Origin of the sequence: Salinibacillus xinjiangensis, from assembly GCF_009649735.1 — a bacterium.
GTDB lineage: Bacteria > Bacillota > Bacilli > Bacillales > Alkalibacillaceae > Salinibacillus > Salinibacillus xinjiangensis.
The window spans coordinates 1-115343 of sequence record NZ_WJNH01000011.1; the positions used below are offsets into that span (position 1 = coordinate 1).

Sequence of the window (115343 nt, forward strand, 5' to 3'; positions counted from 1 at the left end):
ACCGTTCCGGCAGAATACTCCGCTTTCCATGGGCACGGCCTCAGCCTCCTCGGAAGCAAAGACCGCTTCCTGCGGGGTCTTCACCACGCTTCCTCCCATAGGAGTCTCCGTATTCTGCCTCCACTATTGGAGTGTTTTGATGAATGCGTGGTTAAAAGCTTTTGTTTTCCAATAGTTCAGCTCTAAATAAACGAATGAGACACAGTCTAAAGCGAAGTGTATTTCCGTAGCGATGGTTCCGCACTCATCAAATTGATATTTGGAAACAAGTCATGCTATATTTACGTCGCATTTTCTATCTACTACGAATATAAAAAGCAATTACGTTTACGAAAAGAACCAAGCCAACGTATGGCTTGGTTCTAGTATTATCCTCTTAATTCTGCATTAAATTTCTCTTCCATTGCCTGAACAATTTGTTCACGCACCTTTTCAATTTGTTCATCCTTTAGTGTTGCCTCTGGATCCTGGAATCTTAACGTATATGCAATGGATTTCTTTCCTTCTTCCATGTGCTCTCCTTGATATATATCAAACACTTGAATGTCTTTTAAGAAAGGTGATCCCGCTTCGGTAATGACATCCATCATATGCTTTGCTTTTGTTGATTCATCTACTACGAAAGCTAAATCCTGTGTTACGGAAGGATAACGCGGAATCGGCTCATAGCTTTCTTCAAGATCAGCATGCTCCAATAAATAGTCTAGATCTAACTCAAACACATAGGTATCATTTAAATCCCATTCTGTTTGAACAAATGGATGAACCTGACCAATGAAACCAACATGATCGCCATTGACTTTGATTACTGCTGTACGACCAGGATGTAGTTCCTCCATTGTAGCGGCTTCAAACGAAACATTGTGAAGTCGTAACATGCTAAGAAGACCTTCCACAATCCCTTTTAACACGAAGAAGTCAACAGTCTTTACATCCTTTTGCCATTGATGGCTGACCCATGTGCCGGAAATAGCAGCAGCTAGGCGACGTTTTTCCTCTGGTTGTTTCGTAATTTGTTTTTCTTCACTAATGTAAACAGATCCTAATTCATATAGCGCTATATCCTGTTGACGTCTGGCGATATTATATTTCACACTTGCGATCATTTCCGGCAACAGAGTCAATCGTAAGTGGCTGTGCGCTTCACTCATTGGCATCGCTAATTTAACTGGCTGTGGATTTCTTTCTTTTAAAACTGGATCCACAAACATACCTGCACCCTTTTCAGATGTTAAAGAGTAGGTCATAGCTTCATTCAATCCAGCACCCTGTAAATACTGATGAATTTTTCTCTTAAGCTGTTGCTGTACAGTTAGACCACCTGCCGTTGATGCTCCTTCAGGAAGGGTATATGGAAGATAGTCATAGCCGTAAATACGAGCTACCTCCTCAACAATGTCCTCCACAATCGTGATATCGCCTCTTCTTGTTGGGGCATAGACGGTAAAATGTTCACCATCTTGCTGATACTCAAATTGTAACCGTTCAAAAATCGTTGCCATTTCATCTGTCGCAATAGAAGTTCCTAATTTTTGATTAATTTGGTCAGTATCAAAATCTATAACTGGTTCACTAACATCTAAATCATTAAACTCTACTTCTCCTGATAATACCTCTCCACCTGCGTGTTGTTGTAGCAGCTGGCATGCTCTCTGACCTGCTTCTTTTACTCGATTTGGGTCTACCCCTTTTTCGTAGCGTATACTAGCCTCACTTCGTATTCCATGATGTTTGGAGGCGGTTCTAACTGCTAGAGGATTAAAGAAAGCTGCCTCTAATAAAATATTGGTTGTACCTTCGTGAACCTCAGAATCGGCACCACCCATGACACCAGCAATAGCTACAGGTTTTTCACCATTTGTAATAACAAGATGTTCTGATTTTAACGTACGTTCCTCATCATCTAATGTTTTAATTTTTTCTCCTTCACGTGCTGCACGAATTACGACTTCTTTTGAGCCAAACCGATCATAGTCAAAGGCGTGAAGTGGTTGACCGTATTCCAGGAGTACATAGTTGGTAATGTCAACAACATTATTAATGGGACGAATCCCAGCTGCAATAAGACGATTTCTCATCCATAAAGGAGACGGACCCACCTTAACGTTTTGAATCACAAATGCGCCATAGTACGGGTTCAACTCAGGCTCCTCAACCTTCACTTGAATGTGGTCGCTTGCTTTTTGAGTCGTTGTATCGACTTCAATATTTGGAAGTAAGAGCGTTCGATCTAAAACCGCCGCAACTTCATATCCAACTCCATTCATACTTAAACAATCTGAGCGATTAGGAGTGAGTTCAAACTCTAAGATTGTGTCGTCTAAGTTAAGGAGCTCCACGGCATCCGCTCCAACCTCAGCATCTTCAGGAAATACAAAAATTCCATCCTCGAATTCCTTTTGGACAAACTTAGGGTCTGTTCCCAGTTCTTGTTGTGAACAAATCATGCCATTGGAAACTTCTCCTCTAAGCTTTGTCTTTTTAATTTTCATCCCACCAGGGAGACGTGCTCCAGGTTTTGCAACGGCTACCTTTTGGCCTGCTTGAACGTTTGGTGCACCACAAATAATTTGTAATTCTTCATCTCCTACATCCACCTGACAAACATTTAGTTTATCAGCATTTGGGTGCTGTTCACATGATTTTACATAACCGACAACGATATTTTTGAGCTCATCCCCGAGTGTTTCAATCCCTTCAACTTCAATCCCACTTTTCGTAATCTTCTCTGCTAAATCCTCTGGTGATATGTCATCAATGTCTACATATTGTTTTAGCCAATTTAATGATACAAGCATGTGTTTTCTCCTCCTCCTTTAAGCGTGATGGAACTGTTTCAAGAACCGAACATCATTGGTGTAGAAATGTCTAATATCATCAATTCCATATTTCAGCATGGCAATTCGTTCTGGACCCATACCAAATGCAAAACCGGAATACTTTTCTGGATCAAAGCCTGCCATTCTTAATACGTTTGGATGAACCATACCGGCACCTAAAATTTCAATCCAGCCTGTTCCTTTACAAACCGAGCACCCATCTCCATGACACATTTTACATGATATATCCATTTCAACTGAAGGCTCTGTGAATGGGAAGAAGCTAGGACGCAAACGAATTTCACGGCTTTGTCCGAACATTTGCTTAGCAAACGCATTTAATACTCCTTTTAGGTCACTCATTCGAACGTTTTCATCGACATATAAACCTTCAATTTGGGTAAATTGATGGGAATGTGTCGCATCGTCTGTGTCACGGCGATACACTTTTCCTGGACAAATGATTTTAACTGGCCCTTTCCCCTCGTGTTTTTCCATTGTTCTTGCTTGAACTGGAGAGGTATGGGTTCTCATAAGTAATTCTTCTGTTATATAAAAGGAATCCTGCATATCACGTGCTGGGTGTCCCTTTGGAAGATTTAACGCTTCAAAATTGTAGTAGTCTTGCTCAACCTCTGGTCCTTCAGCAACTTCAAAACCCATTCCAATAAATAGATCTTCAATATCCTCAATTAACTTGGTCAAGAGGTGTGGCCCACCTGTTGGATTTGGACGACCAGGTAATGTCACATCTAGTGCTTCCTCTTTAAGCTGTTTTTCGAGAGCGACCTTCTCTAACTGTTGCTGTTTAGTCTCGATTTCACCTGCGATTGTTTCACGTACCTCGTTTGCTAATTGTCCAATAACAGGTCGTTCTTCTTTCGAAAGCTTGCCCATTCCTCGTAAGACCTCTGTAATAGGCCCTTTTTTACCTAAGTAAGCGACCCGAACTTCTTGAAGTTGTTTGGCGTCTTCAGCCTCGGCTACTTTGTTTAAGGCTTCTTCTTTTAATTCCACGAGACGTTCCTTCATTATAATCCTCCTTTAAATAAATGAATCGAAAGCGTGTATTGCTATTTCCTAGGTTCCCAAATGGTATCGTGCGTGATGTTGGCGATAATTCTTATCCTTCTCATAATACAAAAAAGCCCCGCCCCTAAAATAAGGGACGAGACTTATATTTCCGTGTTACCACCCTAGTTGATATACCTATAGATATACCCACTTCATACACATAACGGATTCCATCCGGTACACCTTTACTTGCTACTTAAGCAAGGTCCAAGTGACAGCTCCAGAGTGAAATTTCAATCATCACCACGGTAAAATGCTTTCAGTCTGTGGCATTTTTCCCTTATAACCGTTTCTGTCATGATTTACTCGCTCTTTCTTCGCTTTTTCATCTTTAGTTATGACGTTATTATAGAAAAACATTGCACAAAATGCAAGTTTAACATTGCAACATATACATGATGATGCCAGATGCAATGCTAACATTAAGTGATTCTGCCTGTCCCTTGATAGGGATAAAAACCCTTCGATCCGCTTTATTTAACAGTTCTTTTTGTACACCGTTACCTTCATTTCCGAAGATAACCGCTAGCTTTTGAGGGAGATCCTCATTATTTAATGGTTGTGCATCTTGTAGTGCTGTTGCCCAGATATGATATTCCTGCTGCTTTAATGTGTCCATCCAATTCGTTAAATCACCAAACATAATTGGGAGATGAAACAGGGAACCTTGAGTAGACCTGATTACTTTATCATTGAAAAGATCAACTGTCCCATTACCCATAACGATTCCATCAAAGCCAAAAGCATCTGCCGTTCGTATTATAGTACCAACATTTCCAGGGTCTTGAACCCCATCCAATAAAACCATTCTTTTTCCAGTTGAATGGAACTGATGCTTTTTCATATGTATTTCCGCCATAATTCCCTGAGGATGCTCTGTTTGAGTAAGTGTTGAAAAAACTTTTTCACTTACCGTTGTATATGGAATTTGATAAGTCTCAAGCCAGGCTGAATCATAATTTTCTCTAATAATGAGTTCTTTTACATTCCAATTACTCTTTAACGCCTCTTCAACGAGATGCTCACCTTCCACTAAAAACGTATTGTTTTTCATGCGTTCCTTTTTTCGTTTTAATTTATTCCACTGCTTTACCTTTTGATTTTGCACAGATTCAATCATTTTATGTCTCCTTAACCAATCTAACGAGTTTTCTTTATCATACATATTTACATTTAATCAGGTCAAACTAATGCTACAAAAAAGTTAGTTAAAAACGAGGTGAAAAAAGATGGATTTAGATTTACGTAAGGCCGTCCTTCATAACATTTCAGGTAACAATACAGAGCAGTTAGAGGCAACCATTGTAGATGCGATTCAAGGTGGAGAGGAAAAAACACTTCCAGGACTAGGGGTAATATTTGAGGTTTACTGGAACAATGCTGATGAATCAGAAAAAGAAGAAGTATTAGAAGTTATTGAAGAAGGGTTAAAAAAGTAATATAAATCTAAAGCCAAAAGCAAGTGATTTCTTATCAATCACATGCTTTTGGCTTTTTATTAACTAAAAGTAATTTCCTTCACTTTATCTTTATCTAAGCCTTTGATCACTTCTACAATAAGTTTTACTGCATTTTCAAAATCATCACGATGTAGCATAGCTGCATGAGAGTGAATGTAACGAGTCGCAATCGTAATGGATAACGCTGGAACTCCATTTGCTGTTAAATGAATGGAACCTGAGTCTGTTCCTCCACCAGCCATTGAATCAAATTGATAAGGAATATCGTTCTTGTCTGCTGTTTCAACTACAAAGTCACGTAGACCTTTATGAGATACCATGGATGCGTCATAAAGAATAATCTGTGGACCATCACCCATTTTACTTGAAGCATCTTTATCAGAAACTCCAGGTGTATCTCCAGCAATACCAACATCAACACCAAAGCCAATATCTGGCTTGATGGTATTTGTAGCTGTCTTGGCTCCGCGTAGTCCAACTTCTTCTTGAACTGTACCTACACCATACACAACATTAGGATGCTTTTCATCTTTTAACTGCTTTAAGACATCAATAGCAATGGCACATCCAATACGGTTGTCCCATGCCTTGGCAAGCAACATTTTCTCATTTTTCATAACAGTGAAGTCAAAGTAAGGCACAATAGAATCCCCTGGTACAACACCAAATTCAGCTGCTTCTTCTTTACTTGAAGCCCCGATATCAATAAACATGTCCTTAATATCTACTGGCTTCTTTCTTGCTTCAGCAGGTAGAATATGAGGTGGCTTTGATCCAATAACCCCTGTAACATTACCTTTTTTGGTCATGATCGTTACACGTTGAGCAAGCATAACCTGGCTCCACCAGCCTCCAACGGTCTGGAAATAAACATACCCGTTGTCGTCAATGCGAGTTACCATAAAGCCAACCTCGTCTAAGTGACCAGCAACCATAACCTTTGGTCCATTTTCGTTTCCAGATTTTTTCGCAATCAAACTTCCTAGTCCATCGGTGAAAATTTCATCAGCATATGGTGCAATATATTTTCTCATCACTTCTCTAGGCTCTTTTTCGTTTCCTGGAATACCTTTTGCATCGGTTAAATCCTTAAGCATGGTTAAGGTTTCATCAAGCTTTACCATATGTCATGATCCTCCTTTGATATGTAAACGTCATTCCTCATTATACCTTTAATTCTTATAATTAACAAAATTGTTTACTTTAGTACCCTTCATCTTGACGCTTGTGATTAACTTCATTTTTACTAATATAAGCTCGTTGTATTAATTCTTCCTCAAATCCTAGCTTGTTACCCAATGCAAGAAATGTGGAGAACAGGGATTGATAGCTATTTCTCCCTTGATGACTTTTCAACGAGACTGCCTTTTCGTATACTTGAAGAAACAATTCTGTGGTATTCAAATTTTCTAGCTCTGGGTGCTCATCTATTTGATGAAAGGAATAGCCAAGCTCAAGTCCAATCGAAATAATGAAATGTAAGCCATCTACATATTCCTCTAGTATGACAGCTTGGTCACTAGGGGGCTTTTGACTCCAAAATTTAAAGCATCTTGTTTCATTTGCAAGCTCACCTATTTCCACGAGTAGAGCTAAAATTTTATCGTTAACCACGTCTTTTGACTCGAGATGGTGCTCTTGTTTAATTCTTTGATCGAGTTCCTGTTGCATCGAAAATAACAATTGCCAATCCATTATTTGTGACTCCTTCTTTTTACCTCGATTATAGCACAGAAAATTACTTAAAAATAATTGTGAAATATGAAACTAAAACGAAATTCATTCGTATCTGTTATGTAAGGATAAAATCCATTTTAGGAGTCGATTCATCATGGTGGTTATTTTATTTAGATTACTAATCATATTTGCCATTATCTTTTTTATCTATTCAGCCTACAAATATATCGTCAATCCCAAACGTAAGCTAGAAATAGCTCAAGAAAATAAAACCTTTTATTTCTATGATGATGAAAATAATGTCAAAAAGAATTTTTTAATTACGTATAAAGGAGCTTTGTTTGAAGGGGAAAAATACTTAGGAACCACTGAACAGGCTTTTGAGGTTGTGACCATTACCGTCTGGACTAAGCATCCGGATTTATTAAAGGGGATTTCTCGCGAGGACCTTTATTTTATCGAAAAAGAAATCTTGATTAAATACCCACATGCAAAGATTGAATGGCGGCATCCCATTAAGAATATTTTTTGTGACTAAAGAAGTCCCATGTCCGTGGAGAGACATGGGACTTCTTCTAGCTCACTTTATTTATAGAAGGGGATCCCTGTGGAACACGATGATCTTTTCGGAAAAAATCCTCCCAGCGAACAACAATTTCCTTCTGCCTTAGCAAATATAAACCTGGAAGTAATGCGATGACAATTGTCATCATAATCATTGGGGAAAGACTTGAAATCCATTGACCAAAGGATGTATAAACAAATGCTAATGGAACATTCGATAAAAAGGATAATTTTAAGTATTCTTTATAGCTTTTGGAGATTTCAATCATGCATAAAGAAATAAGATGGAAATGGATAAAGGGCATTAAGCGTAATAATACCATTTGACCTTTCGACATTTGCCTATCTTTAATGATTTTTCCCTTCAGCCTAACTAGTCGTTTAAAAGTTTTAGGCATAGACACAAAAAGCCGGTAAAAGAATATACTAGATAATGTAATCCCAATAACAGAGTAAATGGTGCCGGAAACCATACCAAACAATATTCCACCAGAAATACAGATAAAGGCTACTGGCATGAAAAAGAAAGGCCTTAACAAATGAAAACCAATAAATAACATGGGAGCAAACATTCCACTGGATTCTACGATGGACAGGACCCAAGTACCTAGCTGTTCCATAACCCGCCCCCTTTATTATTTTGGTTTATATATATGACATAAGACGAGCCTATATGACATTTATGATAAAAAAGAATGCTTGTCGTCAATTATTAATAGGATTGTAATACAAAATTTATAAGAGCAATATGTAGTATGATGAGCAAAGGAAAGCCTAACGTAAATTTAAGGCGTTTTACTTTGTGCCGAAAGAGAATCATTCCAAAAGTACTACCGAGTGATCCCCCTATAAGCGCATAAAAAAATAAATGTTTTTCTGGTATTCTCCATTTTCCTTTGATGGCCTTTCGGTTATCTATTCCCATAACTAAGAATCCAACTCCATTTATAACCACTAAATATATAACAAACCACTGGATAATCATGAATGCTCTTCCTCTCCTTAAAACAGAAAACTTGGCTGTACGCCATGTACGCCAAGTTTTCTGTTTCGTTCTTATTCTGGATTCATAATTCGCTGAATAAATTGACGTGTTCGTTCTTCTTTTGGATCCTTTAATACTTGAGCAGGTGGACCTTGCTCCACAATGTACCCATTATCCATAAATAATACCCGATCTGACACTTGTTCAGCAAATTTTAATTCATGTGTCACAATTGCCATCGTCCAGCCTTCATTGGCTAAATCCTTTATAACCTTTAATACCTCTCCAACTAATTCTGGGTCTAAGGCCGAAGTAGGCTCATCAAATAACATCAATTCAGGCTCAATAGCTAATGCCCTTGCAATCCCGACTCGCTGCTGCTGTCCACCTGAAAGCTGATGTGGATAAAGGTACTTCTTATCTAATAAACCAACCTTGTCTAATAAACTTTCAGCCAGCTTAAAAACCGCTTGTTTTTCTCTCTTTTGTACAATTAGTGGTCCTTCTGTCACATTTTCTAACGCCGTCTTATGTGGGAAGAGATTATAGGATTGAAATACCATTCCAGATTTTAGGCGAAATTTTGTAAGTTCATTTTTCTTCGGCATCTTTTCAAAATCTATTTCCAGTCCATCTGAAAATGTAAACAACCCTTTATTCGGCATCTCTAAAGCATTTAAACATCTTAGTAAGGTCGTTTTACCAGAGCCTGATGGTCCAATAATCGTTAAAATGTTTCCTTTTTCAATTTCTAAATCTATATGTTTCAACACCTCTTGGTCATCAAAAGACTTAGATAAGCCCTTTACAGTTAAAAACATTTTCATTCCTCCTACTTGGACACGTACCGGTCAAGACGATTTTCAATTCGATCTTGTACAAGCGAAAGCAAGAAACAAATGATCCAATATAGAAAAGCTGCTTCCACATATAAAAGCATAAAATCATAAGTTCTTGCTGCAATTTCTTGTGCCTTTCGAAATAACTCTGTAACTAATATCAAGGATGCAAGAGATGTATCCTTGACTAAACTAATAAAGGTATTAGATAGAGGAGGAATCGATACTCTTGTTGCTTGCGGCAAAATAATTCGTCTTAATGCTTGCGAGTAACCCATTCCAATTGTTTGTGCTGCCTCCCACTGACCTTTAGGTATGGATAAGATAGAAGCTCTTATCACTTCTGAAGCATAGGCACCAACATTTAGTGAAAAGGCAATGATTGCACTCGGAAATGGATCAATCGTAAAGCCAATTTGACCAAGCCCATAAAACACAATAAATAGTTGGACGAGCATTGGGGTACCTCTTACTGCAGATACATAGATTCTCGCAGGAATGGAAAGAAACTTATACTTTGAAAGACGCATAATGGCAGTGATAAGTGCAAGTGAAATTCCAAATGTAAATGCAATTAATGTGAGAGGAATCGTGTATTTGATTCCTCCCTGGATCATTGGCCATAGGGAATTAACAAATAACTCCCATCCTCCCATATCAGCCGTTATCGCAAACAATTTATTGAGATACATCTTCACCAAACCACTTCTTTGCGATTTCGGTTAGAGTCCCATCTTCCTTCATCGCCTCTAGTTGTTCATTTACCGCTTCAACTAGCTTTTCATTTCCTTTACGAAATGCAAAAGCTGTTTCAGATACTTCATCCTCTTGTGCGGCTATTTTGATTCCCGCATCTGGTTGTTGTTGAATATAATCTAATACTGCTAAGCGATCATTTACGGTCATGTCAGCACGACCTTGTTTAATTAATTCAATGGATTGAGCTAAGCCTTCAACGCCTTGAATTTCAGCCCCATGTTCTTTAGCAATTGCCTGATAGTTACTAGTTAGAGATTGACCGGACGTTTTGCCCTCAATATCCTCAAAGGAAGTAATATCATTATTATTTTCTGGTACAACGACTACAGCTGAAGACACCGTATAGGGAATAGAAAAGTCATAATTTTCTAAGCGGTCCTCATTAATCCCCACTTGGTTAGCAATCACATCAAAACGCTCAGCATTTAGCCCTGCAAACATAGAATCCCATTGTGTTTCTTGGAAATCTACCTCTAGACCCATACGGTTAGCAACTTCACGCATAACCTCAACATCATATCCTGTTAATTTATCCTCTTCATTATGAAAAGTAAATGGAGCATACGTACCTTCTGTTCCAACTGAAATCACCCCACTCTCCATAATTTCATCATAACTATTTGAACCACAAGCCGATAACACAAAGACTATTCCTAATATTAATACCCATAATCCTTTTTTCATGTATATTACCCCAATCTGTTTACTCGGATTTATTCTTACAAACAAAATTGATTATACTCTCTACCATTTATTCTTGCAACAAAAATGACATCTCACTTTTTTGGTTATTATGAACAAATTTTATTATTTCTATCCATGTAAAAAGAAGACTGACCAGGTTTTTACACCTGATCAGCCTTCTTATTTATTATTTAAGTGCTTCTTTAGCTTTTGTTACTAGGTTTGCGAAGCCTTGCTCATCATTGATAGCCATGTCAGCAAGCATCTTACGGTTAACTTGAATGTCAGCTTGCTTTAGACCATGCATTAAACGGCTATATGAAATATCATTCATACGAGCTGCAGCATTAATACGTGCGATCCATAGCTTACGGAATTCGCGTTTTCTTTGTTTACGGTCACGATAAGCATATTGACCTGATTTCATTACTTGTTGTTTAGCTGTTTTAAATAGAGCGTGTTTTGAGCCATAATAACCTTTCGCTAGCTTTAAAACACGTTTGCGACGTTTGCGTGTTACTGTACCGCCTTTTACACGTGGCATAGTTGTTCCCTCCTATATTTGTCAATCATTAAAGTTGTTTTTTGGTTTATTTTTTAGGAAGCATTTCACCGATACGCTTCAAATCACTTTTTGATACAAGTGCTGATTTGCGTAGTTTACGCTTTTGTTTTGTTGATTTATTAGCAAACAAGTGACTTGTATACGCATGTGAGCGTTTTACATTACCGTTACCTGTTTTTTTAAAACGTTTTGATGAACCTTTATGAGTTTTCATTTTAGGCATTGTGTGTTTCCTCCTTTGATTTGTTGCCGTTTAAACTACTGTTCCTTACTTTTCAGCCATAGGAGCTAGCATCATAAACATGTTACGGCCTTCCATCTTCGGCTTTGTTTCAACTGTTGCGATATCCTTACACTCTTCAGCCATACGATCAAGAACCTTTTGTCCAAGCTCTTTATGCGTAATAGCACGACCGCGGAAACGAACAGAAGCTTTTACTTTATCTCCCTTAGATAGGAACTTACGAGCATTACGAAGCTTTGTATTAAAGTCATGCTCTTCAATAGCAGGGCTTAATCGTACTTCTTTAACGTTGATTATCTTCTGCTTTTTACGTTTCTCTTTTTCCTTCTTTTGTTGCTCGAAACGATATTTACCGTAATCCATGATTCTGCATACTGGTGGTTTTGCATTAGGTGCCACCATTACTAAATCAAGATTTGCTTGCTCGGCTATTTTTAAAGCTTCTTGCTTTGATTTTACACCGATTTGTTCTCCATCAGCACCAATCAATCTTACTTCACGTGCACGAATGCGCTCATTTACCAAAGTCTCAACTTTGCTAATAGTTAGCCACCTCCATAAATTTGTAAAGAGAAATAGGCCTCAAGTCCGACAACATTTGTATAAAATAAAAAAGTGTCGGTACACATACTGCACCCACACATCACTGTTCTTCATAAGAAGAAATCAACTGATTAAACCTGCCAACTGCTCTAAAGGCGTCGATCAGGTGAGAAGCGGGTGCTTCTACTTATTCCAAGACCTTATTCAATTCATCACTTTTAATATTATATGATGGACAACTTACTTTTGTCAATCTTTTTTTGAAAACACGTAATACTGTTCTTTCTCGTCATCCCTTGGTACAGTAGGATAAATTTAGGAAGGGCTAAATATGTTAGCCCCTCCTCTTTACTTTTGACTGCTTTTTTGTTTAATGTCATCCTGCATTTCTTCAACAAATGCTTGAAGTCCCTTTGTTTTTGAATTCTTCTCCCCATATTTACGAACATTTACTGCATTCTTTTCGATTTCTTGATCACCAACCACTAATGCATATGGTATCTTTTGGGTTTGTGCCTCACGTATTTTATAGCCTATTTTCTCATCTCGTTCATCTAGCTCGACACGGAAGCCTTCCATCCGGAATTTATCTTCCAATTCTTTTGCGTAATCAAAATGCGCTTCCATGGAAACGGGAATGATTCGCGCTTGAACTGGTGCAAGCCATGTTGGGAATGCTCCCTTGTATTCTTCAATAAGGAAGGCAACAAAGCGTTCCATCGTGGAAACAACACCGCGGTGAATGACGACTGGACGATGCTCTTTTCCATCCTCACCTATATAAGTTAAATCGAAACGTTCTGGTAAGTGGAAATCTAGTTGAACAGTGGATAATGTTTCGTCCTTACCAAGAGCTGTTTTCACTTGAACGTCAAGCTTCGGACCATAAAAGGCCGCTTCACCTTCTGCTTCAACATATTCAAGCTCTAGGTCCTCCATTGTTTCTTTTAATAGTGCTTGTGCCTTTTCCCACATTTCATCATTATCCACATATTTTTCTTTGTCCTCTGGATCCCGGTAAGATAGACGGAAATAGTAATTATCAATACCGAAGTCTTTGTACACGGCTTGGACTAGATTGACTACACGAACAAATTCCTCTTTTAATTGGTCTGGACGGCTGAAGATATGGGCATCATTTAATGTCATTGCCCGTACCCGTTGTAAACCAGCTAGTGCACCTGACATTTCATGACGGTGCATTGTACCCAATTCAGCGATACGTACCGGTAAATTACGGTAGCTGTGTAATTGGTTTTTATATACCATCATGTGATGAGGACAGTTCATCGGGCGTAACACTAAATCCTCATTATCCATTTCTAGAGTCGGGAACATATCATCCTGGTAGTGATCCCAGTGTCCACTAGTCTTGTATAAATCTACACTTCCCAATACTGGGGTATAAACGTGGTCATAGCCTAGACGTTCTTCAATATCGACAATGTAGCGTTCAATCGTACGACGAATGGTCGCCCCTTTTGGTAGCCATAAAGGAAGTCCTTGGCCAACCTTTTGATTAACCGCAAAAATATCTAACTCTTTACCAAGCTTGCGGTGATCCCGTTCCTTAGCTTCCTCTAGCATTTTTAAATGTTCTTCCAATTGGCCTTTCTTCTCAAAAGCTGTTCCATATATGCGCTGCAGCATCTTATTATCGCTATCGCCACGCCAGTAGGCACCTGAAATATTTAACAGCTTAAATACTTTTATTTTTCCTGTATGCGGAACATGCGGTCCTCGGCATAGGTCAAAAAACTCGCCTTGTTTATAAATCGTAAGTTTTTCTCCCTCAGGAATATCATCGATTAATTCAAGCTTAAGTTCATCGCCAATTTCTTGATACATTTCTTTCGCTTCTTCACGAGTCACTTCTACTCGCACAACTTCAAGTGCTTCGTCTACAATCTTTTTCATTTCTTTTTCGATTTTCTCTAAATCCTCTGGAGTAATTTTCTCTTCCATATCAATGTCATAATAAAAGCCATTTTCAATGACAGGACCTACCCCTAATTGAACATTTCCATATAAACGTTTAATCGCTTGAGCCATTAAATGAGCTGTAGAATGTCGTAGAATCTCTACACCTTCTTGGTCTCTTAAGGTTACAATTTCGATTTTTCCATCTTGTTCAATGGGTCTACGCAGATCATAAAGATCACCATTTACTTTTCCTGCAAGTGCTTGCTTTTTAAGACCTGGACTAATAGTTTGAGCAATATCTTCACTTGTTGTTCCTTGTGGAAATTCCTTTACAGCTCCGTCTGGAAAAGTGATTTGTAGATTTTCAGCCATGTTTTACACTCCTTTAAATAAAATAAAAAAAGCCCGTCCCTATAAAAAGGGACGAGCTTGTGTTTACCCGTGGTTCCACCCTAGTTCCGCTTTTTAGCGGCACTTTCGGCATCCGTAACGTGAATAAGACGCTGATTACTACTTCATTCATAATCAGGGTTCAGAGGTGGTAAACAATATATCGTACTTAGGAAGCTTCCAGCCTTTGACTTCCCTCTCTGATAAGCCGAACCATATTATTCATGTCCTCTTCATAACCGATAATTTTAATTCTAATTATGAGTGAATTATATGGATATTCATTTATTATGTCAAGCCTTTTTGCCGACAAACGGAAATTTTTCGATCGACATGACTCTAACACTTTCCTGAAAAATGTTTTGTAAAAAGATAATTTTAGGATCAGACGGTTTCGTTGTGTAAATCAATACACTCTCTGGCGCTATCCCAACCAAGGATGATAGCGGGAATTCAGAGGATAATAAATCAATAAAATGCAAGCTTTCTTTATTTTGTAAGGCCTTCAATTCGCTTGTGGAATACCGCCTTCCGTTTTCTCGATAAAATTGAAACTCATGATGATATGTAATAATCAGTAGATTCGTTTTAGGTGTACGCTCCCTAAAAAAGTCTCGCAGTCGATGAATAAAGTCCTGATAGTCCTGTTCACGCTTCCACTCCTCAATGGCATAACCAGTCACGTCAATTAAGTGACCTGCAAAGAATTCTTCCTGTTCATCGACCAATTGGTCAAACGATAGCACTGGACTTCTAGTTACTTTTTCTTCAAATAACTGATAAAAATTCGAGGCAGATTGAACATCAGGCTGTGTCCCATATTTTCTTGGGTTGTGTAGCACTGATTGTAGTATTGGCGTGATTTGCATAATTTCTAGCTGGTTTTGATAGTAATAGTACTTTTTTAATATTCCCTTTGCTAAAGTAGGCAGCCGATATTGGATAAATACAAATATAAGTGCATGAATCACTCGTTTCCAAGTGTCATTCATTTTTTCTGGCTGCATGTCTACCTTAATGAAACACGTTTTCCCCTCCTCTATTTCAAAATGAATTTTGCTCGCTAACTTTTCTCGGTTAAGCTTATAATAGAATGTTTCTGCCTCATCTTTCCTGAAAAAATGAATCACCAAACCCATCAACTTCATCCCTCTTTCCGATACAAACTGTTACATTATATGGGATAAAGATTTATAAAATGAACAAAAATTAAAAGGGAGCTAAAAATACTTGCTCTTAGCTCCCTTTTCAATATGTTAATTTACCTCTATGAATCCTATGCGCTGATTACTTTCTCCGGTTCTCTCCAAGCATTGCTACAGGTTCACTTACCTGTTTAATTCGTTCGATTAATCTTCTTGCCTTTAATTTCTCAGAATCCCCTTTATTTGAGGATGACAAAACAACCTCCAGCTCCTCCAAGCTATAATTCGACGTAAAGAAGACAGGTAATTGTTCCATCATTCGATATTGTAAAATGGCTCCTAGAACTTCATCTCTGAACCAGGCAGACTGATATTCAGAGCCGATATCATCTAATATTAATACTGGCGCCCGCTTAAAGCGGTCAATTTTTTGATTAATTGTGGAATCATTAATGGATGATTTAATTTCACGTACAAATTCAGGCATATAAATAAATAACGAGCGAATTTCTCGTTCTGCTAGTGTATTCGCCAATGCACCTAACAAATACGACTTTCCAACCCCAAATGGTCCATATAAATAAAGTCCTTTAGAGGCAGGCTTGTCCTCTGATTCATGTAGGTATCGTTCTATTTTGCGTATAGCCTGAAATCTCTCTGGGTCATCAAGTTCCACTTGATCAAATCGAGCTTCTAACAGTCTTTTTGGCATGTATAGGCTTTGAACAAAGGATTTTTTTCTTTCCTGTTCATCATGCTGTAGCTTCCGTGGACATTTATCATAGGTTAGGTTAATTTGGCCATTGGTCGCGGACATTTTCGGGACATATCCCTTCACCATGTTGCAACATTCATCCAATGAAGCACACTTCTCACACGCCTTTGACTGAGTTTCATACTCATACAGTTTGATTAATTGACGATCGATGTCCTCGGTTTTCAGTTGAGGATTATCTTGTAAAAAATTTTTTATATTCGGTGTTTGTAAAATTTCATTCTTCATTTTCACGAAAGCTTCCTGAAAGCTTTCACTATTCTTTAGCCACTTCTTTAAAGCGGATTGTAACGGTTCCATCCCCATCATCCTTAACGATTAAAAGATTTTGTTGTCATATTTTTTAAGGCCTGCTCCAATTCTTGTTTTTCTTTCAGATAATCTTGATTGTTAGAATTGACTGGCTTCTGTTCTTGCTTTGGCTTCTGTTCTTTCTTAAACCAGTCAGGCAGCACCTCTTTTTTCTTTGGCGCACCCTTTCTAGTTCCCCATGTTTGATAAAGTTTGGACTCTGATTTGGCTAAATCCATCGCCTGTTTTACAGTCTTCACATTTTTTCTGGACCAATGAGTCGCAATTTTATCTACATAATTACGAGTCAGCTTCATATCAGATTTTTGCATGACATAATGTACAAGGACATTCATGACACTTTGCGGTAATCCATGACGAAACATGACATTCGTTAGCATTTTAACCTCTTGTTCAGAGGCATGTCCAGTTTGGGAAAAGTCCTCTAATATTTCACGATGTGTAATCCGCTCAAAATGATGAATTAATTTATCCTCTTTCGTTTTTGGAGATTTTTCACTTGTATCCTCTTGTGGTCTTTCTTGTTTAGGTCGTAGCTTTGGAGCGGATGGCTGAAAGTTTTTTGCGTAATAGTCTTTACAAGCCTCGTGTAACTCATCCTTTAACAGTTCCATTTTGTCATTAATAGACCAAAGAATAGCTTTCTCTAAATATATATCATCTACATGATAGATTTTAACTAGATTATGAATCAGTTTTTTGTTGTCATTTGTAAAGATTTTTTTGACATTCAATTGATTTCTACTTAATGATTGCTTAAGGAACTCAAAATCGACAAGTTTTCCTTCTTCCTCCTCTTCAAAAGCTTCCATGTTCGTTGTTTGGGTTGGCTCTTTTTCTTTAGAATAAGAGGGAAGGATTGTTGAAAATACCTCATCGAATGACTTCGTTTTATCCGTTGCATGCGCTGGAATAGAGGGGTGTACAAATGTATTTTTTAAATTGTGATATTGTTTTTCCCCAAGGTGATGCTCTAATAGAATGGTTAGCATGGAATCCTCAAAAAACTGCTGAGTAGAAAAAGGCGGTAAAAGCTTATAGTGGAAGATACGGATATCTGTATCTTCCACATAAGTCCTTAACAGCCCGATTCCTTCTAATTTTGAACGAGCATCATAGAATTGATCTAAATCAATATTCGTTATATTCATCAGATGGTGATGTGTCGTTACATCCTGTAAAATTTTCGCTTCATTTAATAGCGTTAAGTATATAGTAATTGCTCTCATACCTATTAAGGGCTGGTACAAATGAGTCAAAGCCATAACATAGTCCTCGTGAGGAGATTTGTCTATGCGAATGATATATTGATCATTAGGTAATAAATTTTTCATCCGTTCAATCATTTGGCAGACTCCTTCTTTAAGCTATACTACTTTTTTCTATTCATGATTGCTTTTCGTCTTCTTGATAAGCTCCTCTAGTTCTTGCATGAAGACATTAATATCCTTGAATTGTCTATATACAGAGGCAAAACGTACATAAGCAACCTCATCAATATCAGCTAATCGATCCATGACCATTCGGCCGATATCATCACTTTGCACCTCTGAATTCCCTTGATTTCGTAATTCCTTTTCAATATCCGTAACAACCTTCTCAATTTGTTCAAGGGCAACAGGTCTTTTTTCACAGGCTCTAATTAAGCCTCGAAGCAGTTTCTCGCGACTAAATTCCTCTCTAGTACCTTCCTTCTTTACGACAATTAGAGGAATTTCCTCAATTCGTTCGAAGGTAGTAAAACGATATTGACAGCTTTCACACTCTCTTCGACGGCGAATAGACCTACCTTCTTCAATAGGTCTTGAATCTAATACTTTTGTGTTTTTAAATTGACAGTTAGGGCATCTCATCTCTATCAGCTCCGCATTCGGATTAATAAACGTTTCAATGGTTTTTTACTATTATAACATAGATTTAAGTACTAGACTTGGCATTCAATAGAGTTAAATTCCGGAAAAAGGAAAACGCCCGATGTAATCAAACACCAAGCGCTTCAAATTCTAATATGCCCTTTTCCACGTGGAATCTCAACCTTTTCGATATTCTTAGCCTCTAAAGCATCGGCGATGAATTCGGCTGCAATGTTGGGGTCGATTCGTTCACCACACGTGTATACGTCAATGCTGGCATAACTATGTTCAGGAAAGCTATGAATGGTTAAATGAGATTCGGAAATGATGACTACTCCACTCACACCGTGTGGAGCAAATTTATGAAATGCAACTTCCCTTACCTCTGCTCCTGCTTTAAGAGCAGCATTGACAAAAATTTGCTCGATTAATGATATATCATTTAATTTATCTGTATTACAATGCCACAACTCAGCTATGACATGTCTCCCCATTGTATCCATGAACAATGGCCCCCTTTGTGACAGTCTTTCCTTCACACTGATATTTATGGAACTACCACGGGGGAAAGTTAGTCCAAAGAGGTCCTAACCCTTTCAGTAGGCTACCAATACCACAATCAGCGTTGAAGTATGCACTAAGAAAATTAAGAACCTGCTATTAAAGCAAGTTCTTAATCACAGAAAAAGTATATAGTGTTACCACCTATTTTGCAATACATATTAGAACATTTTATCTCAAGATATATTGAAGGCTAATTAAGACACTGTATGAGCTGTTTTCTGTTCTAATTTACTCCCAACAAGCTTAGCTAAATCAACCACCCGACAGGAATATCCCCATTCATTATCATACCAAGCAAGCACTTTTACCTTTTTGTCTTCTAGAACAATTGTAGATAGTCCATCCACAATTGAGGAGTATTCAGTTGTCGTATAATCTATAGAAACTAACGGCTCATCACTATATGCCAGAATGCCATTTAATCGATTGTTTGCCTCTTGTTTAAATGCTTCATTAATGTCATCTAAAGTTACCTCTGCATTCACGTCTACCACTAAATCCACTAATGATACATTTGGTGTCGGTACTCGTAAAGCCATTCCATGGAGTTTCCCATTCATTTCAGGAAGAACTTCACCAATCGCTTTTGCAGCTCCAGTTGATGTGGGGATAATGGATTGTGTACAAGAACGAGCCCTACGTAAGTCTTTGTGTGGGTTATCGATATTATTTTGATCATTTGTAAAGGCATGAACAGTTGTCATCATTCCGTTAATGATTCCAAAATGCTCATCAAGCACCTTCACAACTGGGGCTAAGCAGTTCGTTGTACAGGAAGCATTGGAGATAACATGGTGTTTTTCTGGATCATATTGTTCTTCATTCACACCAACTACAAAGGTTCCATCAACTTTACCCTTTCCTGGTGCCGTGATAATAACCTTTTTTGCACCTGCATCTATATGAGCAGAGGCAGTGTCGGTCGTTTTAAATTTACCTGTAGCCTCTATGACAATATCAACCTGCAATTCATCCCATGGTAACTGTTCTGGATTACGGTTGGAAACAAGCTGTACAAAATGACCATCAACTTCGATACCATTTTGTAACGCTTTCACATCAGCATCTAATCGACCGTGAATGCTATCATATTTAATTAGGTGCGCTAATGTTTCGGCAGGATAGCTGGCATTAATCGCAACAACATCTATACTTGAATCCATAATTGCCTTGCGAAACACCATACGCCCAATTCTTCCAAATCCATTAATTGCAATTCGATGCTTATTCATAAAACATTTCCTCCCCAACTTTTATGTTACACTGTTTGTTAATAGTATAACATAATGAGTTAAAATGTGTGAATTAAAAAAACACACTTTTCCATGTGTGTTTTTCAAATCGGTTTTTTTATTGTTTTGGGTAAAAAGATATAAACTGCGACGTAATTCTAGCGGGACTATTTTCAATTATTTATGATGAGTGCACAACCATCGCTACGGAAATACACTTCGCTTTCACCCAAGGGCACAAGTGCGACTTCTATTCAAACTCCCTTTGGTCGTTTTTATATTGTCTTCTTTGCCGCAGGTGAGCGGTGAGCCTCCTCGCTAACTCTGCGGGGTCTCACTTGTCTCTTTGCTCCCACGAAGAACAGGAGTTCAAGTGTCGGTGCTCTGCCACTGGACGTGGCCGTATTTAACCGACCAGGAGTCTCCCGTGTATTTCCTCCGCTATAATAGTGTCTCATTCGTTTATTTAGAGGTGAACTATTGGTTAATCAAAGGCTTTGAACCATGCAATCATTAGAACACTTCAATAGTGGAGGCAGAATACGGAGACTCCTATGGGAGGAAGCGTGGTGAAGACCCCGCAGGAAGCGGTTTTTGCTTCTGAGGAGGCTGAGGCCGTGCCCATGGAAAGCGGAGTATTCTGCCGGAACGGTATGCTTGCACTTAATATTCATCAGAACGATATAAGCACCACTTAAGAGTCTAACAATGTCGTATTTTCTATCTAATGTAAACTATAAAAAGCAACGACTTATACGACAACAGTCTTTCAAATAATCTCCCATTTCTGTAAAAGCTCTAACAACTGTTCCTTTGTTTCAGATCGGGTACCATTATTATTAATAACAGCATCTGCCATGGCAGCTTTTTCTTCAACTGGAATTTGTGAATTTATACGTTGTGACGCTTCTTCCTTTGTACTTTGGTCACGATTCATTAGTCGCTCCAGTTGTGTTTCCTCGTTAACGTATACAACAACGATCTTGTCAACAAAGTGGGTTAACTTACTTTCAAATAATAAGGGAATATCTAATACGACCCCTCGATACCCTTGTTGGATATATTGATCCCGTTGTGAGAGCATTTGACGTCTTACTTCTGGATGTACAATTTCATTGAGTTGTTTTCTCTTCTCTTCATTTCCAAAAACGATAGAACCTAATTGTTTGCGGTTTATCGTCTCGTCCTCAAAAAGAATTTCTTTTCCAAAGGTTTTTACGATTTTCTGATATGCTACTTCTCCAGGCTCCACGACATCCCTTGAGATCTGATCAGCATCCACGATGGGAAGGCCTAATTCTTTTAACATTTTTGATACTGTACTTTTTCCAGTTGCAATACTTCCTGTTAACCCAATGACAACCGTCAATTTTATTCCCTCACTTCTACGAAATTTTCAGGACACCTAACATGATTAAAATCAAACCAGGAACAAAGGCAATTTTATCAATCCATTTCCACCTAGATAAAAAATAACCGCTTTTTGTCCCAATGAATAAAAACAAACTGGACATGGTAGCTGTAAAGGCAGCTGTTAAAATCGGTGTAAAGCCAAAAATGGCAGCTCCAATCCCTGCCCCAAATGCATCTAATGAAAGGGCTGTACCTAATATTATCGCTTCAATACCCTTGATATCACCAGAGGAATCCATGTCTGCTCGATTTGGATTTTTAAGGATTTGAATTACAATTCCGAGCGATTTAATTTCCCATTTAAAAATAAACGCATTTGTATCACTAGCTGTTTCACTATTTTTACGATGATCTCGAACAAACTGATAAACAACCCATAGGCCAATTCCAATAAAAAGCACTCCACCGATTAAATCTGCGATGTGAGGAGAAAAAATCGCGGCAAGCCTTTCACCTATGAGCATGGCAACTAAAAATACAATTGCTGTAACACAGCCGATAGATATAAGGGATTTTATTGGAATTGTAATTTTGCGTAATCCGAAAGTAAAACCAGCTGTAAAACTATCTAAACTGACTGCAAAGCTGAGCAAAAATAAAGTCAACCATTCTACCATATGAACTGGCTCCCTCCTGCGACAAATCTAGGGTATTATATGGAGAAAGCCAATCCAGTGTGCTCTTAAAGGGTCTGCTTAGTGTAGTTTCTGACAATGAGGACAAAGGTGTGTCCCTCGACCTCCAACTTTTATCTTTTCAATTAGGCTTTGACACTTTTTGCATTCCTCACCTTTACGCCCATACACAAACAATTGAAGCTGGAACATACCAATTTCACCTAGGCTATTTAAGTAGGACCTTATCGTTGTACCCCCAGCATCAATTGCATCCTGTAATGTTTGCACAATTTCAGTTGCCAGTTTTTCACACTCTCTTCTCGTAAGTTGTCGAGCTGGGCGTAGTGGATGAATGCCACTGCGAAACAATGCTTCATCCACATATATGTTTCCAAGTCCTGTAACCACCGATTGATCCAATAAAACATTTTTAATCACTCGGGTTGTCTTTTGGAAACGGTCATGTAAATATTCAGGTGAAAACCGCTCCTCAAATGGTTCAGGGCCCAATTTATTTAACGGAGGAAGAGAAAATTCCCTTCCCTTTTCATAAAGATGCATCGTTCCAAACTTTCTTACATCCTTATACCTTAATTCTGAACCATCAGTGAAGTGGAAGATGACATGGGTGTGCGGCTCAATCTCGTCATGTTGCTGATGAACCGCATATTTCCCTTCCATACGCAAATGAGAAATAAGCACATGATGGTCTAGATTAAAAATGAGAAACTTTCCTTTTCTACCAACTTCATATATGGTTTGATCAATCAATTCAGCCGAGAAGGCTTCAACCTCTTTGGGATATTGAATGATATTCTCCCAGTAAACTGTTACATCCTTTATCGTCTTTCCTAATATTATTTTATTTAACGTTTTTTTTACCGTTTCGACCTCTGGTAATTCTGGCATTCTGTACGCTCCTTAATCTTACTTCGCGTCAAACCATGTGGAACCATAGGCAAAATCAACCTTTAAAGGTACTTCTAATTCCACTGCATTTTCCATTACCTCTGATACTACTTTTTGAATGGATTCAAGCTCATGCTTTGGAACTTCTAAAATCAATTCATCGTGTACCTGAAGTAACAGCTTAGCTTCAAATTTCTCTTCCTCTAAACGAGCGGCTAAATCAATCATCGCTTTTTTGATAATGTCTGCCGCACTACCTTGAATTGGCGTGTTCATCGCTGTACGCTCAGCGAAGCTACGCTTATTAAAGTTTCGTGCTGTAATATCAGGCAAGTAACGTCGTCGGTTCATAAGAGTGGTCACATAGCCATTTTGTTTGGCTTCTTTTACAATCTCATCCATATATTCCTTCACACCTGGGAAGCTTTCAAAGTACTTTTCAATAAATTGTTTAGCTTCTTTTCTGGTGATCCCAAGACTCTGACTAAGGCCATAATCACTAATCCCGTATACGATCCCAAAGTTTACGGCCTTTGCATGGCGACGCATATTAGCCGTCACTTCATCATGCTCTACGTTAAATACGTCCATAGCCGTTTTCGTATGAATATCCATTCCATCTTTAAAGGCCTTGACCAGTTTTTCATCTCCAGCAATATGAGCTAACACTCTTAGCTCGATCTGAGAGTAATCGCCTGCAAAAATAACCCAGTCTTCTTTCGATGGAATAAAGGCCTGGCGAATCTTTCTCCCTTCCTCCAAGCGGATTGGAATGTTTTGGAGGTTTGGGTCTGTTGAACTTAAACGACCAGTTTGGGTAAGAGCTTGATTAAAACGCGTATGAATTTTTCCTTCCTCTTTGTCTACTACCTTTAAAAGTCCTTCAATGTATGTAGATTGAAGTTTACCTAGCTGACGGTATAGCAAAAGCTTGGGCATGATTTCATGCTTGTCCTTTAACTGCTCTAGCACATCGGCTGCAGTTGAATAACCTGTTTTCGTCTTTTTAATGACAGGAAGCTCTAATTTTTCAAATAAGATTACACCTAATTGCTTAGGTGAATTAATGTTAAAGGTTTCACCTGCTAATTCATATATTTCTTCTTCCAATGTCTTTAGGCGCCCTTTAAGCTCTTCACCCATCTCTTCAATACGGTCTATATCTACTTGTACACCAAAGTACTCCATTTCACCTAAAACAGTGGCTAATGGAAGCTCTAGATCCACATACAGATGATATTGATCGTTTTGATCGAGTTGTTCGATAACCGTGTCCTTTAATTGGTAAACGGCATCTGCCTTTCTTACAACATGCTCAGCCATTACCTCTATCCCAGGTACACTTTGTTTAGCGCCTTTTCCATAAACCTCTTCATCATACTTCATATTTCTGTTATTCATTCGGTGACTAATGGAAGGGACGTCATGATGATTTTCTGCAGGGTTTACAATGTATGATGCTAGTAAAAGGTCAAATGTAATTCCCCTAATATCAATTCCTTGTTTCTTTAAAGCAACCGTCACAGCCTTGGCATCAAATAAATACTTTTCCTTCCCTTCATCCTCAGCCCATTCTTTAAATAGAGGTGATTCGATTGCTAATTCTACCGGAATGAAATATTTACCTTTTTCATTCACAATCCCAAAACCTAAGATTTCACCATAGTAGTAATGTTCTTCTAGCATTTCTAAAAAGATCGCATCCTTACCTGTGAACATATCTGCTGAAACCTCATCAACAATGGTAAATTCGATTTCATCCAATACAGCTTCCTCTGATTCTTCACCCTCTTTAGTCTCAATCCGACTTAATAATGAATGAAAACCAAGCTCCTTAAAGAATGACAATACCTTTTGTGAGTTATAGCCTTCGTATGTAGCATCCTCTAAATTCACTGTAATTGGCGACTCACGTTCAATGGTAGCAAGCTCTCTACTCATGAATGCGTCGTCTTTATGGTTTTCTAGCTTCTCTTTCAATTTTTTGCCGCTAACTTGATCAAGGTTTTCATAAATCCCATCCAGAGTATCAAATTGCTTTAGTAGCTTAACAGCTGTTTTTTCCCCGATCCCTGGAATTCCTGGGATATTATCAGAGCTATCTCCCATTAGCGCCTTCATATCCACCACTTGATCAGGTCGAATACCTATTTTTTCCTCTAAAAACTGTGGCGTATAATTCTCGACATTCGTAATTCCCTTTTTCGTTAGCGTAACATCTACCTGTTGATCTACTAGTTGTAGTAAATCCCGGTCTCCTGAGATCACTTTAACCGCCATCTTTTTCTCTTCTCCGACTTTAGACAGTGTTCCAATAATGTCATCAGCCTCATATTGATCTAATTCATAGTGACGAATATCAAAGTTTCCTAAAAGCTCCTTTACAAGAGGAAATTGTTCCGACAACTCAGGTGGTGTTTTTTGTCGGCCACCTTTATACTCCGTGTAGGTCTTATGTCGAAACGTTGTTTTTCCCGCATCAAAGGCAACAAGAACATGGGAGGGCTTTTCCTCTTCTAAAATCTTCAAGAGCATAGTAGTAAAACCATACACCGCGTTTGTATAAACACCTTTATCATTATTTAACAGCGGGAGGGCGAAAAAAGCGCGGTATAATATACTATTTCCATCAATCAATACTAATTTATCAGACATCCATTTCACTCCTTTATATTCCCAGGGAAATACTAGTAAAAGTTAACCCTTCTACTTTACGCTTAAATTAAAATGACAAAAAATAAGACGTTTCCTTCCTTCTATATTATCATGTATTTCATGAGAAGGAAAAAAACGCCTTTTTATTTATTCTTCTATTTCAAAATAACCTAATAAAGCTCTTGCATATGGTGAATCATGTGGCAAGATAATGGTTGTTTTATCATTTACTGTAGACTTATAGGATTCTAAAGTACGATATAAGCGGTAAAATTCAGCGTCTTTTTTGAAGGCTTCATTATAAATTTGAGCAGCTTCCTGCTCCCCTTCAGCGCGAATTTGTTCGGCATCTGCCTTCGCTTTCGATAGCATCTCTTTTACTTCACGATCAGCAGCAGCAATGATTCGATTTTTCTCCGCCTCACCCTTAGATAAATACTCCTGTGCTTTAGATTCCCGCTCTGAAATCATTCGGGTATAGACAGATTGTTCGTTATCCTCTGGTAGGTCTGTACGCTTAACACGAACATCCTGAACTTGAGCCCCATATTCACTTAGTAGTTCATTTACTTGGTCAGTAATCCGTGAATTTAAATTTCCGCGTTGGGATTTTTCATCATTGATGATCTCTTCATAATTCATTTGACCAAGTTCACTTCTTACAGTAGAAAAGATAAATTCACCCATACGAGCTTGTGCATTCACTACGGTTTTTGCGTTGTTTATCATTTTGCTTGGATCAGTAATATGCCATACAGCATAGTTATCAATAATGATGCGCTTCTTATCTAATGTATTAATTTCTTGTTCTTCCATATCGTATACTAGATATTTATTTGGGAGAACCGTTGCCGTTTGAATAAATGGCACTTTAAAATGGAGGCCTGGTTCTGACTCAATCCGGACCACTTCACCAAATTGCCGTACGACTCTATATTCCCCCTCTTTTGTGATCATGATACTATTTAATAACGTTACCAACAAGAGAATAATGAATAAGAGTGAAATCCCCGTTTTAAAATATTTTCGATAATTAAATGGCTTTGACGACTTCATTTCATAAACATTTTCATCACTCATTTTGATCCCCACCTTCCTCTTGTGGAACTACCCTTTGATTGTTTTGGTTATTATTTGGACCTAATGGTAGGTACTGCATCGTGTTCCCGTCTTCATTTAATATATAGATTTGTGCATTCGGAAGTACATCCTCTAATGTTTCAATCACGAGTCGGTCCCTCGTTACATTAGGTGCGTTTTGATACTCTTTGTATAAGGCATTAAACCGAGATACAGCCCCTCTCGCTTCTTCAATCCTTGCAATTTTATCTCCTTCTGCACGAGTAATAATTGCATCCTTTTCCCCTAAAGCTTCCTCGACGTTTTGATTTTCATATTTTCTTGCTTCATTAATTTTTGTGTTCATGGTTTCTCTAGCATCTGTTACCTTTGTGAAGGCTGTTCGAACCTCTTCATTTGGTAAGTCAACCTCCTGTAGCTTCACATCAACGATTGAGATACCTATATCATATTCATTAATTAAATCTGTAAGTAATGTACGAACATCATTTTCAATCACAGCTTTTCCAGAAGTTAACGCATCATCAATTAAGGATGTACCAATGATTCCTCTTAGAGATGCTGAGGTAGCGTTCTCTAGAGTACCCTCTGGATCTGTTGAATTAAACAGATATTTAGCAGGATCAGTTATTCTCCACTGTACAACTAAATCCGCTAAGACAATATTTTCATCTCCTGTGATCATTCGAATGACATCAGAGTCTTCTCGTTCATCAGGACTATACCCAAAGTCTAAACTAAACGTTTCTTGCGATAATGTTTCTACAGATTGTATCGGCCAGGGCAGTTTAAAGTGTAAACCAGGTTCAGTATTGGTTTCCTCTGCCTTACCAAAAGTGATAACCACAGCTTGTTCAGATTCATCAACTGTGTACCAGCTAGTCGCTAAAGATAATCCTAAAATGATAAGTACGATTGTGGCGCCAATCCACATATAAATGCGACGTAAATTCATTTCGTGCCCCCCTAAAATATCTTCTATTTTTATATCTCTCTATAGTCTTTACGAATGAGGGTTCATAAGGTTTCAATTTTCTTATACGAAAAAAACAGAGGATTAATCCTCTGTTAGAATGATTTTATTTAGATCATTATGGTAAATGTAGTCCCTTTATTTGGTTCACTATCAACTGTAATCTTCCCATCATGTGCTTCCACAATATGTTTCACAATCGCCAGCCCTAGTCCAGTACCACCTGAATCCCGACTCCTAGCCTTGTCCACTCGATAAAAGCGCTCAAAAATACGAGATAAATGCTCTTTCGGTATGCCAATTCCTGTATCCTTTACCTTAATACACACTTCTTCCCCTACCCTAAAAGCCATCAACGTTACCATACCTTGTTTCGGCGTATATTGTATCGCATTTGTTAGTAGGTTTAATAAAAGTTGAGTAAAACGCGCTGAATCAACCTCTATCTGCAGAGTCGGTTCCTTTAATTCTACCTCCAGCAAAATCTCTTTATCTAAAGCAATGTGTCGTACAAGGGATAGTACATCATCAAATAAAGTTGCCACTGAGACCTGTTGTATATCGAGTGGGAAATCTTCCTTCTCCAATTTCGAAAGCTCCAGTAAATCCCCTATTAACAACTGTAGCCTTTCACTCTCTTTATAGATGATATTCAAGAATTGTTCTCTGACCTCACTATCCTCTTGAGCCCCTCCTAACAGGGTTTCTGAAAAACCTTTGATTGATGTAATAGGTGTTCGTAGTTCATGTGACACATTAGCTACAAAATCCTTCCGCATCTCTTCAAGACGTTTCATTTCAGTAATATCATGTAAAACTAAAACAACACCCTTCCAATCCTGGTTATGATTAAAAATCGGTGCTCCAGAGACGGCAAAAAATCGCCTCTCAATCCCTTGATGCACGACCATTGTTTTTTGCACATGGTCCTCTAGCATGAAAACATCTCTTACAACATTATGTACTTCCTCAAAGGCGATGGCATCATAATATAGGTAGCCAATATAAGAGCTTGCATCACCTTGAAATGTATCTAAAAAGGAACGATTAATTAATTGAATATAGCCTTTTTCATTAATTAAAACTAAGCCACTATCCATATTTTCTACAACAGCTATTAGGCGATCCGTTTGCATTTCCCGTTGAATGTTCATTTCATACAAATTTTGGGCTAGTAAATTAATCGAGTTTGTTAACTGGCCACCTTCTCCACTTTGAGTCTCATATGTTCTAGCATTATAATTCCCTTCTGCTAGCTTCCTTGCCACACCTGCAGCTGAACGTATGGGCTTTATGTACTTATCTTTAAAATGATAACCAATGACAAAGATGACCACTAACGCTACTGCTAATACAAAGCCAATTAATAACCACACATTAAACGTAAAGCCTGTTAATAACTGAATGGGTAGCGTTAAAACAAGATAAGCCTCTTCATCCTCTAAATAAAATGGATAATAATAGACATCATCTTTTAATAGCCCCCGTTCTAAACGGTTATTTCCCATAATCCTTGATTCTATCGTATTTATGACGGGAACATTATTCAATTCATCAAGGCTTGAACTTGTATTTAAAATAGCCCCTTCTTCATGATTATATAAAACTAGCCCAATATCTAGTTTCTCACTCATCACCTGTAGTTGCTGAAGCTTGTTTGAATAACGACGATCTTCACCCTCATCCAACATGGAAACGATATAGGAGCCTTCTGCAAAAACCCTTTCTTGAACTGCATCTAACATGAACTTTTTTGTGATTTGCACTAATAAAAACCCTAAGACAATCATAAACGCCATAATTAATATGGCATAGGTCAAAAAAGTTCGGGATGATGACTTTTTCATTTAGTTTGGATCCTCCAATTTATAGCCTAAGCCCCTTATTGTTTTAATATAAACAGGTTGTTTTGTATTGGGCTCAATTTTTTCTCGTAAGTGACTAATATGAACGTCTACGATTCGCGTGTCTCCAACAAATTCATAGTTCCAAACAGCACTTAAAAGCTGATCCCTTGAGAGCACTTTCCCAATATGATTAGCTAAATAAGCCAAAAGTTCAAATTCTTTTGGAGTAAATTCTAGCTGTTGCCCATTAATATATGCCTCATACTGTTCCGGATATATCTTCAAATCTCCGATGGTTACAATTTTATCAGTCGCTATCTGTTCATCATTACTCTTCTTAAAACGACGAAGGATAGCCTTTATACGCGCTATTACTTCACGTGGACTGAAAGGCTTGGTTAGATAATCATCGGCTCCAATTTCAAGACCAAAAACTTTGTCAAATTCTTCATCTTTCGCAGTTAGCATTAGTATAGGAACCTCAATCATTTTTTGCCTTAATAGTTTACAAACCTCTAAACCGTCTAATTTAGGAAGCATTACATCTAACACAATTAAATCATAGGGTTCATTTTCTGCCAGCTTTAACGCTTGTTCTCCATCATAAGCGGTTTCCGTTTGAAAACCAGCCTGCTCGATATTGTATTTTAACAACGTAACGATGGATTCTTCATCATCGACAATTAAAATTCTTTTCCCCATCTTTACCACCTCTAGCACGTTTATTATATCTATCATATAATGAACAGCTCTGAATAAAAAGAACATCTAGCGAAATTTTACATGATATTTACATTTTAGACAATATCAGAGACTAGTAACACAAAAGTCAAAAAAATAAGCCTTGTATAAACAAGGACTTACAAGTCTAATTAAAGTTTTCCAAGGATTTTGCAGTCAAAGATTCTAATTTATAGGGTGGACAAACCTCTAATTTCCCTAATATTACAGTGTCATTTTCCTCATCTGTTCCTTTGATATCAATCGTAACACAATGACCTGTTTCATCGATATTGGTTATGGTCATTTCTAAATGAATCTCAGCATAATGATAAACCGGCTTAGGATAAGACATTGACTCTTTTACTATATGACTCCCCGGTCCTGGTAAATGTAAGGATACCATTGACGAAACCATTCCGTATAGCATAACAGAAGGTACGAGAGGGCGTTTAAATGGAGTTTGAGCTGCATAATCATGCTGAATATACAATGGATTGGAATCAGAAGTGAGACCTAAGTATAATAATAAATCCTTATCCTCAACCTTTGCTTTCATTTCATGCTGGTCACCCACTTGAAGGTCTGTAATTTTTCGCCCTAATTTCCGTTTTTTAAAGACCATATCCTTCACCCCTTCTTTTGTAAGCGTTTTCTTATTCGTTCAAAAAGATTCGGGGGAATTGCCCCCGAATCCGTTTAACTATCAGCTTTTTCTAAAACTTGCATAACATTTTTAACAGAGTCCGCTGATTTATCTAATTCTGCTTTTTCTTCATCTGTTAAATCTAGCTCAACCACTTTTTCAATTCCATTCCCACCTAGGATGGTAGGTACGCCTAAATAAATATTATGATAGCCATACTCACCTTCAAGGTAAGCAATCGCTGGCAATACCCGGCGCTGGTCCTTTAAAATAGCCTCAGCCATTTCCGTAAGTGCAGCAGCAGGTGCATAATATGCACTACCATTTCCAAGTAAGTTTACAATTTCTCCCCCACCTTTGCGCGTACGCTCAACAATAGCATCAATGCGTTCTTGAGGAAGAAGTGTTTGCAGTGGAATTCCACCTGCATAGGAATATCGAATTAGTGGTACCATGTCGTCACCATGGCCACCAAGTACAAAACCTGTAATATCTTTAACTGATAGGTTAAGTTCTTGAGCCACAAAGGTCCGGAAACGAGCTGTATCTAGTACACCCGATTGGCCGATCACACGGTTCTTAGGGAATCCTGATTCTTTAAACACCGTATATGTCATGGCATCTACTGGGTTGGTTAATACCACAATGAAGCAGTCTGGTGAATGCTTTACCACTTGTTGAGTTACAGCTTTCATGATTTTAGCATTGGTATTAACTAAATCATCACGGCTCATTCCTGGTTTACGTGCAATACCTGCTGTAATTATGACTAAATCTGATCCCTTTGTGTCTTCATAATTAGAAGTCCCAACAATGTTGGAATCAAATCCTTGAACAGGACTTGCCTCAAGCATATCTAATGCTTTACCCTTGGTTGGGTTTTCCATATCAGGAATATCAACTAATACAACATCAGCAAGTTCCTTCTGCGCCACCATTAGTGCAGTTGTAGCTCCAGTAAAACCAGCACCAATGACAGATACTTTTTTGCGTTTAATCGTCATAAAGAATTCCCTCCTATTTACACGTGCTTACATATTTTGGATAAGTGCATCTCCAAATTCAGAGCATTTAACTTCTTTTGCACCGTCCATTAGACGTGCGAAGTCATAAGTAACAACCTTGCTAGCAATTGTTTTTTCCATTGCTTTAGTTACTAAATCAGCTGCTTCTCTCCAGCCAATGTGCTCTAGCATTAACACACCAGAAAGAATGACTGAAGATGGATTTACTTTATCCATGCCAGCATACTTTGGAGCAGTACCATGTGTAGCTTCAAAAATTGCATGACCAGATTCAAAGTTAATGTTAGCTCCTGGCGCGATACCTATACCGCCAACTTGTGCAGCTAATGCATCAGAAATGTAGTCACCGTTAAGGTTCATAGTTGCAACAACATCAAACTCTTTTGGACGAGTAAGGATTTGCTGTAGGAAGATATCAGCAATTGCATCTTTTACAATGATCTTACCAGCCTTTTCAGCTTCATCTTGAGCTTGGTTTGCTGCGTCTTTTCCTTTTGCTTCAACAATGCGGTCATACTCAGCCCATGTAAAGACTTTATCTCCATACTCTTGTTCAGCAACTTCATAGCCCCAGTTCTTGAAAGAGCCTTCAGTAAACTTCATAATGTTTCCTTTATGAACAAGTGTTACGCTTTTACGTCCTTCGTTAAGAGCATAGTCAATAGCTGCACGAACTAAACGTTTTGTTCCTTCTGCAGAAACTGGCTTAATACCAATCCCAGAAGTTTCAGGAAAACGAATTTTATGTACATCCATTTCTTTCTTTAGAAAGTCGATTACTTTTTTGACTTCTGGAGTTCCTTCTTGCCATTCGATTCCAGCATAAATATCCTCAGTATTTTCACGGAAGATGACCATATCTGTATCTTCAGGACGTTTTACCGGAGAAGGTACACCATCAAAATAACGAACTGGACGTAGACATGTAAATAAATCTAGCTCTTGACGTAGAGCAACGTTTAAAGAACGAATTCCTCCACCAATTGGCGTAGTCAAAGGTCCTTTAATTGCGATTTTATAATCACGAATCGTATCAAGCGTTTCGTTTGGAAGCCATTCACCTGTTTGATCATATGCTTTTTGACCAGCAAGTACTTCCTTCCACTCAATTGATTTTTCCCCATTATATGCCTTTTCAACAGCAGCTTCTAACACACGGGAAGCAGCAGCCCAAATGTCAGGACCAATACCGTCGCCTTCAATATAAGGGATTACGGGTTGGTTTGGTACATTCATTTTTCCATTTTCAACTGTAATTCTTTCACTCATGTTAAATACCTCCTAAAGAATAAATGACACATTTTTAATCATAAATCACTCATCTATACAATGCAAAACATGAAGAGAGAAGCCAGATTTACTGGCTTCTACATGTTAGCATACAACATAATATTCTGTTAGCGCTTTTCAATTGGTTCATATTGTTGTCCAGTTGGCCCAACATACTCAGCTCGTGGACGAATTAAGCGGTTGTTTTCATATTGTTCTAAAATATGAGCTAACCAGCCTGACACGCGACTAACAGCAAAAATTGGCGTAAACAAATCATGGTCAATTCCTAAGCTATGATAAACAGATGCGGAATAAAAGTCTACGTTTGCCGGAAGACCTTTTTCTTCTTTCATGTATTCTTCAATTTTGACAGACATATCATACCATTTAGATTGACCTGTTAATTCTGTTAAGTGTGCTGACATCTTTTTCAAATGCTTAGCACGTGGGTCTCCTTTGCGATATACACGGTGACCCATACCCATAATTTTTTCTTTATTAGCAAGCTTTTCCTTAATAATGTCAACCGCTTTGTCTGGCTCACCGATTTCTGTGAGCATTTTCATAACTCGTTCATTTGCTCCGCCGTGCAGAGGTCCCTTCAGAGCCCCGATAGCAGAAGTAATACCAGAATAAATATCTGACAACGTAGCTACACACACACGAGATGTGAAGGTTGATGCATTTAACTCGTGGTCAGCATGTAAGACTAGCGCCTTATTAATAGCCTCAACCTCAATGCTCTCTGCCTCTTTTCCATTTAACATGTAAAGGAAGTTTTCAGCAAAACCAAGATCCTTACGAGGTGCCACAGGCTCCTCACCTTGACGTATACGTGCAAATGCAGTTACGATGGTTGGCATTTTTGCTTGTAAACGAACTGCTTTACGGTGATTTGCTGCTTCTTCCATAACGTCTGATTCCTCATCATATAATCCTAACATGGAAACAGCCGTACGTAGCGCAGCCATTGGGTGTACAGTTTTGAGATCATAGGATTTCAAATGATCGATAACTGCTTTTGGAAGTTCCATTTCTTGAGCTATTTCTTTCTTTAAAGATTCAAGTTCATCTTGCTTTGGAAGACGTTTATTCCAAAGAAGAAAAATCACTTCTTCAAAGCTAGAATTTTCGGCTAAATCATCGATGGAATACCCCACATATGTAAGTTGGTCATCAATGATTGAACTAATTGACGACTCTGTTGCTACAATGCCTTCTAGTCCTTTTGTTCCTGCCATGAATCTCTCTCCTTTACGAAAAATTTCCCCACTTTTGTCTGAGTTTAATAAATTTTTTCACACCGTGTTGAGGTGTTTAGTTTCTCATGTCTTTTTAACCTTCATTTGAAAGTAAAAAAGTAAACGCTTTTAAAAGTAATAAAACAAATATATATCTGTACCCATACCTAATTATAAACAAAATTCAGTAGAATGTGAAATCATTTTATCTTTTACTGTCTCATTTTTTTAATCATTTCTTAATCATTTTTTAATAATCCATTAAATTTCATGTAGAAATATAAGCTTTCAAGCGAAAAATTGCAGAAAAAAGTCTGCAGCTTTAATTAGTAAATAAGCAATTCCCGCACCTATTAAAGGACCAACTGCAACTCCATTTAGCACCACCACTCCAATAATGGTCCCAATAACTAATGCAGTTGTTAAATGTGGGTCGCTCGCTAAAAGAGATAGGCCATCCCTTGCTACATACGCAATAAACATACCGGCGGCTAAACAAATCCAAGCATAATAGCTTTTTATACTTTCTAGTAACTCTTTAAATCCGATTTCACCAGAAGCAATTGGGGCGAGCACGGCGATTGTAATCACAATGACACCTAAGCTTATTCCTTTAGCCTGAAGATATGGCAATACTTTATCCTCAATTTGAAACAATTTTATGCCCAACAAAATGTATACAGCTATCATAATTGCTTGATTTTTAGCAATAAATCCTAATAGTAACAATATAAATAAAAATATAGTGGATTGAGCAAACATTGGTGTCTTCCTTTCTTTGTTCAAAAGTCATACAAGCTGTTATAAAGGAGGTTTATGAAATGGTACATAACATTCACATTCAACGTTTTATACGTTTTCTTATTGTGATAGGCATTATGGCTGGAGTGAGCATTCTATTTATTTATCTCTCAAAATATACGTATCCATTTATTTTCGCCCTCATTTTTGCATTTATCATGAACCCAGTTGTAAATTATATGGAAGAGAGGTTGAAATTTCCACGCCCGTTAGCTGTTATTCTCGTTATCTTCATGACTTTAGCAATTATTATTGGCATTATTACCTTTTTAATTGTTGAGATCATTACTGGGTTTACATACTTAGCAAAAGAGGTCCCCAAATATTTTGAAGAACTTGTGACTTTTTTTCAAGAATTAATTGCTGCTCAAGTTATCCCTATTTATGAGCGCCTTAGTTCGATGATTAATAATTTAGATGCCTCCTATCGAGCAGAGATCATGGATCAAATTAGTAATATAGGATCAAGCGTCTCGGAAACTGGTCAAGTAATACTGAAAAATATATTAACCTGGATCCCTAATCAAATTGCCGGAATTCCTAATCTTGCAACGGTATTAATCTTTTCCCTACTTGGAACCTTTTTCATCAGTAAGGACTGGAGAAAATTAAGTACAATGCTAAAAACCACAATCCCAACGTATGTCGTGAGTTCGAGTAACAATGTTTATAAAGGGTTACAAAACGCCTTTGTTGGGTTTATAAGGGCTCAGTTTATACTAATTTCTATCACCGCTATAATTGTCTTAATGGGATTACTGATTTTACAGATCGAATACGCTATTACTCTCGCTTTAATTATTGGAGCTATAGATTTACTGCCTTATTTAGGGACAGGTTTAGTCTTTGTACCTTGGATACTATACATGTTTTTTACCGGAAATTATTATTTGACCATAGGATTGTCGATACTTTATGCGATTGTCATCATTCAACGTCAGTTAATGGAACCGAAAGTACTGTCCTCGAGCATCGGCTTGGATCCTTTGGCTACATTAATTGCCCTTTTTGTTGGCTTTCAATTGTTAGGGTTTCTTGGGTTGATTGTGGGTCCGGTAACATTGGTTATTTTAAATACACTTTACCAAGCGGGAGTTGTGCGAGAGGTATGGGAGTATATAAAAGGATAAAGTAATGAGGAGGGTGCCCATAGTGCACTCTAGGCACCCAAAGGAGCTGTTACCGCCATCTACCAAAAATAGTGATGGTTCCATTGTCCAGCATTTTTCTTACCAATGTTTTCATCCAACGCTTGATTGGGAATCTGGTAACGGGAAATAATAAAATAAAGGCAATTGTATCGGTGATAAAACCGGGAGTAAATAACAGGACAGCCCCTATTAAAATAGCAAGTCCATCAAAGATTTCTTCATGTGGAAATCGACCATACCCTAGCTGGTTTCTCGCTCGATTAAGTGTATCTAAGCCTTGTTGTTTGGCTAAAAATGCTCCAATCACACCAGTTATAATAATACCTAGTACGACAAACATTACACTAAATACATCACCAATCCACATGAACACACCAATTTCTAGTGCAGACATAATGACAATAAATAAAAATACAAATCGAAACATTATCTATCATTCCTTTAATTTGAACCCTTTAATTTGAACGCTCTTTTTTAAGAAAATCTTGTTTTTAAAAAAAGAAAGAAAATACGACGTAATTATTACTATTAATTGTGGCTTAAATCGTACTATGAAATCGAGTGCAAGCATACCGTTCCGGCAGAATACTCCGCTATTGGAGTGTTCTGATGAATACATGGTTAAAAGCTTTTGATTAACCAATAGTTCAGCTTTATACAAACGAAAGAGGCACCCTTTTTAGCGGAGGAAATACACGGAGACTCCTGTGGGAGCAAAGAGACAGCTGAGACCCCGAAGCGTAGCGAGGAGGCTCAGCGCTCGCCCGCGGCAAAGAAGACACTATGAAAACGAACAAAGGGAGTTTGAGTAGATGTCGCACTTGTGCCCTTGGGTGAAAGCGAAGTGTATTTCCGGAGCGATGGTTGCTCACTCATTATATTCATAATTTGAAACTAGTACGCTAAAGTTACATCGCATTTGTATAAACGTTGATGTTTTTATACTTTGCAGTAGAGCCAATTTAAAAGAGGATTTAATATTTAACAAAAAGGGAGGAAAATCTCCTCCCTTTCTACTCTTATTATAATACACTGGCATGTCCACGGTAAATATCACCGCGAGCTGCATCGATGGTAATTTCCGTACCATGTTCAATGATATCTGTCGCATGGTCAACACCAACAACAACAGGTATCCCTAAGCTAAGGCCTACAACAGCAGCGTGTGAGGTAAGTCCCCCTTCTTCGGTGACAATACCTGCCGCTTTTTCAATGGCTGACATCATTTCTTTATCTGTGGAATTTGATACAAGAATATCTCCTTCACGTATCTCATCTAAAGCATTTGAAGTACTTGTTGTGACAAATGCTCTACCAAAGGCGTGTCTCTTACCAACACCTTGCCCCTTTGTTAGAACATCTCCAACAATGTGTACCTTCATGAGATTAGTTGTACCACTTTCACCTACAGGTACCCCGGCAGTAATGATCACTTTATCCCCACGTTCAAATAATCCTGAATCAAGTCCTCGGTCAATGGCAATATCCAACATTTCATCTGTGCTGTTGACCGTTTTGCCAATAACAGCTGTTACGCCCCAAGCAAGGGATAGCTGACGCTGTACCTTTTCATGCGCTGTAACGGCAACAATGGAAGCCTTAGGACGATATTTAGATATCATTCGGGCCGTATGTCCACTTTCTGTTGGTGTCAAAATGGAGCTAACCTGTAAAGTTTCAGCAGCATATGAAACAGACTGACTAATGACATCTGTAATGGTAACATCTACTTCCCTAGTGCGATTTTCAAAAATCATTTGATGATCTAAGGAACTTTCCGAATGCACAGCAATGTTGTACATTGTTTTCACAGACTCAACCGGATATAGTCCTGCAGCTGTCTCCCCAGATAACATGATGGCATCTGTACCATCAAAAATCGCATTTGCTACATCACTTGCTTCAGCTCTAGTTGGACGAGGGTTACGCTGCATAGAATCTAGCATTTGTGTAGCTGTAATGACGGGTTTCCCCGCCATGTTACACTTCTTGATGAGTTCTTTCTGTACTAGAGGGACTTCTTCTGGAGGAATCTCCACCCCTAAATCACCTCTTGCTACCATTAACCCATCACTAACCTCTAGGATGTCATCAATATTATCGACACCCTCACGATTTTCAATTTTCGGTATGATATGAATATTTTCTGCATGATATTTTTCTAATAGTTCTCGAATTTCTAATACATCTGATGGTCTACGTACAAAGGAGGCAGCAATAAAGTCAATTCCCTGCTCAATTCCAAAGACAATATCATTAGCATCCTTTTCAGTGATTCCCGGTAGGTTCACACTGACATTTGGAACGTTGACCCCTTTTTTATTTTTCAAAATACCTGAATTTAATATTTTCGTATTGATTTCACCAGCATCTCGGTTCACTTCTGTTACTTCAAGTTCAATGAGCCCATCATCTAAAAGAATTTTAGAGCCAACATGTACATCATCAATGAGACCTGGATAGGTAACAGAGAACTTGGACTCGTCACCTTCTACTGCGTTCATTGAAACGATAACATGTTCACCTTTTGTTAGTTGCACCTCACCATTTTTCATATCCCCAGTTCTAATTTCCGGGCCCTTCGTATCCAGTAAAATAGCAACGGTTTGATTTTTGTTGCTGGCTGCTTCACGAATATTTTTTATTCTTTGTAGGTGCTCCTCATGATCTCCATGCGAGAAATTTAGCCTAGCTACATTCATTCCTGATTCGATTAGTTGCTCTAGCTTTTCAACTGATTCAGAAGCTGGACCAATTGTACAAACAATTTTTGTTTTTTTCATGTGAATCCTCCTCCATATTTCCAACCTGTATATATCCAACTCAAGGAGTATGGATGATTATATAGATAGTTCCTTAGATAACTGATACATTGAAAGTTCAGGCTTATGTGCCATATCCAATACCTTAATAATATCGTGGGCAACTATTTCATTCCCTTGGATACCAACCATTTTTCCGCCTTGTCCATCTAAAAGAAGATCAACAGCTTTTGCACCTAAACGACTAGCTAAAACACGGTCGTTTGCAGTTGGTGATCCTCCACGCTGGGTATGTCCTAGTACCGTAACTCGGGTCTCAATACCCATTGCTTCTTCTATCTTTTTTCCGAATTCCAAACCGCTCCCAACACCCTCAGCAACGAGGATGATGCTGTGTCTCTTTCCTCTCTCATGACCACGCTTAATCCGCTCAATAACATCTTCAAATTCATCACTTTTTTCTGGGATAAGAACACTTTCTGCACCAGCTGAAACCCCAGCCCATAAAGCTAGATCTCCTGCGTCTCTTCCCATAACTTCAATTACATATGTACGCTCATGCGAGGTTGCTGTATCGCGAATTTTATCCACTGCTTGGATGACAGTATTTAAGGCCGTATCAAAGCCAACAGTGAAATCAGTACCTGGTATATCATTATCTATTGTACCGGGCACTCCAATACATGGGAAACCTTTTTCGGTAATTTTTTTGGCCCCGCGGAATGAACCATCACCACCAATAACAACTAAGCCTTCAATGCCCAGTTTTTTCATCTGTTCAATACCCTTTTGCTGACCTTCGTCCGTTTTAAACTCTTGACTACGAGATGTATATAGAGAGGTTCCACCTTTTTGAATGATATCCCCTACAGAACCTAGCTCCATCTTTTTTATATCACCATTAATTAAGCCTTGATATCCATAATAAACGCCATAAACATCTAATCCATGATAGATGCCTTTACGTACAACTGCCCGAATAGCTGCATTCATCCCTGGTGCATCTCCACCACTTGTCAGGACACCAATTTTTTTCATCATAATCACCTCTAACTTTTTTTGCGAAATATCTAAGATTGTTTTTATGAATAACCCCAATCGTAACTATATACAATTTTCCTCTAAAATTGAAATAAAAACTCATATAAAATTTATCTAATTTGCTGATTTGAATTAGAAAAAAAGAGCGTGCAATCCCATGATTGCACGTTTTCTAATGCTTAGAGTGTCGTATAAGCACCTATCTTTTTATATTTTTCCCAACGTTGCTCTAATAATTCGTCCTTTGAATAAGATGTCAGCTTCTGAAGGGATTTTTGTAAAGTCTCATAAATATTATTCGCTTGTTCAGCTACATTACGATGAGCTCCACCTCTGATTTCAGGAATAATGCCGTCTATAATTCCTAATTCATTTAAATCATATGAAGTGATTTTCATTGATTCCGCAGCCCTTTGTGCTAAATTGGAATCTTTCCAAAGTAATGCAGCTGCCCCTTCAGGAGAAATCACAGAGTAAGTGGAATTTTCAAGCATATAAATATGGTCACCCACACCTAACGCTAAGGCTCCACCACTTCCTCCTTCCCCAATCACAATGCAAATGATGGGTACGGTTAATCCGGCCATTTCTTTAAGATTACGAGCAATAGCTTCACTTTGACCGCGCTCTTCTGCTGCTTTGCCAGGGTAGGCACCTTTAGTGTCAATAAAACAAATGATCGGACGGTTAAATTTATTCGCTTGTTTCATTAATCGTAGTGCTTTACGATAGCCTTCAGGATGTGGCATACCAAAATTGCGGCGAATATTCTCCTTCGTATCCTTCCCTCTTTGATGCCCAATAACCGTTACAGGTGTTCCATTGTACTTAGCAACACCCGCAACGATTGCTTCATCATCTCCATATAAACGGTCACCATGTAATTCTACAAAATCCTCAAAAATTTCGTTAATATAATCGAGTGTAGTCGGTCGATTAGAATGACGAGCCATTTGCACTCGATCCCATGGTTGCATATTCCCATAAACCTCTGATTCTAACTTTTCCAAACGGTCTTCAAGCTTTTTAATTTCGGAGGTTAAATCGATATCACTTTCACTTGTAAATTTCTTTAGCTCGGCAATTTTACTTTTTAATTCGATTACAGGCTTTTCAAATGGGAGTACTTGATCTTTCATTAGGACTCACCTCCCGGCTGGTGAATTTCTAATAGTATGCTTAAAGTTCTTTTCATGTCATGGCGATGAATCACCTTATCCAAATGACCGTGTTTCATTAAAAACTCAGCTGTTTGGAAATCATCTGGTAATTTTTCACGTATGGTTTGCTCAATAATCCGTCTTCCGGCAAAGCCTATTAAAGCGCCTGGTTCTGCAAAATTATAATCTCCAAGTGATGCAAAGCTAGCAGAGACTCCACCTGTGGTTGGGTGGGTCATCACGGAAATCATGAGTCCACCAGCACGGCTAAATCGTTCAATGGCTACTGACGTTTTTGTCATCTGCATCAAACTGAGAACACCCTCCTGCATTCTCGCTCCACCAGAAGCCGTAAAAATAATAAAGGGTAAGTTCTCTTCTCTGGCATTTTCAATAGCTCTGGCTATTTTTTCGCCAACAACAGAACCCATACTCCCCATTCGGTATCGAGCATCCATTACGGCGAATGCTGTTTCATATTGGTCTATGATTCCTTTACCAGTTACCACCGCTTCATTTAAGCCTGATTTCTGTCGGTCCTTCTCCAGTTTCTCTACATAGTCAGGAAACTCAAGTGGGTTTTCGGAAATCATGTCGCGATCCCACTCAACAAAGGAATTCTCCTCAAATAGCATATGAATTCGTTCCCAGGCCGACATTTGGTGATGATGGTCACAATTCGGACATACCTGCAGCTGGTTATTTAGCTCTTTACGATAAAATATTTGTTTGCATTGAGGACACTTTTTCATTAATCCTTCTGGAATATCTTGTTTCGCTTCTTCTCTAGGTATTGTGGCATATTTCCTCTTCTTGCTGAAAAAATCCTTTAGCAAGTGAATTCCTCCTTTATTAAAAAAGAAAAGCGGAAGGTCCGGTAGTCAATAGATGCATTTGTTCACATCGTTATCGGCCCACCTGGAGCATTGGTTTTGTATTAATACTTGTCTAATCTATATCATCATAATCAATACATGTTGTGAAATTTGTAAAAGCTTGTCTTTTTCTAAACGACAATTTCTTTATAATTTATATAATTGCAGAATGATTTTCTCGGTATCTTTTTGCTTTTTGTTTTTTAAAGCCATAATCAGATTCTCATACATGGATTTGTCATAGTCTATGTTGTGGACCGTACGTGTGAATTCTTCAACTAGTTGCCATATTTTAAGAAACAATTGATTGCCACTCATTTTAAGTAAATAATAAAAAAAGTAAAAATGACGTTCGTTCATCGTTCGGTTTTCCCGAGTGATTTCTAACAATGCTTTACAATCGTCCTCTTTTAAGCATTCCATAGCCAATCTTGCTGCCGATTGTTCAAGCAACATTTTCACCTGAAGTAGCTCTTCCTTCGTTTTGGATTCATGCAAAATAAAGGTAGACAGTAACGAAACCGTATTAAAAGGTCGATATTCCTTTAAAAATGTCCCTTCACCATGCTTCGTTTCAATAATACCTAAAAGTTCAATAGCCCTTAACGCTTCTCGTACTGAAGAACGACCTGCATTCAACGTTTCGGATAAGTACCGTTCTGATGGTAAACGATCTCCTGGTGATAATTTATTCTCGTCTATAAATTGACGGATTTGCTCTAGTACTTCCTGATAGACTTTCGCTTTTTCTTGGTTTGACACTTAGGCATTCCCTCCACGAACGGTAGCACATTATTCTTCATCAATTAAGGTTAATTTCCGTGTTTTTTCGGCTACTTCTTCTGGGTCTCTATTAATACGAGCCACTCCAGATTCCATACCTGCCTTCGCAACACTTGCAGCAACGGCTGGAGCCACACGGGAATCGAATGGTGCTGGAATAACATAATCCTCATTTAATTCCTCTTCACTAATCAGGTTTGCAATCGCTTCAGCTGCCGCAATTTTCATACGCTCATTTATGCGTGTTGCTCTAATATCAAGTGCACCTCTAAAAATTCCTGGGAAAGCTAGAACATTATTCACCTGGTTTGGGAAGTCTGAACGGCCTGTCCCAATCACCTTCGCGCCTGCTTCTTTTGCATCCTCCGGCATAATTTCAGGATCAGGGTTTGCCATAGCGAAAATAATCGCATCATCATTCATACTCTGTACCATTTCCTTAGATAAAAGACCTCCAACAGAAACGCCAACAAAAACATCTGCATCTTGAATAACCTCTTCAAGTGAACCTTCTATCTTGTCTTTATTGGTTATCTTTGCAACTTCATCCTTCACTTCATTCATACCATAGGAGCGACCCTCAAAAATGGCACCCTTAGAATCACACATGATAATATCTCTTACACCAAAATGGTATAGAAGTTTTATAATAGCAATCCCAGCTGCCCCTGCACCATTAGCCACAACTTTTATGTTAGAAAAGGATTTATTCACAAGCTTTAAGGCATTAATCAATCCAGCTACAGTTACAATTGCTGTTCCATGTTGGTCGTCATGAAAAATAGGAATGCTTGTCTCTTTTTTTAATCGCTCTTCGATAATGAAACAATTTGGTGCTGCAATATCCTCTAGATTCACTCCACCAAACGTAGGTTCCATAAGCTTGACGATTTGTACAATTTGATCAACATCATGTGTATCTAAACAAATCGGAAATGAATCCACACCAGCAAAGCTTTTGAATAGAGCAGCCTTCCCTTCCATTACAGGAAGTGCTGCCTCAGGACCAATGTTTCCAAGTCCTAATACAGCTGATCCATCGCTAACAACGGCAACCATATTCCCTTTCATTGTATATTCATATACATCTTCTTTTTTATCGTAAATAGACTTACATGGTTCAGCTACCCAAGGTGAATAAGCCAAACTCAAATCACGTGCATTTTTAATTGGAACTTTCGAGTATGTAGCCAGCTTCCCCTGATTGACTCGGTGCATATGTAATGCTTCTTCTTTAGAATTCCTCACAAACAATCGCTCCTTTATATGGTTATAGTGATAATTCTATAATTCCAAAATGGTCAGACCACTACTAGACTACTCTTCATTATAACAAATGCCTAATGGGTGTAAAGTATAGAATTACACCTCTTACCACTTTCTTCAGGGCACAAAGCAGCAAATTTTTGATTGGCGTTTGTTAGTGTATGTTACTTTTTATAAGGTTGTTTTGTAAACGTCATTGCCTTTTATGCTTCGGATTAGATAGAAAATGCAACGTAGTAAAATAACTTTAAGACTCACCAAGTCGTTCAGATGCCGATTCATGCTTATCGTTTCAGCAGAATTTTTCGGTAGTCATGAGTGAGTCGTGACACCCGAAAAAACAATAATGAGCCAAAAGCGAGTGTCATGAGGGGTTCATGACGTCCGAAAGAACAGCAAAGAGCTAAAAACGGGTGTCATGAGGGGTTCATGACGCCCTTTTTCTGTTTCCGCTGATAATTCGTTTGTCATTAGTAACCCTGTAACGCATATTTCACTCTTTTTACCTAGTACGTCATGAATATTTCTTTACGCGTGTATTAGTGTCAATGCAAAAGAACCACAGCGCCCGGTAATACGTCACAGTTTATATATTTTTAGTCAAAATAAGATCTATTGTTTTAAAACTACAAAATCATTCCCAAAATAATTCTTAAGCTTTTTCATACATTCATGGTTTGGATTAACGTTATATTGACTTGTTAATTGATAGGTCTCATGTTTTCGATTCGAATGAACAATTACCGGAACATTTCCTGGATATTCTGTAGCCACTTGTTGTAAAAATTGAAGCTGTTGCCGTTCATTTTTATCCAAGAATTGAATATACATACGCCTTTTCACTTCTTCTGTTTTGAATTGATCCGGTTCAAAGAGTTGAGCATGCTGGATATTCCATTGTAGTCGTTCATTACGCATTTCAATTTTTCCTTCAAGGTATATTAAAATTTCCTCATCAAGCCACCGATTGATGTCCCTGTACAGGTTAGGAAAAATAACTCCTTCCATTTCATCCGTTTCATCCCCCAGAGTTACAAAGGCCATTTGATCTCCTCTTTTTGTCCGGATAACTTTAACAGACTGAATCGCAACAACGCCTTTAACTTTTTTGCCAACCTGGTTTACTTTTAATTGACGGATAGGAAGGTAGCCATTTTTTCTTAGTTTATCCCGAAATGTGGATAATGGATGGCTGGATACATACATGCCTAACACTTCCTTTTCAAAGGAAAGCACTTTAAGTAATGGAAAAGGCTCTGTCTCAGTATAGCTTGATTCAAGAAACAGCTCTCCACTAAAGAAGCTTTCCTGGTCATCAATCCCACCAAACAACTCCCCCTGCTCGATTGCTTGGTCAATAGAGGCTAATAATGTAGCACGATGCTTACCTGTTTCATCAAAGGCACCGGCTAAAATTAAGGATTCAATGACAGTTCGATTCACAACCTTTAGTGGGATACGCTGGCAAAAATCGAACAAGGAACGAAAAGGCCCCTTCTTTCTAGCTTCTAAAATGGCATCAATAGCCTGTTTTCCAACTCCTTTGATTACAGACAAAGCCATTCGAATAGAATTCTGTCCTTCAACTGTAAAGACTCCATGACTTTGATTTATCGAAGGAGATAAAATTTTTAGAGAGAAATTTTTCGTTTCCCTACTATACTGTTTTACCTTATCTTGGTCATATGATACCGAACTGAGTAGAGCAGCGAAGAAATATGACGGATAGTGTGCCTTTAAATATGCTAAACGATACGAAACCATACTATAGGCGACAGCGTGGCTACGATTAAAGCCATAATTAGCAAAAGCCACAATCCAATCGTAAATTTCATTGGCTACATCTTGAGGGTATCCCTTTTTAAGACAACCTGAAATAAACTTTTCTTTTTCTGCCTCTAGTACTTCTTTTTTCTTTTTACTGACAGCTCTTCTTAACAAATCGGCCTCACCTAATGAATAGCCTGCAAATTGGTTTGCAATTTGCATGATTTGCTCCTGATATACAAGGACACCATAGGTTTTTTCTAGAATCGGCTTTAAATCTTGATGCGGGTAACTTACTTTTTCTCGTCCATGCTTACGATCTATATAGTTAGGGATAAACTCCATTGGCCCTGGACGAAAGAGAGCATTAACCGCCACTACATCCTCAAATTGTGTCGGTTTAAGATCCTTCAAAACCTTTTTCATACCAGCAGACTCTAACTGGAAGACACCTGTTGTATATCCTGCTTGTAATAGATGAAACGTTTGCTCATCAGTAAAGGGTATCTGCTCAAAGGAAAAGGTCTTCGAGTGAGAATACTGAATACGTCGAAGGATTTGCTCCATTAGAGAAAGGTTTCGTAACCCTAAAAAGTCCATTTTTAAGAGACCAATTTGCTCTAGATCTGCCATAGGATATTGAGTTAATGAAATTTCCCGCTGTCCTTTTAATACCGGAATAATCTCGTTCAGAGGTGTTTCACTCAGGACAACCCCTGCAGCATGTGTTGAGTGATGCCTAGGTAGTCCCTCTAATTTCACTGCTATTTTAAAAAGCATTTTAAGCTTCTCAGATTGTTGGACATACTTCGTTAATTCTGGTGAATCCTGCAATGCCACTGAAATCGAGGATGGTTGCTGCGGGATACTGCGTAATAGGAACTTGGCATCCTGATCATCAATTCCCATTGTTTTGATTAATTCCCTTAATAGTGAACGGGTACCGAATGTACCGAACGTAATAATTTGAGCAACACGATCATGTCCATACTTCGCGTGCACATACTCGATCACCTCGTCACGTCGGTGATCGGAAAAATCAATATCAATATCAGGCATGTTCATTCTCTCGGGATTTAGAAACCTTTCAAATAAAAGATCATAACGAATGGGATCAACCTCTGTTATATCTAGTAAATAGGCCACAATTGATCCCGCTGCCGATCCTCTTCCTGGACCTGTTAAAATCTCCTGCTCACGGGCAAATCTCATAAAGTCCCAAACAATCAAAAAGTAATCACTAAAGTTCATCTGCTGAATGACGTTTAATTCGTGGTTTAACCGTTTTCGAGCCCGTTCATTCTGCTCCTCATACTTTGACTTCAAGCTATCAAAGCAAAGTTTGCGTAAAAGCTGTTCAGATGTTAAGCCGTCCTGGCTGGGAAAAGTTGGTAACATAAGCTTTCCAAACGGAAGCTTCACATCAGATTGATTGGCTATTTTCAATGTATTGCGCAGTACCTCTGGCCATTCTTCTTGAAAAGCCTTACTCATATCTTCTGCGGATGACATTTGAAATCCTTTACTATTGGTCATATCCTTTTGAAGAGACCAACGTTTCCCTTCCTTCATTGCCTGTAAACAATCAAAGGCAAGATAGTCCGATTCATTTCCATAGCGTACATCTTGGATGGCAACCGGCTCAAATCCAAATTCTTCACAAAACCTTTTCATCAATTGAATAACTTGAAATTCTTCACGATTTCGGTAGGCCTTGATTCCAAGATAAAATTGCCCTTTTGGTAATTGACTAGTAAAGAGACTAACAATTGACCTCGCCTCATTTACCTGGTTACCCATGAAATAGAAATAGAGACTTGATTGATGTATTGGTAAGATTACATTTAAATGCTGACTATACGGAATAAAATCAGTAAGTGATATGTATGATTGATCATTCTGTGAAATGATGGATGAAAGCTTAATTAACTGTTTATATCCATCATAGTTTTGGGCTAGAAGAATCACTTGGTATTGTGTTTGAGTATCTTCTACCATGATGGATGTTTTCATTCCAATAATTGGTTTAATCCCTGCTTGATGACAGGCATTATAAAATTGTATAGCACCGTGCAAGACATGATTATCTGTTAAAGCAATAGCGGAGAAACCTTTACTTTTAGCACCTTTCACTATTTTATTTATGGTAAGTGTACTTTCCATAAAGCTAAACCCACTATGTACCTCTAAATGGACAAAATCCATAGCATCTCACACCTTTATTTATCTATTATTGTTTCATTATAGCTTATTAGAATAAACCGTTAAATCCATATCATACAACTGAAGGTTCGTCCATAAAATGGTTGTATAAGTATGTCTTGAAGCGCCTTACCAACTAGGCATAGGCTAGGGTGTCTTAAACTAGGACAGCCTTGAACAAAATAACCTTGATGAGGATGATAAAGGTGGAAGAACGATTTATACCTACATTAATACAATGCTATTTTATTGCCTTTGGAGTACTTGCTGGCGGCTCCTTCATAGGTAGTATTGGTGCCTTTCTCATTGGCGAGCCCCCATTAACCATGGTAACACGTTTAGCCAAAAGTTTGCGTATTTGGGCTATTGTAGCGGCTATTGGTGGTAGTTTTGATGCGTTTGAAAATCTGCAAAAGGGACTCCTCGAAGGCTCTACTATCGATTTGGTTAGACAAGTTTCATATATTGTTTCAGCAATGGTTGGTGTTCAAACAGCGATTGTATTAATTGAATGGTTTGTTCAGGAGGATGTCACATAATGCATATTCCGCCATATTATAAGAGAAGAGGCTTTCAATATTTTTTTGTCGGAGTCATTATAGGAGCCATAATCTCGTATCTTATCTTTCTTTATTTTTATGGGGAAATGACAGAAGCATGGATTGAAGAAAACATTCAATTACGTGACCAAATTGAAGAGTTAGAAAATGATATTGAGAATATTTCCAAGGATAATGAAGATTTAACGAAACAAAGCCAGCAAAATTTAACACTGCAGGAAATTCAAATTGAAATCGAGAATCCTGATAAATTAAAACTGGACAGATTTATGCAACACGACTTGAAAGAACAAATGAAGTCAGAGCTTAATTCTCTTAAAGGAAGGGATATTGAGTCCCTTTATGAAAATCAGGACCTTTTAGAAGCCGCAATCGAGAATAAATCGTATCGAGTAGAGGATTTCAGCTATGATGCAACCATAAAAAAGCTTTGGGTGATCAATAGTACCCTATTTTTAACGATTGAATTAGAGGTTTCTAGCACATAGTAAAAATGAACTTTTTTTGAAAAAACTTGCAATTGTAATTATAATGAACAAGTTTCGGGTAATATAATAATAAAGAGGACCTGGCTACCGTTATGCCAAAGGGGATAGCGAATAGCCATGTTTCCTTATATTATCCAAATTTTTAAAGATGAAAGGGTGAGTATAATGCTAGTATTAAGCAGAAAAATGCTGGTTGAGGAAAAAACAAAGCAGCTTTTAAATGGATACTCCGCCTTTGCTGAAAATGAAGACCTCATCCGTCTACTAAAACGCAATATCTCCAGACACGAACTCGACGTCTTCCTCGACCACACAGAACTAGGATGCTGGTTCATACCTAACAGTTAATCCCTTTTCTTTAACTCTAAAAGTCTGGCAACAGACCAGACTTTTATGTTACCTTTTTTCAATTTGATATTGCTCGCAAACTTCCTCTAAATCTCGAATGACTGCCTCTGTCTCCTCCCAAGAGTATACTGAAGCACCTGAAGCCATTGGATGTCCCCCACCATTGTATTTGGCTGCAATCTCGTTGATTACAGGGCCTTTAGACCGTAATCTTACCCGAATATTATCTGGTTCTTCTATGAAAAATACCCAAGCAATAATTCCTTCAATATCACCTAATAATCCAACTAACTGTGATGTCTCTGAAGCCTCAAGTCCATACTGTTCTAATGTTTCCCTCGTAATATTCACCGTGCTCAATCCATTCTTAGAAACGGTGAAGTTTTGCAAGATATACCCTTTTAGCTTGGCAATGTGATGTTTCGTGTTATAAAGCTGATCGTACAGCTCTTTACGATCAAAAGGATATTTAACTAGTTCTGAGGCATATTGAAAGGTTTTGGCTGTTGCACTCGGGAATAAAAAGCGTCCCGTATCCCCAACAATTCCAGCATATATAAGACGAGCTGCTTCAGTAGTTAGTTTTAAACCATCTTCCTTACCATCTAGAAACAATTCATAAATCATTTCACTGACAGATGATGCACCCGTATCTACCCATGCCAGGTCACCATAAGGATCTACATTTGGGTGATGATCAATTTTTATCAGTTTTTCCCCCATAGAATAGCGTTGGTCACAAATTCGCTCCTGATTAGCAGTATCACAAACGATAACAAGAGCATCCTGATAGGTCTCATCAGCAATTTCGTCAAGAGGAGCCAAAAAGCGCAGCGAGGGATCCTCTTGTCCTGTTACAAATACTTTCTTTTTTGGGAATGACGCTTCTATTAATTTTGCTAATCCCACTTGGGAACCATAGGCATCTGGATCTGGCCTTACATGTCTATGTAGGATAATCGTATCGTATTGTTTAATAGCGGATAGTATTTCTTTTTTAGTCAACGGTTACACGCCTCACTTTTTACTATATTTATCCATAACCTTAGCACATAAAGGGGTTCTAGAAAAGCAAAGCTATTAGGGCCAATTATTAGGAGATGTAGCGAGGAGCATTAACGAACACAATTTGTTCACACCTTGCCAACTCGACTTATCATTTCTGATGGTATAAAATAGATATGAATGATGATGTTAGGAGCGATGGATATATGTTTATCTTTCCCATGGTTATAGTAATTTCCTTAGTTATGTATGTCTTTTTCAAGGTGAAAATATTGAGCTTAAAGGATACCCTTATGATGCGTTACACCAATGCAAAGGCAAGAATCTCATTAGGGCTGCTAATTATTTTCTTTGGAATTAACCAATACTTATTTTATGAGACTCAACTTTCCTTATTTATTGGGATTATCTTTTTATTCTTCGGCTTTATTCAAGCCCAATATGGCTATAAATTATTTAAGCATTTTCGTCAAGAAATTTTAGCACAGACAACCTAAATTTAAAGTAGAAATCTCTCAACAAAATGAGAGATTTCTTTTTTAGTTTAGCCTACTCTATCGATCGATGAATTGTGCCATAAGGAGAGCTTTCCCCATTAGAACATCACTAGAGTATATTTCTACATCAATCTTGGTAAATTTACGACCAATCTCCAGTGGATGGGGTTTTATTTCCAACATACTTCCTAACTGTACGGGCTTCATGTAATAAATCGATAAATTTTCAACCACTAAATCACCTTTTTTATAATGCCTGAGCATTCTTGCACTGGCCTCTGTCACAAATGAAGTGAAAACCCCATAAGAAAGTGTCCCGAGGTGGTTCGTCATTTGTGGTGTCACCTCAGAAAAGTAAGTGGATTCCGTACCATCCTCTAACAGCTCCATCTGATTGGTGACTAGGTCATCTATGGTTTCCCCAATTTGTGGCTGTCTTTGTAGTTGCTGAAGTCCTTTAATTACATCCTGCCGAGTAATAACCCCTTTAAATTGCCCTTGAGTATTTACTACAGGCAATAACTCAATTCCTTCCCATACCATCGTATGAGCAGCATTAGCTAAAGAGGTTTTAGCCTGAACCGACATTGGGTTTCTTGTCATGACTTTATGAATTGGAACTTGTTTATCCTTCCCAATGACGTCTTTTGAGGTCACAACTCCTACGACTCTCTGCTCTTCATCTACAACTGGATATCTACTATGAGCAGTAATCGAGTTTAGTTCATACCATTTTTCAACTGAATCATTGAATCTTAGAAAATATGTCTTTTCTAGTGGTGTATAAATATCATCCACAATAATAATCTCTTTCTTAATCAACTGATCATAGATAGCTCTGTTAATCATCGTAGCTACTGTAAAGGTATCATAGGAAGTCGAGATAATGGGTAGTTCCTTCTCATTTGCTAGCTCTTTTACATGATCATCGGTATCAAATCCACCCGTTATTAATACGGCCGCCCCCGCCTTTAAGGCAAGCTCCTGAGCCTTAATTCGGTTACCAACAATTAAAAGAGAATCTGCTTCAGTGTAACGCATCATTGCTTCTAACTTCATGGCACCGATTACAAACTTATTAAGGGTCTTATACAGGCCCTCGCGTCCGCCTAAAACTTGTCCATCGACAATATTAATGATTTCCGCAAAGGTTAATTGTTCAAAGTTTTCTTTTTTCTTTGTTTCAATTCGAATCGTTCCTACCCGTTCAATTGTACTTACATAGCCAATGTTTTCTGCTTCTTTAATTGCACGGTATGCCGTACCTTCACTCACATTTAAATCCTTGGCGATACGACGAACGGATATTTTACTTCCAATTGATAACGATTCAATGTGTTGTAGGATTTGTTCATGTTTAGTCGCCACTTTGGTTCACCAAACTTTCAAGTCAATTTACATTTCTATTTATATTATACCTTCGCGGGACTTCAGCTTCAATTTTGTTTGACTAAAATCCTCTTTTTTTCATCTTGACTTTTTCTAACATTTGGCTTGAGGTTTAAAAGTATTCCTACATTTGCACTTACGACAAACACGAAGAAGACAATCCAGGCACCCCAAAAAAGCGTTTCTAAAGATGTTGTGGCTACACCAACGGAAGGCATCGCAAGGTAAAGTAAATAAAAGGCAAATAAAATTCTTAAAAGGGCGTGTTGTTTGACAACCATCGTAAATCCTCCTCTATAAACGTATTTACCTAATGATTATGCTCGATAAGAAAGAAAAATCCCTTGTCCAGGTAAGATGGACAAGGGATTTTTCTTTTAGAGTTCAAATTCATCGCCAGGATTCATAACCTTTCCGATTCCTGGCTGTAATAGCTCAACATATTGATTTGGGTCTTGTTGAATTACTGGGAATGTGTTGTAGTGAACGGGTACAACCTGTTTAGCACGGGTCCACTCTGCTGCTAGTGCAGCATCCTCAGGTCCCATAGTGAAATTGTCGCCGATTGGTAAAAAGGCAACATCTATGTCATTTCGTTCTCCGATAAGTTTTAAATCTGAAAATAGTCCGGTATCCCCAGCATGATAAAGCGTTTTTCCTTCAGCATAAAATAGAATACCAGCAGGCATCCCTGTATAAATCATGTTACCATTTTCCTCAGTAAAACTAGAGCTGTGGAATGCCTTCGTTAGCTTAACTCTTCCAAAGTCAAACTCGTGACTACCACCAAGGTTAATTGGATGAGTGTTCAAGCCTTTTGAACCTAAGTAGTTAGCAAGTTCTACTGGGGCAACCACTAAAGCATCATTCCGTTTGGCAATGTCTACGGTATCCCCAACGTGATCATTGTGTCCATGGGTGAGTAGTATGACATCTGCTTTTACGGTATCAGCTTGTAAATCACATTGGTCATTACCTGAGATGAAAGGATCGATTAAAATAGTCTTGTTTCCAGTTTCAATTCGGACGATAGAGTGTCCATGGTAGGAAACCTTCATTTTTACCACTCCTTCTTCTTCATTTTATATAAAACCAATACCCTATTAATAGTTTAACCATGCTTCCTCATATTTTTCAATGAGGTGAGGGTCAATTAGAGTATTTGGTTTTAGTGCGACTTGTTCACCATTTTCATAGATTTCACCATCTTCATCCTTGCCAAATTGTGAAAGACCTATAATCATGTCTGTCGTTAAAAATTTCGTTTGAACATTGACCTCTAGTTGTTCTTTCTTGATCGGTTCACGACTTGCCATCACAAATCCCCAATTGCCAAAGCTCGGAATATCTACATGAAAGTTTTCCACGTTCATGCCTGTCGACTGGATGGTTTCTGAAATAGTCCAATACACTTCTGTTGCAAAAACAGGACTTGTAGCCTGAACCATCATGGCTCCAGTAGGCTTTAGTCTATTCCGTACCAATGAGTAAAATTCCCTTGTATATAGCTTGTTTAAGCTTTCATTATTAGGGTCTGGCAAATCTACTAACACTACATCAAAACGTTGGTCTGTATTTTCCATAAATTCAAAAGCATCCTGGTGAATGACATCTACCTTTTCATTTTTTAAAGCCCCTTCATTTAGCTCGAGTAAATGATGGCTTCGATTAGCTAAATCCACAACAGCAGGATCAAGGTCAACCAATGTTATGTCCCCGATATCATCGTATTTCAATAGTTCACGAACAGCTAGTCCATCACCACCACCTAAAACAAGAATCTGGTCATGATTTTCTACCTGCGACATAGTAGGATGTACGAGTAGCTCATGGTATCGGTATTCATCGGTAGAACTGAATTGTAACCCGCCATCGAGAAATAACCTTGTATCTCCTTGTTCTTTTGTAATGACAATTTTTTGGTATTGGCTTTCATCCATATAAATTATCGGATCCCGGTACATTTTCTGTTCAAAGGAAAACGCCATCTCCTCACCAACAAATAGGCCACCAATGAGTAAAATTGCTATGAAAATACCAACAATACCATGCTTCAACCAGTGAGTTATTTCGTTTCGAAACATCCATAAGATAAATAGGGCCACAAATAAATTGATACAGCCAACAAAGAAAGCACTTTTGACCATCCCAAGTTCTGGACGGAGAAGAAATACAAATAGTAAACCACCGATTAAACCACCTGCATAATCAGAAAATAATACTCTGGCAGTACTTTTATTTAGGGCAACCCCCAGTTCATTAGCTTTTCGAATTAATACAGGTAATTCAACACCTGTTAAACCACCAACCAAAAAGGTAACTAAATATAAAAAGAGGGAGTCCGTTCCACTCGGTAGAAAGGCTGTAACACCAAACATAGCGAAACTAGAAAAACCACCAATAATAGCTACCATATATTCAATCCACACAAAGGAAAGAATGAGGTTTTTCCCTAGCTTCTCACTTAAGCTAGCTCCAACTCCCATTCCAGTCAAAAACAAGGAGATGGTTAGCGTATATTGCTTAACCCCATCTCCTAAAATATAAGAGCCTAAAGCACCAAAAAGCACTTCAAAAATGATGCCACAAATTGAAACGATTCCTGATGCCCAATAAATCATTTTACTTTTACTTTCTGCTTTCAATTGCTACACCACACCTTATGTAATCGATGCTCCTATGACAAATGCTAAGCCGATTGAAACGGCCAAGGAGACTATACCTACTGCAACATTCCCTTGTTTCAATTTTTCTTCAACTGAAAACTTTCTCGTTAATCCTTCAAAGATAAAATATGCAACTAACTGAAGCAGCACCCCATAAGCGCCCCAGACAATGGTTTCAGATAAGTTGATACTATGATAAATGGCAAAGGATAAAATAATACAAATCCCGATTATTTTTCCTGCAATTGACAATCCAATAGCACTGTTATCATTGCCAATTTCCTCCCAATCTTTATATTTCGTTGTCACCAACTCAAAAATAACCAAACCAATAAAGACAATCAAAATGGCAATTATGAAATACAAAAACGTATAAAGAAATGGTTCCATTTAAATAACCTCCTTTTTATTTCCCAGAAAATAGGCCTCCACCTCGTGAGGATGAACTGCGTAGGGAACCAACATCACCTGAGCGATACTTTTTAGTATTAAAGTATCCTCCATAACAATTTCCTTGTTTACAAGCATTTGCTCTTTTCTTTCCCCAATCATCCACATCTAACACTTCATCAAGAACCCATAAAGCAAAAAAACCATTAAAATAATTGGGTGAATAATGCTCTCTTACAAATTCTTTCGTAGCTACCTCGGCTAATACTAAATCTGGATCCTTTTCATCTACCTGTAAGGTTAAAATTTCATCGTTGTAGATCAAAATTTGTTTGTTGTCCTGAACTTCACTGACCTCATCCGGATTTGTACCTTTTTGAATCAGGGAAGATAGTTCGTTTAGGGTAAATTGTCTAGTGGCAAATATGTTCGTGGTTTGATTAGTCCCCTCCGAAATTACATCTACCAATGTAAAGTTTCCATCTAGCATATCCTCAATGGAAGTATAGTTTTCATTTTTTATATTGGCTTGAACCTCTTCCTTTGTAACAGTATCTAACACAGCATCACTTGATTCAGTAAATCCTAATGGGTCTGCAATGGAATTACAACCGGAAAGGAATAATAGAGATAAGAAAAATAAAAACAGAAATCGTTTCAAAATACCCCTCCTTTCTATAGAAAAAATGAAAAATTAGACAGTAAAACAATAGCTAAGACCGCCTAATTGGCGATCACAGCTATTTTAAAACTTCTACTATTCTTTTCCTAGCTTCTTTTTTAAAGCAGCTAATTCATCATCCACTCCACTTGATTTATCTAAATCCTCAAATTCATCATCAAGCGAACGACTTTGAGAGGACAAATCCTCGCTCGTTTCTGCTTCAGCCTCATACTTCATTACTTTCTCTTCCATACGTTCAAATCCCTGCTTAGATTCATCATTCCCGATGGAAGACATCGTTCTGTTCATCTTTGTTCTCGTTTTTGCTGATTCAGCACGAGCCTTCAATGTATCCTTCTTCAATTTCATTTCACGATATTCACTCTTCATTTCGTCTAATTTTGTACGAAGGTGATCAGAATCTGCTTTTGCTCTCTCCCAGGATTCTTTAAGTAGGTCAGCTTGTTGTTGATGATCTTTTTTATCCTCTAAGGCACGACGAGCTAAATCCTCATTTCCTGCTTCAATTGCCTTCTCTGCTTGTGCCTGTCGTTTATCAACAATTGCCTGTGCATCATCATATTTACGTTTTAACATTTTTTCATTTGCAATTTGCTTTGCAACAGCACTTTCTGCTTCACGAATATCAGATTCCATTTCACGCATAAACTGATCTAACATTTTCACCGGATCTTCCGCTTTATCTAACATTGCATTCAATTCTGATCCTACAACTGTTTTCATTCGTTTAAAAAACTTAAACATAAACAATAACCTCCTATTATTTTCTCCAGGGATTAGACTATATAGACCCTGCTATAATTTTGATTTCATACTCTTCTATTGGATGCCCAAGACTTACTTCCACCTCGGTCCCCCATGTTTCAACACTTAAAAAGGTTTCTTCCTCTTCATCTACATAATCACCATAATGGATGGTGCGCCCACTCAATTGCTTACTTCTTCCTTGTCCATGGACCTGGGCATTTCCTTCTTCCTCTAAATGATAAGTCTTACCTTCATAGTTTAATGTTTTGGGAAACGTCTCTGATACAGGCAATTGGACAGTTTTATAAACCCCTAACTCGAGTTCATCATCCATCTCAGCAGATAACCAAATTGTGTTCTTTCCCTCTAGAAGTTGATATGCTGTCCACTCATAACCATGATCACGATAGACAATTTTACCTACCACTTCATAATCCACAAGGTCATAAGAAACAATATCCCCAACTTCCATATTTAAAACGGTTCGTTCTTTTACCTCTTGTTGATTAGATTGATTCTTTTTACTAAATAATCTTGAAAAAATCCCCAAACATTTCACCTCTTTTCTACCCAAGATTCTCATGTAATATGTAATACGAAACAAATACAAAATAGTTTCATTAATAAAATATATTTTTTGAACCTTAAGGAATTTACCCTACATACCTCATTCCCATTAATTATTATACCAAAGGTGGGGAAAGGAAATGCCAAAAATACTTATTAGAATTTAGACATCTTTATAAACATATTGCTTGTAGCTATAAAAAAATCCCGCTGACTTATTACTATTCAGCGGGATTCTTCGCTTTATTTTAACAGATTATCTACACTTGAATGTTCAAGCTGGTGAGCATCCGCTACAGCTTCATACGTTACAAAGCCATTTAATGTATTAATCCCTTTTCGTAAAGCTTGATTATCTCGGCATGCTTGTCCATATCCTTTGTTCGCAATTTGTAGTGCGTAAGGTACGGTTACATTCGTAAGAGCTATGGTTGATGTTCTTGGTACCGCTCCTGGCATATTTGCTACTGCATAGTGCAATACCCCATGCTTCTCATAGGTTGGATTGTCATGGGTCGTGATTCGATCTGAGGTTGCTACAATTCCACCTTGGTCAATGGCAACATCCACAATGACAGAGCCGTCTGTCATGGATTGAACCATTTCTTCGGTTACCAATCTCGGTGCTTTTGCCCCAGGAATTAATACAGCCCCAACGAGTAAATCTGATTCCTTAACTGTTTCAGCAATGTTCAATGGGTTTGACATCATTGTATTTATTTTAGAACCAAAAATGTCATCAAGCTCACGTAGCCTCTCAGGATTTAAATCAACAATCGTAACGTCAGCACCAAGACCAACAGCGATTTTCGCCGCATTGGTACCCACAACACCTCCGCCAATTACCGTTACCTTACCACGGCGCACACCTGGAACTCCTCCTAATAGAATTCCTTTTCCGCCCTTTGACTTTTCGAGGAATTGCGCACCGATTTGAGAAGCCATTCGGCCCGCAACCTCACTCATTGGCGTTAACAATGGCAATGAACCATTCTTTAATTGGACAGTCTCATAAGCTATTCCTACGACTTTCTTATCAATCATGGCCTTCGTCAATTCTGGTTCTGCTGCAAGATGTAAGTATGTAAATAAAATAAGTCCTTCATAAAAATAATCGTATTCCTCTGGTAATGGCTCTTTCACCTTCATTACCATTTCCTTATTCCATGCATCACTTGCGGTTGGAACAATAGTTGCACCGGCATCAGCGTATTGATCATCTGTGAAACCAGAGCCCATTCCAGCCTCCGTTTCAATATATACCTCATGACCAGCATTCTTTAATGTTAATACTCCAGCTGGCGTTAATGCGACTCGATTTTCGTTATTTTTCATCTCTCTTGGTACCCCTATTTTCATCTTATAACCTCCTTACTGATTCATAATTAAGATAACAAAAAAATAGTGATAAAGATATAAAAAAATATGAAAGCCCTTTCATAACCATAATCCTATCATGAATAATGGAAAATAGATAGGTTAACGATGTCGATTGATGACATCTAATCCACCGGTAATATCCATAACTGTCCCTGTAATCATATCTGAGGCATCGTTACAGAAAAACAGAACGGCTCTAGCTATATCCTCTCCTGTACCCGATCGTCCAACTGGTGTTTGTTCATCGTTGTATTTTCGACTGTCCATGATATTAGACTCTTTCATTTTACCGATAATATTTCCAGGACACACCATATTAGATGTAATGCCATGTTCCGCTTCCTCATAGGCAATGGATTTCGTTAAGGAAACTAAACCTGATTTAGCTGCAGCAAATGCAGAACGGTAGATCCATCCTGGTGCATCCTGAGCCCCTTGAAAGCCATAGTTAACAATGCGCCCAAATTGCTGTCTTCTCATTATCGGTAATACATCCTTTAGTAAATGAAAAACCGCATCCAGGTTTCCTCTCATCATCTCATTCCACTCATCTATCTCATAATCCATAAGCTTTTTACGTTCAAATATGTAAGGTCCAGCGTTATTTACTAAACAATCCACTCTTCCGAAACGTTCATATGCACTTCTGACTAAATCGGATAGCTGACCTGGATTGCACACGTCAATTTGAAGGATTTGCAGTGCATTTTCATATTTTTTAAAGGCCTGAGCTAATTCATCTGCCTTCTTATGATCACTTCGATAGGTAGCTGTAACAGAGTATCCATTTTCCAGCAGTTCCTCAGTTACTTTTCTTCCCAAACCCTTTGTCCCCGCCGTGACAATTGCATGTCTCATAAATATTCCCCCATTACTAAAAATTACCACTTTATAAATAGGTATTCCTATTTTACCATCTTCTACTAACATTATAAAGAAAACTTGGCTAGCGGCGCCAAGACGTAAGGTGCCAGCGATTCCCTAGTAGCACTTATACTAGCTACCGATTGAACTTATAAATTCTGATAGTATAAAACAAGCGCTTTTCTTCTGGAAGAAAAGCGCTTGTACACATCTACTTTTCCCGAGCACGTGTGTCTGTTTCTGGTTCAATCAATCCACTTTGATAGCTCTCCGCAATTTGCTGAGTAATCATTTTCTCTTCCTTTTCTTCTCTATTCCTACCTTGCCTTTTCTTCATGTAATCCACCTCCTACCTGTTAGTATTTCTAATTGTTCACAAAACGCTCAAACCATATTCTGTCATAGGAATATATACGCGATATAATGAAAAGGAGCAGAAAAATAAAAGGATATAGGAAGGGGTGGAATGACATGGAATTACAACATAAGCATATTCTAGTGGCTGTGGATGGATCAGATGCATCTGATACAGCTTTTGAAAAGGCGATTGAATTATGTAAGCGTCATCAACACCCGAACTTACCATCACTCATGTTATCGATATCAAGTCATATAGCGGTTTTAATGCATATCAGATTAACATTATAGAAAACCTTGAGGAATACGGTAAAAAAATACTTGCAGGGTATAAAAATATGGCACAAAAAGCAGGAATTGAATATGTGACCACACGTTTAGATAACGGCTCTCCGAAAATTAAAATACCCAAAACCATTGCTCCTGAAATTGGAGCAGACCTGATCATATGCGGAGCAACAGGACACAATGCCGTTGAACGCTTTTTCATAGGCAGTGTTTTAGAAAATATAACACGATATGCTAAAGTTGATGTACTTGTAGTACGTTGTTGAGTCTAAAATGCGAGACATGACCTTGTCATAATCCCCCATTTTAGACTGAAAAACCTTTATTCTTTAAGTAGCGATACTGATAAAAGGATAAGGCAAACTGGCCTACCTTTTTATTTACGTAGATCCTTGAGAAAACACTAGTTAACTCACTTAAAATAGAAATCCTCTTAATACGTTTACGGCTAGTTAGTCGAATAAATCCTATTTTACAAAAATAGGGGATCAATAAATCAAACAGCTTCTCATCACAATAACCTTTTTCAAAGTCAACAAATAATTCCCTCCCATCGGTGTCAGCCTTTAACTCTTGCCACATAGAATACTGATGCTTTTTAGGCAACACACTAGCGTAAAAAACCTTCAACGCTAACATCATTTCTCGTGGATTATGCATTTCATGACCAAAAATATAACCAAGCGTTTGAATGAGCTGCATATTGGAAACAAGTATAAAAGGTAAATCCGATGCTAATAAGAGAAGGTGCCCCACGCCAGTTATAGAACCCTGTATAGCTGACACCATCCTATTTTTCTTGAGAAATTGTTCTGCTATAACGGTCAACTCCCCAATTGATAACTTTTCCATGTCCTGTAATGTGTCAATGGAAACTCTATATGACATACCTGTCTTAATGATTTGCCGACGTATATTCAGTTGAAAAGAAGAGCTTTGCAAAACATGATATGTATAAAGTAATACATCATCTATTTTTGCGAAAAGCTCTTCTTTCATTTCCATATCTCTATTTAAGAATGAGTGGTGCTGACGGATTTCCTGAACACGATCCAATTCCTTTTCAAATGAACGTAATTCATTAATATAAAAGTTTTCACTCAAGCGATCCTCTCCCCTTTTAGGGAATTTATTCTATACTACTCTATGAGTTCAAGAGAGGATCTAATACTTATGAATTTAAATTTCACTTAAACGGACAGTGTCCCTAGCAATCATTACCTCTTCATTCGTTGGAATGATTATAACTTTAACCGGGGAGTGAGGATAATTCACAAATGCTTCTTTTCCTCTAACCTTGTTTAAAGCTGGGTCCCAGTAAACCCCCATAAATTCAAGTCCTTTTAGTACACGTTCACGAATGGCTGTACTATTTTCACCTACACCTGCTGTGAAAATAATAGCATCAACGCCTGACATACGAGCTGCATAAGAACCAAGATATTTGTGAATACGTCCTGCAAAAACATCTAAAGCCAATTCAGCACGCTCGTTCCCTTCTTCTGCAGCTTGTTCAATATCTCTTAGGTCACTAGAAAAACCTGATAAGGCTAACATTCCACTCTCTTTATTTAGGATATCCATAACCTCATTTGCATTTTTCCCTGTTTTATCCATGATAAATGGAATGAGGGCAGGGTCAATATTACCTGATCTTGTCCCCATTGTAACACCAGCAAGAGGAGTGAAGCCCATGGATGTATCAATTGATTGTCCACCTTCAATAGCTGCAATACTTGCACCATTTCCAAGGTGACAAGAAATCAGTCTCAAATTCTCAACTGGCACTCCTAACAGCTCTGCTGCACGGACGGATACATATTTATGAGATGTACCATGGAATCCATATTTTCGTATTCCGTATTTCTCATAGTATTCATATGGAAGACTATATAGATAAGACTGCTCTGGCATGGTTTGATGAAAAGCTGTATCAAATACTGCCACAGCTGGCGTATTCGGTAAAATCTCCTGAAACGCTCGAATCCCAACTAAATTAGCTGGATTGTGCAAAGGAGCTAATTCCGATACTTCTTCAATTTCTTGGACCACTTCATCCGTGATTAGAACGGAATCACTAAACTTTTCCCCGCCATGTACAACACGATGGCCAATCGCTTGGATTTCATTATAGGATTGAATAACTCCTGTTTTAAGAAGTTTTTCCAATAGTGTTTTGACTGCTACACCATGATCCTCGATATCCTTTGTTTCTGTATCCTTTTCATCATTAACCTCTATGGTGAAAATGGAATCATTTAGTCCGATGCGTTCAACAAGACCTTTTGTTAGCACTTTTTCTTCTGGCATTTCGATTAATTGAAATTTTAACGAAGAGCTACCAGCATTTATTGCTAAAACTTTATTCACTTTCTTCAACTCCTCATATCTAACAGATTCACTTTTACGTTTCCCATAGATACTTTAAATTATTGAATCTGTTAGCACAAGAAAGAAACCCCGCTGTGTCCGCTTTCATGCCAATGTTTTTATTTTCTGTTTTTTACGACGGGCCTATTTTTGATTATGGAACCAATAATCAATTTCATTTAACGTCTTATCCATGGCACGCACATCCTTAAATGATGGGAGCTGTGCCATTAAAACTTGTTTAGGGTTTGTAGTTTGAATGCCTTTCTTTTGCAATATAAAAATACTCTTAGCATTTTGTTCGGATTTAAACATAGATGATGGCAACTGTAAGATTCCTTGGACATGTGCGTGTTCATGTAGAAATTGGTGTAATTGATCGGAATGATCACTATCGAACATGAAGTTTGGTATCAGCAGAAATAAATAACCACCAGCAATTGTATAATTCAAGCTTTGTTCAATAAATAAGTGATGTGCATAAGAATGCTGTCCATCAGCCTTTAGTTTAAAGCTTTTTGCCTGCTCGTCATCTGGGTAATACCCCACTGGTAAATCTGATACGACTACATCAACTGGTTCAAGCAATAAATCACGTAAGCTATCCTGATGGAAAAATTCAATCCCAAAATGCTGTAAGTTTGCATTCATGTACGCAAGCTGAATTAAAGTTGGGTCAACTTCACTCCCATAGGCAGCTATGTTTTTTTCAACTTGATTCATAACAGCTGTTAATAAATTTCCTGTCCCACAGGCCGGATCAAATATTCGAATATCCTTCTTTTCACTTTGAAATTTGGAAACAAGATAACCCATGAAAATCGCTACCGCATCTGGGGTAATATAATGCTGTTGTTGCGTAGCTCCCTTCATCCCTTTTAAAATAGCTAATTGTAATGCTTTACGCACTTCCTCATTTGAAAAGGAATCTAACTGAACCTTTTCTACTTGCTTCTGTAGCGTTTGTTTAAAGGGTTCTTCAATTTCCTCAGCCACTCCACTAAATAGTAAACCACTAGCTTCAACTAAGCTATCTAAATAAGGCGTTTTTTCCTCTTTTTCAATAATCATTGTTGTTTCATCAAACCACTTGAATAATTGCTCTACTTTTTCTTGATTCATGACTATCCCTCAATTCCTTCACTATTCATCTACCACATGGTGGTGAGTACATATATGTATAGATAGGTTGTAAACACAAACCAACTCCCGACCTGAGATAAATAAAAGTCGGGAGTTTTACAGTTTACATCCGCTATCTTTTTATAATTTTGCTTAACCTTACTTAACTGCGTTTAAAGCAGCATCATAATCTGGATGATTAGTTGCTTCACTTACATACTCTACATATGTAACTTTATTATTTTCATCTACTACAAAGACAGCTCTTGCTAATAGTCGTAACTCCTGAATTAAGACACCGTATGCTTGGCCAAATGAGCCGTCACGATGGTCTGATAATGTCACCACATTTTCAATGCCATTCGCTCCACACCAACGCTTTTGAGCAAAAGGCAAATCCATACTCACAGTAAGGACTGTAACGTTATCTAAGTTACTCGCTTCTTCATTAAAACGACGTGTTTGTGCATCACATACTCCCGTGTCTAAGGATGGAACAACGCTAATAAGCTTTTTACCTTGATAATCCTTTAAAGATTTCTCTGATAAATCGTTAGCAAGTACAGTGAAGTCTGGTGCTTGGTTACCTACCTGTACTTCTTCTCCTAGAAGCGTTACAGGATTACCCTTAAATGTAATATTTGGCATCCGATTCTCCTCCTATACAAAATATTTGGTTCTACCATTATTATGAAGGCAGAGGTTGATTTTGTCTAATCAAACAACCTTATAATGTACTTGGGGGGGTGTTTTTCTTATCTTCACCTTTTTGTTCATCTTCCTTTTCCTGATCCTCGGACTTTTCTTTGTCTTTGTTTTGGTCTTTCTCTTTGTCTTTGTCCTTATCTTTTTCCTTTTCCTTTGATTTCTCTTCTTTTCCCTCAGGCTGTTTAATTTGCGACTTCAATAAATCCTGTATTTTATCAACTGCCTGTGGCGCTAAATCAATTAATCGTTCATATAAATGTGTATTTTCGTTTAAATGAACCATTTTCACACCATTCGAATTGACAATTACAAAGGCCACCGGGGTAATGGATACACCTCCACCACTACCTCCTCCAAACGGAAGCTTGCCACCTCCATCACTACTTCCTCCATCTGATTGGTCCTCAGATTGTTGATTTTGTTTTTGAGCGGGCTTAAATTCACTTCCTCCTGCCGCAAAACCAAACCCAACTCTAGAAACAGGTAAAATGATGGTGCTCCCATCTGGTGTTTCGATTGGATCTCCAATAATGGTATTCACATCCACCATTTCTTTTAAGCTTTCCATCGCTGTTGTCATTAAGCCTTGAATAGGATGTTCTGACATATGGGTATAAAGCTCCTTTCTTATGAATCTGATACTTCATCTTTTTTTCTTTGCCTATTAATTTGCATGAATGCTGTTATAGCTTGCCCAATTTTAAATGAAAACATGCATTCTAAGTATGTAGCCGCGATATTTTTTTGAAAAACAGGATTGACAAGGATTTTAGGTGCGGCTAATACGTTCATATATTGATGAAGCATTCCTATTACACTTCCTTTAATCCCCCATATCACTCCCGATATTGTCCCTGTTATTGCAGCATCATCCACCATCCCAATCTGTGTTTGCCAAGTAAGAGTATGAATCCGGACTTTTTGAAGGAAGCTTTTTATTGTAGGCCATATTTGTTGTATGGTTGACATAAAATTTTTCAGCATTTCTAAGCGGTCCAATAACTTATCAAAAAATCCCATTGACTGTTCTTCCTTATCAGTAGAACCTGTCATCTCTGCTCTAGCTTCCATTCTATCTTTTATTTCAACAATCGGGATTTCTTTTTCGATACGAATAAACATCCAAAATTGAATGATTACCCTTAAATAATCTTGATCCCTTTCATGTTTATAAAGAATAGAAATATGAACCCTAGTAAACATAAGAATGGTCATAAAGACAGCAAAGATAATCAAAATAACGACGAGTATAATCCACCAATTCAATATACTCACCTCTTTACAACCATTGTTTTCCATTTGCAGTATATTTAAACTATAATCGTTTGGATTTCGATAATTATTACCTGACAAATGATACAATAAACATAGAATTGAATTTCATGGTTTGGGAGGGAAGCGAAATGGACGAGCGTAAAAACCTATACTTTTTTTATCCGAAAGATGAACGATTAGAAGCACAATTACAGCCTTTATCCAAACTAGCGACAAATAATGGTTTTCAGATTGTGAATCATGCAGTAGATGCGAATATCGTCATTAGCGTTGGCGGGGATGGAACCTTTTTGCAAGCCGTCCGCAATACAGGCTTTCGACTGACTGCCTGTATATGGGGATTAAAACGGGCGAGGAAGCAGCGCTGTACTGTGACTTTAATTTAGAAACGTTTGATGAAATGGTTCACATTATGATGAATGAGGATTTAGAAGTGCGGAAATTTCCTTTGCTTGATGTGACCGTTAATGAGGATGAAACCACCTTTCATTGCTTGAATGAAATCAGTATACGTTCGTCAATAATTAAATCCTTTGTATTGGATGTCTATATTGATGAAAAACACTTTGAAAAGATTCGAGGAGATGGATTAATAGTCTCTACACCAACTGGGAGTACTGGATATAATAAATCTTCAAATGGGGCAGTTGTGGATCCGAAAATCCCCTGCCTTCAGGTCACCGAGCTAGCCTCGTTAAATAATAACCGTTACAGGACATTAGGTTCCTCCTTTATATTGGGAGGAGAACGAAATCTACAGCTTGAGGTCATCCAGGATGGTAATGACTATCCGATCATAGGATTGGATAATGAAGCATTTTCAATCCGTAATATCAAAACACTAGACATCTCGTTAAGTGATAAAGTCATTAAAACGGTTAAATTGAAAAATAACTCCTTTTGGGATCGAGTGAAGAGGACTTTTTTAGAGGAAAGGCATTAAAGAAAGGAAGTGCTTGATGCACTTCCTTAATCGTTTTTCACATATACAATTTCCTCATCAACAATTGTTTTCATTACATTCGTCTTTATAATATTCTCTTTCGGAATATCAAATAAATCTTGGTCCAACACAGTAAAGTCAGCATAAAAACCGGGTGCAATTTGCCCTTGTTTTTCTTCATTTCCACTAGCATAAGCAGCACCAGTTGTGTATAGGGAGACAGCCTCATAAGGGCTTAAACACTGGGCTTCACCATAGGTTTTACCATCTAAATAAGAGGTGCGATTTACAGCCGCCGCTATCCCTTTAATCGGATCTATTTCCTCAATAGGTGCGTCAGACCCACCAGCACAAACAATACCTGCATCCATTAGAGACTTCCAAGCATATGCTAAATGCTGACGTTCTTCTCCAATTCTTTCTAACACCCACGGAAAATCAGAAGCAACAAATGTCGGCTGGATATCAACAGCTAATGATGACAATTTTCTCATTCGATTGATCAGATTCGGATTGACAAGCTGAGCATGAATAAGACGATCCCTAACCCCTTCAGCGGGTGGATATTGCTCAATCATATTTAACACCATTTCAGCGGCTTGGTCCCCAATTGCATGTACCGCTACAGGCATCGATCGACTTCTTGCTTTCACCATTAACTTTTTCATGTGATCTATTGAATTGATTTGAACACCATACTGGTCACTTGCATCTGCATAAGGTTCTTTTAACCAAGCAGTTCGTCCACCAAAGGCACCATCTGCAAAGATTTTCATTGCACCTAACTCAAGCCAATCTGAACCATTTTTAAATTGATGCCCACTCTTATCCATATCTTCAATCACCTCATTATGGACAAGCAGGTGAGCACGAAACTTTAAGTTCACTCCGTCTATACTTCTGGCAAAGGCTTCATACGTACGTTCAAATCCACCATAATAATTCAAATCTTCACTATGACCTGAAACAATTCCATGTTGGACTAGATCCTGAATGGCTACAGTTACTGCTTTTTCTAAGTATGAGATGCTTACTTCAGGAACGTGATTCTTAATTAAATCCTGAGCATTATCTAAGAAAAAGCCTGTCATTTCACCCTTTTCATCCTTATCGATTACACCGCCAGAGGGGGCTTCAACATCATTTGTAATGCCAGCTTCGTTCATCGCCTTCGTATTCGCTATTATTGCATGGCGACATACCCTTGTTAACATGACCGGATGCTCAGCGCATGCTTCATCCAATTCATTACGATGAATGATTCGTGGGTTCTCCCATTGATTTTCGTTAAATCCTTCCCCAATCAGCCATTCGCCAGGAGAAAGCTTTTGTGTGGCATCTTTTACCGCTCTTAATAATTCTTCAGGTGATTTTATGTAGGTTAGATCTAATCGTAAAATTCGCTCTCCATGGCCAATGATATGTAAATGGCTATCAATGAAACCTGGATACATGACTTGTCCATCTAGATCATGCTCATCGTCAATTTGATTTGCATATGCCTTTTCCAAATATGATTTGGTCCCTAAATCAATGACCCTTCCATTATCGGTATAAACTGCTTCTACTACTTCCCCTTCTTGTCGCATTGTATAAATCTTACCGCCATACCATAATTTCCCCATCTTGATTCTCTCCTCTTACATTTTATATGTAGAAAGAAAAGGGCAGATTCTCTGCCCTTTTCTTAGCTATCGTTATCTTATTGTTGTTGACCACTAAATTGTTGTTGAGCTACACTTACAAGGCGCTTCGTGATTTCACCACCTACAGAACCGTTAGCACGAGAAGTGGTATCAGCTCCTAGCTGTACACCAAACTCCTGAGCGATTTCTGTTTTCATTTGGTTAAGAGCTTGCTCAGCGCCAGGTACAACAAGTTGGTTTGAATTGCGGCTATTATTGTTTGCCATGATGTAATCACCTCCTTGTCACTCATTATGATGTGCAAAAAGGTGATTATCATACAACACAATAGCTGGTAGTTGTTTCATGCATTTACAATAAATCACCAAAATCATCCGATTGTTGTTCGTGCTCAGTAAAGGTAATGGTTTCAATATTACGTAGTATTTTGTCTATATCCTCACTAAAATCGACCGGGTCCTCAAATTGATGAATTTTCTCACGAGAAGGCCTGGTTTTTGGCTGCTTTGGTACAAAAATTGTACAGCAGTCCTCATAAGGCTGAATTGAGGTTTCATAAGTACCAATTTTTCTCGATATGTCAATAATATCTACCTTATCCATCGCGACTAATGGGCGAATAATTGGATAATTCGTTACTTCGTTAATGGCATTCATACTTTCCATTGTTTGACTCGCTACTTGGCCAAGACTTTCACCTGTTGTTAAGGAAAGAATCCCCTCCTGTTTGGCCAGCCTCTCACTTACCTTCAGCATTTGTCTACGCATCACTGTCATTCCATAGCCTTCTGGAATTTCACGAAATATTTTTTGTTGTAATTCCGTAAAAGGTACAATGTGTACACGAATCTCATGGCCATATTTCGTCAAGGATTTCGCTAAATCTAATACCTTTTGCTTTGCCCGTTCACTTGTGTAAGGAGGAGAATGAAAATGAATTGCCTCTACTTTAACGCCTCTTTTCATCGCAAGGTATCCGGCTACTGGACTATCAATTCCTCCTGACAACAGTAGAAGTGTTTTTCCTGTTGTTCCAACGGGGAGTCCACCTGATGCTGGAATTTTACCAGCCATAATATACGTAGCGTCATTTCGTATTTCTACTCGTATTTCCACATCAGGATTTCGAACATCAACCGTTATTCCTTCGGTGTTTGATAACAAGTGACCACCAAGCACCTGATTCATTTCCTGTGAAGGGACGTCAAAGCTTTTATTCGGGCGTTTCGTCGTAATTTTAAATGTCTTAGCGTTACCGGCCTCATTTAGAGCAAACAATGCCCCTTCCTTAATCTTGTCTAACGAGTTCTCTACTCTGAGGGCTAGGTTGACAGACTGAATCCCAAATACTTCACGGCACTTTTCGATGATTGGCTCATGGTCTTGACCATTCAGCTTGATATACATACGGTCACGTGCCCGAATAATATGAATATCTGGAAATTCTCTTAATTTTTGTTTTACGTTTTTCTTCAGTTGGGAGATGAATTGTTTTTTATTTTTCCCCTTTAGGGACAATTCTCCATATCTTATTAAAATATGATCATATTGCATGTTATCTACCTCATTACTTCATTTAATTCGTCCAGCACCTCTTTAAACTCTTTACAAAACTGCCGAACTTCCTCTTCTGTATTTTGATACGAAAGACTAATTCTTAACCCATAATGTGTACGTTCCATCCCTAATCCGCAGGCAGCTAGTACAGCACTTTCATCCGAATGCTTAGAGGAGCAAGCAGATTTGGTTGAAATAAATATATTTTTCTTGCCTAAAGCATGAATGACTACTTCTGGTTTAAATTTAGGTACTGAAATATTCAAAATGTGTGGCGCTCCATCCCTTGGAGTATTAATCATAATTCTGTCATCCTTCTGTAATAGGTTGCGGATGATGTCTGAAAGTTTTATTAGATGACCATAGCCATGTTTTTGTTTTTCAAATGTCAATCGCATCGCTTTTACCATTGCTACAATCCCCGCTAAGTTTTCCGTTCCTGGTCGAGTAGAAGATTGCTGACCACCCCCATGCAACAATGGAGAAAGAGTAGTCCCTGATTGAATATACAATAAACCAGTACCCTTTAGTCCATGTATTTTGTGACTAGACATTGAACATAAATGAATGCCTGGATGAGTAAAGTCAAGAGAAATTTTACCTAGCCCTTGAACATGATCTACATGAAAAAACAATTTTGGATGTTTAATCACAATATCTGCAATTTGCTTAATGGGTTGAATGGTACCTAATTCATTATTTACATGCATCACAGAAATCAAAATCGTATCATCACGTATTTCATTTTTTAACTGTTCCATATCAATTTTTCCTTCCGCATCCACGGATAAATACGTAACATCAAATCCATGTGATTCAAGAGCTTGACAAGCCTCTAAAACTGATGGATGTTCAATCTGTGTTGTAATAATATGTCGTCCTCTATTTTGATGCTGTAAAGCTATACCTTTTATGGCAAGGTTATTACTCTCCGTGCCTCCTGAGGTGAAAATCAACTCACTTGAATCAACCTTTAACAAGTTAGCAGCTTGTTTCGTAGCTTTGTGTAGTAACTTTTCTGCCTCTCCACCAAACTGATGAATAGAGGAAGGATTTCCATAATAGGATTCCGATACTTTTCGAAAGCTTTCTAATACCTCGGGATACGGGCTTGTTGTTGCGCTATTATCTAAATATATCATCACGAGTAAGCTCCTTTTTTCCATTTGCAATGAATAATCATACCACATATATTATGTCGGGACAAAGAACAAAAGCCGTCTCCCTAGTGTTTTAGCACTCTTGAGACAGCTTTTTATTCTTATACTTTAGAGAATGCATCCTCTTGTTTTAAAATTTCATCTAGTCGCTTGATTGCTCCAGGCTCAATTTGTTCCAAATGCTCCGCAGCTGTTTCAAGCGCAAGCTCATAATCCCATTCACGAAAAGCATACTCTGCTTCTGAAAGCTTGGCTGCTAGAACTGGGTATTGACTGCGGTAACGATTAGCATATTGAATCACATACTCTGCTAATCGAGCTTGCTCGAGCAAATATTCAGTTTGCTCATCAACCATTTCCGTATTCTTTTCGGCTTTTCCCAATAAGTGATAGATCTTTTCCATATTTAATGGATGTTGAGTTAATTGGGTGTTAATCTCATCAATGGTGACCGTTACATCCTTGATTGCATCAAATATGTATTCAGGCACACCTGGAATATTGCTTTTTTGTAAGTTTTTCTTTACTTGACCAATTTGCTTTAACAAATCGTTGATTCGCTCTTTTGCCTCAATTTCGTCCTGGCGTAGTGAATTTACTCTTTCTAAGAATTCGTTATGAGCTAATTCAAAGGAATCCCATTGCAACAACCAATGTTCTAAATCCCCGCGTATATTTGTATAAGTCCGTTTTCCGTCTTCAACCTCATTAACGATCTTGTCGGCAAGCAGCTTTAATTGCTTCACTTGGTTTTCTAAGGTAAGTAGGGTTTCTTGGTCCTCATCATTCATTTCATAACTCACTTGTAAGGTTTTTACTTCTTCTCTTGTTTGTTTAAATTTCTCCTCCATATTAAGAAGTTCATTTTCCATCGTACTCATTTTCTTTTCAGTGTACTGTTTAGCAATGGCTTCCTGTTCTAGTTGATCAAAAATTTCCTGAATTCGCTCTTCAATCTCGATTATATATGTTTCGACATCATAGACCTCACCCCGGTCTAATTGTTCAATAATTGAAATAAGCTGTTCATGGTATTTTTGAATTTCTTTCTCAAAGCCAAAATGCTGAAGGTTGTGACCTAAACTCTTCATTTCCTTTAAGCCACTTGTTAATTCGTCTAGCTGTTCAGGTAAATCCGTTTTACACCTTTGATAAAGGGATGGAAAAATCTTTATTTTATTGTTTAATTCTTCGAGTCGGTCACTCACTTGTTGCACCATATCTTTTGCTTCAATGTAATCCCCATGCTCAGTTAATTGATCAAAACTGGTAAGCTGCTCTTCAATCTCATCAAGCTCCACCTCAAAAACAATTTCGGCATTGCCAAATTGATACCTATTTTGTAACAACTGTTTTCGTGTCTCCTTGATGCGAGGTCGAATCAGCTCTACCTGTTTATGACCATCCTCTTTAGACAGAATTAAATCCTCCACTTCTTCAAACATGGTCACAATAGAGGTTTCAATCGTCTGTAAGGTTCGGCTAACATCATCTAACACTTTTTTTGCTGTACGAAAACGATACTTATCTGCCGCTTCTTCAGCGTCAAAAAGCTCTTCCTCAATATCTGGCATTTTCCTAGTTACGATATGATCCCATTCTGTCCGCCATTTTTCAAACCGTGTCTGGGTTTCACCAGAGAGATTTAAATCCTTTATTTTAGATAATTGCTCTGTAACGTCCTTATTCATGACCGCTAGTTTCCATTCTTCTAATTGATCAACACGGTCATAAACTCTTTTTCTAAGTATGAGACCTAATATAATGAATACAATTAAGAAAAGAATGGCTCCAATGATGTACTCCATTAAAAAGCCCCCTATCGCAATTTCCACATACCCCTATCGTCCGTTCAGGTAAGGAATTTTGTGTTGGTAATATAATATCATGTATTCGCCGTTTTTTGCTAAAATTTTTCAAATTTCTTTCTCATATTTGTAATTTCTATCATTTTTTAGTAATGAAAAGACACTATTGTACCTCTTCTCCTGAAGCCATAAGTGTCCTCACCCATTTCTTAATTGATTTTACATATTTCGTTAGGTAAACATCATCAGAACGATTGACACCGACCATACTTTTCCACTCATACGGCATAGTAAATGGAATTTGGAGAAGCCCCTTCAACTGAAAAAGTAAAATTTCTTTTTCAACAGTTGAATATTGGGTGGAGGGTACAATTTGATAAAATGCATCCTCAAATAAATATTTTTCTTTAGCTAAATAGGTTACAAGTAATTCTCGCACTAATATATTATCCTTGGAAAGCTCTCTTTGTATAAAACTTGTAAATTGATGATTCTCCTGCTTGTAATGTATAATAGCATCAATTAACTCTTCCATTTGTTCAACAGGGCTTTTTGTAGAAGAAGACTTCTGGATTTTCTCTAGCTTTTGTAAATATGATTCAAAGTAGTTTACAATCAAAAATTCTAATAAACCTTGTTTATTTTGAAAGTAGTAACTAATCATGGAAACATTCACATTTGCACTTGATGCAATATCCCTTACAGAGGTTCCATGAAATCCCTTCAAATAAAACAAGTGAACAGCAGTCTCAGCAACCTTTTCTTTTGTTTTCTTGCTCATTTAATCTCCCCCTTCATACTTTTTCTTGTTTCACAATCATAAATCCTCTGATAAAATGACAAGAAATTATGACAAATTTCTCGCATATTGACAGCGGATCATAATCGAATCTAGGAGGTTTTGACATGTTTCAAACAGCAATGTATACGGGTACTAAAGAAGAAAATTATCAATTAGTTATTAAACAACTAAAGGCTTTATTAGAAGATGAATCAGACAAAATAGCTAATTTAGCTAATGCATCTGCACTCTTAAATCAATTTTTAGACAATATTAACTGGGTAGGTTTCTATCTTTATCAAGAAGGCGAGCTTGTTTTAGGACCTTTTCAAGGATTACCAGCATGTGTCCGAATCTCTTACGGAAAAGGGGTATGCGGCACTGCCTTCTCTGAGAAAAAGACCATACGTGTAGAGGATGTGAATCAATTCCCTGGTCACATTGCATGCGATGCCGCAAGTCAATCAGAAATTGTTATCCCAATTAAACAAAATGACAAAGTCATCGGTGTTCTGGATATTGATAGTCCAAGCCTTGATCGTTTTGATGAAACAGATCAAATTTATCTTGAACAATTTACTCAAACACTTAGTGATAACCTTTAATTTTCATGGAAGGAAAAGAAAACGAAATCGCTCTTCGCTTAGCTAGCTTAGATTGCGATTTCGTTTTGTTTTACTACACGGTTCTTCCCCTGTTCTTTCGCAACATATAATGCACGGTCTGCGCGGAGAAAAATCGCTTTGCTGCCACCATTTATTTGCTGATCCCAATAAGAAACTCCACAGGAAATAGTCACAGTTGGGCTTGTCCTGGTAGCAACTGCTTTAACTAAACGTTTAGCAACCTGCTCACCCGCCACAATATTCGTATTCGGCAAGTATATGGCAAGCTCCTCTCCTCCCCATCTAGCTGCAATATCGTGACTTCTTATATTTTCCTTAATAACTTCTGCGACCTGGAGAATAATAGCATCCCCAGTATCGTGTCCAAATTGATCATTTATGCTCTTAAAATTATCTATATCGATTAAAACAAAAGTCCCCTGCTGTCCAACCTCCAGATGTTGATTCATCATTTCATCTAGATAATTTCTTGAATATAGCTTTGTTAAATAATCCGTTTGTACTAAACGTTCTAACTCCTCTTTCAAGAGTGAATTCACAACCGTTAATGCGGAATGTTGAACTAAAGATTGAAGTAGTTTATACGTTTCAAATGAAAAGAAATATTCATTCGGATGGAGTACAGTAACAAAACCAATCACTTGATGTTCATGGATCATTGGTACAGCCATCACCGATTGAAATGGCAAATCTAGATCAGGATATTTAACCTGGAAATCTCCAATAAAAACCATATTTGTTTTTTGCTCAATCTTTTCGTTTAGAAAAGTAATAAGCGACCGCCCTTCATTGGTTGTAAAAAAGGATGTGCTTTCCTTTAGAATTTGAGGAGTATTACCGTTATTTTGATAGAGAACAAATCCAACCTCTTCTCCCTTAAATGAATGTTTGATTAAATCCGCCATATATGTAAAGGTATCGGACAATTTCCGCTTTGAATTAAGCTCTTGGGACGATTGATTAATTAACCTTAAGTCCGCAATCAAGCATTTAGACTGTTCATACAACCTCGCATTTTCCAAAGCACTTCCAGCTGTATTAGCTAATATGGAAATAAACTCAATTTCATCCTCTATAAAAAGGATATTTTTCTCCTTGACCACTTGCAAAACTCCATACACACCTTGCTTCCCTTTTAGAGGCGCATACATAGATGCTTTTTGATCATTTGTATCATCAAATTGGATTTGCCCAGTTAAATAAGCCTCAGTACTCGCATGATATTCCTTGTTTTGGTAGTCAAATTCTCTTACTGGTAAACCTTCTGTCTGCGGGTCATCCTGTGATAGTAAGAGAAAACAGTCGTATAAGGGATAGATATCTTGCAGAGTAAAAATGACTTCCTTCAAAATATCATTTATGTTCATAGAAGAATGAAACTTGGAAGTCACACGGTAAAGCATTTCATACTTATCCTTAACACTGATAGATTTGTGAAAAAACTTAACCTTCCCGATCAGGCGGTTCGTTTCTTGTACAATCTCTTGAAATAGCTGAACGACTTGCTGATCGAAACTCTGATTATCAAATAAAAACAATAAAAACCCATCATGCTTACTTTCTATTTGTAATGGTACAATAAAGGATGTTATGTCGTCTTTCGGCTGATAAAGTACATCATCCCCTGATGGATAAGAAAATGTTTTATTCACCCCGTTAACAAGCTGTTGTAAGGTTGAAAGGTGGAAGGGTTCTTTTTTTATGTATTCATTTGATTCAGATGGGTCAGAACATAGTTGATAGCGAAGAGTGGAATCATTTAAGATGAAAACATCTATTGCTTTTGCGTGTGTAATCAACTTCAGTTGTTTTGCGATATCATTAAGACATCCTTGGAAAGATGTTTGTGTATAAGTCATTAAGATTTCATAGAATCTTTCTTTTAATTTTATTTTTAGTTGGTCAAGAGCTATGACATTTGTCATTTTCATCACCTAAACGACTGAATTTTTGTACTATCAATATTTATAAGTACCAATCGGTAGAAAGTATAAGTGCAACGAGGCTATCCCCGACACCTTAGTGCTAGGCACTAGCCAAGTTTTCTTTGTAGGAAATATTACCTAATTTCATCATAACATATTAAATTTAATTATACTGAAAAATGTTTAGGAAAAATAGAATTATTTATACTTTTATATAATTCTCCAATCTATTCGTAATCCCTCTAATTCCCCTTGACTTCTTTGTCAAAAAAAACTATAATAGCCTTTGTGTAAAATAAAAGGTAGCTTAGGTGAACCAACGTTGTCATCATTTTGTTCCTCTAAACTTAGAGGTGTATCGCGTAACTCTCGGCTGCTGGGGCGAAGGTACATGAAAACAAAATGAGCAGCGATATAGGGACACAGGTTTTATTTTATGCAAATTTTATATATAAAGGAGAATGTCTAGTGTCTAGATACACAGGTCCAACTTGGAAAAAATCTCGTAGATATGGCATTTCTTTGAGTGGAACAGGAAAAGAATTAGAAAAGCGTCCATACGCTCCGGGACAACACGGTCCTAATCAACGTAAAAAGCAATCTGAATACGGCTTGCAACAACAAGAAAAACAAAAGCTACGTTTCATGTACGGTTTAAATGAGCGTCAATTCCGTAGCCTATTTGATCAAGCTGGTAAAATGAAGGGTGTTCATGGTGAAAACTTCATGATTCTTCTTGAATCTCGCTTAGATAACCTTGTTTATCGTTTAGGCTTAGCTCGTACTCGTGCTCAAGCTCGTCAATTAGTTAACCATGGTCACATTACTGTTGATGGTGGTCGCGTTGATATCCCATCTTACCGTGTACAACCTGGTCAAGTAATCGGTGTTCGTGAAAAGTCTCGCAACCTAAACATCGTTGCAGAATCTCTTGAAGCGAACGTATTTGTTCCTGAATACCTTTCTTTCGATGAAGAAAAGCTTGAAGGAACTTTCAACCGTTACCCTGAACGCTCAGAGTTACCATCTGAAATCAACGAAGCACTTATCGTTGAATTCTACTCTCGTTAATAACGAGAATCAAACGAAATCAAGGGTTGTCCCTCTTAAGGGGCAGCCTTTTTTGATGGATTTCAAATAAGAAAGAGGTACTCAACAACAATTTGAGTACCTCCCTCCTTCTATTATTGATGTCTAATTAAAAAGTACTTCTTTTTCCCTCTACGGATAATCGTAAATTTACCATCTATTTTATCTTGATCATCAACTACATACTTTAAGTCCTGTTGACGCTCGTCATTAATGTAGACTGCACCATTTTGAATATCCTCACGAGCTTGACGCTTAGATGAAGATATTTTCGCATCCACAAGTAAGTCAATTAACCCTTTTTCATTTTCGGTTAGAGCGTAAGAAGGAACATCCTTAAAGCCTTGTTCAATTTCTTCTCCATCTAGTGATTTGATATCATCACTAAATAGTGCCTCAGAAATTTTTTGAGCCTGCTTTAAGGCTTTCTCTCCATGAATAAGTTTAGTCATTTCTTCAGCCAAACGAGTTTGAGCTACACGCTTTTCTGGCTGAGTTTCTACTTCTTTTTCTAGTTCGGCTACCTCTTCCTTACTTAGGAATGTGAAGTATTTTGTGAACTTAATGACGTCGCGGTCATCGGTGTTAATCCAGAACTGGTAAAACTCGTATGGAGTCGTTTTTTCAGGATCTAGCCAAATAGCTCCTCCTGCTGTTTTACCAAACTTTGTACCATCTGCTTTCGTAATAAGGGGGACGGTTAGACCAAATGCTTTTGCTTCCTCGCCTTCTTCAGATGTACGACGGATTAATTCAAGACCAGCAGTGATATTTCCCCATTGGTCACTTCCACCAATTTGTAATGTACACCCTTTATCTCTGTAAAGATTTAGGAAGTCCAAGGATTGCAATATCATGTAGCTAAACTCGGTAAATGAAATTCCATTTTCAATACGAGATTCAACCGAATCCTTGGCAAGCATGTAGTTTACACCAAAGTGCTTCCCAATATCACGTAAAAACTCAATAATTGTCATACTAGAAAGCCATTCATGGTTATCAGCAGCTATAACGTCTTTTTCATTTTCATTCGTGTTTAAAACGTTTGCGATTTGTGCCTTTAGCCCTTCACTCCACGCTTTAACCGTCGTTTCCTCATTTAATTGTCTTTCAGTGTTTCTACCACTAGGATCACCAATTAAACCAGTTCCTCCCCCAACTAGTGCAATGGGACGATGCCCTGCAGCTTGGAATCTCTTCAACATGAGCAAAGGGACTAGGTGTCCAATGTGCAGACTGTCTGCTGTTGGATCAAATCCGCAGTAAAGAGTCACTGAGTTCTCTTCTAAGTGTTTTTTTAATCCTTCTTCATCTGTAATTTGGTTGACTAATCCTCTGTCTTTTAAATCTTGTAAAATATCCATAAACCTTATCCTCCTCTATTTCTTATACCTAATCTGATCAAACTTTTACTTTCTAAAAACGCCAAAAAACCTCGCACCTATGAATATCAATCATAGGGACGAGGTTTAACCCGCGGTACCACCCTGGTTGCAGTATGAATATACTGCCGCTTCATATAATAACGGAATATGACCGTTTCCTAGTCCATAGATGTGTGACAGGAAATGCTCCGAGACGTAATTCGCATCTACATGTTTTGTACTGGCTTGCAGCAACCGCCAGCTCTCTTAAAACAGGGAACATGATGCTACTTCAACTCATCCATGCATCGGTATTCTAAATGTAAAGTTTTCTTGTTTGATTGAATAGGAGAACTTGGCAATCGCCGGCGACCTGTGGCTTAGTCATTAGCCAAGTTTTCTTTATTATTTTTAATTTATAGCACAAAATAAAAAATATAGCAAACTGAAATTTTAACTATCCCTTCTTTACCTCTAGTTATGGTATAATATATGGTGGATTTTAGGGGGGTTCGTCATGAACGAGAAATTTCAAAATATGTATCAAAAATGTAAAACGTGGTGGCAGAAAGGAAAGATACAAAAGTTTTTCCGTGTATCTTCCGATGTTACTTGGAATATAATACTTACTTTTCTCATCATCGGAGTTATTGGAGGATTTTTTGTAGGTGGAATTGGTTTAGGTTACTTCGCATCGTTAGTGAAAGATGAACCAATACGTAGCTATGCTGAAATGCGAAAAAATATTTACAATTATGAAGAAACCTCGGAACTTTATTTCGATAATGATAAATATTTGGGGAAACTGAGCGCGGACCTTCATCGGGAAGAAGTTGATATTGAAAATATATCCGACCATCTTATTAATGCCGTAATCGCAACGGAGGATGAGTCTTTTTATGATCATCCAGGTATTGTTCCTAAAGCTATTTTACGTGCTTTGTTTCAGGAATTTACTAATTCAGAAATGAAATCTGGTGGAAGTACGTTAACTCAACAGCTCATTAAAAACCAAATCCTAACCAATGAAGTTTCCTTTGAGCGAAAGGCTAAAGAAATTCTATTAGCCCTAAGACTTGAAGAATTCTTTAAAAAGGAAGAAATACTAGAAGCTTATTTAAATGTTGTTCCATATGGTCGTGATTCTTCGGGGCGAAATATAGCTGGAATTCAAACGGCTGCACAGGGGATTTTTGGTGTAGATGCAAAAGATTTGAACATTCCACAAGCCGCCTTTTTAGCCGGTCTACCCAAGAGCCCGTTTGGGTATTCACCCTTCCAAAATGGTGGAGAGGTCAAGAGTAAAGAAGGGTTGAAACCAGGTTTTGATCGAATGAAGGTTGTTTTACATCGCATGCATGAGGTAGGTTATATAACAGACAAGCAATATAACGATGCTCTCAATTATGATTTGACAGCAGATTTCATTGATCCACAACCTTCACCAGTTGAAAAGTATCCGCTTCTTACCTTTGAAATTGAAGAGCGGGCTGCAAAACAAATGACGGAGTATTTTGCAAAACAAGACGGTTATACCAAGGAAGACTTGGAGAATAGTGATGATTTAAGAGAGCAATATTACATTATTGCGAAAAGGAAAATTCGTCAAAATGGCTATAAAATCCACACAACCATTGACAAAGAAATTTACGACAAATTTCAAGAAATCGCAAGGAATTATGAGCATTTCACACCTACCCATACGATTATAAGAACGAATCCAGAAACAGGTAAGCGTGAGAAGGTTGAAAACCATGTTCAACCTGGATCCATGTTAATCGAAAATAAAACGGGTAAAATAATTGCATTTGTTGGGGGTAGAGGTATTGGTGAAAACAACCACGCCACCAATACAGAGCGTCCGAACGGTAGTACGATGAAACCATTGTTAGATTTCGCACCAGCGATGGAAAAAGGTGTCGTTCAACCAGCAAGTTCCGTACTGGACGTAAAAGGAGAAACAGGCTGGTTTCCTGATAACTATACAAGCAGGGAGTCTGGGATTACTGATGTACGAACAGCTTTAGTTAAATCCTTAAACATCCCTTCAGCCAGAATTTATAAAAAAATTATAAATGATCGCCCAGCAACATACTTGGAGCGTATGGGCTTTACTTCATTAGTATCAAACGACAATACGGATGATTTCACAAATGAATCCATGTCGATCGGAAGTCTAAGTAAAGGGGTATCTGTGGAAGAGAATACAAATGCCTTCGTTACTTTTGCCAATATGGGAAAATTCGTGGATGCTTATATGATTGAAAAAATTGAAACAAAGGATGGAGAGACAGTCTTCCAAAATGAACCTGAAATGAAGGAAGTCTTTTCACCTCAAACCTCTTATTTAACACTTGATTTAATGAGAGATGTAATTGATAGAGGTACAGCGACATATGCAAATTCTGTGTTAGCTCACCCAGGTGTTGATTGGGCAGGTAAAACAGGTTCAACAGAGAACATTCAAGATGCTTGGTTTGTAGCTACCAATCCAAATGTTACGATTGGAAGCTGGATTGGTTATGATACGTATGATGCCGATGGTGATGGTGACGGATTCGGAGATCCATGGCGAGACGGCTATAACGATCCAGATAACCGCATTCACTTAAATTATAGTAGAGGGTCTTACCTTGGTTATAGTAGTCGAAATGTTGGATTCTGGGCTGAACTCGTGAATGCAGCATCTGAAATTAGACCTGACTTAATGATTCCAAAAAACAACTTTGAAAACCCAGGTGGAATTGTAACGAGAAGTGTTTGTGCTGTTTCAGGTCTATTACCTAGTGAAGCCTGTGAAAAAGCAGGACTTATCACAACTGACATTTTTAATGCTAAATTCGTCCCTACCAAGAAAGACAATAGTCTAATTGAAGGGGACTATGTAACCATTGATGATAAAATGTACCCTGCTTTAGAAGGCACACCAGAGGAATTTACAGATGAAGGATTCCTATTAAATCCTGAGTTCTTAGAGGAGCGCGGATGGGATGATGTAAGTGACTTGCGAAAACTGATACCAAACAATGAAAAATGGTCTAAAATTCAAATTCCAGAAACAGATGAGTTGAAAGATGATGGAAAGGCGCCTTCTGCTCCAACTAATGTCAGCATCTCAGGTAGTACAATATCCTGGAATGCACCAAAGCAAAAGGATGTAATTGGCTACCGTATTCACATGGCCGATGAACCAGGAAAGCCTGGAAAAGCGATTGGTAATACGAAAGATACATCGTTTGAACTTCCATCTAAAAATAGAGTGTACTATGTAACAGCTGTAGACTACTTTGGTCAGGAATCAGGATTGTCAGATGTAGCTGTCCATGGAGAAGTTGTGGTTCATCCAGGAGAAGTATCAGGATTATCTGCATCCTCTACCGATAACGGGGTAGCGCTAAGCTGGAAAAACCCGGGAGCAGATGATTTTTCACACGTAAGAGTGCTACGCGGCTCCAATGTAATCGCTAATAAGGTGACTAACCAATCCTATACGGATCAAAATGTCGATCCCGGTAACTCCTATACGTATCGAGTTGTTACCGTTGATAAGGATGGTAATGAAAGTGAAGGGGCAACGGTATCTATAGAGACAAAGAAAAAACAGAATAACGATGACCCAAATGGTGGCGAAGAGGAAGCAAATACAAATCCAGATGAATCCGAAAATGAAGAAAACAATGAGGATGAAAGCCAGGAAAAGCCACCAAAAGATGAAGAATAAAACAGTATCCAAAAAGAAGAATGAGTTCGCTCATTCTTCTTTTTTATACTATCAGAATTTATAAGTTAAGTCGGTAGATAGTATAAGTGCAACTAGGCAATCGCCGGCGCCTTACGGCTTGGCGCTAGCCAAGTTTTCTTTATCTACATCATTTTGTAACAATATCCCCAAATTCATCCAACACAAATAGGATCGTTCCATGTATAATGAAGGTGAATCAGATAATGATTAATGATTGGTGGTGTAGGAATGAAACATCAAAAAACTTATCATTCCACAACAATTAAAGCTGAAAAAGATACCATTACAATTGAGGGTCCGTTAACAGGACAGCAATTGTCACAATATAAATTTCATGAAGGTCTTAAAGCTTTCAGACCTCCTCAAAAGCAATTTGAAGCACTAATTGAAATTGCAGATTTTGAGGAAGGAAGAATACTAGTCGCCCGTACAAATGACACCATTATTGGATATGTCACCTATTTACATCCTGATCCTCTTGAAAGATGGTCCGAATTTAACATGGAAAATCTTATTGAGCTGGGGGCCATTGAGGTAGCAGCAGAATATCGATCCTATAAAATCGGATCAACGCTACTAAAGGTTTCCATGATGGATGATTACATGGAAAACTACATTATTCTTACAACAGAGTATTATTGGCATTGGGATTTAAAAGGAACAGGATTAAGTGTATGGGAATACCGGTATGTAATGGAAAAAATGATGGGTGCTGGTGGTTTAAAACCATTTCCAACGGATGACCCTGAAATTGGTTCCCACCCAGCTAACTGTTTATTAGCATACATTGGCAAAAACGTTCCACAGGAATCAATTGATCAATTTGAAGAATTACGTTTTCTAGGACGAAAACGAGAGTATAAATGGTTTTGAGGAGGGGTTGTCTTGTTAGTAGAAGAAGTCATGACGAGGGAAGTAATATCACTTCCTCCTAATGAAAAAATTGAAACCGCTTTAAGGCTTTTACACCAACACCATATTCGCCATATCCCCATTGTCAACGATGACCATGAAGTAATTGGAATCGTATCTGATCGCGATGTTCGAGATGCAAGCCCATCCATTTTTGAGGAAACAGCCCAACCAGCAGAGCTAGATAAAGAGCTTAAAACAATTATGTCTCATCCCGTTATCACGGTGCATCCATTAGACTTTGTTGAAGAAGTGGCAGGAATTTTTTATGAACATGAAATAGCTTGTGTACCCGTTACCCAAAACGATAAGCTTATTGGCATTATTACGGAAAAAGATGTCCTTTATACGCTAATCCAACTAACAGGAATTCACGAACAAAGCTCGCAAATTGAAATAAGAGTTGAAAATAAAATAGGTACACTACCAAAGGTCACTAATGTAATAGGAGAATATAAGCTTAATATTTCGTCTGTATTTATCTATCCTGATCAAAAAGATCCGAGTAAAAAGATCATTGTGTTTCGAATCCAAACGATGAATCCTATGCCTGTGATACAAGCACTTAACCAAAAAGGATATGAGGTACTGTGGCCGAACATACCTGGGATAACGGAATGAATTGTCACGCTGCATTTGTTTATTCAGACCAGTATGCCAAATATCATTTTCATGCCGATCATCCCTTCAATCAAAAGCGGGTACAGTTAACTTACGAATTATTAAAGGACACTGGATTCTTAACCGATGATCAGATTATTCAACCACGTATGGCTACAGACGAAGATCTTAGTTTGATTCACGACGAAAAGTATATTGAAGCCGTTAAGTTAGCAAATAAAGGTAAGCTTTCAAGTAAAAAAGGCTTAGAATTTGGGCTTGGAACAGAGGATACTCCTATTTTTAATTGCATGCACGAGGCAGCTTCTTTAATTGTAGGCGGTTCTTTACAGGCTGTTGATGCCGTTTTACAAGGGGAAGTAAAACATGCCCTCAACCTTGGTGGTGGCCTTCATCATGGATTTCAACGCAAAGCTTCTGGCTTTTGTATCTATAATGATGGAGCTATTGCCATTCAATACATTCGCAAGTTTTATAATTTAAGAGTTTTATATGTGGATACAGATGCACATCATGGCGATGGCGTACAGTGGGCTTTTTATGACGATCCTGATGTGTGCACCTTGTCCATCCATGAAACGGGTAGATACCTATTTCCGGGGACTGGTAATGTCAATGAGAGAGGATTAAAGGAAGGATATGGGTATTCCTTCAATATCCCTATTGATGCCTTTACAGAGGATGAATCCTTTCTAGAAGTATATGAAAAAGCCCTAAGACAGATTGTAGAGTATTTTAAACCTGATGTGATAGTTAGCCAAAATGGAGCTGATGCTCATGTTTATGATCCATTAACCCATTTATGTGGTTCCATGCAAATCTATGAGGCTATCCCTAAGCTTGCCCATGAATTAGCCCATGAATATTGTCATGGAAAATGGATCGCTATAGGTGGTGGAGGCTACGATATTTGGCGTGTCGTCCCACGTGCCTGGGCTCAAATATGGAAGGTAATGACAACCAACACACCGTTTACAGGTAAGTTACCTGCTCAATGGCTAGACAGGTATCAGCAAGAGTCGCCCGTAAAGCTTCCTCAGTTTTGGCATGATGAAGAAGGATTTTATAAGCCGATTCCAAGAAAAAGTGAAATTACAGAAAAGAATCATCAAAACTTAACGAAGTCTTTGCAATTTATAAAAAATTATCAGAATAACATATTGAACAATTAACGGCAGTTTTGTAAACGTCGCTGATATCTATAGTCTATTTCTTTACATTAGATGTAAAATGCGACGTAACTTTTGCGTGAATCGTTTCCAAATATCAATTTTGATGAGTGCGAAACCATCGCTACGGAAATACACTTCACTTTCACCCAAGGGCACAAGTGCGACATCTACTCAAACTCCCTTTGGTCGTTTTCATAGTGTCTTCTTTGCCGCGGGCGAGCGGTGAGCCTCCTCGCTAACGCTGCGGGGTCTCACCTGTCTCTTTGCTCCCACGAAGAACCGGACGTTCAAGTGTCGGTGCTCTGCCACTGGACGTGGCCGTTTTTAACCGACCAGGAGTCTCCGTGTATTTCCTCCGCTAAAAAGGGTGCCTCTTTCGTTTGTTTAACTGAACTATTGGTTAATCAAAAGCTTTTAACCATGCATTCATCAGAACACTCCAATAGTGGAGGCAGAATACGGAGACTCCTATGGGAAGAAGCGTGGTGAAGACCCCGCAGCTAGCGGTCTTTGCTTCCGAGGAGGCTGAGGCCGTGCCCATGGAAAGCGAAGTATTCTGACGAAACGGTATGCACTCAATATTCATCAGAACGATTCTTAAAAGTTTTAACTACGTCGCATTTTATATCTTTTTAGTAAAAAAAAGCAAAGATAAAAAAATGAAGAGCTAATTTGTTTTACTAGCTCTTCATTTCTATAAGATTAATGATCAGTCTCTAAAATTATGATTTCTACTCGGCGATTTTTCTGCCAGTTTTCCTCCGAATTATTTTCTGCTATCGGCCTTGTATCCGCATAACCGCTAGCTTGAAAACGATTTGGGGAAAGTGCCTCTACTGTCATGAAATAGCGAATGACACTACTAGCTCTAGCTCCAGATAGTTCCCAGTTTGAAGGGTAGCGATATGTTGAAATTGGTCTAGAATCAGTATGTCCTTCTACTTTGACATCATTAGGGATATTGTTTAATAGTTTTCCTACCTTATTTAGAAATGGCTTGCCTTCATCAATAATTTCAGCTTCACCTGATTCAAACAGAACCTTTTCCTGTAAGACTAAAACAACTCCTTGTTCAGTTCGATTAGCCGTTATCACATCATTTAATCCTTCATTGGTTAAAAATTGCTGTACCTCTTGAAGTAAGTCTTCTAGTGAAGGAGCTGTTTCCTGATTCTGTGACTCCATTTGCTGATCCTTTTCTTCATTAGTTCGTTCTGGTAGTTCATTGAGATTTTGTTGATTATCGTTATCTTCCCCATATTCCGATGGTTGGTCAGTTGGAACGATAGATGAATTAAAATCAAATATCACACGATCCCGATAGGAATCTGCTACTGCTTTAAATTTTTCAACATCGATTTGTGACATAGAGAATAATAGAATAAAAAATACCAGTACCAATGTAATCATATCAGCATAGGTCGTCATCCATTTTTGCGTCAGCGCCTCTTTCTTCCTACGTCGTCGCTTCCTTTTAAAGTCCATTTACAGACTCTCCCGCAAATTCAGCTTGCTCCTCTTCTTCCTCATCGACTAGTTCATTCTTTTCTTCATTAGAAAGGAAGGCACTAAGCTTTTCTTCGAGAATTTTAGGATTTTGACCAGACTGAACTCCGATAACACCTTCAATGACGATTTGCTTTAAAAACATTTCATCCTCTGTCTTATTTTCTAATTTACCTGCCATAGGGGTAAAGACCAAATTAGCAAGTAACGTACCATAAAAGGTAGTAAGTAGTGCTACTGCCATGCTTGGTCCGATTGTCTCGGGATTCGTTAAATTATTCAGCATTAATACCAGTCCAATAAGGGTACCAATCATCCCCCAGGCAGGTGCATACTCTCCAGCCTTTTGAATAATGGCTCTTCCTTTTTGGTGTCTTTCTTCTATCGCCACAATTTCGGCATTCATAATATCCTGAATAACCTCAGGTTCAATCCCATCTATAGCTAATAGAATCCCTTTTTTTATAAAAGGGTCCTCCACATCCTCAACTTCATTTTCTAATGCTAACAAACCCTCTCTTCTAGCCTTTTCAGACAATTGAACAAAGAGTTGTATCAGTTGTCGTAGGTTTGTATCGTTTTGTCGAAATGCTTCTTTAAAAACCTTAAAAGTTAGTTTCAATTCTCGCAGGCTAAAGTTAACTAAAATGGCTCCAATAAGCCCCCCGATAACAACAAGGATGGATGAAATTTGTATAAATGATGTGACACCACCTAATCCTCCGTTGGTGAAAATCCCAACAAAGACCATCGTTATGCCAACAAAAATGCCGATTGGTGTTAAAATATCTTTTCGTTTCATAAACTCTTTTCTCTCCCCAATAAAGACCTCTTACTACATATATCGGCAAAATTTTTATTTTGTTGAGTCTCTATCAATTAATCGGTGAGGAAGAATTACATTTTTTTCGTCAACCGTCTCTTTATTCATATACTTAGTTAACAGACGCATCGAAACAGCACCAATATCGTACATTGGCTGAACAACTGTCGTTAGGGTAGGACGAATCATTGTAGCTAAACGCGTGTTGTTAAAGCCAAATACTTCAATGTCATCTGGTACAGTCAATCCGCTATCCTGCGCACCATGAATAACACCAAGTGCCATTTCATCCGATGCTACAAAAATAGCCGTTGGTTTTCGCTCTAAATTTGCCAGTTTAGTAAATCCGTCAATTCCGGCTTGATATGTAAAATCGCCACGATAAATGAGTTCTTCATCAACTTCTTTTCCAGCATCCTGTAAAGCTCTCTTATACCCATTTATTTTTTGATTATTAATTTCTGTATCCACCGCTCCCGAAACAAATCCAATGCGGTCGTTTCCTTTTTCAATGAGGGTGCTCATGGCTTCGTATGAAGCTTCTTCATAGTTAATATTTACAGATGGAATTGTCATCGTAGGATCGACGGTAGCTGCAAGTACAACCGGTACTGGAGCAGATTCGAATTCTTTTATATGTTCTTCAGTAATTTCTCCGCCCATAAATACAATGCCATCCACTTGTTTGCCTAGCATCGTGTTGATCAAGTGTAGTTCTTTATTTTTATTTTGGTCAGAGTTGCTTAATATAATATTGTATTTATACATGGTTGCGATATCTTCAATTCCACGAGCTAACTCGGCAAAGAAAATACTTGAGATATCAGGAATTATGACACCAACTGTTGTCGTTTTCTTGCTCGCTAATCCTCTAGCGACGGCATTTGGTCTGTAGCCTAATCTTTCAATCGCTTCTAACACCTTAGTTCTTGTGGCAGGCTTCACGTTTGGATTTCCATTTACTACACGAGAAACAGTAGCCATCGATACATTGGCCTCTCGCGCCACATCATATATTGTTACATTCATTTATTTATTCCTCCTTAGATAGAGCCGTATCATTTTTTTATATAGTAATGATACGATACAATTTCCCAACAAGCAATGAAGAAAGACTATTGATGTATAATCATACACTATTTTATCGAAAATTTTCATATTCCATTCACAATTTGAGCGAAAAACAAGAATAAATGCTAAAAATAGGGGGGTCATAAAGGAATGCTAACTAAAAAAGTGTTTGTCTTGTTCGAGCAAGACAAACACTTTCTGGATATTATCGATTCATTTTCTTTAATTCTGCCATGAACTTTTCAAAGGTTGGGATATCCATTTGCTGTTGTGAATCAGATAAGGCTACAGCTGGATCTGGATGTACTTCCGCCATCACACCGTCAGCCCCAATCGCTACAGCTGCTTTAGCTGTTGGTAGAAGTAAATCACGACGGCCAGTGGAATGTGTGACGTCAACTAGTACTGGTAAATGTGTTTCTTGTTTTAGGATTGGAACAGCTGAGATATCTAGCGTATTACGAGTTGCCTTTTCATAGGTACGAATGCCTCGTTCACAGAGAATAATATTTTCATTGCCTCGTGAAATAATATATTCAGCAGCATTGATAAATTCTGAGATTTGAGCAGCTAAGCCTCTTTTTAATAATACTGGTTTTTGTACCGATCCTGCTGCCTTAAGCAATTCAAAGTTTTGCATGTTTCGGGCACCAATTTGAATCACATCAATATATTCACAAGCTTCTTCAATATCAGCTGGGCTTACAATTTCACTTACTACGGCTAAATCAAACTCATCGGCAACCTGCTTGAGAATTTTTAACCCTTCAATTCCTAGTCCTTGGAAATCATAAGGAGATGTACGAGGTTTAAAAGCACCACCTCTAAGCATCTTTAGTCCTTGGCTCTTGACTACCTTAGCAACTTCAGCCACTTGTTCGTAGCTTTCTACAGCACAAGGGCCCATGACATAATGTAGATTACCATCGCCAACAGTTTCACCTTTAATATTGACAACTGTATCCTCAGGCTTATTTTTTCTGGATACCAGTAATGCTTTTCTATGGTCATCCTCTTGTAATTCAAGTGCCATTTTAAATATTTCTTTAAACAAATGTTCAATTGTTGAATATTCAAAAGGACCGTTATGTTCTTCCAAAATTTTATTCAACATGTCTCTCTCACGTACAGGGTCAAAACGATTCATACCATGCTTTTCTTTCACTTCACCAATTTGTTGTACGAGTTGACCTCTTCTGTTAATTAAAGATAAGAGATCTAAGTTTACCTGGTCTAGTTCTGCTCTCAACTTGTCTAATTGTTCATTGCTCACGATTAATCCTCCCACCTTCTGTTAAACTATAACTCAACTATTCTAATAAATAATTAGCAACTATTATAACGAATCTTTTGCTTATTGTCATTACTGTATTTTAAATTTTCGTATTTTTCTACTAAGAAGATAGAAAAAAAGAGCCCATTTGATTTGGACTCTTATTGCGCAGCTTTGCTTTGCTGTACTTCATTTAAGGCTTTTTCGGTTACATCCCAATGTGATGCATTCCAAACGATTTTATTATGATCAAAAAGTAATGCCTGTGGTGATTCGTGCTTAACCTCGTAGGTATCCGCAATATCATTTGATAATGGTCGTGCTTCCTGAACATGTAGAATGTAGGAAGGGCACTCACTATTTTGCGCAAATGATTCAAACTGTTGCTTTGCCTCGGCACTAATCGGACATGTTAGGCTATGTTTAAGTAAAAAGAATTGCTCATGCTCCTGTATAACTTTTTCTAAATCACTTTTATTTTCTAGTACTTGTAGACTCATGCTAATCCACCTTCAAAAATTACTGTTTTTCTAAATCTTCAGCTGCTTCCTCAATCATATTAGCTACGTCATCATCATTTTGATTGTCACGTAGCTTTGTCACCTTATCCTGGATTTGATCCTTTGTATCTTTTACACGCTCACTAAAGTCCTTTGTTTTCTCGGATAGGTTAGATGAAATTTGATCCGTTTTTTCACGTGCTATTTGACGCCACTCTGTTCCCTTCTCATAAGCAACATCCTTCCATTCGCCAGCACGCTCACGAACTTGATGGGCACCCTCATTTAGATCATGGCGTAGTTCTTTACCAGATTTAGGGGCAAGTAAAAGCGCTGCAGAGGCTCCAACAATACCTCCGATTAATGTCCCAAGTAAAAAGTCTTTGCTATTAATGTTTTCATTCTGATTTTTTTCTTCTCTACTCACAATAACTCCTCCTTAAAATGAAAATTTTATTTTTTATATCTTTTCCACAAATCTAATATAGCTTGTCCCCATTTAACGGCTTGTGCTGCATTTTCTTTGTTTTGCTCAGATTCCTTAATAATCTCATTCGATAGCTTTTGAATGGATCCATTAAATTGCTTAACAGAATCGCCAACGCCGTGTATTCCTTCGACAAGATTGTTTAGTTTTTGCGATTTTTCCTGAACATCCTCAGCTAGCTTATTCGTTTTGTTTAAAAGGGCTGTAGTTTCTGTTGTAATTCCTTGCATTTGTTTTTCAAAGCCCTCTAATGTATCGGCAACATTATCTAAAGTACGTCTCGTTGCTTTTAATGTACCTGCTAGATAAATCACCAATACTAAAAAGGCAACAGCAGCAATGATAGCTGCAATATAAAGTAGGACCTCCATTCTGCCCACTCAACTCCTTATTATGTATTTTACAATCTCCACTTTAAATATTTATTATATTAAATCTATACCCATAAACAACTTTCGTCAAACAATAGCAAAATTCCTACCTATCATTATGTACAAATTATGTCTTATTTATGATTAGAAATACACGACTGTCTTTAGTTTAATCCTTAAGTGCAAAAAAGTCGCTCATCATTTATAATGAGCGACTTTTTATTACCAGATTTTACTTTAACTCCTCATACGCCTCCTGGTACTTCTGAACATCTCCTGCTCCCATAAAGATTAATACACTGTTTGGATGCTCTTTGAGCACCTCAGTGTGGTCGAGTTCGAGGAGATGAGCACCTTCAATTTTATTTTGAAGATCTTTGATAGTTAAATTTCCGGACTTTTCTCTTGCTGAGCTAAAAATATCACAAAGATAGATTTTGTCTGCTATCCGTAAGCTTTCAGCAAATTCTTCTAAAAAGGTTTTCGTTCTTGTAAACGTATGCGGTTGGAAAATGGCTACAATCTCTTTATTTGCATACTTTTTTCGTGCTGAATCAATGGTGGCTTCGATTTCTTTAGGGTGGTGAGCATAATCGTCAATTAATATTTGACCATCTTCCCATTCCTTTTCGGTAAAACGGCGCTTTACACCACCAAACGTTTTTAAAGTTTTAATGTCATCTGAATTGATGCCCTCATAATCACACAAAGCAATAACAGATAAAGCATTTAACACGTTATGGGTTCCATATGATGAAATCTCAAATGTGTCATAAAAGGTATTTCGAACAAACACATCAAATACGGTTCCGTTTTCCGTTTCCTTCACATTTTTCGCTTGAAAGTCATTGTCTTCAGCTAGGCCATAGTATACGACGGGTACCTTCGGTTGAATATGCTGTAGCTCTTCGTCATCCCCGCAAGCAATGATTCCCTTTTTCACATTCATCGCCATCTCTTGAAAAGCATCGAAAACGTCCTCAACACTTGTGAAATAATCAGGGTGGTCAAAATCAATGTTCGTCATAATTGCATAATCTGGTTGATACGATAAAAAGTGTCTACGATATTCGCAGGCTTCGAACACAAAGTATTTACTATCTTCATGACCAGACCCTGTACCATCACCAATTAAATATGAAGTAGGCTTCACTTGCTGGAGTACATGGGCAAGTAATCCGGTCGTTGAGGTTTTTCCATGTGACCCAGTAACAGCAATACTTACGTAGTTGTTAATCCATTCTCCAAGGAAATCGTGATAACGATAAAATGGTAATTCCAATTCCTTTGCTTTTTTAATTTCTTCATGCTCATCTGGAAAAGCATTTCCAGCAATGATAGTTAATCCATCATGAATATTTTCTTCTGAAAATGTCATCATAGGAATGTTACGTTCCTCAAGTGCCTCTTGTGTAAAAAAATGCTTAGCTACATCAGACCCCTGCACTTTTTCACCTGCATCATGAAGAATTTGTGCTAATGCACTCATTCCAGTCCCTTTTATACCAATGAAGTGGTAAGTAGTCATAAACTTGAACCTCCACATACTCTCATTCTAATGTACTATATGTATTTTCTAGACCACTTGCTATTTCGAAACGCAATAAATTATTGTATGTTTTCATGCTTTAGCGGAATGAATCTTTATAAAGTATATCAAATTCATAGCCAAGAGTGAATGAAATATTTTTTGGATCTAAAATAGTGTCGGCAGAACCCTTGTCGATGGACAAGGGTTCTTCCTCACATTATTCAATTTCATAATTACGCACATAATCAACCTTCTCTAAGCGCGGATTTGGACGTAGCCTACGTCCTTCCTTTGCTTCAGGTTTTCCGTTTAACAAGACATTGTCACCAGTAAATCCAATATTCATCGTTAGTAGGTTTCTCCCTACCCCGTACATATCGACAGGAACATTATCTTCCTCAAATCGACGAATTCTCTCCTCATTAAAACCACCGCTTGCCATGATATTGACATGCTCAAACCCTTCATCGTCTAAAGCGCGTCTTAAAGCAAAGATTAGTTCCGGATTAACTCCTCTAGGGTCAAAGGTTCCCATAAGATGAGGATTACGGAAAAAATATTTATCTACAAGGGTACGTGAGGTGTCCAGTCGCACTCCTTTTAACTCTTCCCCAAATTCCCTAGCTACCTTTAAGGAGTCAGTAACCACATCATTATTGTAATCCACTAAAGCGACTAAATCATCCTTAGGAAAGGTCTTCTGATAGGCACGTGTTGCTGCTACAATATCTCCTCTAAACATTTGAATGAGAGCATGTGGCATTGTGCCCATACCTTCCTTCCCCCACCATTCATTCATGGCATGAGTGGCTTGGGCAGTAGAACCCCCGATATAGGCAGCATAACCATCCCCAGCTTGTTGGGTATAGTGATCATCACGATCGCCCATAAAAATAACTGGCTTTTGCTTTCCAGATGTACGGGCGGCCTTCACAACATTATAAACATTCGTTGCAACCGAAGTTCTTCTGGCTAGAATTCCATCAATAATTCCTTCTAAATATCCAAAGCTTTGATATGGCCCTTCAATCGTTAATACGGTTTCAAATGGACTTACCTTATCTCCGTCCTTTAACGAATATATTTCTAAATCCTCTGGGTTGTCAGCAAATGTATGAACGAGCGCAATCGCTTCATCAGTACCACACAAAACAGCATCATTCTTTTGAAAAAACTGTATCTTCACTTGGTTATCAGGTATTTCTTTTTCAACAATGTCTTTTGTCTTCAAAAAATATACTGCTGAAAACCAACCTTCTCCAACACGTTCATCAAATTTAAAGGTTTTATTTGTTAGCCTACTTATTTTCCCCTTCATTTTAAGCTCAATTTCCTTCATTTCTAATCCCTCTTTAAATGTATTTGCTGTCCATACGAACTGGAGGCTTCATCCAACATATTGTAACATAAGCAGATGAAATGAATAAGCCTTATTCTTCTTCGTGACTCCTTGTCTTTATTTATCTCCTAGTTGGAGCATTTCATGAACCTGATCTCGACTAAGTAATACCTCTCTAGGCTTACTTCCATTTTGACCAGAGATTAAGCCTATCTCTTCAAGACGATCGATCATGCGAGCTGCACGATTATAGCCTATGCTGAACTTCCTTTGGAGTAAGGAAGTGCTGGCACGTCCATCTTCAACAACAAGCTCAATCGCATCCTGCAATAATTCATCCTCATATTCCTCTATGGATGCCTGTTGAATTAAATCCTCTTGCTCAAATAAATATTGCGGTGGAGCAAGCTTCTTAACGTAGTTTGTAACTCTTTCTACCTCTTCATCCGAAACAAAAGCCCCCTGAATACGTCTCGTTTTTTGAGCGCCATTGCCTAAGAAGAGCATGTCTCCTTTTCCTAACAGCTTGTCCGCTCCATTCATATCGATAATGGTACGTGAATCTACCTGGGAAGAAACACTAAAGGCAATTCTGGTTGGAACGTTGGCTTTAATTAAGCCCGTTATTACATCTACAGATGGTCGTTGTGTAGCAATTAATAAATGTATGCCACAGGCTCTAGCTTTTTGAGCAATACGACTAATGGCATCCTCTACATCTTGAGGAGCTGCCATCATTAAGTCGGCCAACTCATCGATGACAATAATGATATAGGGCATTTTTTCTTCATGGCGATTGGCTTGCTTTATTTTTTCATTAAAGCGATCAATATCTCTTACTCCCTCTCGAGCAAATATGGAGTAACGATTCTCCATTTCTTCTACAGCCCATTTTAACGATGCAGTAGCTGCTTTTACATCCGTAATCACAGGCGATACTAAATGTGGAATTTGATTATATGGAGCTAACTCCACTACTTTCGGGTCAATAAGTAGAAATTTCACATCTTTATAAGATGCTCTATACAATAAACTGACTAAAATCGTATTGATACATACACTTTTCCCAGACCCCGTAGCTCCAGCAATTAACCCATGGGGCATTTTCTTTAAATCAGTAACAACTGTTTCACCCTCTATGTCCAGCCCCAAACCAACAGCTAAGCTGGATGAATGATTGCGAAACGACTCATTTTTTAATATTTCTTGCATGGAGACCATGGTAGGATGTGGGTTTGGAACCTCGATACCTATTGCACTTTTTCCGGGAATCGGAGCCTCCATACGAATATCCGCTGCTGCTAAATTAAGCTTTATATCGTCAGTTAAATTAGTGAACTTATTCACTTTCACCCCTATATCAGGCTGGACTTCAAATCTGGTTACAGACGGACCACGTTTCACATCGGTAACCTTTGCTTTCACATTAAATTGATCTAGTGTTGTTTCGAGTTTACGTTGCTGTCCTACTAGCCACTCTTCATTGGTCGTAGCTTCATTCGCTATATCATTTAATAAGTGAAGAGGTGGATAGGTAGGATTATCTGGTTTGGTCTTTGGTTTATTTTGATTCAACCTTCTTTTATCCCCTGGTGTCATCATCACATTATAGGGCTTATCTGTCCTAGGCTTGGATGTGAATTGAAATTCCTGCTTTGTCTCTTGCTTCGTCTCTTCAGATTTATGCTCCTGAACTGGCTCTTCTTGTATCTTTTTTCCCTTTTGATGTATGGGTTCCTCTTGCAGTATTTCTTTTTTTGCCCTGGTTTGAAAGGGGATTACTTTTTCATGATAATCCTCTTCTGAATTTTTATTTTCACCTTTCTGTCTAGTTATCCTAGGTTCAGGTGAAGAAGTCTGCTCAGATGTTTGTTCTGTTTTTAGGGTTGTATTCCTCTTGCGTAAATATGTCGGAATATCATTTATCGAATGTTCATCCTCTTCTGGCTTTCTCTGCTGAAATCCATATATAGGGGAAGGGACCTCTGTTGGACGAAATGACTTCTTTTCTTCCATTGTAGTCTCGACTTTATATGTAGATTTAGGTTCGTCTCTCTCCATGGTCTTCGGCTCTCTTGATGGCTTAGGTGCCTTAGGTCGCTCATAATCCTTCATAATAGGAAAAGGATAGGAATCTTGATTTGGGTATTGAAAAGACATTTTGGTATGTACGGATTGTGAGCCAAAAGATTGTGACTTAGAATCCTGCTGAATGGATCGATTTTTAGGCGGTTGCATAGATTGGACTTCTTCATCTTCTGAAAAAATCTCCTTTAACCATTGTTTCAATCGATATAACATAGCTGTATCACTCTTTCCTTATAAAAATTTAGCCCGGCCAAAACAAACATAATTCTATTATACGTGACATCTGATTACTTTTGTATACTGGAAAACATGAATTTCTCCCGTAATCGTGAAAATCAATGCTCATACACTTCAATTCGACTTTCCTATAGTATAAAAAAAACCGCTATATAAGCGGCTTTTAGATAATTAAAATTCAAACGGTTTTCCAACATCGTACTCATCATCTAGCACTAGGATTCCTTTTTCCTTTGGGGCATCAGGCAAATCCAATTCTTTTGCTGAGCAAATCATACCTGATGAGGGAACTCCTCTTAGCTTGGCATCCTTAATAATCATCCCACTCGGCATAGTTGCTCCTGGCTTTGCCACCACAACCTTTTGTCCTTGCTCAACATTGGGAGCTCCACAGACAATTTGCAGCACTTCATCGCCAACATCCACCTGACAAACACTTAACTTGTCCGCATTCTCATGCTGCTCTTTTTCCTTTACAAAACCAACAACAAACTTAGGAGAGAGGTCCACATCTAATTGGTCATCCAATTGATTTTGAGAAAAGACATCTTGAATACTCTCTACCCAATCTTCAGTCAATTTAATGGGTCCCTCTTCTGTTATATTAAAGTAATTAGACGCCTGAAAAATGTTGTAGCCTAACGTTTTGTTTGTGTCTTTAGCCGCGATTTTCACGACATCCCCATTCTTAGATGAGCTTAGATTGTTGCGTTCTCCCTGTTCTAGGGTAACGATTAATACATCACCGATACCTTTTTGATTATAAAACAATTGCATGAAAAACAACCCCTTTTTACTTATCTTCACGTTTTTTATTTTTAGCAAGAATAAAAATTGGTTCTAATTTTTTATCTTCGTATAGGAATGAAAGAGAGGTAATCGGTATTCGACCCTCTGCAAAAAACTGCATCGTCATTTGAGCCAAAACATCGTATCCTGTTGGGTTTTTAATGTCAGCTAAAATCAAGACATCTTGATGCGGAACTGCTAAAGCTAGCTCCCCTTCTGTATTGGCCATCATTTCCTCCAAAAATGCCTCATTTAAAATACGACTTGCATCGTAGCCGTCATTTGGTGCAACAAAGTAAAATGTATTTCCTGCGACCTCATCCTTTTTGTAATCGGTTGGTAAGGAGCGCAAATTAAATTTTGCTACTTCCATCAAACGTTCCTCTGTCCACCCCTCCGACTTTAATAACTCCTCGTCAATTAAACGATAGGATTTTCCAAGGTCTAATGCATAATAAATACGTGTTTCAGCGGTATGTTCACGATAAATTAAACGCTTTTTACTCTTCGTTTCAGTTGGGAAGGAAGTAGAACGAATGACAGGAAAAATATTCTTTTCCTTTCCGGATAACTCCTGCTTCTCTTGCATGATTCTTAAGGCTTCATGAATATGCTCAGAAAGCTCCTTTAAAGCCTCTTCTTTCCTTGCTTCCCATTTAGAAATAACACCTGGTAAAGAAATATTTACACCCATTTTGGTATCTTTCCATTCCACTCGAAAGCTATCTTTATCCCGGTCAAAGGAAGTATTCCAATCCGGATTATCAAACAAATCCTCTAATTTTCTCTTCATCTGAATACTCGTCATTTTCATTATATCAAATCCTCCTATATACAAAGCACATGTGCACTCGTTAGGAATGTTTTATCCTCATCTAAACAAACTACCCAATATTTTATCATGAACCTGAAAAATAAGGAAATAAAGCAGTTTTTCGTTTTAACACAAAAACATCCTTTGCCCTAAATTGACAAAGGATGTTTTATTTAAGAATGAATCAATATTATTTATGAGTGCTTTCTAATTTTGCTTGTACACCATTTAAAAAGTCTTCAATTTCTTCTCTCGTCTTACGGTCCTTGCTAATAAAACGATCCACTACCTCGCCATCCGCTAGTGCCACAAAGCTTGGGATACCAAACACATTATAATTAGCACATAGATCAATAAACTGATCACGGTCCACGTAGACAAACATAAAGTCTTCACGATATTTCTCTTCTATTTCCGGCATAAATGGATCGATAAAACGGCAATCAGGGCACCAATCCGCTGAGAATAATAAAATGACGTTGCCGCTTTTAAAGTCTGTTTGTAGTTGTTGTTCTGATTTTAATGTAATCATTTATTTTCCTCCTTCACCTAAGGTCAATTTCATGTCTCCGAATTTGATCCAACCTTGTTTACGGAACAACTCTGATAGTACCAAACTTATTAGCGCGGGACTAATGATATGCAATGACATTATTAACCATAATGTATCCCAGGATATCCCCATTGTTTGAAATGTCATGATTTGCCCTACAAGTCCACTTGTTCCCATACCCGCACCGGCAGGATTGTTCTCTAACTGAAATAGGACTGTTGAGAAAGGAGCTAAAACCATACCTGATATTGTGGGGGGCAATAGTATGAGCGGATTCTTGATCACATTTCCAATTTGAAGCATGGACGTTCCGATTCCTTGTGCTACCAAACCTCCAAAACCATTTTCTCGGTAACTGCTGATGGCAAAACCAATCATTTGCGCCGAACACCCAATAGTAGCAGCACCTGCAGCCAGTCCATCAAGCTCAAGCATAATCGCAATAGCCACACTTGAGATTGGTGCAGTCAAAGCAAGTCCCATAAGAAGCGCTACTAAAACCCCCATTATAAAAGGACGCTGATTGGTTGCCCATTCAATCGTATCTCCAAAACCACTTAAAAATACTTGTATGTAAGTCCCAAATATGGAGCCCGTCATAAAGCCTATTAAAATGGTTATAAATGGAGTTACGATAATATCTAATTTTGTTTCTCCACTAACTATTTTACCGAATTCAATCGAAAATAATGCAGCAATGTAGCTCGCTGCTGGTCCTCCCATTTCAGCTCCAAATGCTCCACTAAATAAAGCAGCAAACATTACAAGAGGAGGCGCTTTTAAACCATACGCAATCGCTACCCCGATTGCTCCTCCCATTACCTTGGCATCCATGGCAAAACTTCCCATTTCAATCAAAGGGGCATACTGTAGCACCTTCCCTAACGTTTGGATAATAACGCCAATAATTAAAGAGGAAAAAAGTCCTAAAGCCATATAACTTAATGCTGTAATCACATATTCTCTTATTGAAAGTGTAATCCCCTTCCGATTAAAAAAAGCCCGCATTTTCTTCTCTCCAATCTGACAAATTATTTAATACTAACGATTTGCCGATAATTGATTGTCTTTCAAACCAATTATTTCTATAATAAACATATACAAGTTTTCTACAAAATTCATTATTTTTTTCATTTTACATTTTAAAGGTGGGACAAAATGAGGACTATTAAAGGAAAGATTCGTTTTATTTTAACATTAGCTATAATAAGTTTAGCAGTCATCGTAACTTTGTCGATTTATTTTTTCAATGAGCAAAGTAAGATGACAGTTGAGATGCGTGAAATTCAAACAGCTCTAACACAAAGTGAAGACTTAAAGTATCAAATGTTACAGGCACGCTATCAGGAAAGAATTTTTATGAACGATCCATCAGAAGAACGAGCTAAAAACTTAATAACCGCTGTTGATTCAATTCGTGAAAATGCCAACGAATATAAAGAGTTACAACAGGACCATGAAAGCATATCAAATAGCTTTGAAAAAATTATTGAACATATCGATACATATAAAAATGAACTATCAACCATTATTGACCTCCAAAGGGAAATTGGATTCAGTGAAAATAGTGGGCAATATCAAACTGTGACAGAGGCTTACAGCAATACATATAATCTGTTAAGAGATTTTGATAATACTGAATACACACAAATCTTATTATCGATGAGAATGAATGAATCCAAGTATGTGGAAAGCGGAGTCGACAGTAACTTAAACAGCTTTAATTCTCAAATGAGGTCTTTATCCACATCCCTCGAGGAGTTACCAAATATTCCCACTGAACAGTTGGAAGAAATTAATTCTGAATTAACCCATTATAAAGATTCAATTGTTAGTATTCGCGAAAATATTGAAACAACCGAACAATTGTCAAGTGAATTGAATAAATTAACCGCTAATATTGACACTGAGGTCAAGAATATAAACGATTTGACTACAGATCAAAGTAACAACATGATTCAACAGCAAGAACAGTCTCAAGAATTTATTTCAACGCTTTTTATTGTAATCGGGATTGCCACTTTATTTATTATCCTCATTATGGGCATTATTCTTAACCGTAAGATTATTCAATCTATCAACCGGTTAAAACAGGGAGCCAATCACTTAGAAAGCGGAAACCTTTCCCACCGAGTTGAGGTAACAGGAAAGGATGAAATGGCTGAGTTGGCAAGTTCCTTTAATAATATGGCGGATAAAATGAACCATTCCTTAGTCAAAGTCTTAGAGGCTTCTAATGTTCTTGGAGACTCTTCCAAAAATCTAACGACCATTTCAGAACAGTCTTCGTTACAAACAAATGAAGTAGCAGAAGCTATTAATCAAGTCGCAGTTGGTTCTCAAGAACAAGCTAGTCAAATTGAAGACAGCACTAGATTAATCGATGGTGTTTCACAAGCGATTGAGAAAACGAAGAATGCTAATCAGAAAATCATACACGAGTTAAAGCTCGCTGAACAAGATAGTAAGTCAGGAATTGAAAAGGTAAAATTGCTAGAAGAAACGTCTAATGACTTTATTCAATTGGCTAATCATCTAACAAAAGAGGTCATTGAGGCAACAGAGCAATCGAAAAAAATTAATCAAATTGTTTCCACAATACAAGAGATTGCAGATAATACAAATCTACTAGCATTGAATGCTGCAATTGAATCTGCAAGAGCAGGAGAAAACGGTAGAGGCTTTGCTGTTGTTGCTGATGAAGTACGAAAATTAGCTGAACGTTCTAAAGCTGAGGCAGCTGAAATCTATCAATTAATTAACAACATGACATCACAAATGGAATCTCTGTCTAGGGATGCCAATCAGTTTAACGAGTATCAACAGGAACAATCAGATTCTGTCATCGAAACCAAAAACGCTTTTTCTAACATTACAAAGCACGTTTATGATGTGAATGATAAAATGAGAGATGTGAACGATTCAGTTGATGAAATGAGTAGTGCAAATCAAAATCTAAATGAAAAAATTCAAGAAATCAGTGTAATTTCTGAAGAGGCTGTGGCCACTACTGAAGAGGTTGCCGCATCAAGTGAGCATCAAACGGAAACAATTGAACAGCTAAATGAAGCTGCCGTTCATCTACACGCTCTTTCCCAGGAATTAGAAGCAGAGGTAGGCGAATTCACACTTAAAGATGAAAACATTCAAGAAGATGATGATGAAGTTGATAGCTCTAAAGAACTAGAAAACGAAGAAGACATCAATAACTAAAAAGAGGGGCTTCCATTTGAATAGTTAGTGGAAGTCCCTCTTCTTCTTTAAGGATTTTCTATTTTAGCAGATTTTACGATATTCATCATTTTTTTGGCTTCGTCAGCTAATGAATCCTTGGTCGTGAGTGTGGTCAATTTGATACCACCGATACCAACCTGTATTTCATAATGTTCCTCTTTTGAATTAGGGAATACCGCAATAAATCCAAACCGACCTTCCTGTTCAAAGGATTCTAAAAGAAGTCCATCCTCACGGGCCTGTATTCCTTCAAATAAATGCTTACTGTCTTCACCTTCAAATTGGTTATAGAAAAGCAAATAATCCTGACCCTCTTCTTCTAAAAAGACATTATTATTTGAACTCCCATCAATCTCCATTTGACCTGGAAGATGTAACGAGATCACATCTATCGTTTGGTTTACCTCTGCTTTTTCCTTATTAAATTCAGTTTCAGCTTCCTCCAACGCATTCTCAAGTGCCTTTTCCTCTGATAAGAAGCAACCACTAAGAATGAAAATGAGTCCTATACTAATGCCCAATACTAAATAGCGTTTCATACGATTGATATTCACTACTTTCCACTCCTGACTTTATATTTTGAAATTTATATAAACTATAAAAAGAATTATATTTTTTCTAGTTCTATTATAATAATACTATGGATATAAGATTTGACAAGTGGTACCAAAAAAAGGATGATAATGATAGCAAAAAAAGTAGGAGGGATACTATGGATTTAATTGTTTATTTAGCCGGGGAAATTCATACTAGCTGGCGAGAAGAGTTAAAACGAAAGGCGGTAGAAAGGGAATTACCACTTTCCTTCGTTGGCCCGCAGGAAAATCATGACTTATCCGATGATATCGGGGAAAACATTTTAGGAACTCAACCAAACAATGTCATCAAAGACGATGCTGCTTCAAGTGTGAATAATTTACGTACTCAAGTTTTGATGCAAAAATCTGATGTCGTAATCGCTTTATTTGGTGAAAAGTATAAACAGTGGAATACAGCTATGGATGCAAGTGCTGCGATTACGCTTAACAAACCATTAATTTTAATTCGTCCTGATTCCTTAGTTCATCCCCTTAAAGAGCTATCTAACCGTGCCAATATAACAGTTGAAACGGTTGATCAAGCATTGGAAGTATTAGCATATATATATGAATAAAGTAGTAAAACGGATGGCTATTCGGCCATCCGTTTTTGTGTAAATTCATATTGGCCTTTTAGAAGTGTTACAACATGGGAAAACATCGCCTGACGGTCAACCAGTTGATTTGTAAATACCCCGATTGCTCCTTCTTTTTTACGTATTCCCTGCTGCTGTGTATATTCTTCCATAATATCGCCCAGCTCTTTACCTTTAACAAGACCATTTGCTACTTCTTCAGGTAAAGGAATTGATGCTCCTGCAGCCGTAAATTCATTTCCCTCTTCATCAACTAAAGAGCCCCAATTACATAAATAAATTTGTCCGGAAAGCTCAGTCACGCCACCTTCTAATCCTATTCCCATAACACCTTTTTTCGTTTGGGCGCATTCCCTTGCTCGATTAATTGCACCTTCCAGGGTTTCTTCATGAGAAAAAGGCTGTGATGATACTTGAGATGCTACTTCAATACCATCAATTTTGGCGTGTGGAAAGATAGCTTGTACTGCATTGATTTTGGCAGGGTTTCTTGAACCGACTAGTATATTCATGGTATCATCATCCCTTTTCTAAACTTATCTCTTTTTAATACTATCCACTGTGCTTTGATCAGCAGTTTTGACAAGATTTACAATTAATTCCTTAGCAGCTGCATAATCATCTACGTGAACAATGGATGCATGTGTATGAATATATCGTGAACAAACACCAATGACGGCTGAAGGAATACCATTGTTACTAATATGTACCCTTCCTGCATCTGTACCGCCTTGAGAGATGAAATATTGATAAGGAACATTATTCGTTTCAGCTGTATCCAGAATAAAATCACGCATGCCATGATGAGTAATCATTGAGCGGTCAAAAATTCGTAGTAAGGCTCCTTTACCCAGCTGACCAAATTCCTTATCATCACCTGACATATCATTAGCAGGAGATGCATCGAGAGCGAAGAAAAGATCAGGTTGAATCATATTAGCCGCAACCTGCGCTCCTCTTAAGCCAACCTCTTCTTGAACTGTTGCACCAGAATATAGTTCGTTTGGAAGGTCCACACCTTGCAATTCCTTTAAAAGCTCAACGGACAGTCCGCAGCCATAGCGATTATCCCAGGCTTTAGCCAAGATTTTCTTATCGTTGGCCATAGGGGTAAATGGGCAAATAGGAACGATGGACTGGCCTGGTTTAATTCCAATCTGTTTCGCATCTTCCTCATCATCAGCTCCAATATCAATCATCATATTCTTTATCTCCATTGGCTTCTTTCGTTGTTCTTCAGTTAGATTATGAGGTGGAATGGATCCAATAACTCCAGTTACAGGACCATTATCTGTTATAATTTGCACTCGTTGTGCAAGTAGAACCTGACTCCACCAGCCACCTAGTGTTTGAAAACGAATCATGCCGTTTTTCGTAATCTGAGTCACCATAAAACCAACTTCATCCATATGGCCAGCTACCATGATTCTTGGGCCATTCCCTTTTCTTACACCAAATACCCCGCCTAAATTGTCTTGTACAATCTCATCAGAATATTTGCCAAGTTCTTGTTTCATAAATTTTCTAACTTGATGCTCGTTACCAGGTGCACCTGGTAATTCAGTTAATGTCTTGAATAATTCAAGGGTTTCATTGTTCATTATGTATCAACTCCATCCAATAGTCATCCTCTTCATTTTATCGAAACTATCTTAATCTTTCCAATTATATTTTTTAGAATGCTCTTATTGTTTACGACTATAAAGATATAAAATGCGACATTGTTAGACTCATTAGTGTTGCTAAGCCGTTCTGAATAATATTGAGTGCATGCAAACCGTTCCGGCAGAATACTGCGCTTTCTATGGGCACGGCCTCAGTAAATTTTTGATAGTAGAAGAAAAAACCGCTTCCTGCGGGGCCTTCACCACGCTTCCTCCCATAGGAGTCACCGTATTCTGCCTCCACTATAGGAGTGTTCTGATGAATGCATGGTTAAAAGCTTTTGTTTTCCCAATAGTTCAGCTCTAAGACCAATTTTGTGCACGCATATTTTTAGAATTCCCAATGCTTAATGCTAAAATCCCAATTTTTAGTTATACTAAATATAACAGATATCGAACGGGGAGTGGTAATATGCGTATGAGAAATTTGCTAATTGGGTTAGGCCTTGGTACTGTAGTTGGACTGGCAGTAGGGAGAAATTTACCTCAAGAAAAAATTGCACCTGAAAAGGTATTAAATATGGTTAAACGTAAATTCAAGCAATCAGGAGACATAACAGGGTCATGGATTTACATGAGACCTGAACCACTTATGAGGGAGAGCCTACATGACCAGGTATACCATGGAGGGATTTCACGAGACATCGATGGTGAAAACGTTCAGTATGAATTTTATGCCGATGCGCGAACTGGAACCATAATTGACGTTGCAAAGGTAAATGTAAATTCATAGTTATAAAATTCCCCTTGTCATTGGCTGACAAGGGGAATTTTTAACTTTCGTAGCTATACCTTTCCCGTGTAACTTTATCGATAACTTCTCCACTTGAATTGAATTTTAAAGCACGATAATGAGCGTCATGATAGAAGGTATACCAAGCATTTTTTTCATAACCTATTTTCATCCATTCTTCCTTTTTGTGAACGGATCTAACCGGATAATCATCATAAGCCAGTACCCACAATACATTTTGGTGACCATGTGTTGGCATTAGATCGGCCATATGTATAAAAGTATCCTCTTGATCCTCAAAAAGTAAGATTGCATGTCCATCACTATGGCCGCTTGTGTGAATCATTTTGAGTCCAGGAACAATCTCTATTTCCGCGGTAAATGTCTCCACTAAATGTTCAACTGGCTTCCAATTCTCTTCCCAATATGTATTTTGCGAACGAATATTTGGGTTCCTCATTTCATTCCATTCTACTTCTGTAGTATAAATGGTTGCGTTTTCAAAACTTGGAACTAAACGATTTCCTTCCCATCGAGTAAGCCCACAAGCATGGTCAAAGTGCAAATGAGTCATTAACATAGCGTCGATGTCTTTTGTTGATAATCCGAGCTGGTTTAATGATACTTCTACACTTGATTGCTCTAATACCCCAAAATTTCGCAGTTGTTTTTCTGTTAATTTATTATTCCCGATCCCAGAGTCAACTAAAAAGTTTTTCCCATCTACTTGAAGTAATAGCGGATCTGTCCGTAGTTCAATTTGATTTTTTTCGTTGACGGGATACTTTTTACTCCATAACGGTTTCGGGACAACGCCGAACATGGCTCCACCATCCAAAAAATTCACACCGCCATTTAGCCAGGTGATTTTTGCTCGTCCAACTTGTAATGTTTCCATTATTTTTCCCCTCCTCTATACCCAGTTTAACATATAAAGGAGGGAATGATTATTGAAACTGAGCTCGGCAACGATAGATTGACTGGCCTTTTTGTGAGAATTTTTGCTCATACTCTGTCATAACATTAAGCGGATCCTGAAGGGCGTGCAAATCAAGTGTTAACTCTTCTATTAGCATGCCAAATTTAGAGAAGCTTTCTACAGAGTATTCAAATAGCTTTTGATTATCTGTTTTGAATACAATTTCTCCATCAGGTTTTAAAATGTGTTTGTACTGGGTTAAAAATGTGTGATAAGTTAGGCGTCTTTTTTCATGTCTAGCCTTTGGCCATGGATCGGAAAAGTTTAAGTAGATTTTATTAACCTCATTTTCAGCAAAGAGGTCTCGCAAATCAACAGCATTTTCATTGACAAGACGAGCATTACTGACCTCTTTTTCCTTCACTTTCTTAATCGCGCCAACAATAACACTTTTGACACGTTCCATTCCTATAAAATTAAATTCTGGATGCTGTTTTGCCATATTTGCGATAAATTGACCTTTACCAGAACCGATTTCCAGATGAATAGGGTTGTCGTTCCCAAAAACATCACTCCATGTTCCTTTATGTGATAGTGGAGACAATTCAACTATTTGCTGATTTTCCTTCATGAAGTCATCAGCCCACGGTTTATTTCGTAAACGCATGTTTCATCCTCCTAAGTAAAAAATCCCTTATTATTTTAAACAATAAGGAATTTTTTTCATACAGTTTATACTTCTATTTTACTTAACATCTTTTGTAATGTATTTTGCCATACTGTGCATTCTTTATTTTCATTTCGTTCATAATGCCACTGTATAAAGGATACGGACTGTGCTATGACATACCATTTGATTCGATTTAGAATATCCTCATCATAGTGGATGCCATAGCGATCGAGCCAACTTGCCCATTCATCTCTCGGTACATATTTCTGCAAAAGAATACCGATGTCTATTGCTGGGTCTGCAATCATAGCATTATCCCAATCTATTAAATACAATTGTTCATTACGTGCAAGCAACCAGTTGTTATGGTTCACATCACAATGGCAGACCACTTTATTTTTATGCTGAACATATGGAAGCTTATCTTGTAAATATTTTAATGCCTTGTGGATATCAAGGCTTGTGTCTACTTGTCGTTGATTAAAATGGGTTTCCTTTAGCTTTGCCATAATCATTTCTGGCTCTAGCGGTTTTTTCCCCATGCGCATGAACAAATCAATTAATTCGGTAGAATGGTGAATTTTGCTTAATAGAGCTGCCACTCGTTCATGTTTCATTTCGTCCTGAGTTAATTGACGGCCTTCTAGCCATTGTTGTGCTGTTATAACATCGCCATTTTCCAAACGCTTTGTCCAAACGAGCTTGGGAACAATTCCTTCAGCAGATAATACCGCAATAAAAGGAGAAGAATTTCTCTTTAAGAATAGTCTTTTTTCTTCACTTTTGGCATAGTAGGCTTCACCAGTAGATCCACCAGCTGGCGTAATTGTCCATTCTTTACCTAGTATTTGTTCCAATCCCATTCACCTTCAATCATGACCTTTGATTTATTCAGCATTCTATTACTCTATCTCAATATAACAATCTAATAAGGCGACCTCTTAAGATTAACGTATATTACAGGGTAATTTCAAGATGAATTTTTAAAATCTATGAATCTTTCTCATCAAGTGGTCCTTAGTGATTGTAAAAGAGCCTATTTTCCCAGTTTGTCCATCGATTTGATATGACCTTTCCTCATTCAAAATGACTTTGATTTCACTGGCTTCATATATATATACCTCTTTGAATGTCGTATGTTTACCAAAAAATACGGTAAAAAACAAAAAAAGAACCTTCCACTTCGATATGTGGTCAATAATAAGTACATATAATCGGCCGGAATCCATTTTCGCATGAGGGACAATTTTCATTCCACCGCCAAAAAATGGGTGGTTGGTTACTGTGACCATAAAGGTATGCTGAAATACCAGTGGCTTTCCATCTATGACAAGCTGAATCTTTTTAGTTTGATAGGTAAATAAAACTTGGAACAGGGCAATCAAATAACTCAGCATCCCTAAACGCAGTAGATTCATATACTTTTTATATTTTGATTCATCTGCTTGCTTAGCTACTACTGCATCAAATCCAATACCAATACTATTAGCAAAAAGAGGAGTTTGCTTCCGACTTGTTTCCTTCGTTATTTTTCCTAACCTATAAGATCTCCATGAAGGATTGTTGATGATTTGTTTAAAAAGGGTGACAGGTTTACGTTCAATCTTACAGGCACGTGCAAAATCATTACCAGAACCAGCTGGTATGATCGCCACATTCATAGCAGGAAATGTCTTTAATCCGTTCATCACTTCGTTTAGAGTCCCATCTCCCCCAACAACAATGATGGCTTTGATCTGAGTTCCATACATTTGAGCAACTTGAGTGGCCAAGGCTTTCCCGTGACCTTGATATTCTGTTAGAAATGACCGACAGTTCTTTTGCTGATAGAGGGAATGCTGTTTAAGCTCTTGATACACTTTCATTCCTCTTCCCTCACCTGCAACAGGGTTAACAATCAATACATACATCACAATTCCCCTTTAGTTCCACTTCACCACTACTCAAAATTCACATTAGGTCAAACATAGTTGGCTCTTCATCCTCCAGCCATTCTGGTCTTTCAAAGGAAGTAGTTTGACAATGCTTTAGTAATGCTTCACCTGCTTTTAGCTGAACATGCTTTAAAGGTGATGAAAGCTTTCTTAATTGAGTAAACCATTCCTCATACTGACCTTCTCCAATGTAGTTCGTATTGTAAGTTTCCATGTCGGTCACCATTTCATTTTTTTCACTTATCACTACTTTTTTTACTGGCATATCAATATCATATTTAGCAAAAATACTTTTTATTATATGTTCAGTTCGTTTCAGCGAAATTAATGGACTTAGAATACGAGATTGCACATCTGCCTGTTCCACAAACCAAGTGCGCCCTTCCTTTGGGATTATTTTCACGCCTTCCCCTTCATCTAAAAAGGTTAAACACAAGACAGAGAGAGGCGTAATAATAATAATATCCCCCTCCACTGTAGCGTTTTTCAACCGGAAAATAGGCTGATAGAGAACGAGAAAGCTGTCAGGTAAGCGTTGAAGAAGAAATTTTAATGTCGAGCTATATTTGTAATCATCACTTAGTTCAGATTGTTCTCTAATTGTACTTGAAGCCCACTTTAACTGAAAACGAAAAATATGATCTAGAAATTTATGCTTTAGCTGCTCTTCATCTCTAGGGATATCGGTAATTTGTTCAGTAGAAATTGATGGTTGAGCGAACAAATCCTTCTCTTTTCTTCTAATAAACAAGTTTTTGAGTGAAAAGGACTCTTTTGTACCACTCGTTTCCAGTTCTTCTGGAGTTTCAATTCTTGGTTGATTCAACTCCCAATGTTCATAAACCTTATGCCAATTTTCTTTTTTCAAGCGTATAAATTGGCCGGGATAGCGATAAAAATCTATTTCATATCTTGATATATAGTCTTGTAGCTTTATTAATTGTGCCATATGCTGACACCTCGTTTATTTCAATTTTTTCGTAAATATCGGTTTATATTTGACCTCATTTTGAGGCTCAATTTGATATAAATGGAAAGAATGAATTTCCATCATCTGTTTGTCTGGTTTTGGCAAGCTGTTGGCTAGTTCATCCTTTGATTCCAGCTTTTTTTGTGGGTCAGCCCACTTTTTCGCAAGCGTAATATGTGGTCGATAAGGGCGATTTTCCTTACCAAAATCCAGCTTTAATATCTGCTCTTCAATTTTATTTTGTAAAGATAATAGCTGCGGAGTATGTTCAACACCAGCCCACATCACACGTGGCTGGTCACTCTTTCCAAAAAATCCAAGCCCACCTATTTCAGTGTGAATAGAATCAATATCATCCAGATTATCCATTAGCTCAATGACATGCTCCAAGTGCTTTTCATTCACCGCTCCTAAAAATTTAAGTGTAATATGAAAATCTTCTTTATTTGTCCACGTTTTATATGATACAGCTTTTTCTAGTTGGTTCTGCCAATCTGCCAGCCATGATCGGAGAGATTCCTCAATTGGTATTCCAATAAAATAATGAGAAGATTGTGCCATAGGGATGTTCCTTTCTGTTTTTAAAATTCCTCCCTTTTATCTTACCTTAGGAAAGAATGTTCATGCGAAGAGTTAGCCAATCAATTTATCATAAGTGCTTCGGTCACAAACCACATATAACTTTGCATCTTCTCTAATCTTTTCATCCAGCATCCGATTAATCCCTAAATTTTTACCATCTGCAATAAGAGTTGCCCCTTCTTTTAATAAATCCTGAAAGGCATCCCCATATGTGTGCCATTCCTCTCTCGTTGGGATATGGTATAAATCATCACCATGCTGATGTCGTAATAATTGACCATACACTTCTGAAATGCCTTTGGCAAAAATTGTTCTTACAGCCAAGGAGGAAATCGTTTCCCGTGAATAGATAAAATCATCTACTTCTATATGCTTGAAATTATGAATATGTGATTCCTCCATCACTTCCACTACTGTATGTACTTCTGGTGCTATTGATTCTACTGTTGATGCAATTAACAAGGTTTTGCCATCAACTAATTGGTTTTCTTGGATAGAATCATCGGCAAAGATTAACACGGATTCCGCTTCTTTTACATTTGCTTTTTCTAACGTATCCATAGAAGTACCGTACCCTTTAACAAAAAATATATTTTCACTAAGGAGTGGTGCTTTCTCTCTTTCATCAATAATGACAACTTGTATATCCTTTTTAGTTTTTAGCATCTCCTGAAGAGCATAGTTAGCCTTTTCAGACCACCCAATTATTATATAATGCCCAGTTCCTTTAAACACCAGTTTTCCCTCCTCCCTTTTTTTACGAAACGCTGATAAACCATCTACAACTTTCCCAATGACGACCCCAATGAGACCAATACCGAGTATGTAAAGAATAATAGCGAGTATTCTTCCTTCCGTAGTCACTGGAGAAAGGTCTCCATATCCAACTGTAGTAACTGTGGTCATGACCCACCAAAAACCATCAAAGTAGGTCACAAAAGTTTCAGGCTCTATGTGCACAATTAATATTGAACTAACAGAAATTAGCAGAACACTAGAAATAAATAACATACGATTATTGACTTTGATTAAACGTAAAATTAACTTTCTTAATATAGGCATCTAATCCCTCCCTCACTGTACTTTTTTTATCTTAATAAAATTTTATCAAATTTTTTGTTAAAATTACGAAAAAATTCTGTGTTTTGGTATAATAATAATATAAACGGACACACACCTTAGTTTCCAAATCACCACAGAACATTTAAAATCCTTTAAGGAGTGGTTTTTTGAATCGATCAACCTCCAGAATGCTAGATAGGGTAAAAGCTGTCTATCTCTTTATTAAGGAGAAGGGGACAGTTACGACTACAGAAATAGCAGAGGAGTTTGGAACGACCGATCGAACAGTTCAAAGAGACTTAAATGTGTTAGCGTATAATGGGCTTGTAACAAGTCCTAGTCGTGGTCAGTGGACGATCACCAAAAAGAGAGTGAAAATTTCATAAGCCGTTTAGTAGAGTTTAATTCTCTTGGACCCCGTTGGTCATGTACCCGAGGTTCTTTTTTTTGTTCAAATAAGCGAAGGCGTCTATTGATCCCCATCAGGCATAAGGCAAGAAACACAGTTTTGAAAACTAGGACTTTAAGTTGTTTAATTCTTCTACAGTCAATTCGCGATAGTCACCTTTTGATAAGGATGGATCAAGTTTTAAGCTACCCATTTGCAATCGTTTCAACTCTACTACTTTCTTACCGACTGCTTTAAACATCCGCTTCACTTGATGAAATTTGCCTTCCGTAATCTGAAGCTCAATCTCTGATACTGGACCACTCTTGATAATGATTAATTCACCTGGTTTGGTCATATACCCATCATCTAATTGAACCCCATGACGAAACTGAGTAACATCTTCTTCTGAAACCTGTCCATCTATTTTTGCCCAATAAATTTTATCAACTTTTTTCTTCGGTGATAACAACTCATGGGCAAGCTGTCCATCATTGGTTAAGAGCAGTAATCCCTCTGTATCTTTATCTAGACGGCCTACCGGGAAAGGATTAAAAAGTCGATATTCGTCTGCCAAAAGGTCGGTCACACACTTATCAACAGGGTCTTCTGTTGCAGATATGACACCCTTAGGCTTGTTTAACATCACATAAACATACTTACGATATTCAACTTTTTCTCCTTGCACAATTATCTGTTGAGCATCTGGATCTACTTTTACTTTCCCATCCTTTACAACATCATGATCAATCGAGACCTGACCCTTTTTAAGCATTTTTTTTACTTCAGTACGACTCCCATATCCCATGTTGGCTAATAGTTTATCAATACGCATTTCGTTCACCACCTCATTCTACATAAAAAGGGCGTGAGTTACACGCCCAAACAGCTTAAATAAAAATACGACTTAATAGCTTTGCACGAGCACCCAAAACTCTTTCTAATAGGGTAGACTTATAGCATAACCATAAATACACATAACCACCGACTCCTGCACAAACGAATACCGTAATAATGACAGAAAGCCTTGTCGTTTCATCAAAAACAAAGGCAGTTAATATCCACTTTAATAGTAAGACCAATAATGTCATAAAAGCTGTAAAGATGAGTATTAAAAGTGTCCGTTTAAACAGTGGTTTATAAGCAATATCGGTTGTTTGCTTAATTTTCCACAGATTTAATCCTGATGCTACCGCAACAGCTAAACCTGTTGCGAAAACCGCACCCTTGGCTTCAAATAAATAAATGAAGGGAACATTACAGATTGTTTTAATTAGCACACCAATCCCTAAGCTAATCAGTGCAAAGTTTTGTTTGTTAACTCCCTGTAAAATCGATGCCGTTACGGTGAATAAACCGTAAAACAATGCTACAGGAGCATACCAGCTTAATAATGGGGCTGTTATTTCTAACTCATGACTGATCCCATAAAAGCTACCGTATGCCTCTTTGGATAATAAGGATAACCCTACTACAGCCGGTATCGTGACTAATACAATGATTTGTAACGCTTGGTTAATCTGATGAATATACACATCCTTTTGTTTTTCGGTAAAGGACTTGGTTATAACCGGTAATAAGGCAAGCGATAGACCTGTTGCAACCGTAACAGGAATAATGACTAGCTTATGACCCAATAATGCAATAACAGAAAATAACGTTTCCGAAATCTCGTTAAGTCCGATATGGGCCATTGCCCGGTTAAAGGTAAGTTGGTCAATCGTTTGATAAATCGGCGTTGCAATCCCAACTAAAACAAACGGACCAGCATAGCTTAACAGTTCTTTATACATATCCTTCGTTGTTAAATTGGAATCTAATCTTTGATTATTGACTTGCTGGTCTAAAAAGGGCTTTCTCATCTTCCAGAAGTAACCGAGAACAAACCAAGATCCCAAAGCTCCCACAAAGGCTGCAAATGTCGCCATCCCTACAGCTGTTGTCGTATTGGAATCCACTACTTTAACTAGAATAAATACACTAGCTAAAAGAAAAATAATTCGTATAACCTGTTCCATAACTTGTGAAACCGCGGTAGGCCCCATGGAACCATAGCCTTGGAAAAAGCCTCGAACAATACTCATGGATGGTATGATAATCAATGCAAAGCTTACCATACGAATAACAAATATGACATCCTCAACAGAGTTCGCATAATCATTGCTCGGTAAAATGATTGGAGCTAGTATAGGAGCACTGAAAAATAGAAACAAAAATGCTACAATACCCGTGATAAACATAAGTAAGCTTGCTGATTTAAACATTCGCCTACCGGTTTGATAATCCCCCATCGCATTGTATTTGGATACAAATTTGGACATTGCAAGGGGAATTCCCATTGTGGATATACTAATTAGAATCATATATGGATTATAAGCATAAGCGTAGAGCGCTGAGCCTGTATGACCTATTAAGGCTTCAAAAGGAATGACATATATAATTCCTAGAAATTTAGATAAAAACGTTGCACCTGTTAGTAACATCGTGCCACGTAACAAATTTGACATTGCCATGTTGTCACCTGCATTTGCTTTTAATTTTAAAATTAGCTTTGAACCAGTATGCTAATTTCTTATATATTATTTCGAGAAAAAATGATACATTGTGATAGTCTAAACAAATCCATTTTATCACATTTACCATGTATACGGCCTGCAATTTAAATATAGAAGGGATTCGATTGTGTTGAAATATGATGTTGTAGTCATTGGAGGCGGTCCATCAGGGCTTATGGCCGCCATAACAGCCAGTGAACACGGTGCCAAAACAATGCTCATTGATAAAGGCAGTAAGCTTGGAAGAAAGCTTGCCATTTCCGGTGGTGGAAGATGTAACGTAACCAATCGTCTGCCAGAGGATGAGCTTATAAAGCATATTCCTGGTAATGGGCGTTTTTTATATAGTGCTTTCTCTATATTCAATAATGAGGGTATTATCGCCTATTTTGAAAAACTAGGAGTTCAGCT

Annotated in this window: 114 protein-coding genes, 1 pseudogene and 4 other annotated features (1 of these 119 running past the window's edge); of the genes and pseudogenes, 22 read left to right on the forward strand and 93 right to left on the reverse strand. The window is 37.9% G+C overall.

What is annotated here, in order from left to right; genetic code table 11:
* Positions 1-368: 368 nt before the first annotated feature.
* The 3 genes from pheT to GH754_RS15195 form a co-directional block, all read right to left on the reverse strand.
* A complete protein-coding gene (gene pheT, locus GH754_RS15185) occupies positions 369-2798 on the reverse strand; it encodes a phenylalanine--tRNA ligase subunit beta (RefSeq protein ID WP_153729539.1) in 2430 nt (809 codons plus the stop codon).
* An 18-nt stretch (positions 2799-2816) separates the two neighbouring features.
* A complete protein-coding gene (pheS, locus tag GH754_RS15190) occupies positions 2817-3851 on the reverse strand; it encodes a phenylalanine--tRNA ligase subunit alpha (protein ID WP_153729540.1) in 1035 nt (344 codons plus the stop codon).
* Positions 3852-3980: 129 nt separating this feature from the next.
* Positions 3981-4220: a binding site (T-box leader), on the reverse strand.
* 49 nt (positions 4221-4269) lie between these two features.
* Positions 4270-5013, reverse strand: coding sequence for a TrmH family RNA methyltransferase (locus GH754_RS15195; protein WP_153729541.1), 744 nt, complete (start codon positions 5011-5013; stop codon positions 4270-4272).
* A gap of 109 nt (positions 5014-5122) precedes the next feature.
* On the opposite strand from GH754_RS15195, the gene sspI reads away from it, so the two are divergent.
* On the forward strand, positions 5123-5332 hold the full coding sequence (gene sspI / locus GH754_RS15200; RefSeq protein WP_153729542.1) for a small acid-soluble spore protein SspI: 210 nt from the start codon (positions 5123-5125) through the stop codon (positions 5330-5332).
* A 59-nt stretch (positions 5333-5391) separates the two neighbouring features.
* On the opposite strand, the gene GH754_RS15205 is transcribed toward sspI, so the two are convergent.
* Positions 5392-6477 carry a M42 family metallopeptidase gene (locus GH754_RS15205; RefSeq protein WP_153729543.1) on the reverse strand — a complete coding sequence of 362 codons (1086 nt, stop codon included), beginning with the start codon at positions 6475-6477 and terminating at the stop codon, positions 5392-5394.
* Positions 6478-6556: 79 nt separating this feature from the next.
* Positions 6557-7048 carry a dUTP diphosphatase gene (locus GH754_RS15210; RefSeq protein WP_153729544.1) on the reverse strand — a complete coding sequence of 164 codons (492 nt, stop codon included), beginning with the start codon at positions 7046-7048 and terminating at the stop codon, positions 6557-6559.
* A 136-nt stretch (positions 7049-7184) separates the two neighbouring features.
* Here GH754_RS15210 and GH754_RS15215 point away from each other — a divergent pair, with 136 nt between their 5' ends.
* Positions 7185-7568, forward strand: coding sequence for a sigma-w pathway protein ysdB (locus GH754_RS15215; protein ID WP_153729545.1), 384 nt, complete (start codon positions 7185-7187; stop codon positions 7566-7568).
* A gap of 37 nt (positions 7569-7605) precedes the next feature.
* Here GH754_RS15215 and GH754_RS15220 read toward each other — a convergent pair whose 3' ends face one another.
* The 15 genes from GH754_RS15220 to GH754_RS15290 all read right to left on the reverse strand — a co-directional run bounded on the left by GH754_RS15220 (position 7606) and on the right by GH754_RS15290 (position 20407).
* Positions 7606-8214, reverse strand: coding sequence for a TVP38/TMEM64 family protein (locus tag GH754_RS15220; RefSeq protein ID WP_153729546.1), 609 nt, complete (start codon positions 8212-8214; stop codon positions 7606-7608).
* Between the two features lie 92 nt (positions 8215-8306).
* The gene (locus GH754_RS15225) at positions 8307-8579 is read right to left on the reverse strand and encodes a DUF1294 domain-containing protein (RefSeq protein ID WP_153729547.1); all 273 of its coding nucleotides are present in this window, start codon (positions 8577-8579) and stop codon (positions 8307-8309) included.
* A 71-nt stretch (positions 8580-8650) separates the two neighbouring features.
* Entirely contained in the window at positions 8651-9400 is a 750-nt protein-coding gene (locus GH754_RS15230; protein WP_153729548.1) for an amino acid ABC transporter ATP-binding protein, read from the reverse strand.
* A gap of 11 nt (positions 9401-9411) precedes the next feature.
* Positions 9412-10110 (reverse strand): amino acid ABC transporter permease, encoded by a 699-nt coding sequence (locus GH754_RS15235; protein ID WP_153729646.1) that lies wholly within the window; start codon positions 10108-10110, stop codon positions 9412-9414.
* Positions 10097-10861: an amino acid ABC transporter substrate-binding protein gene (locus tag GH754_RS15240; protein WP_153729549.1), complete on the reverse strand. Its 765-nt coding sequence runs from the start codon at positions 10859-10861 to the stop codon at positions 10097-10099. The genes GH754_RS15235 and GH754_RS15240 overlap by 14 nt, the downstream gene beginning before the upstream one ends.
* Before the next feature lie 187 nt (positions 10862-11048).
* Complete coding sequence (rplT, locus tag GH754_RS15245) at positions 11049-11405, reverse strand: 50S ribosomal protein L20 (RefSeq protein ID WP_153729550.1); 357 nt, start codon at positions 11403-11405, stop codon at positions 11049-11051.
* A 46-nt stretch (positions 11406-11451) separates the two neighbouring features.
* Positions 11452-11649: a 50S ribosomal protein L35 gene (gene rpmI, locus GH754_RS15250; protein ID WP_153729551.1), complete on the reverse strand. Its 198-nt coding sequence runs from the start codon at positions 11647-11649 to the stop codon at positions 11452-11454.
* Positions 11650-11694: 45 nt separating this feature from the next.
* Complete coding sequence (gene infC / locus GH754_RS15255; protein WP_153729552.1) at positions 11695-12195, reverse strand: translation initiation factor IF-3; 501 nt, start codon at positions 12193-12195, stop codon at positions 11695-11697.
* 78 nt (positions 12196-12273) lie between these two features.
* Positions 12274-12408 (reverse strand) — a sequence feature (ribosomal protein L20 leader region).
* A 153-nt stretch (positions 12409-12561) separates the two neighbouring features.
* Positions 12562-14508, reverse strand: coding sequence for a threonine--tRNA ligase (thrS, locus tag GH754_RS15260; RefSeq protein ID WP_153729553.1), 1947 nt, complete (start codon positions 14506-14508; stop codon positions 12562-12564).
* A gap of 44 nt (positions 14509-14552) precedes the next feature.
* Positions 14553-14772: a binding site (T-box leader), on the reverse strand.
* 47 nt (positions 14773-14819) lie between these two features.
* Entirely contained in the window at positions 14820-15665 is an 846-nt protein-coding gene (gene ytxC, locus GH754_RS15265; RefSeq protein ID WP_194841376.1) for a sporulation protein YtxC, read from the reverse strand.
* Between the two features lie 148 nt (positions 15666-15813).
* Positions 15814-16746: a primosomal protein DnaI gene (dnaI, locus tag GH754_RS15270; protein ID WP_153729555.1), complete on the reverse strand. Its 933-nt coding sequence runs from the start codon at positions 16744-16746 to the stop codon at positions 15814-15816.
* Positions 16747-16757: 11 nt separating this feature from the next.
* Positions 16758-18104 (reverse strand): replication initiation and membrane attachment family protein, encoded by a 1347-nt coding sequence (locus GH754_RS15275; protein ID WP_153729556.1) that lies wholly within the window; start codon positions 18102-18104, stop codon positions 16758-16760.
* 36 nt (positions 18105-18140) lie between these two features.
* Positions 18141-18611, reverse strand: a complete 471-nt coding sequence (nrdR, locus tag GH754_RS15280; RefSeq protein ID WP_153729557.1) for a transcriptional regulator NrdR — start codon at positions 18609-18611, stop codon at positions 18141-18143.
* A gap of 143 nt (positions 18612-18754) precedes the next feature.
* Positions 18755-19114: an adenosylmethionine decarboxylase gene (gene speD, locus GH754_RS15285; protein ID WP_153729558.1), complete on the reverse strand. Its 360-nt coding sequence runs from the start codon at positions 19112-19114 to the stop codon at positions 18755-18757.
* Between the two features lie 255 nt (positions 19115-19369).
* A complete protein-coding gene (locus GH754_RS15290) occupies positions 19370-20407 on the reverse strand; it encodes a glyceraldehyde-3-phosphate dehydrogenase (protein ID WP_153729559.1) in 1038 nt (345 codons plus the stop codon).
* Positions 20408-20976: 569 nt separating this feature from the next.
* On the opposite strand from GH754_RS15290, the gene GH754_RS19835 reads away from it, so the two are divergent.
* On the forward strand, positions 20977-21105 hold the full coding sequence (locus tag GH754_RS19835) for a hypothetical protein (protein WP_267206684.1): 129 nt from the start codon (positions 20977-20979) through the stop codon (positions 21103-21105).
* Positions 21106-21176: 71 nt separating this feature from the next.
* Here the strand turns inward: GH754_RS19835 and coaE are convergent, their stop codons facing one another.
* The 13 genes from coaE to GH754_RS15355 all read right to left on the reverse strand — a co-directional run bounded on the left by coaE (position 21177) and on the right by GH754_RS15355 (position 35567).
* A complete protein-coding gene (coaE, locus tag GH754_RS15295) occupies positions 21177-21776 on the reverse strand; it encodes a dephospho-CoA kinase (protein ID WP_153729560.1) in 600 nt (199 codons plus the stop codon).
* A gap of 16 nt (positions 21777-21792) precedes the next feature.
* Complete coding sequence (ytaF, locus tag GH754_RS15300; RefSeq protein ID WP_153729561.1) at positions 21793-22437, reverse strand: sporulation membrane protein YtaF; 645 nt, start codon at positions 22435-22437, stop codon at positions 21793-21795.
* 78 nt (positions 22438-22515) lie between these two features.
* Positions 22516-23346, reverse strand: a complete 831-nt coding sequence (gene mutM, locus GH754_RS15305; protein ID WP_153729562.1) for a DNA-formamidopyrimidine glycosylase — start codon at positions 23344-23346, stop codon at positions 22516-22518.
* A gap of 18 nt (positions 23347-23364) precedes the next feature.
* Positions 23365-26001: a DNA polymerase I gene (gene polA / locus GH754_RS15310; protein ID WP_153729563.1), complete on the reverse strand. Its 2637-nt coding sequence runs from the start codon at positions 25999-26001 to the stop codon at positions 23365-23367.
* A gap of 147 nt (positions 26002-26148) precedes the next feature.
* Positions 26149-27081 (reverse strand): protease modulator HflC, encoded by a 933-nt coding sequence (gene hflC, locus GH754_RS15315; RefSeq protein ID WP_153729564.1) that lies wholly within the window; start codon positions 27079-27081, stop codon positions 26149-26151.
* A complete protein-coding gene (hflK, locus tag GH754_RS15320; RefSeq protein ID WP_153729565.1) occupies positions 27074-28036 on the reverse strand; it encodes an FtsH protease activity modulator HflK in 963 nt (320 codons plus the stop codon). The genes hflC and hflK overlap by 8 nt, the downstream gene beginning before the upstream one ends.
* 128 nt (positions 28037-28164) lie before the next feature.
* On the reverse strand, positions 28165-29901 hold the full coding sequence (gene pnpS, locus GH754_RS15325) for a two-component system histidine kinase PnpS (protein WP_153729566.1): 1737 nt from the start codon (positions 29899-29901) through the stop codon (positions 28165-28167).
* Positions 29902-30603, reverse strand: a complete 702-nt coding sequence (locus GH754_RS15330; protein WP_153729567.1) for a response regulator transcription factor — start codon at positions 30601-30603, stop codon at positions 29902-29904.
* A gap of 166 nt (positions 30604-30769) precedes the next feature.
* Complete coding sequence (locus GH754_RS15335) at positions 30770-31246, reverse strand: MaoC family dehydratase (protein ID WP_153729568.1); 477 nt, start codon at positions 31244-31246, stop codon at positions 30770-30772.
* Between the two features lie 74 nt (positions 31247-31320).
* Positions 31321-32271 carry a malate dehydrogenase gene (gene mdh / locus GH754_RS15340; RefSeq protein WP_153729569.1) on the reverse strand — a complete coding sequence of 317 codons (951 nt, stop codon included), beginning with the start codon at positions 32269-32271 and terminating at the stop codon, positions 31321-31323.
* A 27-nt stretch (positions 32272-32298) separates the two neighbouring features.
* The gene (gene icd, locus GH754_RS15345) at positions 32299-33561 is read right to left on the reverse strand and encodes an NADP-dependent isocitrate dehydrogenase (protein ID WP_153729570.1); all 1263 of its coding nucleotides are present in this window, start codon (positions 33559-33561) and stop codon (positions 32299-32301) included.
* A 128-nt stretch (positions 33562-33689) separates the two neighbouring features.
* A complete protein-coding gene (gene citZ, locus GH754_RS15350; protein ID WP_153729571.1) occupies positions 33690-34805 on the reverse strand; it encodes a citrate synthase in 1116 nt (371 codons plus the stop codon).
* Positions 34806-35093: 288 nt separating this feature from the next.
* Positions 35094-35567, reverse strand: coding sequence for a DUF441 domain-containing protein (locus GH754_RS15355; protein WP_153729572.1), 474 nt, complete (start codon positions 35565-35567; stop codon positions 35094-35096).
* 59 nt (positions 35568-35626) lie between these two features.
* On the opposite strand from GH754_RS15355, the gene ytvI reads away from it, so the two are divergent.
* Entirely contained in the window at positions 35627-36736 is a 1110-nt protein-coding gene (gene ytvI, locus GH754_RS15360; RefSeq protein WP_153729573.1) for a sporulation integral membrane protein YtvI, read from the forward strand.
* Positions 36737-36785: 49 nt separating this feature from the next.
* On the opposite strand, the gene GH754_RS15365 is transcribed toward ytvI, so the two are convergent.
* The 8 genes from GH754_RS15365 to dnaE all read right to left on the reverse strand — a co-directional run bounded on the left by GH754_RS15365 (position 36786) and on the right by dnaE (position 48616).
* Positions 36786-37184: an FxsA family protein gene (locus GH754_RS15365; protein ID WP_153729574.1), complete on the reverse strand. Its 399-nt coding sequence runs from the start codon at positions 37182-37184 to the stop codon at positions 36786-36788.
* A gap of 595 nt (positions 37185-37779) precedes the next feature.
* Positions 37780-39540 carry a pyruvate kinase gene (gene pyk / locus GH754_RS15370; RefSeq protein WP_153729575.1) on the reverse strand — a complete coding sequence of 587 codons (1761 nt, stop codon included), beginning with the start codon at positions 39538-39540 and terminating at the stop codon, positions 37780-37782.
* 57 nt (positions 39541-39597) lie between these two features.
* Positions 39598-40557 (reverse strand): 6-phosphofructokinase, encoded by a 960-nt coding sequence (pfkA, locus tag GH754_RS15375; RefSeq protein WP_153729576.1) that lies wholly within the window; start codon positions 40555-40557, stop codon positions 39598-39600.
* Positions 40558-40739: 182 nt separating this feature from the next.
* Positions 40740-41699 carry an acetyl-CoA carboxylase carboxyl transferase subunit alpha gene (gene accA / locus GH754_RS15380; RefSeq protein ID WP_153729577.1) on the reverse strand — a complete coding sequence of 320 codons (960 nt, stop codon included), beginning with the start codon at positions 41697-41699 and terminating at the stop codon, positions 40740-40742.
* Positions 41699-42556, reverse strand: a complete 858-nt coding sequence (gene accD / locus GH754_RS15385) for an acetyl-CoA carboxylase, carboxyltransferase subunit beta (RefSeq protein WP_153729578.1) — start codon at positions 42554-42556, stop codon at positions 41699-41701. The genes accA and accD overlap by 1 nt, the downstream gene beginning before the upstream one ends.
* Before the next feature lie 186 nt (positions 42557-42742).
* Positions 42743-43357, reverse strand: a complete 615-nt coding sequence (locus tag GH754_RS15390) for a FadR/GntR family transcriptional regulator (protein ID WP_153729579.1) — start codon at positions 43355-43357, stop codon at positions 42743-42745.
* A 30-nt stretch (positions 43358-43387) separates the two neighbouring features.
* Positions 43388-44596, reverse strand: a complete 1209-nt coding sequence (locus GH754_RS15395; protein WP_153729647.1) for an NAD(P)-dependent malic enzyme — start codon at positions 44594-44596, stop codon at positions 43388-43390.
* Positions 44597-45256: 660 nt separating this feature from the next.
* Positions 45257-48616 (reverse strand): DNA polymerase III subunit alpha, encoded by a 3360-nt coding sequence (gene dnaE / locus GH754_RS15400; protein ID WP_153729580.1) that lies wholly within the window; start codon positions 48614-48616, stop codon positions 45257-45259.
* A gap of 203 nt (positions 48617-48819) precedes the next feature.
* Here dnaE and GH754_RS15405 point away from each other — a divergent pair, with 203 nt between their 5' ends.
* The 3 genes from GH754_RS15405 to GH754_RS15415 all read left to right on the forward strand — a co-directional run bounded on the left by GH754_RS15405 (position 48820) and on the right by GH754_RS15415 (position 50009).
* Positions 48820-49152 carry a YtrH family sporulation protein gene (locus GH754_RS15405; protein ID WP_323742057.1) on the forward strand — a complete coding sequence of 111 codons (333 nt, stop codon included), beginning with the start codon at positions 48820-48822 and terminating at the stop codon, positions 49150-49152.
* Positions 49152-49661, forward strand: coding sequence for a sporulation membrane protein YtrI (gene ytrI / locus GH754_RS15410; protein ID WP_153729582.1), 510 nt, complete (start codon positions 49152-49154; stop codon positions 49659-49661). The genes GH754_RS15405 and ytrI overlap by 1 nt, the downstream gene beginning before the upstream one ends.
* A gap of 165 nt (positions 49662-49826) precedes the next feature.
* A complete protein-coding gene (locus GH754_RS15415) occupies positions 49827-50009 on the forward strand; it encodes a hypothetical protein (protein ID WP_153729583.1) in 183 nt (60 codons plus the stop codon).
* A 48-nt stretch (positions 50010-50057) separates the two neighbouring features.
* On the opposite strand, the gene GH754_RS15420 is transcribed toward GH754_RS15415, so the two are convergent.
* Entirely contained in the window at positions 50058-51014 is a 957-nt protein-coding gene (locus tag GH754_RS15420) for a DHH family phosphoesterase (RefSeq protein ID WP_153729584.1), read from the reverse strand.
* Between the two features lie 206 nt (positions 51015-51220).
* On the opposite strand from GH754_RS15420, the gene GH754_RS15425 reads away from it, so the two are divergent.
* The gene (locus tag GH754_RS15425) at positions 51221-51511 is read left to right on the forward strand and encodes a YtpI family protein (protein ID WP_153729585.1); all 291 of its coding nucleotides are present in this window, start codon (positions 51221-51223) and stop codon (positions 51509-51511) included.
* A gap of 57 nt (positions 51512-51568) precedes the next feature.
* On the opposite strand, the gene GH754_RS15430 is transcribed toward GH754_RS15425, so the two are convergent.
* From GH754_RS15430 to GH754_RS19840, 11 genes are all read right to left on the reverse strand, one after another.
* A complete protein-coding gene (locus GH754_RS15430; RefSeq protein WP_323742058.1) occupies positions 51569-52879 on the reverse strand; it encodes a DRTGG domain-containing protein in 1311 nt (436 codons plus the stop codon).
* Positions 52880-52947: 68 nt separating this feature from the next.
* Positions 52948-53181 (reverse strand): hypothetical protein, encoded by a 234-nt coding sequence (locus GH754_RS15435; RefSeq protein ID WP_153729586.1) that lies wholly within the window; start codon positions 53179-53181, stop codon positions 52948-52950.
* Positions 53182-53277: 96 nt separating this feature from the next.
* Positions 53278-53958 (reverse strand): metal-dependent hydrolase, encoded by a 681-nt coding sequence (locus tag GH754_RS15440; RefSeq protein WP_153729587.1) that lies wholly within the window; start codon positions 53956-53958, stop codon positions 53278-53280.
* 45 nt (positions 53959-54003) lie between these two features.
* The gene (locus tag GH754_RS15445) at positions 54004-55521 is read right to left on the reverse strand and encodes a polyamine aminopropyltransferase (protein ID WP_153729648.1); all 1518 of its coding nucleotides are present in this window, start codon (positions 55519-55521) and stop codon (positions 54004-54006) included.
* 39 nt (positions 55522-55560) lie between these two features.
* Positions 55561-55956: a DUF350 domain-containing protein gene (locus tag GH754_RS15450; protein WP_153729588.1), complete on the reverse strand. Its 396-nt coding sequence runs from the start codon at positions 55954-55956 to the stop codon at positions 55561-55563.
* Positions 55957-55972: 16 nt separating this feature from the next.
* The gene (locus GH754_RS15455; protein WP_153729589.1) at positions 55973-56617 is read right to left on the reverse strand and encodes a DUF4247 domain-containing protein; all 645 of its coding nucleotides are present in this window, start codon (positions 56615-56617) and stop codon (positions 55973-55975) included.
* A 96-nt stretch (positions 56618-56713) separates the two neighbouring features.
* On the reverse strand, positions 56714-57385 hold the full coding sequence (locus GH754_RS15460) for a PspA/IM30 family protein (protein ID WP_153729590.1): 672 nt from the start codon (positions 57383-57385) through the stop codon (positions 56714-56716).
* 37 nt (positions 57386-57422) lie between these two features.
* A complete protein-coding gene (locus GH754_RS15465; protein WP_153729591.1) occupies positions 57423-57938 on the reverse strand; it encodes a DUF4178 domain-containing protein in 516 nt (171 codons plus the stop codon).
* Between the two features lie 260 nt (positions 57939-58198).
* Positions 58199-59314, reverse strand: a complete 1116-nt coding sequence (gene ald / locus GH754_RS15470) for an alanine dehydrogenase (RefSeq protein WP_153729592.1) — start codon at positions 59312-59314, stop codon at positions 58199-58201.
* Between the two features lie 120 nt (positions 59315-59434).
* Positions 59435-60265 carry an SDR family oxidoreductase gene (locus GH754_RS15475; protein ID WP_153729593.1) on the reverse strand — a complete coding sequence of 277 codons (831 nt, stop codon included), beginning with the start codon at positions 60263-60265 and terminating at the stop codon, positions 59435-59437.
* 145 nt (positions 60266-60410) lie between these two features.
* On the reverse strand, positions 60411-60536 hold the full coding sequence (locus tag GH754_RS19840) for a hypothetical protein (protein WP_267206686.1): 126 nt from the start codon (positions 60534-60536) through the stop codon (positions 60411-60413).
* Positions 60537-60670: 134 nt separating this feature from the next.
* Between GH754_RS19840 and GH754_RS19995 the strand changes: the two genes are divergently transcribed.
* Positions 60671-60847: a universal stress protein gene (locus GH754_RS19995; protein WP_323742059.1), complete on the forward strand. Its 177-nt coding sequence runs from the start codon at positions 60671-60673 to the stop codon at positions 60845-60847.
* A complete protein-coding gene (locus GH754_RS20000; RefSeq protein WP_323742067.1) occupies positions 60835-61110 on the forward strand; it encodes a universal stress protein in 276 nt (91 codons plus the stop codon). The genes GH754_RS19995 and GH754_RS20000 overlap by 13 nt, the downstream gene beginning before the upstream one ends.
* Before the next feature lie 40 nt (positions 61111-61150).
* Here GH754_RS20000 and GH754_RS15485 read toward each other — a convergent pair whose 3' ends face one another.
* From GH754_RS15485 to GH754_RS15510, 6 genes are all read right to left on the reverse strand, one after another.
* Positions 61151-61948, reverse strand: a complete 798-nt coding sequence (locus GH754_RS15485) for an EcsC family protein (protein WP_153729594.1) — start codon at positions 61946-61948, stop codon at positions 61151-61153.
* A gap of 75 nt (positions 61949-62023) precedes the next feature.
* Positions 62024-63214 carry an acetate kinase gene (locus GH754_RS15490; protein ID WP_323742060.1) on the reverse strand — a complete coding sequence of 397 codons (1191 nt, stop codon included), beginning with the start codon at positions 63212-63214 and terminating at the stop codon, positions 62024-62026.
* A 144-nt stretch (positions 63215-63358) separates the two neighbouring features.
* Positions 63359-64336: a class I SAM-dependent methyltransferase gene (locus tag GH754_RS15495; protein ID WP_153729596.1), complete on the reverse strand. Its 978-nt coding sequence runs from the start codon at positions 64334-64336 to the stop codon at positions 63359-63361.
* A gap of 159 nt (positions 64337-64495) precedes the next feature.
* Positions 64496-64984 (reverse strand): thiol peroxidase, encoded by a 489-nt coding sequence (gene tpx / locus GH754_RS15500; protein WP_153729597.1) that lies wholly within the window; start codon positions 64982-64984, stop codon positions 64496-64498.
* 79 nt (positions 64985-65063) lie between these two features.
* On the reverse strand, positions 65064-65651 hold the full coding sequence (ytfJ, locus tag GH754_RS15505) for a GerW family sporulation protein (RefSeq protein WP_153729598.1): 588 nt from the start codon (positions 65649-65651) through the stop codon (positions 65064-65066).
* A gap of 20 nt (positions 65652-65671) precedes the next feature.
* Entirely contained in the window at positions 65672-66310 is a 639-nt protein-coding gene (locus tag GH754_RS15510; RefSeq protein ID WP_194841377.1) for a DUF2953 domain-containing protein, read from the reverse strand.
* A gap of 137 nt (positions 66311-66447) precedes the next feature.
* On the opposite strand from GH754_RS15510, the pseudogene GH754_RS15515 reads away from it, so the two are divergent.
* Positions 66448-67262, forward strand: a pseudogene (locus tag GH754_RS15515) (NAD kinase).
* A 26-nt stretch (positions 67263-67288) separates the two neighbouring features.
* Here the strand turns inward: GH754_RS15515 and GH754_RS15520 are convergent.
* From GH754_RS15520 to refZ, 6 genes are all read right to left on the reverse strand, one after another.
* Positions 67289-68887, reverse strand: a complete 1599-nt coding sequence (locus GH754_RS15520) for an amidohydrolase (RefSeq protein WP_153729600.1) — start codon at positions 68885-68887, stop codon at positions 67289-67291.
* A 77-nt stretch (positions 68888-68964) separates the two neighbouring features.
* Positions 68965-69174 carry an alpha/beta-type small acid-soluble spore protein gene (locus tag GH754_RS15525; RefSeq protein WP_153729601.1) on the reverse strand — a complete coding sequence of 70 codons (210 nt, stop codon included), beginning with the start codon at positions 69172-69174 and terminating at the stop codon, positions 68965-68967.
* Between the two features lie 85 nt (positions 69175-69259).
* Positions 69260-70462, reverse strand: coding sequence for a tRNA uracil 4-sulfurtransferase ThiI (gene thiI, locus GH754_RS15530; protein ID WP_153729602.1), 1203 nt, complete (start codon positions 70460-70462; stop codon positions 69260-69262).
* A gap of 5 nt (positions 70463-70467) precedes the next feature.
* Positions 70468-71607, reverse strand: a complete 1140-nt coding sequence (locus GH754_RS15535; protein ID WP_153729603.1) for a cysteine desulfurase family protein — start codon at positions 71605-71607, stop codon at positions 70468-70470.
* A gap of 119 nt (positions 71608-71726) precedes the next feature.
* Positions 71727-73433, reverse strand: a complete 1707-nt coding sequence (ezrA, locus tag GH754_RS15540) for a septation ring formation regulator EzrA (RefSeq protein WP_153729604.1) — start codon at positions 73431-73433, stop codon at positions 71727-71729.
* Positions 73434-73596: 163 nt separating this feature from the next.
* A complete protein-coding gene (refZ, locus tag GH754_RS15545) occupies positions 73597-74214 on the reverse strand; it encodes a forespore capture DNA-binding protein RefZ (protein ID WP_153729605.1) in 618 nt (205 codons plus the stop codon).
* A 125-nt stretch (positions 74215-74339) separates the two neighbouring features.
* Here refZ and GH754_RS15550 point away from each other — a divergent pair, with 125 nt between their 5' ends.
* Positions 74340-74819, forward strand: coding sequence for a GAF domain-containing protein (locus tag GH754_RS15550; RefSeq protein ID WP_153729606.1), 480 nt, complete (start codon positions 74340-74342; stop codon positions 74817-74819).
* A 47-nt stretch (positions 74820-74866) separates the two neighbouring features.
* Here GH754_RS15550 and GH754_RS15555 read toward each other — a convergent pair whose 3' ends face one another.
* On the reverse strand, positions 74867-76765 hold the full coding sequence (locus tag GH754_RS15555; RefSeq protein WP_194841378.1) for a sensor domain-containing diguanylate cyclase: 1899 nt from the start codon (positions 76763-76765) through the stop codon (positions 74867-74869).
* Between the two features lie 468 nt (positions 76766-77233).
* On the opposite strand from GH754_RS15555, the gene rpsD reads away from it, so the two are divergent.
* On the forward strand, positions 77234-77836 hold the full coding sequence (gene rpsD / locus GH754_RS15560) for a 30S ribosomal protein S4 (RefSeq protein WP_323742061.1): 603 nt from the start codon (positions 77234-77236) through the stop codon (positions 77834-77836).
* Between the two features lie 113 nt (positions 77837-77949).
* Here rpsD and tyrS read toward each other — a convergent pair whose 3' ends face one another.
* The gene (gene tyrS, locus GH754_RS15565) at positions 77950-79218 is read right to left on the reverse strand and encodes a tyrosine--tRNA ligase (protein WP_153729609.1); all 1269 of its coding nucleotides are present in this window, start codon (positions 79216-79218) and stop codon (positions 77950-77952) included.
* 91 nt (positions 79219-79309) lie between these two features.
* Positions 79310-79531, reverse strand: a binding site (T-box leader).
* A gap of 204 nt (positions 79532-79735) precedes the next feature.
* Here tyrS and GH754_RS15570 point away from each other — a divergent pair.
* From GH754_RS15570 to GH754_RS15585, 4 genes are all read left to right on the forward strand, one after another.
* Positions 79736-82939 carry a transglycosylase domain-containing protein gene (locus GH754_RS15570; protein ID WP_153729610.1) on the forward strand — a complete coding sequence of 1068 codons (3204 nt, stop codon included), beginning with the start codon at positions 79736-79738 and terminating at the stop codon, positions 82937-82939.
* Positions 82940-83188: 249 nt separating this feature from the next.
* Complete coding sequence (locus GH754_RS15575; protein WP_153729611.1) at positions 83189-83833, forward strand: GNAT family N-acetyltransferase; 645 nt, start codon at positions 83189-83191, stop codon at positions 83831-83833.
* A 12-nt stretch (positions 83834-83845) separates the two neighbouring features.
* Positions 83846-84493 (forward strand): acetoin utilization AcuB family protein, encoded by a 648-nt coding sequence (locus GH754_RS15580; protein WP_153729612.1) that lies wholly within the window; start codon positions 83846-83848, stop codon positions 84491-84493.
* Positions 84490-85665, forward strand: a complete 1176-nt coding sequence (locus GH754_RS15585) for an acetoin utilization protein AcuC (RefSeq protein ID WP_153729649.1) — start codon at positions 84490-84492, stop codon at positions 85663-85665. The genes GH754_RS15580 and GH754_RS15585 overlap by 4 nt, the downstream gene beginning before the upstream one ends.
* Before the next feature lie 702 nt (positions 85666-86367).
* Here GH754_RS15585 and motS read toward each other — a convergent pair.
* The 14 genes from motS to GH754_RS15655 form a co-directional block, all read right to left on the reverse strand.
* Positions 86368-87150, reverse strand: coding sequence for a flagellar motor protein MotS (gene motS / locus GH754_RS15590; RefSeq protein ID WP_153729613.1), 783 nt, complete (start codon positions 87148-87150; stop codon positions 86368-86370).
* Positions 87140-87973 carry a flagellar motor protein MotP gene (gene motP, locus GH754_RS15595; protein WP_153729614.1) on the reverse strand — a complete coding sequence of 278 codons (834 nt, stop codon included), beginning with the start codon at positions 87971-87973 and terminating at the stop codon, positions 87140-87142. The genes motS and motP overlap by 11 nt, the downstream gene beginning before the upstream one ends.
* A gap of 54 nt (positions 87974-88027) precedes the next feature.
* Entirely contained in the window at positions 88028-89023 is a 996-nt protein-coding gene (gene ccpA, locus GH754_RS15600) for a catabolite control protein A (protein WP_153729615.1), read from the reverse strand.
* 247 nt (positions 89024-89270) lie between these two features.
* Entirely contained in the window at positions 89271-90338 is a 1068-nt protein-coding gene (locus tag GH754_RS15605) for a bifunctional 3-deoxy-7-phosphoheptulonate synthase/chorismate mutase (RefSeq protein ID WP_323742062.1), read from the reverse strand.
* A 161-nt stretch (positions 90339-90499) separates the two neighbouring features.
* The gene (gene ytxJ, locus GH754_RS15610) at positions 90500-90838 is read right to left on the reverse strand and encodes a bacillithiol system redox-active protein YtxJ (protein WP_153729616.1); all 339 of its coding nucleotides are present in this window, start codon (positions 90836-90838) and stop codon (positions 90500-90502) included.
* A 19-nt stretch (positions 90839-90857) separates the two neighbouring features.
* The gene (locus GH754_RS15615; protein ID WP_323742063.1) at positions 90858-91265 is read right to left on the reverse strand and encodes a YtxH domain-containing protein; all 408 of its coding nucleotides are present in this window, start codon (positions 91263-91265) and stop codon (positions 90858-90860) included.
* A 26-nt stretch (positions 91266-91291) separates the two neighbouring features.
* Positions 91292-91696 carry a DUF948 domain-containing protein gene (locus GH754_RS15620; protein WP_153729617.1) on the reverse strand — a complete coding sequence of 135 codons (405 nt, stop codon included), beginning with the start codon at positions 91694-91696 and terminating at the stop codon, positions 91292-91294.
* 232 nt (positions 91697-91928) lie between these two features.
* A complete protein-coding gene (murC, locus tag GH754_RS15625) occupies positions 91929-93224 on the reverse strand; it encodes a UDP-N-acetylmuramate--L-alanine ligase (protein WP_153729618.1) in 1296 nt (431 codons plus the stop codon).
* Between the two features lie 220 nt (positions 93225-93444).
* A complete protein-coding gene (locus tag GH754_RS15630; protein ID WP_153729619.1) occupies positions 93445-94566 on the reverse strand; it encodes a nicotinate phosphoribosyltransferase in 1122 nt (373 codons plus the stop codon).
* A gap of 117 nt (positions 94567-94683) precedes the next feature.
* The gene (locus GH754_RS15635) at positions 94684-96867 is read right to left on the reverse strand and encodes a DNA translocase FtsK (RefSeq protein WP_153729620.1); all 2184 of its coding nucleotides are present in this window, start codon (positions 96865-96867) and stop codon (positions 94684-94686) included.
* 195 nt (positions 96868-97062) lie between these two features.
* Positions 97063-97668: a YtpR family tRNA-binding protein gene (gene ytpR, locus GH754_RS15640; RefSeq protein WP_153729621.1), complete on the reverse strand. Its 606-nt coding sequence runs from the start codon at positions 97666-97668 to the stop codon at positions 97063-97065.
* 16 nt (positions 97669-97684) lie between these two features.
* Complete coding sequence (locus GH754_RS15645; protein ID WP_153729622.1) at positions 97685-98494, reverse strand: DUF1444 domain-containing protein; 810 nt, start codon at positions 98492-98494, stop codon at positions 97685-97687.
* A 190-nt stretch (positions 98495-98684) separates the two neighbouring features.
* Positions 98685-99026 carry a thioredoxin family protein gene (locus tag GH754_RS15650; RefSeq protein WP_153729623.1) on the reverse strand — a complete coding sequence of 114 codons (342 nt, stop codon included), beginning with the start codon at positions 99024-99026 and terminating at the stop codon, positions 98685-98687.
* A complete protein-coding gene (locus GH754_RS15655; RefSeq protein ID WP_153729624.1) occupies positions 99027-100055 on the reverse strand; it encodes a PTS transporter subunit IIC in 1029 nt (342 codons plus the stop codon). It abuts the gene before it with no gap.
* 150 nt (positions 100056-100205) lie between these two features.
* Between GH754_RS15655 and GH754_RS15660 the strand changes: the two genes are divergently transcribed.
* On the forward strand, positions 100206-102260 hold the full coding sequence (locus GH754_RS15660) for a methyl-accepting chemotaxis protein (RefSeq protein WP_153729625.1): 2055 nt from the start codon (positions 100206-100208) through the stop codon (positions 102258-102260).
* 47 nt (positions 102261-102307) lie between these two features.
* On the opposite strand, the gene GH754_RS15665 is transcribed toward GH754_RS15660, so the two are convergent.
* Complete coding sequence (locus tag GH754_RS15665) at positions 102308-102835, reverse strand: hypothetical protein (RefSeq protein ID WP_153729626.1); 528 nt, start codon at positions 102833-102835, stop codon at positions 102308-102310.
* A 158-nt stretch (positions 102836-102993) separates the two neighbouring features.
* On the opposite strand from GH754_RS15665, the gene GH754_RS15670 reads away from it, so the two are divergent.
* Complete coding sequence (locus tag GH754_RS15670) at positions 102994-103434, forward strand: YtoQ family protein (RefSeq protein ID WP_153729627.1); 441 nt, start codon at positions 102994-102996, stop codon at positions 103432-103434.
* A gap of 17 nt (positions 103435-103451) precedes the next feature.
* Here GH754_RS15670 and GH754_RS15675 read toward each other — a convergent pair whose 3' ends face one another.
* Together GH754_RS15675 and GH754_RS15680 are read right to left on the reverse strand one after the other, a co-directional pair.
* The gene (locus GH754_RS15675) at positions 103452-103967 is read right to left on the reverse strand and encodes a DUF84 family protein (protein ID WP_153729628.1); all 516 of its coding nucleotides are present in this window, start codon (positions 103965-103967) and stop codon (positions 103452-103454) included.
* Positions 103968-103991: 24 nt separating this feature from the next.
* Positions 103992-105056 carry a M42 family metallopeptidase gene (locus tag GH754_RS15680; RefSeq protein ID WP_153729629.1) on the reverse strand — a complete coding sequence of 355 codons (1065 nt, stop codon included), beginning with the start codon at positions 105054-105056 and terminating at the stop codon, positions 103992-103994.
* 475 nt (positions 105057-105531) lie between these two features.
* On the opposite strand from GH754_RS15680, the gene GH754_RS15685 reads away from it, so the two are divergent.
* Entirely contained in the window at positions 105532-105852 is a 321-nt protein-coding gene (locus GH754_RS15685; protein WP_194841379.1) for a PepSY domain-containing protein, read from the forward strand.
* 40 nt (positions 105853-105892) lie between these two features.
* On the opposite strand, the gene GH754_RS15690 is transcribed toward GH754_RS15685, so the two are convergent.
* From GH754_RS15690 to GH754_RS15720, 7 genes are all read right to left on the reverse strand, one after another.
* Positions 105893-106750: a YtnP family quorum-quenching lactonase gene (locus tag GH754_RS15690; RefSeq protein ID WP_153729631.1), complete on the reverse strand. Its 858-nt coding sequence runs from the start codon at positions 106748-106750 to the stop codon at positions 105893-105895.
* Between the two features lie 49 nt (positions 106751-106799).
* Positions 106800-107438 (reverse strand): tRNA (guanosine(46)-N7)-methyltransferase TrmB, encoded by a 639-nt coding sequence (gene trmB / locus GH754_RS15695; RefSeq protein ID WP_153729632.1) that lies wholly within the window; start codon positions 107436-107438, stop codon positions 106800-106802.
* Between the two features lie 65 nt (positions 107439-107503).
* Positions 107504-108298 (reverse strand): phosphotransferase, encoded by a 795-nt coding sequence (locus tag GH754_RS15700; protein ID WP_153729633.1) that lies wholly within the window; start codon positions 108296-108298, stop codon positions 107504-107506.
* 126 nt (positions 108299-108424) lie between these two features.
* Complete coding sequence (locus tag GH754_RS15705; RefSeq protein ID WP_153729634.1) at positions 108425-109351, reverse strand: diacylglycerol/lipid kinase family protein; 927 nt, start codon at positions 109349-109351, stop codon at positions 108425-108427.
* Positions 109352-109391: 40 nt separating this feature from the next.
* Positions 109392-110324, reverse strand: a complete 933-nt coding sequence (locus tag GH754_RS15710) for a nuclease-related domain-containing protein (RefSeq protein WP_153729635.1) — start codon at positions 110322-110324, stop codon at positions 109392-109394.
* Between the two features lie 15 nt (positions 110325-110339).
* Positions 110340-110906: an RNA 2',3'-cyclic phosphodiesterase gene (gene thpR / locus GH754_RS15715; protein ID WP_153729636.1), complete on the reverse strand. Its 567-nt coding sequence runs from the start codon at positions 110904-110906 to the stop codon at positions 110340-110342.
* 72 nt (positions 110907-110978) lie between these two features.
* A complete protein-coding gene (locus tag GH754_RS15720) occupies positions 110979-111989 on the reverse strand; it encodes a potassium channel family protein (RefSeq protein WP_153729637.1) in 1011 nt (336 codons plus the stop codon).
* A 167-nt stretch (positions 111990-112156) separates the two neighbouring features.
* On the opposite strand from GH754_RS15720, the gene GH754_RS15725 reads away from it, so the two are divergent.
* Positions 112157-112375, forward strand: coding sequence for a DeoR family transcriptional regulator (locus tag GH754_RS15725; protein ID WP_153729638.1), 219 nt, complete (start codon positions 112157-112159; stop codon positions 112373-112375).
* A 129-nt stretch (positions 112376-112504) separates the two neighbouring features.
* Here the strand turns inward: GH754_RS15725 and GH754_RS15730 are convergent, their stop codons facing one another.
* A complete protein-coding gene (locus tag GH754_RS15730) occupies positions 112505-113212 on the reverse strand; it encodes a pseudouridine synthase (RefSeq protein ID WP_153729639.1) in 708 nt (235 codons plus the stop codon).
* Positions 113213-113267: 55 nt separating this feature from the next.
* Positions 113268-114890: a putative polysaccharide biosynthesis protein gene (locus GH754_RS15735; protein ID WP_323742065.1), complete on the reverse strand. Its 1623-nt coding sequence runs from the start codon at positions 114888-114890 to the stop codon at positions 113268-113270.
* A 172-nt stretch (positions 114891-115062) separates the two neighbouring features.
* Here GH754_RS15735 and GH754_RS15740 point away from each other — a divergent pair, with 172 nt between their 5' ends.
* Positions 115063-115343 carry the 5' end (the start) of a BaiN/RdsA family NAD(P)/FAD-dependent oxidoreductase gene (locus GH754_RS15740; RefSeq protein WP_153729651.1) on the forward strand. The gene runs 985 nt beyond the window's last position, so only the first 281 of its 1266 coding nucleotides appear in the window; it begins with the start codon at positions 115063-115065; its stop codon lies beyond the right edge, outside the window.

Coding starts and splice junctions, on each gene's coding strand:
- GH754_RS15415 (WP_153729583.1), top strand. CDS start 49,827: ATGCTAGTATTAAGCAGAAAAATGCTGGTTGAGGAAAAAACAAAGCAG.
- ezrA (WP_153729604.1), bottom strand. CDS start 73,433: ATGGAGTACATCATTGGAGCCATTCTTTTCTTAATTGTATTCATTATA.
- GH754_RS15205 (WP_153729543.1), bottom strand. CDS start 6,477: ATGGTAAAGCTTGATGAAACCTTAACCATGCTTAAGGATTTAACCGAT.
- GH754_RS15220 (WP_153729546.1), bottom strand. CDS start 8,214: ATGGAACAGCTAGGTACTTGGGTCCTGTCCATCGTAGAATCCAGTGGA.
- GH754_RS15240 (WP_153729549.1), bottom strand. CDS start 10,861: ATGAAAAAAGGATTATGGGTATTAATATTAGGAATAGTCTTTGTGTTA.
- pfkA (WP_153729576.1), bottom strand. CDS start 40,557: ATGAAAAAAATTGGTGTCCTGACAAGTGGTGGAGATGCACCAGGGATG.
- GH754_RS15330 (WP_153729567.1), bottom strand. CDS start 30,603: ATGGGGAAAAGAATTTTAATTGTCGATGATGAAGAATCCATCGTTACG.
- GH754_RS15535 (WP_153729603.1), bottom strand. CDS start 71,607: ATGATATATTTAGATAATAGCGCAACAACAAGCCCGTATCCCGAGGTA.
- speD (WP_153729558.1), bottom strand. CDS start 19,114: ATGGATACAATGGGGAGACATGTCATAGCTGAGTTGTGGCATTGTAAT.
- polA (WP_153729563.1), bottom strand. CDS start 26,001: ATGTCTGATAAATTAGTATTGATTGATGGAAATAGTATATTATACCGC.
- thpR (WP_153729636.1), bottom strand. CDS start 110,906: ATGGCACAATCTTCTCATTATTTTATTGGAATACCAATTGAGGAATCT.
- GH754_RS15460 (WP_153729590.1), bottom strand. CDS start 57,385: ATGTTTAAGTTTTTTAAACGAATGAAAACAGTTGTAGGATCAGAATTG.
- GH754_RS15680 (WP_153729629.1), bottom strand. CDS start 105,056: ATGAACAATGAAACCCTTGAATTATTCAAGACATTAACTGAATTACCA.
- GH754_RS15355 (WP_153729572.1), bottom strand. CDS start 35,567: ATGTTTGCTCAATCCACTATATTTTTATTTATATTGTTACTATTAGGA.
- rplT (WP_153729550.1), bottom strand. CDS start 11,405: ATGCCACGTGTAAAAGGCGGTACAGTAACACGCAAACGTCGCAAACGT.
- GH754_RS15685 (WP_194841379.1), top strand. CDS start 105,532: ATGCGTATGAGAAATTTGCTAATTGGGTTAGGCCTTGGTACTGTAGTT.
- GH754_RS15630 (WP_153729619.1), bottom strand. CDS start 94,566: ATGAAGGAAATTGAGCTTAAAATGAAGGGGAAAATAAGTAGGCTAACA.
- motS (WP_153729613.1), bottom strand. CDS start 87,150: ATGGACTTTAAAAGGAAGCGACGACGTAGGAAGAAAGAGGCGCTGACG.
- ytpR (WP_153729621.1), bottom strand. CDS start 97,668: ATGCAATTGTTTTATAATCAAAAAGGTATCGGTGATGTATTAATCGTT.
- GH754_RS15655 (WP_153729624.1), bottom strand. CDS start 100,055: ATGCGGGCTTTTTTTAATCGGAAGGGGATTACACTTTCAATAAGAGAA.
- pheT (WP_153729539.1), bottom strand. CDS start 2,798: ATGCTTGTATCATTAAATTGGCTAAAACAATATGTAGACATTGATGAC.
- mdh (WP_153729569.1), bottom strand. CDS start 32,271: ATGACGATTAAACGCAAAAAAGTATCTGTCATTGGTGCTGGTTTTACT.
- GH754_RS15275 (WP_153729556.1), bottom strand. CDS start 18,104: ATGATTGAACGGATGAAAAATTTATTACCTAATGATCAATATATCATT.
- GH754_RS15495 (WP_153729596.1), bottom strand. CDS start 64,336: ATGAATCAAGAAAAAGTAGAGCAATTATTCAAGTGGTTTGATGAAACA.
- ccpA (WP_153729615.1), bottom strand. CDS start 89,023: ATGAATGTAACAATATATGATGTGGCGCGAGAGGCCAATGTATCGATG.
- tyrS (WP_153729609.1), bottom strand. CDS start 79,218: ATGGATATTTTACAAGATTTAAAAGACAGAGGATTAGTCAACCAAATT.
- pheS (WP_153729540.1), bottom strand. CDS start 3,851: ATGAAGGAACGTCTCGTGGAATTAAAAGAAGAAGCCTTAAACAAAGTA.
- hflC (WP_153729564.1), bottom strand. CDS start 27,081: ATGAGTGATGAAAATGTTTATGAAATGAAGTCGTCAAAGCCATTTAAT.
- GH754_RS15290 (WP_153729559.1), bottom strand. CDS start 20,407: ATGAATAAGCATCGAATTGCAATTAATGGATTTGGAAGAATTGGGCGT.
- thrS (WP_153729553.1), bottom strand. CDS start 14,508: ATGGCTGAAAATCTACAAATCACTTTTCCAGACGGAGCTGTAAAGGAA.
- GH754_RS15225 (WP_153729547.1), bottom strand. CDS start 8,579: ATGATTATCCAGTGGTTTGTTATATATTTAGTGGTTATAAATGGAGTT.
- murC (WP_153729618.1), bottom strand. CDS start 93,224: ATGACTACTTACCACTTCATTGGTATAAAAGGGACTGGAATGAGTGCA.
- GH754_RS15215 (WP_153729545.1), top strand. CDS start 7,185: ATGGTGGTTATTTTATTTAGATTACTAATCATATTTGCCATTATCTTT.
- GH754_RS15730 (WP_153729639.1), bottom strand. CDS start 113,212: ATGCGTATTGATAAACTATTAGCCAACATGGGATATGGGAGTCGTACT.
- ald (WP_153729592.1), bottom strand. CDS start 59,314: ATGAAAATAGGGGTACCAAGAGAGATGAAAAATAACGAAAATCGAGTC.
- dnaE (WP_153729580.1), bottom strand. CDS start 48,616: ATGGATTTTGTCCATTTAGAGGTACATAGTGGGTTTAGCTTTATGGAA.
- GH754_RS15660 (WP_153729625.1), top strand. CDS start 100,206: ATGAGGACTATTAAAGGAAAGATTCGTTTTATTTTAACATTAGCTATA.
- GH754_RS15395 (WP_153729647.1), bottom strand. CDS start 44,596: ATGCACCGAGTCAATCAGGGGAAGCTGGCTACATACTCGAAAGTTCCA.
- icd (WP_153729570.1), bottom strand. CDS start 33,561: ATGAGTGAAAGAATTACAGTTGAAAATGGAAAAATGAATGTACCAAAC.
- GH754_RS15525 (WP_153729601.1), bottom strand. CDS start 69,174: ATGGCAAACAATAATAGCCGCAATTCAAACCAACTTGTTGTACCTGGC.
- GH754_RS19995 (WP_323742059.1), top strand. CDS start 60,671: ATGGAATTACAACATAAGCATATTCTAGTGGCTGTGGATGGATCAGAT.
- GH754_RS15230 (WP_153729548.1), bottom strand. CDS start 9,400: ATGTTTTTAACTGTAAAGGGCTTATCTAAGTCTTTTGATGACCAAGAG.
- GH754_RS15675 (WP_153729628.1), bottom strand. CDS start 103,967: ATGAATATACTAGTCGGTTCAAGAAACCCTGCCAAAATCAATGCAGTA.
- GH754_RS15550 (WP_153729606.1), top strand. CDS start 74,340: ATGTTTCAAACAGCAATGTATACGGGTACTAAAGAAGAAAATTATCAA.
- citZ (WP_153729571.1), bottom strand. CDS start 34,805: ATGGCAGGAACAAAAGGACTAGAAGGCATTGTAGCAACAGAGTCGTCA.
- mutM (WP_153729562.1), bottom strand. CDS start 23,346: ATGCCAGAATTACCAGAGGTCGAAACGGTAAAAAAAACGTTAAATAAA.
- GH754_RS15575 (WP_153729611.1), top strand. CDS start 83,189: ATGAAACATCAAAAAACTTATCATTCCACAACAATTAAAGCTGAAAAA.
- GH754_RS15475 (WP_153729593.1), bottom strand. CDS start 60,265: ATGTTAGTAGAAGATGGTAAAATAGGAATACCTATTTATAAAGTGGTA.
- GH754_RS15555 (WP_194841378.1), bottom strand. CDS start 76,765: ATGACAAATGTCATAGCTCTTGACCAACTAAAAATAAAATTAAAAGAA.
- tpx (WP_153729597.1), bottom strand. CDS start 64,984: ATGCCAAATATTACATTTAAGGGTAATCCTGTAACGCTTCTAGGAGAA.
- GH754_RS15645 (WP_153729622.1), bottom strand. CDS start 98,494: ATGAAAATGACGAGTATTCAGATGAAGAGAAAATTAGAGGATTTGTTT.
- GH754_RS15445 (WP_153729648.1), bottom strand. CDS start 55,521: ATGATTTATTGGGCATCAGGAATCGTTTCAATTTGTGGCATCATTTTT.
- dnaI (WP_153729555.1), bottom strand. CDS start 16,746: ATGGAACCGTTACAATCCGCTTTAAAGAAGTGGCTAAAGAATAGTGAA.
- rpmI (WP_153729551.1), bottom strand. CDS start 11,649: ATGCCTAAAATGAAAACTCATAAAGGTTCATCAAAACGTTTTAAAAAA.
- GH754_RS15570 (WP_153729610.1), top strand. CDS start 79,736: ATGAACGAGAAATTTCAAAATATGTATCAAAAATGTAAAACGTGGTGG.
- GH754_RS15690 (WP_153729631.1), bottom strand. CDS start 106,750: ATGGAAACATTACAAGTTGGACGAGCAAAAATCACCTGGCTAAATGGC.
- ytrI (WP_153729582.1), top strand. CDS start 49,152: ATGCATATTCCGCCATATTATAAGAGAAGAGGCTTTCAATATTTTTTT.
- thiI (WP_153729602.1), bottom strand. CDS start 70,462: ATGCAATATGATCATATTTTAATAAGATATGGAGAATTGTCCCTAAAG.
- hflK (WP_153729565.1), bottom strand. CDS start 28,036: ATGAATTTACGTCGCATTTATATGTGGATTGGCGCCACAATCGTACTT.
- GH754_RS15670 (WP_153729627.1), top strand. CDS start 102,994: ATGGATTTAATTGTTTATTTAGCCGGGGAAATTCATACTAGCTGGCGA.
- motP (WP_153729614.1), bottom strand. CDS start 87,973: ATGAAACGAAAAGATATTTTAACACCAATCGGCATTTTTGTTGGCATA.
- GH754_RS15435 (WP_153729586.1), bottom strand. CDS start 53,181: ATGGTTGTCAAACAACACGCCCTTTTAAGAATTTTATTTGCCTTTTAT.
- GH754_RS15710 (WP_153729635.1), bottom strand. CDS start 110,324: ATGGCACAATTAATAAAGCTACAAGACTATATATCAAGATATGAAATA.
- pyk (WP_153729575.1), bottom strand. CDS start 39,540: ATGAAAAAAACAAAAATTGTTTGTACAATTGGTCCAGCTTCTGAATCA.
- GH754_RS15365 (WP_153729574.1), bottom strand. CDS start 37,184: ATGTTTCGATTTGTATTTTTATTTATTGTCATTATGTCTGCACTAGAA.
- ytxC (WP_194841376.1), bottom strand. CDS start 15,665: ATGGGTTTGGTGATTCATTTTTTCAGGAAAGATGAGGCAGAAACATTC.
- GH754_RS15620 (WP_153729617.1), bottom strand. CDS start 91,696: ATGGAGGTCCTACTTTATATTGCAGCTATCATTGCTGCTGTTGCCTTT.
- GH754_RS15210 (WP_153729544.1), bottom strand. CDS start 7,048: ATGGATTGGCAATTGTTATTTTCGATGCAACAGGAACTCGATCAAAGA.
- ytfJ (WP_153729598.1), bottom strand. CDS start 65,651: ATGTCAGAACATCCTATTCAAGGCTTAATGACAACAGCGATGGAAAGC.
- GH754_RS15705 (WP_153729634.1), bottom strand. CDS start 109,351: ATGTATGTATTGATTGTTAACCCTGTTGCAGGTGAGGGAAGAGGAATG.
- sspI (WP_153729542.1), top strand. CDS start 5,123: ATGGATTTAGATTTACGTAAGGCCGTCCTTCATAACATTTCAGGTAAC.
- GH754_RS15195 (WP_153729541.1), bottom strand. CDS start 5,013: ATGATTGAATCTGTGCAAAATCAAAAGGTAAAGCAGTGGAATAAATTA.
- GH754_RS15235 (WP_153729646.1), bottom strand. CDS start 10,110: ATGTATCTCAATAAATTGTTTGCGATAACGGCTGATATGGGAGGATGG.
- ytxJ (WP_153729616.1), bottom strand. CDS start 90,838: ATGAGTCTACAAGTACTAGAAAATAAAAGTGATTTAGAAAAAGTTATA.
- GH754_RS15425 (WP_153729585.1), top strand. CDS start 51,221: ATGTTTATCTTTCCCATGGTTATAGTAATTTCCTTAGTTATGTATGTC.
- pnpS (WP_153729566.1), bottom strand. CDS start 29,901: ATGAAAAAGTCATCATCCCGAACTTTTTTGACCTATGCCATATTAATT.
- GH754_RS15650 (WP_153729623.1), bottom strand. CDS start 99,026: ATGATTACATTAAAATCAGAACAACAACTACAAACAGACTTTAAAAGC.
- trmB (WP_153729632.1), bottom strand. CDS start 107,438: ATGCGTTTACGAAATAAACCGTGGGCTGATGACTTCATGAAGGAAAAT.
- GH754_RS15335 (WP_153729568.1), bottom strand. CDS start 31,246: ATGGTCTTTAAAAAACGGAAATTAGGGCGAAAAATTACAGACCTTCAA.
- GH754_RS19840 (WP_267206686.1), bottom strand. CDS start 60,536: ATGAAGAAAAGGCAAGGTAGGAATAGAGAAGAAAAGGAAGAGAAAATG.
- GH754_RS15585 (WP_153729649.1), top strand. CDS start 84,490: ATGAATTGTCACGCTGCATTTGTTTATTCAGACCAGTATGCCAAATAT.
- ytvI (WP_153729573.1), top strand. CDS start 35,627: ATGGTACATAACATTCACATTCAACGTTTTATACGTTTTCTTATTGTG.
- GH754_RS15450 (WP_153729588.1), bottom strand. CDS start 55,956: ATGGAACCATTTCTTTATACGTTTTTGTATTTCATAATTGCCATTTTG.
- GH754_RS15440 (WP_153729587.1), bottom strand. CDS start 53,958: ATGAAGGTTTCCTACCATGGACACTCTATCGTCCGAATTGAAACTGGA.
- nrdR (WP_153729557.1), bottom strand. CDS start 18,611: ATGAGATGCCCTAACTGTCAATTTAAAAACACAAAAGTATTAGATTCA.
- ytaF (WP_153729561.1), bottom strand. CDS start 22,437: ATGGTAGAATGGTTGACTTTATTTTTGCTCAGCTTTGCAGTCAGTTTA.
- GH754_RS15520 (WP_153729600.1), bottom strand. CDS start 68,887: ATGGGGAAATTATGGTATGGCGGTAAGATTTATACAATGCGACAAGAA.
- refZ (WP_153729605.1), bottom strand. CDS start 74,214: ATGAGCAAGAAAACAAAAGAAAAGGTTGCTGAGACTGCTGTTCACTTG.
- accA (WP_153729577.1), bottom strand. CDS start 41,699: ATGAAAGATCAAGTACTCCCATTTGAAAAGCCTGTAATCGAATTAAAA.
- GH754_RS15635 (WP_153729620.1), bottom strand. CDS start 96,867: ATGTTATATCGATTGAAACAATGGTTAAAGGAGATTTTTTCAGAAGAT.
- GH754_RS15720 (WP_153729637.1), bottom strand. CDS start 111,989: ATGCCTATATTAAGAAAGTTAATTTTACGTTTAATCAAAGTCAATAAT.
- GH754_RS15735 (WP_323742065.1), bottom strand. CDS start 114,890: ATGGCAATGTCAAATTTGTTACGTGGCACGATGTTACTAACAGGTGCA.